General features: G+C 65.8%; 105 protein-coding genes, 1 pseudogene and 1 riboswitch (1 of these 107 only partly in view). Of the genes and pseudogenes, 39 read left to right on the top strand and 67 right to left on the bottom strand.

Annotated features, from left to right (window positions below):
• Positions 1-788: the 5' portion of a Bug family tripartite tricarboxylate transporter substrate binding protein gene (locus AC1EJR_RS12000; RefSeq protein ID WP_092295727.1), read on the bottom strand. Its footprint begins 193 nt before the window's first position; 788 of the gene's 981 nt are visible here — the first part of the coding sequence; its start codon is at positions 786-788; the stop codon falls past the left edge of the window.
• A gap of 91 nt (positions 789-879) precedes the next feature.
• Here AC1EJR_RS12000 and AC1EJR_RS11995 point away from each other — a divergent pair, with 91 nt between their 5' ends.
• Positions 880-1,806 carry a LysR family transcriptional regulator gene (locus tag AC1EJR_RS11995; RefSeq protein WP_092295730.1) on the top strand — a complete coding sequence of 309 codons (927 nt, stop codon included), beginning with the start codon at positions 880-882 and terminating at the stop codon, positions 1,804-1,806.
• 112 nt (positions 1,807-1,918) lie between these two features.
• A complete protein-coding gene (locus tag AC1EJR_RS11990; RefSeq protein WP_441592618.1) occupies positions 1,919-2,677 on the top strand; it encodes a sulfite exporter TauE/SafE family protein in 759 nt (252 codons plus the stop codon).
• Positions 2,678-2,680: 3 nt separating this feature from the next.
• Here the strand turns inward: AC1EJR_RS11990 and AC1EJR_RS11985 are convergent, their stop codons facing one another.
• Genes AC1EJR_RS11985 through AC1EJR_RS11975 form a run of 3 tightly spaced genes read right to left on the bottom strand, consistent with a single transcriptional unit; the run spans position 2,681 to position 5,719 of the window.
• Positions 2,681-4,012 carry an aminotransferase-like domain-containing protein gene (locus AC1EJR_RS11985; protein ID WP_477147113.1) on the bottom strand — a complete coding sequence of 444 codons (1,332 nt, stop codon included), beginning with the start codon at positions 4,010-4,012 and terminating at the stop codon, positions 2,681-2,683.
• Positions 4,013-4,066: 54 nt separating this feature from the next.
• Positions 4,067-4,828, bottom strand: coding sequence for an SDR family oxidoreductase (locus AC1EJR_RS11980; protein WP_477147140.1), 762 nt, complete (start codon positions 4,826-4,828; stop codon positions 4,067-4,069).
• Between the two features lie 48 nt (positions 4,829-4,876).
• Positions 4,877-5,719 carry an EamA family transporter gene (locus AC1EJR_RS11975; RefSeq protein WP_441592620.1) on the bottom strand — a complete coding sequence of 281 codons (843 nt, stop codon included), beginning with the start codon at positions 5,717-5,719 and terminating at the stop codon, positions 4,877-4,879.
• A gap of 98 nt (positions 5,720-5,817) precedes the next feature.
• On the opposite strand from AC1EJR_RS11975, the gene gcvA reads away from it, so the two are divergent.
• The 6 genes from gcvA to AC1EJR_RS11945 all read left to right on the top strand — a co-directional run bounded on the left by gcvA (position 5,818) and on the right by AC1EJR_RS11945 (position 11,901).
• On the top strand, positions 5,818-6,702 hold the full coding sequence (gene gcvA, locus AC1EJR_RS11970) for a transcriptional regulator GcvA (protein WP_441592621.1): 885 nt from the start codon (positions 5,818-5,820) through the stop codon (positions 6,700-6,702).
• A 79-nt stretch (positions 6,703-6,781) separates the two neighbouring features.
• A complete protein-coding gene (locus AC1EJR_RS11965) occupies positions 6,782-7,705 on the top strand; it encodes a LysR substrate-binding domain-containing protein (RefSeq protein WP_477147112.1) in 924 nt (307 codons plus the stop codon).
• Between the two features lie 176 nt (positions 7,706-7,881).
• Positions 7,882-9,024, top strand: coding sequence for an NAD(P)/FAD-dependent oxidoreductase (locus tag AC1EJR_RS11960; RefSeq protein WP_477113189.1), 1,143 nt, complete (start codon positions 7,882-7,884; stop codon positions 9,022-9,024).
• The gene (locus AC1EJR_RS11955; RefSeq protein ID WP_218158036.1) at positions 9,008-9,316 is read left to right on the top strand and encodes a (2Fe-2S)-binding protein; all 309 of its coding nucleotides are present in this window, start codon (positions 9,008-9,010) and stop codon (positions 9,314-9,316) included. The genes AC1EJR_RS11960 and AC1EJR_RS11955 overlap by 17 nt, the downstream gene beginning before the upstream one ends.
• Complete coding sequence (locus AC1EJR_RS11950) at positions 9,313-10,803, top strand: FAD-dependent oxidoreductase (protein ID WP_477147111.1); 1,491 nt, start codon at positions 9,313-9,315, stop codon at positions 10,801-10,803. The genes AC1EJR_RS11955 and AC1EJR_RS11950 overlap by 4 nt, the downstream gene beginning before the upstream one ends.
• Before the next feature lie 132 nt (positions 10,804-10,935).
• Positions 10,936-11,901, top strand: a complete 966-nt coding sequence (locus tag AC1EJR_RS11945; RefSeq protein ID WP_441592623.1) for a Bug family tripartite tricarboxylate transporter substrate binding protein — start codon at positions 10,936-10,938, stop codon at positions 11,899-11,901.
• A 41-nt stretch (positions 11,902-11,942) separates the two neighbouring features.
• On the opposite strand, the gene AC1EJR_RS11940 is transcribed toward AC1EJR_RS11945, so the two are convergent.
• From AC1EJR_RS11940 to AC1EJR_RS11915, 6 genes are all read right to left on the bottom strand, one after another.
• A complete protein-coding gene (locus AC1EJR_RS11940) occupies positions 11,943-13,427 on the bottom strand; it encodes a DUF1254 domain-containing protein (RefSeq protein ID WP_255370851.1) in 1,485 nt (494 codons plus the stop codon).
• A 49-nt stretch (positions 13,428-13,476) separates the two neighbouring features.
• Positions 13,477-14,967, bottom strand: a complete 1,491-nt coding sequence (locus tag AC1EJR_RS11935; RefSeq protein WP_477113188.1) for a DUF1254 domain-containing protein — start codon at positions 14,965-14,967, stop codon at positions 13,477-13,479.
• A 135-nt stretch (positions 14,968-15,102) separates the two neighbouring features.
• Positions 15,103-16,131 carry a hypothetical protein gene (locus AC1EJR_RS11930; RefSeq protein ID WP_477147110.1) on the bottom strand — a complete coding sequence of 343 codons (1,029 nt, stop codon included), beginning with the start codon at positions 16,129-16,131 and terminating at the stop codon, positions 15,103-15,105.
• Positions 16,132-16,195: 64 nt separating this feature from the next.
• On the bottom strand, positions 16,196-17,440 hold the full coding sequence (locus AC1EJR_RS11925) for a complex I 51 kDa subunit family protein (protein WP_092295757.1): 1,245 nt from the start codon (positions 17,438-17,440) through the stop codon (positions 16,196-16,198).
• 19 nt (positions 17,441-17,459) lie between these two features.
• Positions 17,460-19,109, bottom strand: coding sequence for an FAD-binding protein (locus AC1EJR_RS11920; RefSeq protein WP_477147109.1), 1,650 nt, complete (start codon positions 19,107-19,109; stop codon positions 17,460-17,462).
• Between the two features lie 14 nt (positions 19,110-19,123).
• Positions 19,124-19,762, bottom strand: a complete 639-nt coding sequence (locus tag AC1EJR_RS11915; protein ID WP_477113283.1) for a 2Fe-2S iron-sulfur cluster-binding protein — start codon at positions 19,760-19,762, stop codon at positions 19,124-19,126.
• 190 nt (positions 19,763-19,952) lie between these two features.
• Here AC1EJR_RS11915 and AC1EJR_RS11910 point away from each other — a divergent pair, with 190 nt between their 5' ends.
• Complete coding sequence (locus AC1EJR_RS11910; protein ID WP_441592626.1) at positions 19,953-20,897, top strand: lactate/malate family dehydrogenase; 945 nt, start codon at positions 19,953-19,955, stop codon at positions 20,895-20,897.
• A gap of 143 nt (positions 20,898-21,040) precedes the next feature.
• Positions 21,041-22,546 (top strand): DASS family sodium-coupled anion symporter, encoded by a 1,506-nt coding sequence (locus AC1EJR_RS11905; protein WP_441592627.1) that lies wholly within the window; start codon positions 21,041-21,043, stop codon positions 22,544-22,546.
• On the opposite strand, the gene AC1EJR_RS11900 is transcribed toward AC1EJR_RS11905, so the two are convergent.
• A complete protein-coding gene (locus AC1EJR_RS11900) occupies positions 22,537-23,112 on the bottom strand; it encodes a histidine phosphatase family protein (protein WP_477105334.1) in 576 nt (191 codons plus the stop codon). The two genes, AC1EJR_RS11905 and AC1EJR_RS11900, sit on opposite strands and share 10 nt — an antisense overlap.
• Before the next feature lie 187 nt (positions 23,113-23,299).
• Between AC1EJR_RS11900 and AC1EJR_RS11895 the strand changes: the two genes are divergently transcribed.
• The 3 genes from AC1EJR_RS11895 to AC1EJR_RS11885 all read left to right on the top strand — a co-directional run bounded on the left by AC1EJR_RS11895 (position 23,300) and on the right by AC1EJR_RS11885 (position 25,415).
• Positions 23,300-23,512 (top strand): CbtB domain-containing protein, encoded by a 213-nt coding sequence (locus AC1EJR_RS11895; protein WP_441592629.1) that lies wholly within the window; start codon positions 23,300-23,302, stop codon positions 23,510-23,512.
• 12 nt (positions 23,513-23,524) lie between these two features.
• Complete coding sequence (locus AC1EJR_RS11890; protein WP_477107706.1) at positions 23,525-24,262, top strand: CbtA family protein; 738 nt, start codon at positions 23,525-23,527, stop codon at positions 24,260-24,262.
• A 253-nt stretch (positions 24,263-24,515) separates the two neighbouring features.
• Positions 24,516-25,415, top strand: a complete 900-nt coding sequence (locus tag AC1EJR_RS11885) for a LysR family transcriptional regulator (RefSeq protein ID WP_092295775.1) — start codon at positions 24,516-24,518, stop codon at positions 25,413-25,415.
• Between the two features lie 102 nt (positions 25,416-25,517).
• Here AC1EJR_RS11885 and cobW read toward each other — a convergent pair whose 3' ends face one another.
• The 3 genes from cobW to AC1EJR_RS11870 are packed head-to-tail and all read right to left on the bottom strand — an operon-like array spanning position 25,518 to position 30,214.
• The gene (gene cobW / locus AC1EJR_RS11880) at positions 25,518-26,582 is read right to left on the bottom strand and encodes a cobalamin biosynthesis protein CobW (RefSeq protein ID WP_477147108.1); all 1,065 of its coding nucleotides are present in this window, start codon (positions 26,580-26,582) and stop codon (positions 25,518-25,520) included.
• A gap of 48 nt (positions 26,583-26,630) precedes the next feature.
• A complete protein-coding gene (locus tag AC1EJR_RS11875) occupies positions 26,631-28,079 on the bottom strand; it encodes a PepSY domain-containing protein (RefSeq protein WP_477147107.1) in 1,449 nt (482 codons plus the stop codon).
• Between the two features lie 11 nt (positions 28,080-28,090).
• The gene (locus tag AC1EJR_RS11870) at positions 28,091-30,214 is read right to left on the bottom strand and encodes a TonB-dependent receptor (protein WP_477147106.1); all 2,124 of its coding nucleotides are present in this window, start codon (positions 30,212-30,214) and stop codon (positions 28,091-28,093) included.
• A gap of 120 nt (positions 30,215-30,334) precedes the next feature.
• A riboswitch (cobalamin riboswitch) is annotated at positions 30,335-30,585 on the bottom strand.
• 223 nt (positions 30,586-30,808) lie between these two features.
• Between AC1EJR_RS11870 and msuE the strand changes: the two genes are divergently transcribed.
• From msuE to AC1EJR_RS11840, 6 genes are all read left to right on the top strand, one after another.
• A complete protein-coding gene (msuE, locus tag AC1EJR_RS11865) occupies positions 30,809-31,390 on the top strand; it encodes an FMN reductase (RefSeq protein WP_092295787.1) in 582 nt (193 codons plus the stop codon).
• 43 nt (positions 31,391-31,433) lie between these two features.
• Positions 31,434-32,417, top strand: a complete 984-nt coding sequence (locus AC1EJR_RS11860; RefSeq protein ID WP_477147105.1) for a DUF1852 domain-containing protein — start codon at positions 31,434-31,436, stop codon at positions 32,415-32,417.
• Between the two features lie 89 nt (positions 32,418-32,506).
• A complete protein-coding gene (locus AC1EJR_RS11855; protein WP_477147104.1) occupies positions 32,507-33,532 on the top strand; it encodes a methionine synthase in 1,026 nt (341 codons plus the stop codon).
• A gap of 128 nt (positions 33,533-33,660) precedes the next feature.
• Complete coding sequence (locus AC1EJR_RS11850) at positions 33,661-33,870, top strand: ParD-like family protein (protein ID WP_092295796.1); 210 nt, start codon at positions 33,661-33,663, stop codon at positions 33,868-33,870.
• Positions 33,867-34,634 (top strand): type I methionyl aminopeptidase, encoded by a 768-nt coding sequence (map, locus tag AC1EJR_RS11845; protein WP_454757551.1) that lies wholly within the window; start codon positions 33,867-33,869, stop codon positions 34,632-34,634. The genes AC1EJR_RS11850 and map overlap by 4 nt, the downstream gene beginning before the upstream one ends.
• A gap of 65 nt (positions 34,635-34,699) precedes the next feature.
• Complete coding sequence (locus AC1EJR_RS11840) at positions 34,700-34,891, top strand: Rossmann-fold NAD(P)-binding domain-containing protein (RefSeq protein ID WP_092295802.1); 192 nt, start codon at positions 34,700-34,702, stop codon at positions 34,889-34,891.
• Between the two features lie 69 nt (positions 34,892-34,960).
• On the opposite strand, the gene flgL is transcribed toward AC1EJR_RS11840, so the two are convergent.
• The 11 genes from flgL to flgB form a co-directional block, all read right to left on the bottom strand.
• Positions 34,961-36,196, bottom strand: a complete 1,236-nt coding sequence (flgL, locus tag AC1EJR_RS11835) for a flagellar hook-associated protein FlgL (RefSeq protein WP_092295805.1) — start codon at positions 36,194-36,196, stop codon at positions 34,961-34,963.
• A gap of 43 nt (positions 36,197-36,239) precedes the next feature.
• Entirely contained in the window at positions 36,240-38,159 is a 1,920-nt protein-coding gene (gene flgK / locus AC1EJR_RS11830) for a flagellar hook-associated protein FlgK (RefSeq protein ID WP_092295809.1), read from the bottom strand.
• Positions 38,160-38,412: 253 nt separating this feature from the next.
• Positions 38,413-39,426 carry a flagellar assembly peptidoglycan hydrolase FlgJ gene (gene flgJ / locus AC1EJR_RS11825; RefSeq protein WP_441592637.1) on the bottom strand — a complete coding sequence of 338 codons (1,014 nt, stop codon included), beginning with the start codon at positions 39,424-39,426 and terminating at the stop codon, positions 38,413-38,415.
• Positions 39,426-40,619 carry a flagellar basal body P-ring protein FlgI gene (locus AC1EJR_RS11820; protein WP_092295818.1) on the bottom strand — a complete coding sequence of 398 codons (1,194 nt, stop codon included), beginning with the start codon at positions 40,617-40,619 and terminating at the stop codon, positions 39,426-39,428. Before AC1EJR_RS11820 ends, flgJ begins: the two co-directional genes overlap by 1 nt.
• A gap of 7 nt (positions 40,620-40,626) precedes the next feature.
• On the bottom strand, positions 40,627-41,325 hold the full coding sequence (flgH, locus tag AC1EJR_RS11815) for a flagellar basal body L-ring protein FlgH (RefSeq protein ID WP_244844726.1): 699 nt from the start codon (positions 41,323-41,325) through the stop codon (positions 40,627-40,629).
• 11 nt (positions 41,326-41,336) lie between these two features.
• A complete protein-coding gene (flgG, locus tag AC1EJR_RS11810) occupies positions 41,337-42,122 on the bottom strand; it encodes a flagellar basal-body rod protein FlgG (RefSeq protein WP_092295824.1) in 786 nt (261 codons plus the stop codon).
• 36 nt (positions 42,123-42,158) lie between these two features.
• Complete coding sequence (gene flgF / locus AC1EJR_RS11805; protein WP_092295826.1) at positions 42,159-42,902, bottom strand: flagellar basal-body rod protein FlgF; 744 nt, start codon at positions 42,900-42,902, stop codon at positions 42,159-42,161.
• A 31-nt stretch (positions 42,903-42,933) separates the two neighbouring features.
• Entirely contained in the window at positions 42,934-44,157 is a 1,224-nt protein-coding gene (gene flgE, locus AC1EJR_RS11800; protein WP_477147103.1) for a flagellar hook protein FlgE, read from the bottom strand.
• A gap of 74 nt (positions 44,158-44,231) precedes the next feature.
• A complete protein-coding gene (flgD, locus tag AC1EJR_RS11795) occupies positions 44,232-44,894 on the bottom strand; it encodes a flagellar hook assembly protein FlgD (protein ID WP_092295833.1) in 663 nt (220 codons plus the stop codon).
• A gap of 45 nt (positions 44,895-44,939) precedes the next feature.
• The gene (flgC, locus tag AC1EJR_RS11790) at positions 44,940-45,347 is read right to left on the bottom strand and encodes a flagellar basal body rod protein FlgC (protein ID WP_477147102.1); all 408 of its coding nucleotides are present in this window, start codon (positions 45,345-45,347) and stop codon (positions 44,940-44,942) included.
• A gap of 12 nt (positions 45,348-45,359) precedes the next feature.
• The gene (gene flgB, locus AC1EJR_RS11785) at positions 45,360-45,767 is read right to left on the bottom strand and encodes a flagellar basal body rod protein FlgB (RefSeq protein WP_092295839.1); all 408 of its coding nucleotides are present in this window, start codon (positions 45,765-45,767) and stop codon (positions 45,360-45,362) included.
• Between the two features lie 288 nt (positions 45,768-46,055).
• On the opposite strand from flgB, the gene flgA reads away from it, so the two are divergent.
• From flgA to AC1EJR_RS11765, 4 genes are all read left to right on the top strand, one after another.
• Positions 46,056-46,793: a flagellar basal body P-ring formation chaperone FlgA gene (gene flgA / locus AC1EJR_RS11780; protein WP_477109990.1), complete on the top strand. Its 738-nt coding sequence runs from the start codon at positions 46,056-46,058 to the stop codon at positions 46,791-46,793.
• Positions 46,794-46,977: 184 nt separating this feature from the next.
• Positions 46,978-47,295 (top strand): flagellar biosynthesis anti-sigma factor FlgM, encoded by a 318-nt coding sequence (gene flgM / locus AC1EJR_RS11775; protein ID WP_149138701.1) that lies wholly within the window; start codon positions 46,978-46,980, stop codon positions 47,293-47,295.
• A 9-nt stretch (positions 47,296-47,304) separates the two neighbouring features.
• The gene (locus tag AC1EJR_RS11770; protein WP_477147101.1) at positions 47,305-47,766 is read left to right on the top strand and encodes a flagella synthesis protein FlgN; all 462 of its coding nucleotides are present in this window, start codon (positions 47,305-47,307) and stop codon (positions 47,764-47,766) included.
• 172 nt (positions 47,767-47,938) lie between these two features.
• Entirely contained in the window at positions 47,939-48,109 is a 171-nt protein-coding gene (locus tag AC1EJR_RS11765; RefSeq protein WP_177219943.1) for a hypothetical protein, read from the top strand.
• A 156-nt stretch (positions 48,110-48,265) separates the two neighbouring features.
• On the opposite strand, the gene AC1EJR_RS11760 is transcribed toward AC1EJR_RS11765, so the two are convergent.
• The 6 genes from AC1EJR_RS11760 to AC1EJR_RS11735 form a co-directional block, all read right to left on the bottom strand.
• Complete coding sequence (locus AC1EJR_RS11760; RefSeq protein WP_477113182.1) at positions 48,266-48,646, bottom strand: hypothetical protein; 381 nt, start codon at positions 48,644-48,646, stop codon at positions 48,266-48,268.
• 46 nt (positions 48,647-48,692) lie between these two features.
• Complete coding sequence (locus tag AC1EJR_RS11755; protein WP_477113181.1) at positions 48,693-49,094, bottom strand: hypothetical protein; 402 nt, start codon at positions 49,092-49,094, stop codon at positions 48,693-48,695.
• A 410-nt stretch (positions 49,095-49,504) separates the two neighbouring features.
• Complete coding sequence (locus AC1EJR_RS11750; protein WP_313817510.1) at positions 49,505-49,891, bottom strand: hypothetical protein; 387 nt, start codon at positions 49,889-49,891, stop codon at positions 49,505-49,507.
• 241 nt (positions 49,892-50,132) lie between these two features.
• Entirely contained in the window at positions 50,133-50,540 is a 408-nt protein-coding gene (locus AC1EJR_RS11745; RefSeq protein ID WP_313817508.1) for a hypothetical protein, read from the bottom strand.
• 3 nt (positions 50,541-50,543) lie between these two features.
• Positions 50,544-55,226 carry an RHS repeat-associated core domain-containing protein gene (locus AC1EJR_RS11740; RefSeq protein ID WP_477147100.1) on the bottom strand — a complete coding sequence of 1,561 codons (4,683 nt, stop codon included), beginning with the start codon at positions 55,224-55,226 and terminating at the stop codon, positions 50,544-50,546.
• Between the two features lie 86 nt (positions 55,227-55,312).
• On the bottom strand, positions 55,313-58,270 hold the full coding sequence (locus tag AC1EJR_RS11735) for a type VI secretion system Vgr family protein (protein ID WP_477147099.1): 2,958 nt from the start codon (positions 58,268-58,270) through the stop codon (positions 55,313-55,315).
• 266 nt (positions 58,271-58,536) lie between these two features.
• On the opposite strand from AC1EJR_RS11735, the gene AC1EJR_RS11730 reads away from it, so the two are divergent.
• Positions 58,537-59,565 (top strand): FUSC family protein, encoded by a 1,029-nt coding sequence (locus tag AC1EJR_RS11730; RefSeq protein ID WP_092295854.1) that lies wholly within the window; start codon positions 58,537-58,539, stop codon positions 59,563-59,565.
• Positions 59,566-59,571: 6 nt separating this feature from the next.
• On the opposite strand, the gene AC1EJR_RS11725 is transcribed toward AC1EJR_RS11730, so the two are convergent.
• Entirely contained in the window at positions 59,572-60,204 is a 633-nt protein-coding gene (locus tag AC1EJR_RS11725) for a LysE family translocator (RefSeq protein WP_477147098.1), read from the bottom strand.
• Between the two features lie 204 nt (positions 60,205-60,408).
• Here AC1EJR_RS11725 and AC1EJR_RS11720 point away from each other — a divergent pair, with 204 nt between their 5' ends.
• From AC1EJR_RS11720 to AC1EJR_RS11705, 4 genes are all read left to right on the top strand, one after another.
• Positions 60,409-61,293, top strand: a complete 885-nt coding sequence (locus AC1EJR_RS11720) for a YihY/virulence factor BrkB family protein (RefSeq protein ID WP_092295860.1) — start codon at positions 60,409-60,411, stop codon at positions 61,291-61,293.
• 225 nt (positions 61,294-61,518) lie between these two features.
• A complete protein-coding gene (locus tag AC1EJR_RS11715; RefSeq protein ID WP_477147097.1) occupies positions 61,519-63,762 on the top strand; it encodes an NADP-dependent isocitrate dehydrogenase in 2,244 nt (747 codons plus the stop codon).
• 108 nt (positions 63,763-63,870) lie between these two features.
• Complete coding sequence (locus AC1EJR_RS11710; RefSeq protein WP_477147096.1) at positions 63,871-65,808, top strand: hybrid sensor histidine kinase/response regulator; 1,938 nt, start codon at positions 63,871-63,873, stop codon at positions 65,806-65,808.
• A gap of 68 nt (positions 65,809-65,876) precedes the next feature.
• Entirely contained in the window at positions 65,877-66,230 is a 354-nt protein-coding gene (locus AC1EJR_RS11705) for a DUF1428 domain-containing protein (RefSeq protein ID WP_092295869.1), read from the top strand.
• Here AC1EJR_RS11705 and AC1EJR_RS11700 read toward each other — a convergent pair.
• Positions 66,227-67,105, bottom strand: a complete 879-nt coding sequence (locus tag AC1EJR_RS11700; RefSeq protein WP_092295872.1) for a LysR family transcriptional regulator — start codon at positions 67,103-67,105, stop codon at positions 66,227-66,229. The two genes, AC1EJR_RS11705 and AC1EJR_RS11700, sit on opposite strands and share 4 nt — an antisense overlap.
• A 143-nt stretch (positions 67,106-67,248) precedes the next feature.
• Between AC1EJR_RS11700 and AC1EJR_RS11695 the strand changes: the two genes are divergently transcribed.
• Both AC1EJR_RS11695 and AC1EJR_RS11690 read left to right on the top strand, forming a co-directional pair.
• The gene (locus tag AC1EJR_RS11695; RefSeq protein ID WP_477147095.1) at positions 67,249-68,358 is read left to right on the top strand and encodes a TauD/TfdA family dioxygenase; all 1,110 of its coding nucleotides are present in this window, start codon (positions 67,249-67,251) and stop codon (positions 68,356-68,358) included.
• Positions 68,359-68,407: 49 nt separating this feature from the next.
• Positions 68,408-69,364 (top strand): tripartite tricarboxylate transporter substrate-binding protein, encoded by a 957-nt coding sequence (locus AC1EJR_RS11690; RefSeq protein ID WP_092295877.1) that lies wholly within the window; start codon positions 68,408-68,410, stop codon positions 69,362-69,364.
• Positions 69,365-69,390: 26 nt separating this feature from the next.
• On the opposite strand, the gene AC1EJR_RS11685 is transcribed toward AC1EJR_RS11690, so the two are convergent.
• The 6 genes from AC1EJR_RS11685 to flhB all read right to left on the bottom strand — a co-directional run bounded on the left by AC1EJR_RS11685 (position 69,391) and on the right by flhB (position 77,279).
• On the bottom strand, positions 69,391-69,843 hold the full coding sequence (locus AC1EJR_RS11685) for a flagellar protein FlhE (protein WP_477147094.1): 453 nt from the start codon (positions 69,841-69,843) through the stop codon (positions 69,391-69,393).
• Positions 69,843-70,559 (bottom strand): RNA polymerase sigma factor FliA, encoded by a 717-nt coding sequence (locus AC1EJR_RS11680; RefSeq protein WP_477147093.1) that lies wholly within the window; start codon positions 70,557-70,559, stop codon positions 69,843-69,845. Before AC1EJR_RS11680 ends, AC1EJR_RS11685 begins: the two co-directional genes overlap by 1 nt.
• A 109-nt stretch (positions 70,560-70,668) precedes the next feature.
• The gene (locus AC1EJR_RS11675) at positions 70,669-71,472 is read right to left on the bottom strand and encodes a MinD/ParA family ATP-binding protein (RefSeq protein ID WP_477147139.1); all 804 of its coding nucleotides are present in this window, start codon (positions 71,470-71,472) and stop codon (positions 70,669-70,671) included.
• A 12-nt stretch (positions 71,473-71,484) separates the two neighbouring features.
• A complete protein-coding gene (gene flhF / locus AC1EJR_RS11670) occupies positions 71,485-74,043 on the bottom strand; it encodes a flagellar biosynthesis protein FlhF (protein WP_477113176.1) in 2,559 nt (852 codons plus the stop codon).
• Positions 74,044-74,052: 9 nt separating this feature from the next.
• A complete protein-coding gene (gene flhA / locus AC1EJR_RS11665; RefSeq protein ID WP_477147092.1) occupies positions 74,053-76,140 on the bottom strand; it encodes a flagellar biosynthesis protein FlhA in 2,088 nt (695 codons plus the stop codon).
• Positions 76,137-77,279: a flagellar biosynthesis protein FlhB gene (gene flhB, locus AC1EJR_RS11660; RefSeq protein WP_092295889.1), complete on the bottom strand. Its 1,143-nt coding sequence runs from the start codon at positions 77,277-77,279 to the stop codon at positions 76,137-76,139. Before flhB ends, flhA begins: the two co-directional genes overlap by 4 nt.
• Before the next feature lie 428 nt (positions 77,280-77,707).
• Here flhB and AC1EJR_RS11655 point away from each other — a divergent pair, with 428 nt between their 5' ends.
• Together AC1EJR_RS11655 and AC1EJR_RS11650 are read left to right on the top strand one after the other, a co-directional pair.
• Positions 77,708-78,175: an antitoxin PaaA2 family protein gene (locus AC1EJR_RS11655; RefSeq protein WP_477113175.1), complete on the top strand. Its 468-nt coding sequence runs from the start codon at positions 77,708-77,710 to the stop codon at positions 78,173-78,175.
• Between the two features lie 9 nt (positions 78,176-78,184).
• Positions 78,185-78,490 (top strand): type II toxin-antitoxin system RelE/ParE family toxin, encoded by a 306-nt coding sequence (locus AC1EJR_RS11650; RefSeq protein WP_477113282.1) that lies wholly within the window; start codon positions 78,185-78,187, stop codon positions 78,488-78,490.
• A 17-nt stretch (positions 78,491-78,507) separates the two neighbouring features.
• Here the strand turns inward: AC1EJR_RS11650 and AC1EJR_RS11645 are convergent, their stop codons facing one another.
• From AC1EJR_RS11645 to AC1EJR_RS11625, 5 genes are all read right to left on the bottom strand, one after another.
• A complete protein-coding gene (locus AC1EJR_RS11645) occupies positions 78,508-79,371 on the bottom strand; it encodes an oxidoreductase (protein WP_477147091.1) in 864 nt (287 codons plus the stop codon).
• A 155-nt stretch (positions 79,372-79,526) separates the two neighbouring features.
• Positions 79,527-81,314 carry a sensor histidine kinase gene (locus tag AC1EJR_RS11640; protein WP_441592647.1) on the bottom strand — a complete coding sequence of 596 codons (1,788 nt, stop codon included), beginning with the start codon at positions 81,312-81,314 and terminating at the stop codon, positions 79,527-79,529.
• A gap of 205 nt (positions 81,315-81,519) precedes the next feature.
• Positions 81,520-82,227, bottom strand: a complete 708-nt coding sequence (locus tag AC1EJR_RS11635; RefSeq protein WP_092295898.1) for a YceH family protein — start codon at positions 82,225-82,227, stop codon at positions 81,520-81,522.
• Positions 82,228-82,325: 98 nt separating this feature from the next.
• The gene (locus AC1EJR_RS11630) at positions 82,326-83,654 is read right to left on the bottom strand and encodes a sensor histidine kinase (protein ID WP_477147090.1); all 1,329 of its coding nucleotides are present in this window, start codon (positions 83,652-83,654) and stop codon (positions 82,326-82,328) included.
• On the bottom strand, positions 83,651-84,394 hold the full coding sequence (locus AC1EJR_RS11625; RefSeq protein WP_092295903.1) for a response regulator: 744 nt from the start codon (positions 84,392-84,394) through the stop codon (positions 83,651-83,653). The genes AC1EJR_RS11630 and AC1EJR_RS11625 overlap by 4 nt, the downstream gene beginning before the upstream one ends.
• Before the next feature lie 238 nt (positions 84,395-84,632).
• Here AC1EJR_RS11625 and AC1EJR_RS11620 point away from each other — a divergent pair.
• From AC1EJR_RS11620 to AC1EJR_RS11610, 3 genes and pseudogenes are all read left to right on the top strand, one after another.
• Positions 84,633-85,160, top strand: a pseudogene (locus AC1EJR_RS11620) (thioredoxin family protein); the annotation flags it as partial.
• 85 nt (positions 85,161-85,245) lie between these two features.
• A complete protein-coding gene (gene maiA / locus AC1EJR_RS11615; protein WP_092295909.1) occupies positions 85,246-85,881 on the top strand; it encodes a maleylacetoacetate isomerase in 636 nt (211 codons plus the stop codon).
• 143 nt (positions 85,882-86,024) lie between these two features.
• The gene (locus AC1EJR_RS11610; RefSeq protein WP_092296241.1) at positions 86,025-86,975 is read left to right on the top strand and encodes an ABC transporter substrate-binding protein; all 951 of its coding nucleotides are present in this window, start codon (positions 86,025-86,027) and stop codon (positions 86,973-86,975) included.
• A gap of 20 nt (positions 86,976-86,995) precedes the next feature.
• Here the strand turns inward: AC1EJR_RS11610 and AC1EJR_RS11605 are convergent, their stop codons facing one another.
• The 19 genes from AC1EJR_RS11605 to AC1EJR_RS11515 all read right to left on the bottom strand — a co-directional run bounded on the left by AC1EJR_RS11605 (position 86,996) and on the right by AC1EJR_RS11515 (position 108,066).
• On the bottom strand, positions 86,996-88,345 hold the full coding sequence (locus tag AC1EJR_RS11605) for a M20/M25/M40 family metallo-hydrolase (RefSeq protein WP_477147089.1): 1,350 nt from the start codon (positions 88,343-88,345) through the stop codon (positions 86,996-86,998).
• A gap of 192 nt (positions 88,346-88,537) precedes the next feature.
• Positions 88,538-89,173 (bottom strand): protein phosphatase CheZ, encoded by a 636-nt coding sequence (cheZ, locus tag AC1EJR_RS11600; protein WP_092295916.1) that lies wholly within the window; start codon positions 89,171-89,173, stop codon positions 88,538-88,540.
• A gap of 12 nt (positions 89,174-89,185) precedes the next feature.
• Entirely contained in the window at positions 89,186-89,572 is a 387-nt protein-coding gene (gene cheY / locus AC1EJR_RS11595; RefSeq protein ID WP_144199859.1) for a chemotaxis response regulator CheY, read from the bottom strand.
• Between the two features lie 71 nt (positions 89,573-89,643).
• A complete protein-coding gene (locus tag AC1EJR_RS11590) occupies positions 89,644-90,720 on the bottom strand; it encodes a protein-glutamate methylesterase/protein-glutamine glutaminase (RefSeq protein WP_092295922.1) in 1,077 nt (358 codons plus the stop codon).
• Positions 90,721-90,742: 22 nt separating this feature from the next.
• Positions 90,743-91,399 carry a chemoreceptor glutamine deamidase CheD gene (gene cheD, locus AC1EJR_RS11585; RefSeq protein WP_477147138.1) on the bottom strand — a complete coding sequence of 219 codons (657 nt, stop codon included), beginning with the start codon at positions 91,397-91,399 and terminating at the stop codon, positions 90,743-90,745.
• Positions 91,399-92,316: a CheR family methyltransferase gene (locus tag AC1EJR_RS11580; protein ID WP_092295928.1), complete on the bottom strand. Its 918-nt coding sequence runs from the start codon at positions 92,314-92,316 to the stop codon at positions 91,399-91,401. The genes cheD and AC1EJR_RS11580 overlap by 1 nt, the downstream gene beginning before the upstream one ends.
• Before the next feature lie 79 nt (positions 92,317-92,395).
• The gene (locus tag AC1EJR_RS11575) at positions 92,396-92,890 is read right to left on the bottom strand and encodes a chemotaxis protein CheW (RefSeq protein WP_092295931.1); all 495 of its coding nucleotides are present in this window, start codon (positions 92,888-92,890) and stop codon (positions 92,396-92,398) included.
• 33 nt (positions 92,891-92,923) lie between these two features.
• Positions 92,924-94,942: a chemotaxis protein CheA gene (gene cheA / locus AC1EJR_RS11570; protein WP_092295934.1), complete on the bottom strand. Its 2,019-nt coding sequence runs from the start codon at positions 94,940-94,942 to the stop codon at positions 92,924-92,926.
• Positions 94,943-95,003: 61 nt separating this feature from the next.
• The gene (gene motB, locus AC1EJR_RS11565) at positions 95,004-95,999 is read right to left on the bottom strand and encodes a flagellar motor protein MotB (protein WP_477113173.1); all 996 of its coding nucleotides are present in this window, start codon (positions 95,997-95,999) and stop codon (positions 95,004-95,006) included.
• Between the two features lie 13 nt (positions 96,000-96,012).
• Complete coding sequence (gene motA, locus AC1EJR_RS11560) at positions 96,013-96,876, bottom strand: flagellar motor stator protein MotA (RefSeq protein ID WP_477147088.1); 864 nt, start codon at positions 96,874-96,876, stop codon at positions 96,013-96,015.
• A gap of 122 nt (positions 96,877-96,998) precedes the next feature.
• Positions 96,999-97,604: a flagellar transcriptional regulator FlhC gene (gene flhC / locus AC1EJR_RS11555; RefSeq protein WP_092295943.1), complete on the bottom strand. Its 606-nt coding sequence runs from the start codon at positions 97,602-97,604 to the stop codon at positions 96,999-97,001.
• Entirely contained in the window at positions 97,601-97,918 is a 318-nt protein-coding gene (gene flhD, locus AC1EJR_RS11550) for a flagellar transcriptional regulator FlhD (RefSeq protein WP_010812713.1), read from the bottom strand. The genes flhC and flhD overlap by 4 nt, the downstream gene beginning before the upstream one ends.
• A 413-nt stretch (positions 97,919-98,331) precedes the next feature.
• Positions 98,332-99,084, bottom strand: a complete 753-nt coding sequence (locus tag AC1EJR_RS11545) for a DUF4088 domain-containing protein (protein ID WP_092295946.1) — start codon at positions 99,082-99,084, stop codon at positions 98,332-98,334.
• Between the two features lie 101 nt (positions 99,085-99,185).
• Positions 99,186-101,039: a methyl-accepting chemotaxis protein gene (locus AC1EJR_RS11540; protein WP_477147087.1), complete on the bottom strand. Its 1,854-nt coding sequence runs from the start codon at positions 101,037-101,039 to the stop codon at positions 99,186-99,188.
• 129 nt (positions 101,040-101,168) lie between these two features.
• Positions 101,169-102,827 carry a methyl-accepting chemotaxis protein gene (locus AC1EJR_RS11535; protein ID WP_477147086.1) on the bottom strand — a complete coding sequence of 553 codons (1,659 nt, stop codon included), beginning with the start codon at positions 102,825-102,827 and terminating at the stop codon, positions 101,169-101,171.
• A 79-nt stretch (positions 102,828-102,906) separates the two neighbouring features.
• Positions 102,907-103,395, bottom strand: coding sequence for a chemotaxis protein CheW (locus AC1EJR_RS11530; protein ID WP_092295955.1), 489 nt, complete (start codon positions 103,393-103,395; stop codon positions 102,907-102,909).
• A 183-nt stretch (positions 103,396-103,578) separates the two neighbouring features.
• The gene (locus AC1EJR_RS11525; RefSeq protein WP_477147085.1) at positions 103,579-103,971 is read right to left on the bottom strand and encodes a response regulator; all 393 of its coding nucleotides are present in this window, start codon (positions 103,969-103,971) and stop codon (positions 103,579-103,581) included.
• Between the two features lie 207 nt (positions 103,972-104,178).
• Positions 104,179-106,158 (bottom strand): putative bifunctional diguanylate cyclase/phosphodiesterase, encoded by a 1,980-nt coding sequence (locus AC1EJR_RS11520; protein ID WP_477147084.1) that lies wholly within the window; start codon positions 106,156-106,158, stop codon positions 104,179-104,181.
• A gap of 132 nt (positions 106,159-106,290) precedes the next feature.
• Positions 106,291-108,066, bottom strand: a complete 1,776-nt coding sequence (locus AC1EJR_RS11515; RefSeq protein ID WP_477147083.1) for a methyl-accepting chemotaxis protein — start codon at positions 108,064-108,066, stop codon at positions 106,291-106,293.
• A gap of 567 nt (positions 108,067-108,633) precedes the next feature.
• Between AC1EJR_RS11515 and AC1EJR_RS11510 the strand changes: the two genes are divergently transcribed.
• Positions 108,634-108,942: an H-NS histone family protein gene (locus AC1EJR_RS11510; RefSeq protein WP_092295967.1), complete on the top strand. Its 309-nt coding sequence runs from the start codon at positions 108,634-108,636 to the stop codon at positions 108,940-108,942.
• A 103-nt stretch (positions 108,943-109,045) separates the two neighbouring features.
• On the opposite strand, the gene galE is transcribed toward AC1EJR_RS11510, so the two are convergent.
• Positions 109,046-110,065, bottom strand: coding sequence for a UDP-glucose 4-epimerase GalE (galE, locus tag AC1EJR_RS11505; RefSeq protein ID WP_441592657.1), 1,020 nt, complete (start codon positions 110,063-110,065; stop codon positions 109,046-109,048).
• 133 nt (positions 110,066-110,198) lie between these two features.
• A complete protein-coding gene (locus tag AC1EJR_RS11500; RefSeq protein ID WP_477113171.1) occupies positions 110,199-111,293 on the bottom strand; it encodes a tyrosine-type recombinase/integrase in 1,095 nt (364 codons plus the stop codon).
• Between the two features lie 135 nt (positions 111,294-111,428).
• Here AC1EJR_RS11500 and AC1EJR_RS11495 point away from each other — a divergent pair, with 135 nt between their 5' ends.
• Together AC1EJR_RS11495 and AC1EJR_RS11490 are read left to right on the top strand one after the other, a co-directional pair.
• Complete coding sequence (locus AC1EJR_RS11495; RefSeq protein WP_441592659.1) at positions 111,429-111,860, top strand: nuclear transport factor 2 family protein; 432 nt, start codon at positions 111,429-111,431, stop codon at positions 111,858-111,860.
• 50 nt (positions 111,861-111,910) lie between these two features.
• Positions 111,911-112,906: an NAD(P)H-dependent flavin oxidoreductase gene (locus AC1EJR_RS11490; protein WP_092295979.1), complete on the top strand. Its 996-nt coding sequence runs from the start codon at positions 111,911-111,913 to the stop codon at positions 112,904-112,906.
• 9 nt (positions 112,907-112,915) lie between these two features.
• Here the strand turns inward: AC1EJR_RS11490 and AC1EJR_RS11485 are convergent, their stop codons facing one another.
• Entirely contained in the window at positions 112,916-113,518 is a 603-nt protein-coding gene (locus AC1EJR_RS11485; RefSeq protein WP_477109981.1) for a PadR family transcriptional regulator, read from the bottom strand.
• 337 nt (positions 113,519-113,855) lie between these two features.
• Between AC1EJR_RS11485 and AC1EJR_RS11480 the strand changes: the two genes are divergently transcribed.
• Positions 113,856-114,071: a hypothetical protein gene (locus AC1EJR_RS11480; RefSeq protein WP_477109980.1), complete on the top strand. Its 216-nt coding sequence runs from the start codon at positions 113,856-113,858 to the stop codon at positions 114,069-114,071.
• A gap of 167 nt (positions 114,072-114,238) precedes the next feature.
• On the opposite strand, the gene AC1EJR_RS11475 is transcribed toward AC1EJR_RS11480, so the two are convergent.
• A complete protein-coding gene (locus tag AC1EJR_RS11475; protein WP_092295988.1) occupies positions 114,239-115,243 on the bottom strand; it encodes a Bug family tripartite tricarboxylate transporter substrate binding protein in 1,005 nt (334 codons plus the stop codon).
• Positions 115,244-115,343: the final 100 nt, after the last annotated feature.

Below are 115,343 nucleotides of genomic sequence, written 5' to 3'. Positions count from 1 at the left end.
GTGCCGGCCGGCGCCACGAGGCCGGTCCAGGTGATGGCGTCGAAGCCGGGGTAGCCGGACTCCGCCACGGTCGGCACGCCGGCCAGTTGCGGCACGTTGCGCAGGCGCTGGGCGGAACTCACGGCCAGCGCGCGGACCTTCTGGTTCGTCAGTTGGGGCATCGCGGCGGCGGTATTGGCGAAGTTGAACTCCACCTGATTGCCGAGCAGATCCATCATGGCCGGGCTGGCGCCCTTGTACGGCACGTTGAGCATGCGGAAGCCCGCCTGCCGCTCCAGCAGTTCGCCGGCAAGGTGGGACACGGTGCCATTGCCGGGCGTGCCCATCCGCAGCGCCTCGGGCTTGGCCTTGGCGGCGGCCACGACGTCCTTCAGGGTCTTGAAGGGCGAGCTGGCGTTGACGAGCAGCACCACTGGCTGCGACGCCACCGTGGAGATCGGCGCGAAGTCTTTCAGGGGATCGAACGGCATCTTCGGGTACAGCGCCGGGTTGATCGCCAGATTCGCGGTCTGGCCGAGGCCGATCGTGTAGCCGTCCGCCGGCGCCTTGGCCACCGCGTCCATGCCGACATTGCCGCCCGCGCCGGGCCGGTTCTCGATCACCACGGTCCAGTGGGCCTGGGTGGCCATCTTCTCGGCGATCAGCCGCGCGACCGCATCCGTGCCGCCGCCGGGCGGAAACGGCACCACGAGCCGGATCGGCTTGGCGGGCCAGGTGTCGGCGGCGCTCGCGGCACCGCTGCAGATAGCCAGCACGGCGGCGGCGGCCAGAAGGCGAAGGTTCAGCATCGTGTCTCCTTTCGTTATGGGCGCATTCTTGCCGTGCAGAAACATTCCGTCTATTTGATAATGTTCATGTTTTCATTCCCCGGAGTTATCGATGGACATCCAGCTCAGGGACCTGCGGTACTTCGAGGTCGTGGCCGAACTCGGTCACATCGGACAGGCAGCCGAAAAGCTGGGCCGCACCCAGCCGGCCCTGACCAAGGCGGTGCAGCGCCTGGAGGCGGCGTTCGGCAGTGAACTGTTCGAGCGCAAGGGGCGCGGCATCCGGCTGACGCCCGTGGGCGAGGTCCTGCTGGCGCGGGCCCGCATGCTGCGGGGCGCKACGGACGAGGCGCTGCGGGAAGTGGGCGATTTTGCGAAGGGCAACGCCGGCCACGTGCGGATCGGCAGCGGCCCGATCGCCGCCGAGCATGTCTTGCCCGAGATTTGCAGCCTGCTGCTGGAGGAGGCGCCGGCAACCACCATCGACATCACGGTGGCGCCCAGCCTGGTACTACGCGAGCGCCTGAAGGAAGGCACGCTCGACCTGCTGATCGGATTGATGCCGGAGCATGACGACGCGCTCGTCAGTCATGCGATCGTCGAAGACGTGGTGGTGGTGGCCGCCAGCCGGACGCATCCGGTGTTCCAGCTACCGCGCGTGACGCTCAAATCCCTGCTGGCCTGGCGCTGGGTCTTGCCTGCCGCCTCGATTCCCAGCCGGCAATGGCTGGACGCGGCCTTCCAGTCGCACGACCTGCCCCGGCCCGCCACCCAGATCGACGCGAATTCCATCCCGCTGCTGCCCCGGCTGATCGCCAAGACCGAACTCCTGAGCTTCCTCTCCCGGCATACGCTGCACGAGCACAGGCACACCCTGCGCGAAGTGCCGCTGAAGGAAGCCACGCTGCGTCGCAGCCTGGGCGTGACGTACCGGCGGCAAGGCTACCTGTCGCCCGCTGCACTACGGCTGATGGCGCTACTGCAGGAACGCGGCGAGGCGCTGTTCCGCGCGGCGCCGGGGGATGCGGCCAAGCCGTAAGCAAATTGTATCCATGACAATTATTTGATTGTCCTGATGCAGCGGACTACGATGCCTCATCCTCCCAGCCCGGCTCCGGGCGTCGGGTGGCATCGCAAGGACGCGCATCACCATGGAACTGAACACCACCACCATTCTCGTCACCTTCGCCGGGGTTTTCCTGATCTGCTTCATGAAGGGGGCCTTCGGGGGCGGCTTTGCCATCGTCGGCATTCCGCTGCTGTCGCTGGTGATGGACCCGGTGACGGCGGGCGGACTGCTCGCCCCGCTGTTTATCGCGATGGACCTGTTCGGCCTGCGCTACTGGAAGCCCTCCACGTGGTCGAAACCTGACCTCCGGCTGCTGGTACCGGGGCTGGTGGTCGGCATTGGGGTCGGCTACGGGCTGTTCCGGGTGCTGGATCACCGTGCGATCGCCATCGTGATGGCCGCCGTCACGCTGGCCTTCGTGGGCATGTGGTTCCTGCGTGGCGGCGATGTCGTGGTGCAGCCGCGCTCCTCGCGCAAGGCCGTGGCCGCTGGCGTGACCTCGGGCATCACCACCATGGTGGCGCACTCCGGCGGGCCGCCGCTGGCGATGTACCTGTTGCCGCTCGGCCTGAGCAAGCAGGTCTATGCCGGCACGACCAGCATGTTCTTCACGGTCGGCAACATCATGAAGGCGGCGCCGTGGCTGTTCCTGGCCAGGCCGGTGGGCGCCGTCTGGACCTTGATGGCGATCTGCCTGCTGGCGATACCTTCCGGCGTCTGGCTCGGCTGGCGCCTGCATGCCCGGCTGGACCAGCGCCAGATGTACCGGGCCTGCTATGGGTTGCTGGTGGTGACCGCGATGAAGCTGCTGTGGGATGGCGCGTCCGGCTACCTKCTCTGACGCTCACCAGGACTGGTCGGCCACCACGCGCGCCACGGTTTCCAGCGCCTGCCTGAGCGTTGGCAGGCTGACGGAGCCGAGCGCGAGCCGGATGGCGTGGGGCACCTGCGCTGACGTGGCGAACGGATGGGCCGTCGATACGGCGATGCCCGCCTGCATCAGCGCCATCGCGATGGCATCCGCGCGCACTTCGGGGGGCAGCGGCAGCCAGACGAAGTACGACGCGGGATGGCTGACCCGCTCCAGTCCGCCGAGCACTTCCGTGGCCAGGCGCTGGCGMAGCGCGGCATMCCGGCGTTTGTCGGCTTCGAGCCGGGCCACGGTGCCGTCTTCGATCCAGCCGCAGGCGATGGCCGTCAGCGTGGCCGGCGTATTCCAGGTGGTGGCGCGGATGGCGCGTTCGAGCTGGGGCACCCATTCGCGCGGCGCACTGACGAAGCCGATGCGCAGCCCGGTGGCGACACTCTTCGACAAACTCGACACATAGACGGTAGCTTCCGGCGCCAGCGCGGCCAGCGGCGCGGGGGCCCCTTCGACGAGGAACGCGTAGGCCGCATCCTCGATCAGCATCAGCCCATGCCGCCGGGCGATGGCGACCAGTTCGCGGCGTCGCGTGGCACTCATCACCCAGCCGAGCGGATTGTGCAGCGTCGGCATGGCGTACACGGCACGCACGCGCCGGCGGCGGCAGAGCGCCTCCAGGGCGTCGAGGTCGGGCCCGTGAGCGGTGACGGGAATCGGGACGAGTTCCAGCCGGCCAGTTTCGGCGGCGAGCTTGAAGCCCGGGTAGGTCAGGGCATCCACGGCCACCACGTCGCCGGGCTCCAGCAAGGCCATGGCGGTGAGCGTCAGCGCGTGTTGCGCGCCGCTCGTGAGCAAGACGGTTTCCGGGGTGGCCGGCACGCCGCGCCGGCCCAGATGGAGCGCCACGGTCGCGCGCTCGTGCTCGCGGCCGCCGTGGGGCTGGTAGCGCAGCAGCGCCTCAAGGTCTCCGGCGGCGGCCAGCTGGCGCAGCGCTGCCCGCAGCAGATCTGCCTGGCCCGGCAACGCCGGATTGTTGAAGCTCAGGTCGACCGTATCGGCGATCCAGGCAAGCAGATCCACGCCCTGCCCGCGCGGCAACGCCTCCTTGACGAAGGTGCCGCGACCGGCCTCCCCGCTTACCAGCCCCATCGATTGCAGTTCGGCGTAGACGCGCGTGGCCGTGACCAGCGCCAGCCCTTCACGCGCCGCGAGGTCGCGGTGCGTGGGCAGCCGCGTGCCGGGACGCAGCCGGCCCGCGCGGATATCGTCGGCAAGCCGGTCGACCAGTTGCTTGTAGCGGGGCTGGGGCATGACAGCGCGTGTCCATGACAATCATCGGAATGTCCCGATTATCCCCCCTGTGACTCACCGCCCGCCGGTGACATCGAGGAAGGTGCCGGTGCTGTAGGACGCGTCGGCGCTGGCCAGCCACAGGATCGCGCGGGCGACCTCTTCCGGCTGGCCGCCCCGGCCCATCGGGATCGAGTCCTTGACGCGATCCACCCGTCCCGGCTCGCCGCCGCTGGCGTGCATGTCGGTGTAGATGTGCCCGGGGCGGATGCAGTTGACGCGAATGCCCTCCCGCGCGACTTCCTTGGCGAAGCCGGTGGTGAAGGTCTCCAGGGCGCCCTTCGACGCCGCGTAGTCGACATATTCGTTCGGACTGCCGAGCCGGGCCGCGCCCGACGAGATATTGATGATCACGCCGCCCCGCCCGTTGTGACGATGGGACATGCGCCGGGCCGCCTGCTGGGCGCAGAGCATGGGGCCGATGGCGTTGACGGCGAAGATGCGCTGCATCCGCGCGAAATCGAGATCCTCCAGCCGGGCCTGCCGCGCGAGGATGGCGGCGTTGTTCACCAGCACGTCGATCCGGCCGAACGTCCGGTCGATGGTGGCGAATAGCTGGGCGACCTGCTCGGGGTCCGCGCTATCCGCGCGCACGGCCAGCKCCCGGCGGCCCAKCGCTTCCACATCGGCCACCACGGCCAGCGCGGCGGATTCGTTGGCGACGTAGCTGATCGCCACGTCGTAGCCCTGTGCGGCGGCCAGGCGCGCGGTGGCCGCGCCCACGCCACGGCTGCCCCCCGTAATCAGAATCAGCGGTGCCTGCGGAACGGTGTTCATCATCTGCGCATCTCGATGTGATAGTGGATTAACAATTATGAGGGGCTGTCAAAGCCCCAGGCAAACCGCGCCGGCTGCGACGACGATGCAGGCGAGCCAGCGCGTGCCGCTGACCGACTCCCGCAGGAAGACCCGCCCAATCAGGACCGCGAACACCACGCTGGTCTCGCGCAACGCCGAGACCGCGCCCATCGCGCCTGATTGCAGCGCCCAGATCACGATGCCATAGGCGGCAATCGACACCAGCCCGCCGACCAGCGACGAACCGACCGCCAGCGGCTCGGACCGTACCGGCGCCCACAGCGGCGCCAGCCCCCGCACCGCGACGAACAGGATCGGCATCAGCCAGTAGAACAGGAACATCCACGCGGTGTAGCTGAGCGCCTGCCCGCCGGACAACCTGACGCCGATGCCGTCGATCACGGTGTAGAGCGCAATCATCGCCCCGGTGGTCAGCGCGGCCAAGGCACCCGCGCGGGACGCGCGGTGCCCCTGCAGCGCGATCACGATGATGCCGCCCGAGACCATGGCGATGCCGAGCGCGCGCAAGGGGCCGATCGCCTCGTCGGCGAAGAGCGCCGCGCCAAGCGTGACCAGCAGCGGCGAGGAGCCCCGCGCGATGGGGTAGGCCAGCGCCAGGTCGTTGCGGCGATAGGACCGCACCAGACTCACGTTGTAGACGATATGCACGAGCCCCGACGCGACGATGTACGGCCAGGCGGCGCTGGCCGGCAAGGGGTTGCGCAGGACGACGAGCGTGGCGACGGCCGCGATGGCGATGCTCATCCACGTCATCGACAGGAACCGGTCGCGGTTGCCGTGCAGCATGGCGTTCCAGCTCGCGTGGAGCACGGCGGCGAGGAGCACGATACCGCCGGTATAGCTGAGCATTGGGGTGGGAGGGGAGCAGGAAATGCCCAAGAATATCTATCTTGAAGCGGCACGACAAACCAGATAAATTGCCACATCGCGTTAGAAAATCTATTGCCATGAAACGGGTATTGCCGCCGCTCAATGCCTTGCGGGCCTTCGAGGCCGCGGGCCGGCTGGGCAGCTTCAAGGAAGCCGCCGCCGCGCTGCACGTCACGCATGGGGCGGTGAGCCAGCAGGTGCGCCTGCTCGAGGAGTGGCTCGGCGCCGCGCTGTTCGAGCGGCATAACCGCCGCGTGACGCTGACGCCGGCGGCGAAAGCCTATCTGGCGGAAATCGGCCCCTTGTTCGAACAGCTTGCGCAGGCTACCGCGCGCTACGGGGTGCCCGGGCCGGTCTCCCGGACCCTGTCCGTCAACGCGCCCGCGACCTTCACCCTGCGCTGGCTGGTGCCGAGACTGGCCAAATTCCGCGCCGAGCATCCCGATGTGGAGATCAAGGTGGAGACCTCGAACGGGCCACTGGAAAGCCTGAAGGACGACCACGACCTGATCATCCGAGGGGGTCCGGACACGTTCTACGGCTACGCGATGCGGCCATTCCTGACCGAGGAGCGGCTGCCGGTTTGTAGCCCGGCGCTGTTGCAGCGCCAGCCGCTCGGGGTGCCGGGCGACTTGCGCCACCACACCCTGCTGCATACCTCGAGCCTGCCGCGCCTTTGGCCGGACTGGCTGGCGAGCGCGCAGATCCCCGGGCTGAGCCCGGCCGCCACGTTGACCTTCGATCACTTCTTCCTGACCCTGCAGGCAGCCATCGACGGCATCGGCATCGCCATGGGGCCGACATCGCTGGTTTCCGACGACCTCGCCGCCGGGCGGCTGGTCGCCCCATTCGCCGGCCCGCGCCTGCCGTCGCGCAGCTATTGCGCCTACGTGCCGGACGAGAAACGGGGCGATGAACTGGTCGGGCTGTTCCAGTCATGGCTGGAGCGGGAGGGGATGTGATTCTGCGGCGATGTGCTACGGACCCATACGGATCTGGTATACCATCGCCCGCTAGTCCCCGCCTTCCCAAGAGCCCGGCATGAAGTTCAAGGAAATCAGTGCGTTCCAGGCCGTGATGCGCTCTGGTTCGATGACCGCGGCGGCCACCGAGCTGTACACGTCGCAACCGAACGTGAGCCGGCTGATCGCGCAACTCGAATCGTCCACCGGACTGACGCTGTTCACGCGCAACGCCGGCCGCCTGATTCCCACTGAGGAGGGCCTGGCGTTCCTGCGCGAGGTGGAACGCGCCTTCGTGGGCCTCGACACGCTGAAGGACGCCGCCCGCAACATCCGCCAGTTCGGCAAGGGCCGGCTGCGCATCGCCGCAGTGCCCTCGCTCGCCATGACCGTGCTCCCGCTGGTGCTCCAGCGGTTCCATGCCGACTATCCCGGCGTCAACGTCGCCATGGAAACGGGCAGCACGCAGTTGGTGGCCGACAGCGTCGGCAGCCGCTACTGCGACCTCGGGCTGGTGTCGTTCCTGCCCCCCGCCGCCGTCACCGATGCCCAGCCCGTGGCCGAACTCGCGGGCTGTTGCGTGCTGCCGCCCGGCCATCGTCTGGCCAGTCTGGACGTCATCACGCCTGCCGACCTGGCCGGCGAGTMCTTTATCTCGATGAGTCACGGCGATGGCCTGCGCGCCRCCGTGGACGCCGCGTTCGCCGACGACGACCGGCGTGTGATGCACTTCGAAACCCCCTACGGCGCCACCATCTGCAAGATGGTCGGACTCGGGCTGGGCGTGGGCATCGTGAACCCGCTGGTAGCCCGCATGCACGCCGCCGAGGTGGTGGTCCGGCCATTCCGGCCGCGTATACCGTTCGTCAGCTACCTCCTGCTGGCCCGGAACCGGCCTGCCAACGTGCTGGCGGACCGCTTTATCGAGCGGCTGATGGAACTCATCGCTGCCGAAATGGCATCCCTGCCCCTGGGGCTATCAGGTTTTCGTATAGACGCCTGACAGACTCGTATTTGCGCGCGCGGCGCGCGCTCCGCATACTCGCTCGGACTGACACACCGCTGCCCATTGGGCTTTTTTGGGCTTCTTCGGCTGGTGGTTTCATGAAGCTTGCGAGTACCTGACATGATTTCTAGCAGGGCCCAAGGCCCGCAATCCCCCCACGGAAGGTGCTGCAGATGACCGCAGCCTCCACCTCCCGACTCCCCGTGTTCGACGTCGCCGTGATTGGCGGCGGCCTGGTCGGCTCGGCCGTGGCCTACGGCCTGCGCAGCAGCGTGGGCACAATCGCCGTGCTCGACGAAGGCGATATCGCCCTGCGCGCCTCGCGCGGCAATTTCGGCCTGGTCTGGCTGCAGAGCAAGGGCTACGGCATGGGCGCCTACAGCCGCTGGACGCTGAACTCCACGCGGCTGTGGCCGAAACTGGCCGCCGGCCTGCTGCAGGAAACTGGCATCGACGTGGCCCTGGAGCAGAAAGGCGGCCTGACGCCGCTGATGGGCGACTACGAGGTCGAGGCGCGGCTGGCGTGGGTCAACACGCTGATGGCGCAGCCCGGTGTGGAGCCCTATGAATGGAAGCTGCTGGATCACCATCAGGCCGCTTCGCTCGTGCCCGGACTGGGCCCCGATGTCACCGGGGCGATCTGGACGCCGCACGATGGCATCGTCAATCCGCTCAAGCTGCTGTGCGCGTTCCATACCGCGTTCAGCACCAGCGGAGTCCATTACCTGCCGCACCACGGCGTCACGGACATCGTGCAGCAGCCCGGTGGCGACTTCGTGCTGACCACGCCGAACGGCACCGTGCGGGCGCGCAAGATCGTGCTGGCCGGCGGCCTGCGCAACGGCGACCTGGGCCGCATGGTGGGCATCGACCTGCCGATGGCCCCGCAGCGCGGCCAGATCCTGGTGCTCGAACGCACGCGCCGCCTGCTGGACACGCCCATGGTCACGCTGCGCCAGAACGACGAGGGTAGCTGGTTGGTCGGCGACTCCCAGGAAGAGGCGGGCTACGCCGAACAGGTCACCACGCTGCCGGTGCTGGCCACGCTGGCCGACCGTGCCGTGCGCACCCTGCCCGCCCTGCGCGACGTGCGCGCGGTGCGCGCCTGGTCCGCCCTGCGCGTGCGCGCCAAGGACGGCTTCCCGGTCTACGAACAATCGGCGACGCATCCGGGCGCGTTCATCGTCACCTGCCATAGCGGCGTGACGCTGGCCGCCACGCACGCCATGAACCTCGCCCCCATGATCGCCGCAGGCGAGCTGCCACCCGAGCTGGCCACTTTTTCGACCCGGAGATTCCATGTTCAGACGCATTGACGCGGCCGTCCTGCAAGCGACGGATCGCAAAGTACGGGTCACCGTGGATGGCACCGCGCTGGAATGCCGGGAAGGCGACAGCGTGGCGGCGGCCCTGTTCGCCGCCGGCGTGCTGGCCTGCCGCGACACGGCCGTGTCCGGCGCCGCACGCGGCCCCTATTGCATGATGGGCATCTGCTACGACTGCCTGGTCCGCATCGACGGCCGGCCCAACCAGCAGGCCTGCATGGCGCGCGTGCACGATGGCATGACCGTGGAACGCCAGCACGGCGCACGCGAGGTGGCGGCATGAGCCTCGACATCGACATCGCAACCTGCGACCTGCTCGTGGTCGGCGCCGGCCCTGCCGGGCTGGCCGCGGCCACCGAGGCTGCCGCGCTGGGCCTGTCGACGGTGCTGATCGACGAACAGCCGGCACCCGGCGGACAGATCTATCGCGCCATCAGCAGCACGCCGGTACAGAATCGCGCGATCCTGGGCGAAGACTACTGGCACGGCCAGAGCCTGCTGGAGCCGTTTGCCAACAGCGGTGCGCGCCATCTGTCGGCGGCAACTGTCTGGTCGATCAATGCGCGCGAGCCGCAGCCGGGTACGGAGGGCGATGGCCAACCCGCCGGCTTCGAGGTCGCCTATTCGGTGGCCCGGCCCGGTCAGGATCCGCAGGCCGCGCTGCTGCACTGCCGCCATCTCATCCTGGCCACCGGCGCGCAGGAGCGGCCCTTCCCGATTCCGGGCTGGACCTTGCCGGGCGTGATCACGGCCGGTGCCGCGCAGATCCTGCTGAAGACCTCGGGCGTGGTGCCCGAAGGGCGCACGGTGCTGGCGGGCGGCGGCCCCCTGCTCTACCTGCTCGCCTATCAATACCTGAATGCCGGCGTGAAGCTCGAGGCGATTCTCGAGACGACCGATAGCGGCCAATGGCGCAAGGCGCTGCCGCACGCCTGGGGTTTCCTTCGCTCGCCCTATCTGGCCAAGGGGCTGAAGCTGCTGCGCGCGGTCCGCAAGGCCGTGCCGATCGTGAGCGGCGTCACGGCGCTCGAGGCCATCGCCGGCGCCGGCGGTCAGGTCGCCGAACTGCGCTATCAGGCGGCGGGCCAGCGCCACAGCATGGCGATCGACCAGCTGCTGCTGCATCAGGGGGTGGTGCCGAATACCAACCTGTCGCGCGCCATTGGCGCCGAGCATGTCTGGAACGAGCGCCAGGACTGCTGGGAGCCGCAGGTGGATGCATGGGGCGCAACGTCGATGCCGCACGTGAGCATTGCCGGGGATGGCGCGGGCATCGCGGGCGCCGTGGCCGCCGAGCATCGGGGCCGCATCGCCGCCGTGCATGCCGCTGCCGCGCTGGGTCGCATCGACATCGCCACGCGCGACGGCAAGGCGGCACCGCATCACGCCGCGCTGGCACGCGCCACGCGAGGCCGCGAATTCTTCGAGGTGCTCTATCGCCCGCTGCCGCAGTTCCKCCGCCCCGTGGGCGACACCATCGTCTGCCGCTGCGAGGAAGCCACCGCCGAACAGGTGCGCCACGCGGCACGCATCGGCTGTCAGGGTCCGAACCAGTTGAAGGCGTTCCTGCGCTGCGGCATGGGGCCGTGCCAGGGACGACTCTGCGGGCTGACCGTGACCGAACTGATCGCCGACGAACAACAGCGCCATCCGCGTGATGTGGGCTATTACCGGCTGCGGTTTCCCACCAAGCCGGTGACGCTCGGCGAGATCGCCTCGCTGCCGCAGACCCGGGCGTCGCGGGACGCCGTGGTCCGCTTCAAGAAGTAAAGCGCAGTAGGCAGCAACATGAAAACAGAAGCGCGGACCGGGTCATGCATGGCATCCCGCGTCCCGCCAGTCGAACCAGCACAGCGACGACATCCTGAGAGCAATCCTCAACCCCCTTATCGAGAATCAATCATGGCGTTTTCCAAGATCGTCCCCGCTCTCGCCCTCGCGCTGGCCGCAGCCCAAGGCATGGCCCAGGACTTGCCACCGGGCCCGATGCGGATGTTGGTCGGCTTCGCGCCCGGCGGTGGCAACGATGTCATCGCCCGCACGGTCGCCACGCAGTTTCAGCTGAACACCAAGGTCACCATCGTGGTGGAGAACAAGCCGGGCGGCGGCAGCACCATCGCCACCGCCGAGATGGCGCGTGCCAAGCCGGATGGCTCGGTGCTGCTGCTGGGCTCCGTCGGCGGCCAGGCCATCGCACCGTCCATCTACAGCAAGCTGCCGTACGATCCCATCAAGGGCGTGCAGCCGGTGTCGCTGGTGGCCAAGTCCGCCAACGCGCTGGTCGTGAACAATGACCTGCCGGTCAAGAACGTGCAGGAGCTGCTCGCCTACGCCAAGGCCAATCCGGGCAAGCTCAATGTGACGTCGCCGGGCAATGGCACGATTTCGCACCTGTCGGCCGAACTGTTCAAGAGCATGGCTGGCGTCTCCATCACGCACATTCCCTATCGCGGCGATGCGCCGGCGATGCAGGACGTGATGGCGGGCCAGGCCCAGATGACGTTTGCGAGCCTGCCGTCGGCCAAGGCCGGCGCCGATTCCGGCAAGGTCCGCATCCTCGCCGTGACGAGCACCAAGCGCGTGGAAACCATGCCGAACGTGCCGACCATCGCCGAGTCCGGCGTACCCGGGTACGAAGTCGTGTCGTGGTACGGCGTTTTCACGACGGGCGGCACGCCGATGCCGACGGTGAACCGCCTCGCGCAGGAGATTGCCGCCGTGGTGGCGCAACCGTCGATCCGCGATTCGATCGCCAAACAGGGCATGGAGCCGAGCGCGCTGGGCCCAGTCGAGTTCACGCAACTGGTGAACCGCGACGCCCAGAAGTGGGACAAGGTCGTGAAGACCGTCGGCATCAAGCTGGACTGACCCCACGCGATACTTCAAGCAGGGCGAGCGTCGCGTCAGCGCTAGTTCGCCCTTACCGCAGGCGGCGGCGTCCACTTGCCGTTCAGCGCAACCGCTTCGGGCCAATAGGCGCGCACGTACAGCGAGAAGTCCTCGTCCTTCGGCGCAGGCAGCCAGTTGCTCTCCTTGTCAGCGCCGGGCGAGTCGGCCTGGATGTAGAGCGTGAGCGATCCGTCGGCACCGTACTTGAGGGCCTTGTTCTTCGTGCCGATGGAATAGCGCTTGAGCTTGTTCTCGGCAAAGAAGTGGTGCTGGTTGTAGAGCGTCAGCGACCAGAATCCCTGCACCGGGGGCTGCGCCCCCTTGGCAAAGGTCACCGTGTACTCGCCTCGGCCGTTCAGGCGGGCGCCGCTCGCATCCAGATCCTGATAGAAGTACTTGGTCTCTTTCTGCCGATTGACGAAGATGTTGGATTTCGCCGCCGCCGTGCGGGCAAAGTAATCCGTGCCAAAAGCTGCGCCGTTGCTGATGGTGCTCCAGTGGTCGGGCAGTTGCAGGCCGTAGTTGCGGAACTGGAAGAGCGGATCGACGATCTCGCTGTCTGCCTGCGCGGCGGCCTTGACCAGCATGTCCTTGACGCGCGGATCCTTTGCCGCAGCGTCTGCCAGCATCAGTGCCTGGGCGTACTTCGTCTCCTCGCCCGGCAGCGGCCTGGCGTCTTTGAGCACCAGCGGCAGCGTCGCCCAGAATGTCTCCGGCACCACCCATTTGGTCTCGGCGTCCCCCGCATTCTGATTGGGGAAATGCGGCAGCTTGGCCCAGTCCCGCGTCTGCATCTTGCCCGTGTATTCGGCCAACGGGTACAGGTTCACGCCTGCCAGCGATGCCTGCACGGCCTGCTTGTCAGCGGCGGTGTCATCCTGGAACACGCGCGGGATCACCACGCCGGTGTTGCTCCTGGCGCGAAACACCTTGGTGATGCCCTTCGGCACGCTGCCCTTCCAGTCGGGCCCCACCAGCAGGTAGAAGCCCGGTTTGGTGCCGTACATCTTGCCAAGCTCGGCAAAGCTGTCGGTACCCAGATCCACCACCTGATAAACCCAGAAGCGCTTGCCGAAGTCGGGCACCTGCACCACCACCGGGCTCTGGTCCAGCGCCAGCACGCTGAAGCCATAGACCACATCCTGGTTGGGGCACGCCACCATGCGCTCGTCCGGCGCGATGTAGTCGGTCAGCATCGACAGCCGGTTGGACGGTGCGATCGGCACCGTCCCGCCCATCAGCCCGGGTTGAGGCAGGTCCTTGAACGCCAGCCGGCGGTTGTAGACATTGGTCATCGGCCACGCCCAGAAGTAGATGTCGCGCGCCGCCATCTGCAGGTAGGCATCGGTCATCTTCATCCCCGCCACGGGCCCGGCCACCGCTCCGGGCACGTCTTGCGCGGCAAGGGCCATGGTGGGCGTCGCAGCGGCAGACGCCAGCGCCACGGCAACGAGCAAGGGGGACAGCGCAGCGGATGGCATGCGGATCATCGATGGGTTACTCATGTCGGTGAAAGGTCGTGCGTTGTGCCACCACGGTGGGCGGCTGCGCCGTCTACCTCAGCTTTTCCAGGTCGCCCGGTCGCCAGGTCTTGTCAAAGAATGGCTGGGTAGGGCCGTAGAGACGCAGGATCACGAAGTAGCCCTGCTTCGGCAGGGTCTTCAGCCAGTTCTTTCCTGTGCCTGGCGACGTCGGGCCGAAGTAGATATCGGTGGATCCGTCCGCATTTCGTACCGGCTGGTCCATGGTGTTGATCGACGGAAACGGTTGGCCGTTGTCCACGCCCGACGCGGTGATCGAGTCATAGATGGTCGCGGACCAGAACAGCGCCGCCGGCACGTCCTTGGGCAGCGTGAGCTTGTAGCGGTTGCTGCCGGATAGGAAGTTGCCCTTCGCATCGACAAAGGTGGCCGGATATTTCGCACCCACGTTGACCATGTTCACAGCCATGCCCGGACTGGCGGAATACGCATTGGTGAAGAAACCCGTGCGCGGATCGATGTAGTTGAAGGTCTCGGCGGTAAAGGTGGCGTTGCCGGGAAACACGTTCAGCCAGCGGCGGTCTTCGTACCAGACGCCGTTGGGCACGCCACGCTGCGGCGCGTACGAGATCGAGTGCCCCATCTTGGCGGCAGTGCGGGCTGCCTTGTCCAGCAGGTCGCGCGTGTGCGTGTCCGGTGCGAACGGCTTGCCCTTGATGATCCCGAGCGCTGCCAGCATCCCGCGCATCTCCATGTCGGCCGGATCGACATACTCGTTGTCGATAAAGCGCGACAGCATGTTGAATGCCTTGTCATCCGTTGGATACAGCATGTTGACCGGCACGCCCGACGCATTGGGGAACTGCATGGGCCGGGCGGAAGCCTCCTTGCCCAGCGGATAGATCCGGGTCTGCTCCATCACCTTTACCGGCGCATCCAGCTGGCGAGGATCCTTGAAAAATCCGCGCCAGAACACGAACACCCCATACGTGCGCGACCGCATCACGATATAGGCAGCCGGAATCTCGCCGCGATAGTCAGGCGGGAGCACAAGGTATTTGCCACCCCTGCCCTTGTCCGGCCCGGGCAGCCCCACATCGCCGCACCACTGACGGCCGTCGATTTCCCCCTCGGTGCAGATCGGGCGCTGGAAGAAGTCGTCGAGGATGCCTTGCAGTCCGGGCGGCACGTCGATCACCATCGGGCCGTCTTCCTTCAGGTCGAGGTAGCCCATGGCGTAGATCACATCCGAATTCGGCGTGGTGACCAGCGTCTTGGCATTCAGGCGGTCCTTCCAGATCGGCAGGACGTTATATCCCTTGCCGAAGGTCTTCTCGGAGCCTTCCTTCATGCCGAGCATATTGAGGGCAGGCAGCGCCCAGATATACGACTGCACGGCGCGCTGGAACGTCAATTCGTCCTGGAGCGTGGCAACGCCCTGCGGCGTCGGATAACCGTTGTGGAATGGCAGGTTCGCCAGGGCATCGTAGCGCGTTGCCTGCGCTATGGCGTGTCCGGCAACGAAGGCCGTCAAGGCGACTGCAACCCCGATAACTTGCCGCATCGCTTCTCCTAGGATCTGTGGGCGATTGACTACCGCAAGATCCTATCGGCCATCGGCGTGCCGCGTACTGCATGTTTTCGTTCGCTGATGTGAATCTTTTCGCCTGAAACGGCCACTTGACAGCCGTCCGCTGATCTACAGCAGACGCTCCGCCTCTTCCAGCAGCGTCATGCGGGACAACATCGTGGCGCGCGCAAAGCGCACGAGCAGAAAGGTTCTCACCAGGCGGGGGTCGCCTGGAATGCTTGCGGTCAGGAATTCCAGGTCGTCGCCGGGCGCGGTGCTGTCATCGGGTTGAAGCACATTCATCCGGCTCAGCCGCATGCGCCGGCGCTCGATGAGKAGATAGGCGCCGGCGTTGGTGAGCGCTGCCTGCAGCCCTTCCATCTGGCGCTCCAGCGCATCGACTTGTCCCGCCGGCAGGGCAGTGTCGCCGTTGGCCGCATCGATCTGTGCGATCTGCGCGCGCAGGCGCTCCCGTTCCTCGGGGTCCGGCGAGACATCGCCGCCAAGCAGCGAACGCATGCCCACCCCCTGGCGTTCCAGCAGCCGCAAGCGCTCGCTGAGCAACRCCATCTCCTGCAGGCGCTCATCTCGCCCAATGCCCCCCGCCGCCGCACTGGCAAGGCCCTGCAGCGCAAGCTGGTCCAGCATGCGCGCCTCGATCTCCCTGTACAGCCCGGCGTGGCTGTCACCGCATATCCGAATCTGATGATCGTTGAAGCTGACCGTGGTTTGCAGCACGTCCGAGCGCATGACGTCGCCCTCCAGGGCCACGCCCAAGGTGCGCCGCTCGACCATTTCCATGCCAAGCACCGCAAACGCCTCGTCTGTGCCAGGTGACGCATCGAAATAGTCGCGCAGATCGGCGGCGCGGCTGAAAGCCAGTGCGACGTCCTGACCAGTGCCAAAACACGCGTGGATGTACGGGTCCGTCCCCCACGTCTCCGGACTCGCTTCCCGTGGTGCGGGAATGCCGGCCACGACCGCGCGTACGTGGTCGAGCGCGATGCGGATCGAGGGGGCCAGCCGCCGGGCATAGCGGGGCAATAGCCGTAGGCGGGGACTTAGCCGGGTAATGCGCTCGGCCAGTTCCGCCACCTCCCGCCGGTTGTCCGCCTGCCCATCGGGGCCGCGGCGGCGGCGCCAGTTCAGAATGCCCATCACCATGCTCCGTTCAGGCGCGCAATATGACCTTCAGCCGCTACCCGTTGCGAGTCCGACACCGTCATGCAATCAGAAGCGCCTCGTATTCCGCCCGAAACTGTTGCAGCGAGCTTTCCACCACCGTCACGGCGCCATCGATCAGACCGCAACGGCCGCTGCCGGGCAGGATGCGACACAGGTTCTCCAGCGCTTCCAGATCGGCACGTACGCCATGGCCCGTGTCGATCCGGCCGAGCAATCGCATCATCTGGAAGGTGCCACCCTTGCAGGGCGGACACTGTCCGCACGAGCCCTGGGCGAAGAAGCTCACGTACTCGGAGACCTTGCGGACGATGCTGGTGCCTTCGGACACGACGATCATGGCACCGGTGCCCAGACGCGAACGCCGTTGACGCACGGAGTCAAAATCGAGTGCCACATCGAGATCACGCTTCGTCAGCAAGGTATTGGACGGGCCGCCGGTAAAGACCGCCTTGAACTCCTTGCCCTGGAGCATGCCACCGCCATGCTCGAACACCAGGGCCTCCAGGCGCGTGCCCATCGGCAATTCATACAAGCCAGGACGCAGGACGTCGCCCGAAAGCGAATAGAGCTTGGTTCCGGCAGCATTCCCGATGCCAAGACCGCGATACCACTGCGCACCGTTGCGCAGAATGCCCGGTACGTGCGCCAGGGTCTCGGTGTTGTTCACGATGGTCGGTGAGCCATGCACACCGTGCTCGGCGGGATAGGGCGGCTTGCGTCTGGGGAACGGGAATCCGCCCTCGACACTCGCGATCACCGCCGTCTCCTCCCCGCCGATATACAAGCCAGAGCTGGGGATCACGTCAAGCGACAGCGGGCCGCCAATCAGACGAACGAGTTCCGCAAACAGGGCGTGCCCCCGCCACTGCTCCACCGCCTGCCGCACCATATTGAGGGCCAACGGTTGATGCGGATTAACGTACAGCACGACATGATTGGCATGGGTCGCCGCTGCGGCGATGAGCGCCCCCTCGATGACCTGGTGCGGCGTGTGCTCCAGCAGATAGCGGTCCTTGAACGTACCGGGCTCGTCTTCGTTGCCGTTGCAGATGATGTATTTGTCGCCTGCAGCGGTGGCAGCGACCGGTGCCCATTTGCGATGCGTCGCGAATCCGGCACCGCCCATCCCACGCAGGTCCGCTTGTTCGATTTCGGCGAGGATGGCGAGCGGATCGCGCAGGGCCTTGGCCAGCCCCTCTCCGCCGCCGCATGCGAGCCAGGCGTCCAGGTCTGCGCCGACCCGGATATCGTCCCTCAGGAGAACCTGATTCAGCTTGTGCATCGCGCGCTCCGTGGGTMGCTCATCRGACGCCGCCGCCCGCGCCGCCCCACTTGCCCCGGCGCAACGCTGCATCGACCCGCAAGTCGAAATGGGCATAGCCGGGGAAGAGTTGCGGTGCCTTGACATGCAAGGGTAGCCCCGCCAGCGTCAATTGCCGCTGCCAGGCGTGCACATGGCCGATGCCTGCGCGGCCGGCCATGGCACCCGCGCCAGACTCCGCTGCCTTGGCGCCGGCACGCCGCCCCATGCTCAGGATGTCGAGCAGCGCGTTTCCCATCAGGCGGTTACGCCCGTGAATGCCCCCCGTGACCTCGCCGACGCAAAACAGGCCGGGCACGCTCGTGGCACCGTCCTTGTCGATCGCCACGCCTCCGTTCTGGTAGTGGAGGGTCGGATAAACGAGGAAGGGCTCCACTGCCGCATCGTGACCGCACTTCCGCGCGAGATGGCGCAGCGTCACGAGGCGCTTGGCCAGAATGCCGGGGTTCTCCATTTCCAGCGTCGGCGTGTCGAGGAAGACGCCGGTCTGGCCGTCCCGGTCAATGCCACGCCCCTGCGCGCATTCGCGCAGAATCGCCGAGGCCACGACGTCCCGAGGCTTGAGTTCGTCCACGAAGCGCTCGCCCTCGCCATTGATCAGCTTGGCACCGGCCGAACGCGCCGCTTCCGAAATGAGTCCACCTGCCAGGTGCGCCGGATAGGCGATGCCGGTGGGGTGATACTGGAACGAGTCGAGTTCGCGCAGGTGTGCCCCGATCCGATAGGCCAGCACCAGGCCGTCCGCGGTGGCGCCGTAGTGGTTGGATGTCGGAAAAGCATTCAGGTGCAGCCGCCCCGCCCCGCCGGTGGCGAGAATCACGGCACGCGCGCGCACCAGCACATAGGTACGCGACTCCAGGTTATAGATCACGGCCCCGGCGCAGCGGCCCCGCTCGTCGGACAGCAGTTCGACCGCCGGGCAGCGGTTCCACACCTCGACTGCGGGATCGAGGTCCACCGCCTCGCGCAGCACGCGCATCATCTCCAGGCCGGTGTAGTCCCGATAGGACAGGATGCGCGCCGCCGAAGCGCCACCGGGCTTCTTGCGCAGAAGGTTGCCGCCCATGGGCCGGCCTTCCTCCAGGTCGAACATCACGCCAAGCTGGATCAGCCAGCGAATGACGTCGGGGCCATCCATCACCATCTGCGCCACGAGTTCTGGCTCGCCGCAGAAGTGTCCGGCGCGCAGGGTGTCCTCGAAGTGCAACTGGGGACTGTCGTCCTCGCCGACGGCCGCCTGAATCCCGCCTTCCGCCATGACGGTGTTGCTGTCACCCAGGCGCAGCTTGGTGGCGAGGATCACCTGCGCGCCTTGCTTTGCTGCAATGAGCGCCGCCGCACAGCCGCCACCGCCGCCGCCGACGATCAGGACGTCGGTGCTGATCACTTGCGCGCCGGCGATGTCGATATCGTCGATCAGCGCATTGGCCTGGAGATAGCGTGCGAGATCCGGCTGACAGGGGTCCCCCTGGTTCACGCCGATGCTCAGCGCCACACGCGCATTGAGCCCATGGTCGGGGTGATAGCCCTTGAGAAGCTCGTCGACAGAAGTGTCGTCGCTGCGGACCGTCGGTACCGCACCGGGCCGGTAGCGCTTGCGCGCGTCTTCGAAGGGAATGCCAGCGGGCATCGTTGTGGTTCCGATCAGCGTGGCGGCTGCGCGCCAGGCGCGTCGAAATCGATCTTCATTTCGCCGCGCTCGATCTGCTGCAGCCGGCGCATCAGGTTCGCCGGACGCAGCGACTGTGACGCGATCATCCGCCGCACGAACAGGCCGAGATGGTTGGGCCGGATATGCTCGGGGCAGGCCAGCGTGCAGAGGTTGCACATGACACACTCGTCGAAGACATCGCTCGACTCAGCCAGTTCGCCCGCCACGGCGAGATTGACGCCGCGCTGGACGTCGAGCCCCTTCGGGCAGGCGCGATCGCAGCCGCTGCAGTGACGACAATGGGAGGCTTCCGGGAATATTTCAGAGAGGGTGCGCAGCGCCTGCCAGCTGTCGCCGATTTCGTCCAGGCGATACCTGTGGCGAGACGAGACGGTGAAGTAATCCAGGAAGGCCACCTGCATGCCCTCTTCGACGAGCGTCTCGCATCCGAGGGCCGTCTTCACCTCCTGCTCGCCGCTGTGCCGCACCATGACGCGGCACGAACCGCAGACCCCCTGCCCCATGCAGCCAACGCCCTCGACCAGCGTCTCGCCTGCGTAGAGGAAGGCCTGCAGGATGGAGCAGTTGGCCGGCGCCTGGACCTGATGGCCGTCGATGCTCAAGCGTACCAGTCCCATCGGGTTGCACTCCGTCGTTCGCGGCGCCAACGCCACACTGGCGCTTCTATCGAAAAGGTCATATAAACCATAGCATATGAAAGGCTCACGAACTGCCACGCGGCCTTCACTTCACTTTCCGCTGATGTAGCGCGAAACCGGCCCAGGTTCAGGCTCGATTCTCCAGGCACGACGGAGGTACGCCATGCGGCAACCCAAGATCGTCATCGTCGGAGCAGGACTGGTTGGCGGATCGGCGGCCCTGTTTGCGTCGGGGGCCATCCCGAGCGCGGAAATCGTCATCATCGATGTCGCACGCGTCCGGGCCGAAGGGCAGGCGATGGACCTCGCCCACGCTGCGGCATTCTGGGGACACAACCGCTTCTATGCCGGCGATTACGAGAACGCGCGCGACGCGGACCTCGTCGTGATCACCGCCGGCGTCGGCGTGAAGCCAGGGCAAACTCGCCTGGACCTGGCCAAAACCAATGCAGGCATCGCGACGGAGATCGTCGATCGCATCGCCCCGCTGGCCCCGGATGCGATCTACCTCATCGCGAGCAATCCCTGCGATGTGTTGGCCGCCGTCGTGTTTGACCGCCTCCGCTGCGCGCCGGAGCGCGTCATCAGCACGGGCACCTCGCTCGACACCGGCCGGTTGCGGTCGCTGCTCTCCGAGCGACTGGGCATCGTGGCGCCTGCGATTCACGCCCACGTTCTCGGCGAACACGGGGAATCCGCGCTGATCGGCTGGTCCGGCGCAACGGTCTCCGGCATGCCCCTGGAAACGTTCCTGGCGAAGAGCGGCAAGGAGCTTGGGCCTGCCAGCCGGGATCTGATCCTGCGCTCCGTGCACGAGGCTGCCAAGCTCATCAAGGAAGGCAAGGGCGCCACGCATTACGGCATCGCCAGTGCGATCGGGCGAATTTGCCAGGCCATCGTCCACGACACGGACCTCATTCTCACGGTCGGCATTGTGCATGCGGAAGTCGAAGGCGTACCGGAGGTATGTCTGTCGCTGCCGATGGTGGTCAATGGCAGTGGCGCGCAGTTACTGGCTTATCCGGAACTGGACCCCACCGAGCGCGAAGCCCTGCAGCGCAGTGCGCGCATCGTCAAGGAGGCCACCGACAGCGTGCGCCACCGGTAGGGGCATTGCACGCTTCGGACAAATCCGTTCGATGTCAGATCCTGACGGCTTCCACTCAGCTTKGCGGCGTCGGCGTCACGCTGGCACTTCTGCCGAAAAAGTCATATAAACCATAAGCAAAGACGACTGGGAAGGATCGCACCATGCTTGCAAAACTGAAAGCGGCGTTCCAATACTTCAACAGCGTAGTCCCCTTTAGACTCGGCCCCGCCCTGATCACGACGGTGGTGCTGGTCACCCTGCTGCTGTGGCCTGTGCCAGAGGGGCTCACGCCCAAGGCCTGGGGTCTGGTTGCCATCTTCCTGACAACCATCGTGGCGATCATCCTGAAGGTCATGCCGATCGGCGTGATGGCGATGATGGCCATCGTGGTCCTCTCGCTGTCGCAGGTGACCTCGACCTCGTCCAAGGGGGCCATCGCCGATGCGCTGACCGCCTTCGACAGTCCGCTGATCTGGTTGATCGTGGTCGCCATCCTGATCTCCCGCGGCGTGAAGAAGACCGGCCTGGGCACCCGTATCGGCCTGATGTTCATCGCCCTGATGGGGAAACGCACGATCGGCATCGGCTATGGGCTGGCCACCTGCGAACTGGTGCTGGCGCCGTTCACGCCAAGCAATACGGCGCGCGGTGGCGGCATCGTGCATCCGATCATGAAGTCGATCGCCACGGCATTCGACTCGGACCCGGCCAAGGGCACCGAGGGCAAGGTCGGCACCTACCTGGCGTTGGTCAACTATCACGCCAACCCGATCTCCTCGGCCATGTTCGTGACCGCCACCGCACCGAACCCGCTAGTGGTGGACTACATCGCCAAGGCAACCAATCAGGCACTGCATCTGAGCTGGATGAGCTGGGCGCTCTGCATGCTGCTGCCCGGCCTGCTATGCATGCTGGTGATGCCGATGGTGATCTATGTCTTGTCGCCGCCGCAGCTCAAGGCCACACCCAATGCGGTGGAGTATGCGCACGCCGAAATGGCGAAGATGGGCCCGGTGTCGCCGAAGGAACGGGTCATGATCTTCACCTTCGCGCTCCTGCTGCTGTTGTGGGCCAACATTCCGGCGATGGTGTTCGGCCCGGCGCTCACGCTGGACCCCACGGTGGTCGCCTTCGTCGGCCTGTTCGTGCTGATCATTACGGGCACCATCGACTGGGACGATGTACTGTCCGAAAAGAGCGCCTGGGACACGCTGATATGGTTCGGCGCGCTGATCATGCTGGCCGAGCAACTGAACAAGCAGGGTGTGATCGGCTGGTTCTCAACCGGCATGAGCAACGCGATCGTGGCCAGCGGCATCGGTTGGGGCGGCACGGCCGCGATCCTGGTAGCGGTCTTCGTGTTCTCGCACTACCTGTTCGCCAGCACGACGGCACACATCAGTGCGATGATGCTCGCCTTCCTGACGGTCGGCGTGAATCTGATACCGCCCGCGTATGTGGTGCCGTTCATGCTGCTGATGGCGGCCGGCTCGGCGATCATGATGACGCTGACCCACTATGCGACGGGCACCTCGCCAATCATCTTCGGCAGTGGCTACGTCACGATGGGGAACTGGTGGCGCGTTGGCTTTGTGATGTGCGTGGTCGAACTGCTGATCTTCGCGGTGGTCGGCACCGTCTGGTGGAAGGTGCTTGGCTACTGGTGAAACCGCAGCGATTCACCCAAAGACAATCGCCATCGATCTTGCTGTCTTGACAGCGTCAGTGTGGACAAAGGCGCAACGTCGATTTGCCAGTAGGTCCTCACCGGCGCCTCCAATGCATGGAGGACGATGGCCTTGATGACGCTCGCATGCGTGACGACCAGCGTGTGCGAGGCGGGGCTGGCATAGGGCCCCATCCACCGCCGCACACGTTCGCAAAACGCGGACAGGGATTCCCCGCCGTGCGCGACCATGTCCGGATCGGACAACCAGGCAGACAGTGCGGCAGGTTCCGCAATGCCGATTTCCTTGAGCGAGCGCCCCAACCATCTGCCGTAGTCGACCTCCCCCAGCGCGGGTTCGATGATCGGCGAATGGCCCAGCGCCATGGCGGCCTCCCGTGCGCAGCGTGCCGGGCTGCTGAGCACCTGGTCTGGCGCCCCGAGCGCGGTGGCGAGCCGGGCCACGTCGTCGGCCTGTCCGGGATCCAGGGATTCGTCGGCCGGAAACCGCCCGGCGCGCAGGGCTGCCGTGGCCGGTACGCAGAGCAATGTCAGGCGGGTTGTCACGTGTCAGGTCGTCCAGTCGATTAGAATGCACGCATATGCGCTGGGGAGAAGCCGGTTGGAATCCGGCACGGTCGCGCCACTGTATCGCAATCTGAAGCGTCGTTTCGACGAAGCAGGCTGCCAAGTCAGACCTCCTCAACGCCTCATCCATCCGTTACGGGACGCGTCATCCTCAAGGAGATCTGCCATGCACGCAAGCGCCACCCTTTCGCCGGCCATCGAGCCGGTATCCATCCCGGTTCCCGAACTGCTGCCCTGGGCCATCTTTGGCAGCATGCTCCTGCTGCTGGCGATCTACTTCGTCGGCGTGGAGGAAGGTGCCGCCGCCATCTTCAATACGATGTATGTGCATGAGTTTGTGCACGACGGACGTCACCTGCTCGGCTTTCCCTGTCACTGAGGACGCGCCGCCATGGTGAGAAGTCTTCTGGTMCGCGGCATGATCGCGGGGTTCCTGGCGAGCCTGCTGGCATTCGGTGTTGCCAAGGTCGTTGGAGAACCGGAGGTGGAGGGCGCCATCGCGTACGAAGCGCGGATGGAGCAGGCAATGGGCGGTAGCCACCAGCATGAGATGCCCGAACTGGTCAGCCGTGACGTACAGGCCGGGCTCGGGCTGTTTGTCGGGCTGGCGGTGTTCGGCAGCGCGGTAGGTGGCCTGTTTGCGCTGACGTTCGCCTTTGTCTACGGCCGGATTGGCAAGCTGGGCGCGCGCCCGACGTCCGTGCTGATGGCGCTGCTTGGCTACATCGCGACCGTGCTGGTGCCGTTTATCAAATACCCACCGAATCCGCCGGCCATCGGCGATCCTTCGACGATCGGCCTTCGCACCGCCTTGTTCTTCACCATGATCGCCCTGTCGTTGGCGGCGATGGTGATTGCGGTCATCGTTGCCCGCAAGCTTGCGGCGAGCCACGGCACCTGGCACGCCACGCTGGGCGCGGCGGCCGTCTATGTGGTCATCGTGCTGCTGGCGCAAGGGTTGCTGCCGGAGGTCAACGAGATCCCCGACGAATTCTCAGCCGTCCTGCTGTGGCGCTTCAGGATGGCCGCCTTCGGTATCCAGGCCACGCTCTGGGCAGGTCTTGGTCTGCTGTTTGCCACGCTGGCACAGCGGCGGCTGGAGGAGCGACGCGGCGTCAGGCATGCCTGACGTCTGATAGCCGAGCCCAAAACAAACATCCCCGCCACGGCGGGGATGTTTGTTTTGGGCCGCGACAGCCTTGCCGACTACTGCGCGCGCAGCGTCTTCGCAGCCCGATCTCGTTCGGATACTTGAAGTCGTCGAACGCGTCGAGCAGCTCATCGTCGATCTGGATCACGGAGGAGATCGTCGATGTCCGATTGTAGGAAGGCCAATCAATGAAGTAAAATGATCGTTATTCAAAAATACATGAATCTCAATCATGCTTGAACGCATTCACCTGGCAATCATCCGGGAAGTGGACCGTGAGGGCTCCCTGACAGCGGCCGCTTCGGTGCTGTGCCTGACGCAGTCGGCACTGAGCCATGCAATGAAAAAGCTCGAGTTGCAGTTGGGTACCGACATCTGGCTGCGGGAAGGCCGCAGTCTGCGGCTGACCCAGGCGGGCTCCTACCTGCTGGCGGTGGCCAACCGCGTGCTGCCTCAGCTCGATCTGGCCGAAGAACGGGTCCACCAGTTTGCGCAGGGCGAGCGCGGCACGCTGCGGATAGGCATGGAGTGCCATCCCTGCTATCAGTGGCTGCTCAAGATCGTCTCGCCCTACCTATCGACATGGCCGGACGTGGATGTCGACGTCAAGCAGAAGTTCCAGTTCGGCGGTATCGGCGCGCTGTACGGGTATGAGATCGACATGCTGGTAACGCCGGATCCACTCTACAAGCCCGGCCTGCATTTCGAGCCGGTGTTCGACTACGAGCAGGTGCTGGTCGTCAATCGCGGCCACCGGCTCGCCGGCTTGCCCCACGTAGACGCCGACGCGCTGACGAACGAAGTGCTGATCACCTATCCCGTGGCCACCGATCGCCTGGACATCTACAACCTGTTCCTGCAGCCGGCGGGCGTCACGCCCAAGCGCCACAAGACCATCGAGACCACGGACATCATGATGCAGATGGTGGCCAGCGGGCGTGGCATCGCGGCCCTGCCGCGCTGGCTGGTGGCCGAATATGCGGAAAAGATGGATGTCACGGCGGTACGGCTGGGCCCACATGGCGTCGCCAAGCAGATCTTCCTTGGCGCGCGGGAAAGCGACATCGAGATCGATTACGTACAAGCCTTCATCGAACTGGCCCGCCGTTCAGCGGAGCTCGCCCCCAACTGAACGACGTACCACCATCAGCCGCGCGTATCGCAGCGCGTCACCGACCCGGCATGCGTGAAAGCACCCAACTTCCGCCCACATCGGAATACAGCGTTTTCTGGTTCAGCCGGCCAGCGCCTGATCCAGCGCGGCTTGCAACGCGGCGCCATCCAGTTCCTGGCCGATCAGCACCACGCGCGTGCCCCGCGCTTCGTCAGCACGCCAGGCACGGTCGAAGTAGCTGTCGAATCGTTGTCCCACGCCGTGCAGCACCAGTCGCATTGCCTTGCCCGGGAGTTCGGCGAAACCCTTGACGCGATAGATCGTGTGGTCGGCCACCAGCTTCTGGAGCGCGCCAACCAATGCCTCGCGGTCAACGGTGCCAGCCTCCACCACCACCGAATCGAATTCATCGTGATGATGATCGGCGTGGTCGGCGTCGTCCGCGCTGCCATGATGATCCACGCGCAGGTGGATCGTCTCTTCCGACGCGCGGTTCAGTCCCAGCAGGCTGTTCACATCGAGCGACCCCGCCTGCGCCGGCACGATCTTCACTTCGGCCGGAATCTCGGGCCGTACCAGCGCCTCCACTGCGGCAATCTGGGCGGCATCCATCAGATCGGTCTTGTTCAGGATGACCAGATCCGCGCTGGCGAGCTGGTCTTCGAACAGCTCGTGCAGCGGCGACTCGTGATCGAGGTTCGGATCGGCGCGGCGCTGCGCGTCTACCGCCACCGGATTCGCGGCGAACTGGCCGGCGGCGGCGGCGGGGCCATCCACCACCGTGACCACCGAATCCACCGTGAACGCGTTGCGGATGCTMGGCCAGTGGAATGCCTGCACCAGCGGCTTCGGCAGCGCCAGACCCGAAGTCTCGATCAGCACGTGATCGATCTGGTCGCGGCGCTCGAGCAGTTGTTCCATGACCGGGAAGAACTCTTCCTGCACGGTGCAGCACAGGCAGCCGTTGGCCAGTTCATAGAGTTGGCCGGTGGGCTCGCCMTGCTCGTCGCAGCCAATGCCGCAGCCCTTCAGGATTTCCCCGTCGATGCCCAGCTCGCCAAATTCGTTGACGATGACAGCGATACGGCGCCCGTTGGCATTCTCGAGGATATGGCGCAGCAAGGTGGTCTTGCCGCTGCCCAGGAAGCCCGTGACGATCGTGGCGGGAATTTTTGCGGTTTGCATGGAATCACCTGATGCTTGAAAGTTGAAAATGGAAAGGGGTGGCGAGAGTCAGCGGCGCAACCGCCGCCAGCCCACGACCACCCCGCTGACGGACATCACCAGACCCACCAGCGACAGCACCCACACCACCACATCCCATGACGGGCGATGCTGCGTGAGCGAAACGAAGTCATAGCTGTGTACGGCGTTGAACAGCCAGCGATAGAGACGGCGGCTGTCGTCACTACGGCCGATGACCTGACCCGTCGAGGGATCGACATAGGCCCAGGTGTTGTCGGCGTCGTCGAAGGTCACGCGCAACACGGGCAGCCTGCGCGCGTTGTGGTGACTGTACCAGTAGGTGTCGGCCTCGGCCTGCATGACGCTGGCCACGACTTTAGCGTCCGGCATCAGGGTGCCGGMGATACGCGAKAGCATGCCCGGGTCCCAGCGCACTGGCGCACCACTGCCCGGATCGAGCACCGTGACAACGCCCTTGCCGGCGGCCACCTGCAACATGGGCGTGCTGCCGACCCACACCATACGGACCTCGCGCGCACTGCGGTCTGCCAGCGTGGCACGCCAGTCCGGCGCGGGGAACGAGGCCCCGGCATGCCCCGCGTAGCGCTGCAGGGCCGCGCCGTCGAAGCCGCGTCCGTTGAACCACTGGTTAGGATTGACGGAGATCCATCCCGAGATCAGCCAGAACAGCAGGAACAGCGCGCCGACGAGCCCGGCCATGTGATGCCACGCCATCCAGCCGTGGTACGGCGAGACGCCCGCCATGCTGCCGTGCGCAAAGCGCCGCCGCACGCGTAGCCGCAGCCAGCCAATCCAGATTCCCGTGATGGCCACCACCACGCAGGGCCCGGACGTCCACAGCACCACCTGCCGCCACAGCGGCGGGTCCTTGCGGATCGGCGTGAAATACAGCCAGTGCGGCACCGAGCCGAGCCAGTTCCAGAACCGCTCCGCGCGATCGGTATCGCGCATGATCTCGCCGGTCTTCGCCGAGACGTATAGCTCGGTGCCGTGTCCGTCATCGATGGCGATGCGATGCAGCGGACGCCACGCGTTGAGGCCATTCGGCACGGTCCACTGGTCTCGTTCGGCGGTCTCGATCCAGCGCGCAGGCTTGCCGGTGAACTGCTGGGCAGTGGCCTGCGCCGTGGCTGCATCGACGCGCTCGATGACGCGGCCATCGGTGGCCGCCACGGTATGGGGCTGACCCTTGCCATCAACCATGCGATAGACGGGCAGGCTGCCCGCCATCTCAAGCCGCAGGCTGCGTGGAAAGCTGGACAGTCCCGCCGCCGCCATCGCCGCATCGGGCGTCGTGGCCACGGCACGCACATCGAGCGGCGGCAGGCTGGCCAGCCGCTCGGCATCGGTCAGCGCGGGAAAGCCGACGTACATCATCACCAGCCCCGAGCCGAACCACATCGCGATCAACAGGCAGCCGGCGATGCCCATCCAGCGATGGATCAGGTACAGCCAGCGCCGGATCTTGCGCCACATCGCCCCGGGCCTCAGAAGTAGAAGTTGGCCGACAACTCCGCCGAACGCGGACGCCCCAGCAGCCATTGCTGGCCCCCGTTCGAGACCGATTCGGCGTAGTCCTTGTTGAACAGGTTGTAGACGCGCAGCGTCAGCGCCGCCTGCTTCGAGACACGCCACGACAGCGCCGTATCCACCGTCGTATAGCTCGGCACGCGCACGCGGTTGGCCGTGTCCGCGTAACGTCCGCCGACATAGCGCAGGCCCGCGCCGAACGTCCATTGCGGGATGAAGTTCCACGTCAGCCACGCGTTGGCGGCCTGTTGCGGCACGCTCGTCGGCACGTTGCCGGMGCGGGAGACCAGCACCCCGCCGACCGACTCGTTGAAGTCGTCATAGCGCGCGCGCAGCACGGTGCCGTTGACGTCGAGGCGCAGACCGCGCAGCACTTCCACGCTCGCCGAGGCTTCCAGCCCGCGCGACGACTGCTCGCCCACCTGCTGGGTGATGGTCGGATTGACCGGATCGCGCGAAAGCAGGTCGTTCTTGCGGATCTCGTACGCCGCGAAGGTCCATTCGCCGCGATTGCCCCAGAACGCCTGCTTCATGCCCACTTCCACCTGCTTGCCGGTGGCGAGGTTGAAGTTGCGCTGCGCGTCGGACGTGGTGATCAGCGCGCCGAGCGGATCGGTCGCGGTGGCGTACTGGGCGTAGACGGCCAGGCTCGGGGTGAACTGGTAGACGGTGCCCACGCGCCACGTGATGTTGGCGAAGGTCTTGTCCCAGGCCGAGCCGGCCACGAGGTCGGTGCGCGTCAGGTCGGCATGGTCGAAGCGCACCCCGCCGATGACCGACCACTGCGGCGTGAGGGCGATACGGTGCTMACCGAACAGCGCGTACTGCGTGGTGTTGCTGCGGAAGCGCGGCGAGGTAACGACGCCCGGCGGGCTGAAGAACAGGCCCGGATCGAAATCACGCGCCGGTACGGTGGAGGTGCCGCCATAGGGCGAGTTGTTCGAGTGGGTGAAGTTGACCTTGTTGACGTCGAAGCCCACCGTCGTGGTGTTATCGAGCCCGAACAGCTTGCTGCGCACCGTCATGTCGGCGCGGTTGCCCACCTGCTCCTGGTCGTGCAGGATTTCCAGGTAGTCCCCGCGGCGCACCTGCGAGGTGGCCGGCAGATAGGTATAGGTCTCGCTGTCGCGCCAGTGACGGTGGCTKGTCAGGTAGTAGAACTGGTTGCGCACGGTGACGCGGTCGTTCGGCGTCCATTCGGCGTTCAGGCGCGTCCAGCGGTCGCGATAGCTGATCTCGGCATCGCCAACGTTGTAGTTCTTCTTGCGCAGCGAGCGGTCCAGGCTGCCGTTGACCAGCGGCGTGCCGAGGTATTGCTGCGGATGCTGGGTGCCGTCGTCATAGGACAGCGTCAGGTTGAATTCCGGATTCACGTCCAGCCGCACGGACGCCGACACCATCAGGTTGTTGGCATCGCCCCGATCCACCCAGCCAGCCGTCCGGTTGTAGGCCGTGGCGAAACGGTACGACAGGTTGTCGTTGACCTTGCCACCACTGTCGAAGGCCACGCGCGCGGTCTTCTCGGTGCCGCCCGTGATCTGGAGTTCGTTCTCGATCGGGCCTCGGATCGGCTTCTTCTGCACCACATTGACCACGCCGCCGATCGCCCCTTCGCCATACATGACCGATGCGGGGCCGCGCAGGACCTCGATGCGGTCTACCGACCACGTATCGAACGGAAAGGTCACCGTACCGGAGGCCACGTACATGCGCGTGCCGTCCAGCAGCTGCATGACCGAGCCCTGCCCGGCGAAGCCGCGCGCGGTCAGCGAGGTGCCGCCGTTGCCCGGCGACGGATTGCCGGTGATGCCGGTTGCCCGGGTCACGGCCTCGCGCACGCTCTGGTCGCCCCGCGCGCGGATGGTCTCGCCGCTGATGACTTCGACGCTGGCCGGCGTCTCGAGCGGCGTCAGGCCCATGCGGCTGCCCGTGTATTCGGGTTTCGAGAGCGCCAGGCCGGGATAGACGGCCTCACTGACGACCACGGGCGGCAGTGACGTGTCCTTCTGTTCGGAGGTTTCCTGTGCGAAAGCACAGGGAAGATTGAGGCCGGCCACGGCACCAAGTGATGCGGCCAGCACGCGCGGTCGACGCCCACGCGCAGGGCGTGACGAAATCTGGGCCGAGCGCGGGCGGCCAGCGGAATGCGCGAACAAGTTGTATGTCATCGTGAAGCCGGACGACCCCGTCCGTGCGAAAGATTTCGATGATGACAACAGGCCGGTATCCGGGCTGACAGGCGGGGAGCGTGCGCTCCCGGGAATCCGTCGCCTTCCCACGCGATGACAACGATGACAATCGCGCAGTGGCCGCCGATCCGATGGATCGACATGACAGTTCCCGAACCTGCTTACCGTTGCGGGGGCAGCACAGGCTTGGTCGCGGCTCGGCGACGTACCTGTTTCCCGTTTAACCCACGCGCATCGCGGGCACCTGCAATCACGGGCGGMACAGGGGACGTGCCGCGGTGCGCATTCTACCCGTAACGGACGGTTACAAAGCGCACATGCTGATCTGGGGAGCACGAAGGCGTGAGAGCGGGATGACCGGCGGGTGCGCCCGATAACTCACATGACTACTGCTCATGAATTGTTGAAATAAAGCCATTTTACTTCATCGATGCACATCCATACGATTGGCATGTCGCGTGAGCCTCGCAACAGATGAAAGCAAAAATGACACGTCCACTCCGTCTAGTAGCGGTTTCCGGCGGGCTACAACGCCCCTCCAAGTCTGCAGCCCTGGCAGAGCACCTGCTAGACCTGATCGCAGACGAACTTCCGTGCGAACAGCGCTTGGTTGAACTGGGTCAGCTCGCACCGCGGCTTGCCGGCGCGGTCTGGCGCACCCACTTGCCCGACACGGTGGAGCGGGAACTTGCGGCGGTTGAGCAAGCTGACGTCCTGGTGGTGGCAACACCGGTGTTCCGCGGCTCCTACACCGGACTGTTCAAGCACTTCTTCGACTTCATTCATCAGGACGCCTTGATCGACAAGCCTGTGTTGTTGGCTGCCACCGGTGGCAGCGAGCGCCATGCCCTGGTGATCGACCACCAGTTGCGGCCGCTGTTCAGCTTCTTCCAGGCGCGCACATTGCCGCTGGGTGTCTACGCGACCGACAAGGATTTCGTCGACTACCGCCTGCAGAACCAGGCCCTCATCGAGCGGGCCAGGCTGGCGATCCAACGGGCACTGCCGTTGGTCGAACTGACGCACCACGCAAGGCCCGCTCTGGCCGAGGAAGTGGTTGTGGCCTGAAACAAGAATCGACTTCTCTCAAAAATTAGGTCACTGGATCGCAATGAACAAAGAACTTGCCTTTAGCCTCAAGAGCATTCTTTTCGATGAAAACTATCAGCCATCGGACAGTACGCGCGTAACCACCAATTTTGCCAACCTGGCCCGGGGAAAGAGTAGGCAACAGAATCTGCGCAACACGTTGAGGATGATTGACAATCGCTTCAATGACCTGGCGCATTGGGACAATCCGACCGKAGATCGCTACGCTGTCGAGCTCGAGATCATCTCCGTGGAGATGAGTGTCGACGCCAAGCGCGGCAACGATGCATTTCCGTTGATCGAGATACTGAAAACCTGCATTCTCGACAAGAAAACGCACAAACGCATCGACGGCATCGTGGGGAATAACTTCTCCTCCTACGTACGCGATTACGACTTCAGCGTCTTGCTTCCAAGGTACAACGTTGATCGAGCGGAATTCCGCACGCCAGACGATTTTGGTGACTTGCATGGAAAGCTGTTCAAGCAGTTTGTTGCCTCGCGCACTTACAAGGAGCGCTTCCACAAGCCGCCTGTCATCTCCATAAGCGCCTCGACCAGCAAGACCTATCAGCGGACCGGAAACCAGCACCCCGTACTTGGGGTCGAGTATCAACAGAATGAACTGTCCTCGACCGACCGATACTTCGCAAAGATGGGGATGCAGGTTCGTTTCTTCATGCCTCCGAATGGCGTTGCACCCTTGGCTTTCTACTTTTTCGGCGATCTTCTGGGCGACTACACAGATCTCGAGTTGATCGGCACCATCAGCACAATGGAAACCTTTCAGAAGATTTATCGCCCCGAGATTTACAACGCCAATTCTGCAGCAGGGAAACGCTATCAACCGAGCCTGAAGAACCAGGATTACTCGTTGACGCAGATTGTCTATGACCGGGAAGAACGCAGCCAGCTGGCTGTCCAGCAGGGGAAATTTGCGGAGGAGAACTTCATMAAGCCGTACAAGAACGTCCTTGATCAATGGTCTGCCAATTTCGCGCTCTGACCCCATAACACGCCGTCCCGTGGCTGATCGGGAAAAACGGTCCCGAAGTATGCTTGCCACACCCATCGTTGCTTGAAAGGAATCCTCAGATGTTTGAAACCTCCATCGCCGGCAGCCTGCCGAAGCCAGGCTGGCTGGCTGAAACAAACAAACTCTGGCCTCAGTGGAAGGCTGAAGGCGACGCGCTTCGCCAGGCCAAGGCCGACGCGACGTTGCTGTGGATCAAGGCCCAGGAAGACGCAGGCCTGGACATCGTGTGCGACGGCGAGCAATCGCGACAGCACTTCGTGCACGGCTTTCTCGAGCAGGTCGAGGGCATCGACTTCGAGCACAAGGTGAAGATGGGCATCCGCGACAACCGCTACGACGCGATGGTGCCGCAGGTGGTTTCGGCCCTGCGCCTGAAGGGCCGCGTGCATGCTTTCGAAGCACAGCTGGCGCGCGCGCACACGAAGAAGAAACTGAAGTTCACCCTGCCCGGCCCGATGACCATCGTCGACACCGTGGCGGACCGCTTCTACGGCKACAAGGTCAAGATGGCCTTCGCCTTCGCCGAGTTGCTCAACCAGGAGKCCCTGGCGCTTCAGGCCGACGGCGTAGACATCATCCAGTTCGACGAGCCCGCCTTCAATGTCTACATGAAGGATGCCGCCGATTGGGGCGTGCAGGCGCTCGAGCGCGCGGCGCAGGGCTTGACCTGTACGACGGCGGTGCATATCTGCTACGGCTACGGCATCAAGGCCAATACGGACTGGAAGAGCACCCTGGGCGACCAATGGCGCCAGTATGAGACGGTGTTCCCCGCGCTGGCCCGCAGCTGCATCGACCAGGTGAGCCTGGAATGCATCCACTCCCATGTGCCGCCCGACCTGATGGGGCTGCTGGCCGGTAAGGACGTGCTGGTCGGCGTGATCGATGTGGCCAGCGACGTGGTCGAGACACCCGAGGAAGTGGCTGACACCATCGGCCGGGCGCTGGAGTTCGTGCCGAAGGAGCGGCTGTTCCCGTGCACGAATTGCGGCCTGGCGCCGATGGGTCGGGATGTGGCGTGGCGCAAGCTGGAGGCGCTGGCAGCAGGCACGAGGCTGGCAAAGGAGCGGCTCACCACGGTGTGACGCCCACATGGTCGTCCGCTCTTGGCCGCGGATTCTGTTGGGCTGACCAGGAGTGGAGCGACACAGGGCTTGCATCGCCGGCGCGATTGCCTATATGATTCGTATATGTTTCATATATGGATGGCACTATGGGCATCGTGAACATCGATGGCGAGCTGCATGATCAGTTGCGCAAGGCAAGCGGCGTGTCATGTCGGTCTATCAACGCTCAGGCAGCGTTCTGGATGAAGATTGGCATGCTGTGCGAAATGAATCCCACGCAAAGCTTCAATGAGATCGTCACTCGCGAACTGCGGGCTGCGGGTGTTGTTGCGCAAAGCTTGAAGGTGGCTTCGTGACCAAGGAACCTGGGGAAATTGCCCTGATGGCCGAATCGGGCAGGCTATTGGCAGAGGTTTTTTCTCGCCTGGATCGCCTGAATCTGATCGGCATGTCCACCATGCAGGTCAACGATCTGGTGGACCACTTCATTGTCGACGAACTCCACGCGCGCCCAGCCAGCAAAGGGCAGTACGGGTACGCCTACGCCCTCAATGCCTCCCGTAACCACGTCGTTTGCCACGGCGTTCCGTCCCCCGCGGAGGTCCTCCAGGACGGCGACATAGTGAATTTCGATATCACGCTGGAGAACAATGGCTACATTGCGGATTCCAGTAAGACGTATCTGGTCGGCGAAGTCTCTCCGCTTGCCAAACAACTCGTGCGCGTAACGTATGAAGCGATGTGGAAAGGAATCAAAGCCGTCCGCCCAGGCGCGAGACTAGGTGATGTGGGGTATGCCATTGAGCGACATGCTCGCCGCAATGGCTACTCAGTCGTGCGGGAATACTGCGGGCACGGCATCGGTCGAGAAATGCACGAGCCCCCAGAGGTCCTGCATTGGGGAAGGCCGAACACGGGTCTGGTGCTGCGAGAAGGCATGGTGTTCACCATCGAGCCAATGATCAATCAGGGGCGGCATGCGGTTCATACGGAAGCCGACGGCTGGACTGTGGTGACGGGTGACGGAAAGCTGTCCGCACAGTTCGAGCACACAGTCGCCGTAACTCGACACGGCGTCCGGGTTCTGACGCTACGCGCGGATGAAAGAATGCCGAACTGACCCGTGTTGAGGCAGGGGTTACCACGCATCGTGTCGATATTGGGGTCGAGTCCGAAGTCGAAGCCTTGGCTCGCGCCATCCCCAAGATCGATCACCTGGTCACGACAGCCGCCTCACTGGTATTCAAGCCGTTCATGGAGACCGCCCGATCCGACATCGACGCGATGCTAGGGTCGAAGCTGCTGGGGCCGATGCATCTGGTCCGGCATCTGGTCCGGCATCTGGTGGCCCGCATGACCAAAGACAAGGGAAAATGAAAAAGCCAGCCGATGGCTGGCTTTCAACGAAGCGCTTTCCGCCGGGCCGACTAGCGGCCCGGCTCCCACTTACAGAAACTTGAACAGGTTCATCCCCTGGATCTGCATGAACGACTGCTGCGCGCCTTGCAGCGCGGTCTGGCGCTGATAGAACTCGCTGATGGCGGCCGCGTAGTCCAGGTCCTGCAGGCCCGACAGGGTCTGCGCGTTGGACAGCGCGCGGTTCTCGCCGATGGTGTCCAGCGCGTCGACTTCATTCAGGCGCGAGCCCACCGACGAGCGCACCGTCAGCACGTTGTCCAGGGAGTTGCTGAACTGGCGGATGCCCGTGGCGATCACGTTCTGCAGGTTGGCGTTCGCCGCTTCCTGGTTCAGGCCGGTGTTGATCGGGGCCTTCAGCGCGTCGATCACGGCCTTCAGGTTTGCGAACACGTCCGCGCCGGCCTGCTGCGCCGGCTTGGCGGTCATGGTGTCGCCGTCTGCCGGGACGCCCTTCACCGAGAACGACACGCCTGCCACCTTGATGGCCACGTTTTCAGAGTAGTCCGTCGGGGTGCCCACGGCGGTGCCGGTGGTGGTGTCCATGATGCTGTACTGCATCTTGCCCGTGCCGGCGTCGGTCTGGAACGTCAGCGTCAGCGAGTGGCCGTACAGCGGGTCGGTCGGGTCCGTGACCGAGATCGCGCTGTAGGTGCCCGTGCCGGTATTGGCCGAATTGCCCTTGAGCACGTAGCCGGCGTTGCCGGTGACGCTCATGAACACTTCCGAACCGTTGTTGCCCGCTTCCATCTGGCGCGCGGCATCCACCTGCAGCAGCTGGTGGCCGGTATCGCCCTGGTACATCGCACCGCCCGCCGCGTTGAGCGAGAACGGCACGGTGCCCGACTGCAGGCCGGCGAAGATGTAGTTGCCGTTGCCGTCGTCGGCGTTGGCCAGGCCCATCAGCTGGTCGAACTGGCCTTGCARCGCAGTGGCCAGCGACGCGCGGTCGTTGTCGCTCAGCGTGCCGTTACCGGCGTTCACCAGCATGGTCTGGATGTTCTGGATCGTCGTGGTGACGGTGGCCAGCGTGTTGTCTTCCAGGCCGAGGGAGGCCGTGGCCTGCCTGCGCGACGTGGTGTACTGCGTGTTCACTGCACCGGACTGCGACACGCCCAGGGCGCGCGTGGCGGCCACGGGGTCGTCGGACGGCGTCAGGATGCGGCGGCCGGTGCCGAGCTGCTGCTGCACGTGCAGCAGGGCCGATTGCTGGCCGTTCATCGAGGCCAGGCCCTGATGGTACAGGGTAGAGGTTGCGACGCGCATGGCGAGATTCCTTCGTATCCGTTGAGATCGTTGGCCGCCGCGATTACGCGCCGATGCCGATGAGGGTGTCGAACAGCGTGCTGGCCGTCTGGATCACGCGTGCGTTCGCCTGGTACAGCTGCTGGAACTTGAGCATGTTCACGGTTTCCTCGTCCATGTTCACGCCCGAGACCGACTGCTGGGCCACATAGATCTGGTTGGTGATGCTGTCCTGCGAGGTCGAGGCGATGGTCGCCGACTTCGTCGCGCTGCCCACGTCGTTGACCAGCTGCGCGTAGGCGTCGTTGAAGCTCGACGTGCCGTTGATCGTCTTGGCCGTCTGCAGCTTGGCCAGCGCCAGCGCGTTGCCGTTGTCGGCCACGGCGCCGGTGTTGTTGGCCAGCGTGAAGGTGTCGCCGTTATTCGGCGCGCCGTTGAACGTGAACGTCATGCCGTTGAAGGTCACGTCGGTGCCCGTGCCGTTGGGCGCGGTGCTGGTCGGCACGACTGCCGCGCCCAGCGCGTTGGTGAACGTGTAGGTGCCCGTGCCGCTGTTGTAGGTGGCCGTGATCGGCGCATTCGCCAGCAGTGCAAAGCCCTGCGCCACATTGGTGAGCTTGGCGGTGCCCGTGCCGGTGTTGTTCTTGTTGACGTCCGCGCGCGCCGGGGAAGCCGCGGCTACCTTGGCAGGGTCGGTGATCAGCGTCCCGAAGCTGGCGGCGGCGTTGCGCGTCGGCTGGATCTGGAACGAGTCGTTGGCGTTCATCGGCGCGCTGAGGCTGATCGAGACACCATCGACGACCATCGGCGTGGCGGCGGTCGGGGCGCCCGCCTGCGAGGCCACCACTTTGTTGTCCGAGAGGCGCGTCAGCGTGTAGTTGGTGCCATCGAACTTCAGCGCGTAGTCGCTGGTCGTCAGGTTGCCGGCGTTCGTGATGGTGGCCGAGGCGATCGCCGCCGAGGTGTTGTTCTTGTTGGCGTAGACCACCGGCGAGCCCAGCGAGAACATGTCCGTGCCGATGGCGCCGTTCAGGTCGATGCCCAGCTTGTGCTGGTCGTTGAACGTCTGGCCGATGGCCAGCGAGAGACGGCCGATGGCGTTCTGCGCCGGCTCCAGGGAGTCCGAGCGGAACTTCAGGATGCCGCCGAGCGAGCCGCCCGTCACCGAGCCCTCGGGGGCTTCGATGATGTTGCCGCTCAGCAGCGTGTAGCCCACCGTTGTGCGGCCGGGGTCGGTGGCCGAGGGCTGCGCCACCATGTCGTACGAATCGCTGCCCATGACCAGCGGCTGGCCGTTGCCGACGAACACGTTGTACGTGCCACCGTCCTGCACCACCACCTTGGCGCCGACCAGTTCGGTCAGCATCGCCACGGCCTGGTCGCGCTGGTCGAGCAGATCGTTCGGCGGCTGGCCACCGCCGGCGGCKGTCATGCGCGTGATTTCCTTGTTCAGGTTCGCGATCTGCTTGGTGTAGTCGTTGACCTGCGTCACCGTCGACTTGATCTGCGTGTTCAGGCCGTCCTGGAGCTGCTTGAAGTAGTCGCTGGAGGACTTGATCTGGCCGGCCAGCGCCTGGGAGGCCGAGAGCAGGCTCTGGCGCGCGGCGGTGTCTGCCGGCGTGTCCGACACGGCCTGCACGGCGGCGAAGAACTTCTGCATCAGCGGCGAGAGGCCACCCTTCTGGTCGGCCAGCAGGTTGTCGATCTGCGAGAGCTGGTCCGCGTACGTCGCCAGCTGGGCGCTGGCCGACGTGGCACCACGCAGCTGCCCGGTCAGGAAGCTGTCGTACACGCGCTGCACGGTAATGGTGTTGGAGCCCTGGCCGTAGAAGCCCGAGCTGGTGTACTGGCCGCCCGCCGACGCGATGATCGTGTTCTGGCGCGTATAGCCCGCGGTAGCTGCGTTGCTGAAGTTGTGGCCGGTCGTCGTCAGCGCGTTCTGCGCCACGTTCAGGCCCGAAAGACCGATATTAAAGAGAGACATGTGTCTGACCCCGGATCTGTTGGTAGCCTTCGGCGTGCGGCCGGCGGCGGTGGATGAGCAAGTTAACGGCGCGAACCACGCGGGACTTTAGCGTCTCATCGGCCATTTCCACGTGTTGGCCGGCGCGCATGTTGTGAGCGATCACTTGCGTGAAGACGTAGTCTGGAAGCGCCAATAGCGCGACCGAAAGCGGGCCGCGCGAAGCGTGGGACGGGAGATTGGGCGGCGTATGCGTTGCCATGCCGCCCATCCGTCAGGTCGAAACCTTCTTCATGATCCGGACCAGCTTCTCGCCGTAGGCCGGATCGGTGGCATAGCCGGCGCGCTGCAGGCCATGCGCGGCTTCTTCCGCGCTGTTGGCGGCCACCACGCCCGCGTAGCGCGAGTTGGTGGTCAGCAGCCGCGCGTAGTCAGCGCACGCTTCGTCGTAGGAGCCGTAGGCACGGAAGCGGGCCCGCACCTTCTGCGGCTGGCCATCGACATATTCGGTGGTCAGCACCTCGGCGGTCGGCCCCTTCCAGTTCGCGCCGGCCTTGATGCCGAACACGTTGAAGGTGGTGGAGCCATCCGGGTTGGTGATCTCGCGGCGGCCCCAGCCCGATTCGAGCGCGGCCTGACCGACGATCAGCTTGGCCGGMACGCCCGAGGCGCGCGAGGCGGCCATGGCCGGCGCGGCCAGCCGGTTGACGAAGTTGCTGATGTGTTCGGGGGAGTCGTCCGGGAGTTGGCCCAGTTGCGACTGGCCGTTCTGCTGCCAGTCCGCCTGGCCCTGATACTGGCGCACGCCGGCGGTGGGGTTCCACGCATTGCCGGGCAGCACCGTGCCGATCGGCGGCGGGCCGTCGGCGTCGGTGGCGCCCCGGCTGTCCAGCAGGGCCGCCATCTGGCCATCCTGCGGGCGCCCGCCCACCCCGGGCGCGGCCATGGTGTCCGGCAGCTGCGTGCCCGTGGCACGCGCCAGCTGGCGGATCATCACATCGGCCAGGCCAATGCCGCGCGAGGACAGCTGCTGCGAGAGCTGCTGGTCCATCATCGACATGTAGAGCTTGGTCTGCTCGTTGTCGAACATGCCGTCCTGCGGCGTGGCGTCGCGCATGCTCTTGAGCACCATCTGCGTGAAGACGGCCTCGAACTGCTTGGCGGCCGCCTGCAGGGTGTTCTGGTTGTTGCCGGCGCGAGCCTGGTTCTTGAGCGCCTCGAAGCCCTGCGTATCGAGCGCGAAGCGCTGCGAGACGTCGGTCTGCGAGGAAAGCGTGGCGCCCGACATCAGATGATCTCCAGTTCCGCGCGCAGCGCCCCGGCGGCACGCATGGCCTCGAGGATGGTCTGCAGGTCGGCCGGCGTGGCGCCGAGCGCGTTCAGGCCCTTGACCACCGCGGCCAGCGAGGCGCCCGCCTTGACGATCTGGAGCGAGCCGCCACCCTGCTTGAGGTCGATCTGCGACACCGGCGCCACCACGGTCTGGCCGTTGCTGAACGGCGCCGGCTGGCTGATCACCGGTTGGGTGTTGATCACCACCGACAGGTTGCCGTGCGCCACGGCGCAGTCTTCCACCGTCACCGCCTGGTTCATCACGATGGAACCCGTGCGGGCGTTCAGGATGACCTTGGCGGCGGCCTTGGCCGGGGTGACGTCGAGGTTCTCGATCCGTGCGAGGAAGCCCACGCGTGCGGTCGGCGCCTGCGGGGCGCGCACCTGCACCACGCGGCCATCCATGGCGGCGGCGGTGCCGGGGCCGAGGTTGCGGTTGATGGCGTCGACCACGCGCTCGGCGGTGCCGAAATCCGTATCCTTGAGTTCCAGGTTCATGTAGCCGCCTTCGGGCTGGAAGGCCGCGACGGCACGTTCCACCACGGCGCCGTTGGCAATACGCCCCACGGCCAGCTGGTTGATCTGGACCTTGCTGCCGTTGGCCGACGCGCCCGCGCCGCCCACCAGCATGTTGCCCTGCGCGATGGCGTACACCTGGCCGTCGGCGCCCTTGAGCGGCGTCATCAGCAGCGTGCCGCCGCGCAGGCTCTTGGCGTTACCCATCGACGAGACCACCACGTCGAGCTGGCTGCCGGGCTGCGCGTACGGCGCCAGCGTGGCGGTCACCATCACGGCGGCCACGTTCTTCAGCTGCATGTTCTTGCCGGCGGGCAATGTCACGCCGAGCTGCGAGAGCATGTTCGTAATGCTCTGCGTGGTGAACGGCGTCTGCATGGTCTGGTCGCCGGTGTTATCCAGCCCCACGACCAGGCCGTAGCCAATCAGCGGATTGTCCCGCACGCCCTGGAACGTGACGAGGTTCTTCAGGCGTTCCGCATGCGCCGTGCCGGCGCCCACCAGTCCGAAGACCAGCGCGAGCGCGAGCAACAGGCGCGGAAGAGAGACCGCGCGACCCCAGCGGGTAGGAAGGCCGGGCGGGGTGCCCAATAGCGAGCCTGGCTTGTGGAAAGGCATCGGAGGCAGAAACATGGCGGGATCAGAACGGTAAGACATTGAGGAAGAAGCGCTGCAGCCAGCCCATGTTCTGCACTTCGTCGATGTATCCCTTGGCGGTGTACTCGATCCGTGCATCCGCCACCTGGGTGGACGGCACTGCGTTGTCGCCGGTGATCGTGCGCGGATTGACCACGCCGGAGAAGCGGATGAACTCCGCCCCCTGGTTGATGGCCATCTGCTTTTCTCCGGACACCACCAGGTTGCCGTTGGCCAGCACTTCCAGCACCGTGACGGTGATGGTGCCGTTGAAGGTGTTGGCGGCGGTGGCGCCGCCGCTGGCCTTCAGGGCATTGCTGCCGTTGACATCGGCATTCGACCTGGCGCTGAACAGCCCTGCCAGCGCACGCGGCACGGCGTCGAACGACAACGTCGTGCTGCCCGTGCGGCTGGCATTGGTCCCGGAGTTCTTGCTGGCGTTGACGTTCTCGCTGATCACGATGGTCAGGATGTCGCCAACGTTACGTGGCCGCCGGTCCTCGAACAGCGGATTGCCCGCGTAGGACGAGGCGAAGATGGAACCCGTGGGCGCGCCCACGGCGCGCGGCTCGGCGCGTGCCGTGGTGGGCGTCTGTACGAGGGGCTCCTTCGGCATCAGTGCGCAGCCGCCGCTCGCCAGCACGGCCAGGCCGGCAAAGGCGTACAGGGCAAACACACCGAGGCGATGCAGCTTGGCGGCCATGGTCACTCCCATCATCCCATCTGGGTCAGGCGTTGCAACATCTGGTCGGACGTCTGCACTGCCTTGCTGTTGATTTCGTACGCGCGCTGGGTCTGGATCATGCTGACCAGTTCCTCGACCACGTTCACGTTCGACGCTTCAACGTAGTTGTTCTGCAGCGTGCCCGCGCCGTTCAGGCCCGGCACGGTGGTATTCGGTGCGCCCGAGGCATCGGTCTGCGCGTAGAGGTTCTCGCCCAGGCTTTCCAGGCCGGCCGGGTTCGGGAACGTGGCGAGCTGGATCTGGCCGACGGTGGCGGCGTTGGTCTGGCCCGGCTGCATCACCGTGACGGTACCGTCGCGGGCCACGTTCACCGAGGTGTAGTTGGCCGGCAGCGTGATGGCCGGGTTCAGCACGAAGCCGCTCGAGGTCACCAGCTGGCCGTTCGGATCGACCTGGAACGAGCCGTCACGCGTGTAGGTGGTGGTGCCGTCCGGCATCGTCACCTGGAAAAAGCCCTGGCCGATGATGGCCACGTCGCGCGCGTTGCCGGTCTGCGTCGGGTTGCCCTGCGTGTGGATACGTTCCGTGGCCACGGGGCGCACGCCGGTACCCAGCTGCATGCCCGAGGGCAGCACGGTCTGGTCCGACGACAGCGCGCCCGGCTGGCGGATGGTCTGGTACATCAGTTCCTCGAACACGGCGCGGCTGCGCTTGAAGCCCGTGGTGGACACGTTGGCCAGGTTGTTCGAGATCACGTCCATCTGCGTCTGCTGCGCATCGAGGCCGGTCTTTGCAATCCAGAGTGAGCGGATCATGGTTTTCCTTCGAGTTCTGTGTCAGCGCAACGCGCTTCAGTTGTTGGACAGCAGCGCGTTGGCCCGCTGGTCGTTGCTATCGGCGCCGGTAATCATCTTCATCTGCATTTCGAAGCGGCGCGCGTTGGCGATCATGTCGACCATCGCCTCCACCGGATTCACGTTGCTGCCCTCCAGCGCGCCGGAGATCACGCGCACGGTGGGGTCCTGCTCCAGCGCGTTCACGCCGGGACGCAGGCGGAAGTAGCCGTCGTCACCGCGTGCCAGCCCTTCAGGCGGCGGCGATACCACGCGCAGCTTGCCGACCTGGGCCAGGCCATTGGCGGCCTCGCCCGGGCCACGCGCCACCACGGTGCCATCGGTACCGATGGATACCGTGGCGCCCGGCGGCACCGCCATCGGGCCGCCATCGCCCAGCACCGGCCGGCCGACCGAGGTCTGGAGCTGGCCGTCGGCCGAAATTTGCAGCGCACCGGCGCGGGTGTACGCCTCGGAGCCGTCGGGCATCTGCACCGCCAGCCAGCCGTTGCCTTGCAGGGCGACGTCGAGGTCGCGGCCCGTGTACGTCAGCGGGCCGGCCTTCATGTCGGCGCCCGGCGTGGAGGCCAGCGTGAAGGCGCGGGTCTGCGTCTCCTGCCCCACCACCGGTACAGCGCGATACAGGTTGATCTGCGCGCGGAACGCCGGCGTGGAGGCATTGGCCAGGTTGTTCGATACCGCGGCCTGTTGGTCGAGTATCTGCTTGGCGCCCGAGAGGGCGGTGTAAATCATGCGGTCCATGTCGGCGTTCCGGCGGAGAGATCAGCGTGGATCAGATGTTCACCAGGGTCTGCAGGACGGTGTCCTGCGCCTTGATGGTCTGCGCGTTGGCCTGATAGTTACGCTGCGCGACGATCAGGTTGACCAGCTGGCCGGACAGGTCCACGTTGGACTCTTCCACGGCGTTCGACTTCAGCGTGCCCATGGCGCCACCGGCCGTGCCGAGCAGTTCCTGGCCCGATGCGCCGGTGGCGGACCACACGTTGTCGCCTTCCGGCTTCAGGCCTTCCACGTTGCCGAACGTCGCCATGGCGATCTGGCCCAGCGACAGCGTCTTCTCGTTCGAGTAGGAACCGAGGATCGTGCCGTCTTCCTGCACCGAGAAGCCCAGCAGCGCGCCCGAGGCGTAGCCGTCCTGCACGATCTTCTTCGGATCGTTGTCCGAGCCGAACTGCGTGGAACCGGTCAGGTTCAGGTTGGCGGTCAGCGCGGCGGCGCCGTTGGCGGCCGGCAGTGCGAGCGTCGGGTTCGCCGGCGTCGTCGATTGCATCACGCCGTTGCTGTCGAAGGCCATCGAGACCGGCATGCCGGCCAGCGTGTTACCCGCGGAATCGGTCAGGTACATGTTCCAGTTGGTGCCGCCCGGCACGGTCGGCGCGGCAGCCGACTTGGAGAAATACGCGGTGACCTGCTGCTTGTTGCCCAGCGAGTCATAAACGCTGATCGCCGTGCTGTAGTTGAACATGTCCGAGGTCGGCAGCGCGCCCGGGGCGCTGGCGAAGGCCGTGGTCGGCACGGTGCTGCGCGAGTCGAGCTGGAACTGCGCCGTCACGGTCTGCGTGGCGCGCGGGGGCATCTGGGCGTTGCTGATGGTGATCGGCTGCGGGGCCACGCCACCGGCGGTGGTGCCAGCCGGGTAGCCCGTGACCTGCAGGCCCGTGGCGTTGACCAGGCGGCCATCGTCCAGGCGGTTCATCTGGCCGTTGCGCGAATAGAACACCGAGCCATCGGTATTGGTCAGGMGGAAGAAGCCGTTGCCGTTGCTGATGGCCACGTCCAGGTTACGGCCCGACGAGGCGATGTTGCCGTTCGTKAACGACTGCACCACGGCGTTCACGCGCGTGCCCAGGCCGATCTTCGAACCCGCGTACACGTCCGCGAACTGCGCGGTGGATTGCTTGAAGCCAACCGTGTTGGCGTTTGCGATGTTGTTGCCAATCACGTCCAGGTTGGACGCGGCGGCGTTCAGGCCGCTTACCCCTTGACCAAAACCCATGATTTTCCCCTAATAAGGCTGTCGTTCGTGAATTGCCCGCGCGTATGCCGGACCGGGTGATACGTAAAAGTGGATCAGGAAATGCGGCGCACGTCGTCGACGTTGGCGGTCTTGCCGTCGCCAAGTTCGACCAGCACGCCGGTGCTGTCACCGCTGATGGACTGGACCTTGCCGTAGACCAGCGCAATGGCGCTGACATCCTTGCCCTCGGCCGTGCCGGACACCTTGAAGGTGTACTCGCCATTGGCCACGGCGTTGCCCTGGTCGTTCTTGCCGTCCCAGGCGATGTCGTGCACGCCGGCGGTCTGGCCCTTCATGTCGATGTTGCGGACCACGTTGCCGTTCTTGTCGAGCACCTGCACGGTCACCGAGTCAGCCGTGGACGGCACGTCCACACCGATCTTGGTGGCCACGCCGTCTGCCACGGTGATCGCGTTGCCCGGCACCATCACGGTCTTGCCGATCAGGTTGGCGGAGTCCATCGCGCGGCTGGCCGCGGTCTGCGAGAGCAGCGCGGTCAGGGTCTCGTTCATCGTCTGCAGGCCGCTCACCGTGCTGATCTGCGCCAGCTGCGAGGTGAGCTGGGCGTTGTCCATCGGGTTGAGCGGGTCCTGGTTGTTCATTTGCGTCACCAGCATCTTCAGGAAGTTGTTCTGAAGATCTGCCGCGCTGGAGCTGCCGCCCTTGAGCGCGTCGTTGACGGCGGAGTTGCTGTTGACGGAAGAAGTGGTCGTCATGGTGTCGGTTCCGGCGGTTCCTGGAAGGATTCGAAAAGTTGTGGATTACTGACCGATCGTCAGCGTCTTCAGCATCATGGTCTTGGCGGTGTTGAGCACCTCCACGTTGGCCTGGTACGAACGCGACGCCGAGATCATGTTGACCATCTCTTCCACCGGGTTCACATTGGGCATCGTCACGTAGCCGTTGGCGTMCGCCAGCGGGTGCGACGGGTTGTGCACCATCCGTGCCGGGGCGGCGTCTTCCATGACGCCGGCCACTTGCACGCCGCCCACGTCGGACTGGCCGGGCGTAGGCGCCATCTCGAAAATCACCTGCTTGGCGCGATACGGCTGGCCGTTCGGCGCCACGGCGCTGTCCGCGTTGGCCAGGTTGGAGGCCGTCACGTTCATCCGCTGCGACTGCGCGGCCATGGCGGAGCCGGCCACGTCGAAAATGTTCATGCTGGGCATGGTCGGTCCTGGTTAGCTCTGGATCGCCGACAGCATCGTCTTGATCTTGCTGCTCATGACCGTCAGGCCGGCTTCGAAATGCACCGTGTTGTCGGCGAACGCCACGCGCTCGGTGTCCATTTCCACGGTGTTGCCGTCCATGCTCGACTGCAGCGGAATGCGGTAGTCGAGGTCGGCGCTGCCCGAAGTCGGCGCCTGGCCCGGCAGATGGCGCACCTGCGTGGTGGAAAGCGTCATGCCTTCGCTCTGGCGGCCGCGCTCCACCGACGTCGCCAGGGTGCTGGCGAAATCGAAATCGCGTGCCTTGTAGCCCGGCGTGTCCGCGTGGGCGATGTTCGAGGCAATCACCGATTGCCGCTGGGTCCGGAGGCTCAGGGCTTCCTGCTGGAAGCGCAACGCCGCATCGAGTCTGTCGATCATGTCTGCCTTTCCTGCTCTGGCTTCAACTTCGGGGAGAAAACTGCCGTAGACCTGGGAATACGTATACGCATCCCGGTCGGGGGCTTCTTCAGGGTTGCCATCTTAGGGGCCGGCCTGTCACGCCAATCGTGCGAATAGGACCGAGAAATCCGCGCAATTCGCGCCGACCCTTCGCGCGAGGCTGCCTACAATTGCCCCACAGATTCGTTGTTGTATTTCCGATGTTGTGTGGCGACATCGCGCGGACCCGCCCGTGCCGCCGCCCCCATCCTTGCTGGGATKACCCCTATGAACCTCACTCGCCAGGCCGCCGCCGGGCTGATGGCGCTGGCCGGCTTCGCGCTGGCCCAGCCGTCCGCCGCCGCGCCCGCCCAGGTCACGCCGGTGGCGTCGCCGTCGGCTCCCGCCCCGTTTGCCGACGACCCCGTACGCGTGGTCGTCGAACAGTTCCTGCTGCGCCAGGCCTCCGGCCTGCCGGGCAAGGTCAGCGTGCAGGTGGTGCCGCCTTCGGGCGGCCGCGCGCCCGATTGCATCCTTCCCGACCCGTTCCTGCCGTCCGGCGCCGCCCCATGGGGCCGCGTGGCCGTGGGCGTGCGCTGCGGTGGCGACCGGCCCTGGACGCGCTACGTCCAGGCCCGGGTGTCGGTATTGACTGATTACTATGTGGCGGCCCGCGCGATGGCCCCCGGCGAGACCATCAGCGCCGCAGACCTCGAAATGCGCCAGGGCGACCTGGCCGCGCTGCCGCGCGCCGTTGTGACGGATCCGACACAGGTAGCCGGCGCCGTGGCAGCCAACCGCATCGCGGCCGGCTCGCCCATGCGCACCGATCTACTCAAGAAGTCGATTGCCGTGAAGTCGGGCCAGACCGTCAACGTGACCGTCGAAGGTGACTCGTTCCAGCTCACCAGTGAAGGCAAGGTGCTGGCCGATGCCGCCACCGGCAATTCGGTGCAGGTGCGTCTGCGCAACGGTCAGGTCGTCAGCGGCGTCGTCCGGAGCGGCGACACGATTGTCCTGCAGTAGCAAGCGTCACTTTTTTAACGGAAGAAGCCTGAAGTAGTCGCCTGGATTCCCGAGGAAGCAGGAAGTAAGAGCAGGCGTAGGCGGCGCGTGCGAGAATGCCGCCCAACCCTGATCAGGATGCAAAAACCCTAAAGTTCCGGGTGGAACATCCGATAAGCCAAGGGAACCCAGCAAGGATTTCACCGTGAAGATCAACCAATCCACTCCGTCCCTGCCCGCCGATGCCGCGGCAACCGACAGCGCAGCCCGTCCGGCCGCCAACGGTGCCGCCTCGTCCGCGACTTCCGGCGCCCTGACCGGCGTGCGCGTCAGCCCGCTGACCGCGCAAGTACGTGAGATCGGTTCGCGCCTGGTCAATGAGACCGACGACGACATCGATACCGCGAAGGTCGAGGAAATCCGCCAGGCAATCGCGGAAGGCAGGATCAAGATCGATCCCAGCAAGATCGCCGATGGCTTGCTCGCTTCGCTGCGCGAGTTGAGCCAAGGCGAAAGCCAATAACTCCCTGACATGAGCCAAGCCCTGATCCAGACCCTGAAGCTCGAAGCTGACGCCATCGCCGCATTTGGCCGCACCCTCGCCGAGGAGCGCGACGCCATCAAACGCCAGGATTTCCAGGCGTTGAGCKAGCTGCTCAACCAGAAGATGGAATTGGCTCAGGGCCTCACGCGCGCTACCGCGGCGCGCGAGGCGCAGATGATTGCGCTGGGCCTGCGCGTGGGCCCGGCGGGCCTGCTCGTGGGCGGGCTGGTGGACGCGGACGTGACCGAAGCGTGGCGCAAGGTGGTGTTCTTCGCCAGCAAGGCCAAGGACGCCAACGCGCTGAACGGCGCCATCGTCAACGCCCACCTCGAATTCACGCAGGAAGCCATCCAGGTGCTGCGCCAGGGCGGCTCGGGCCCCAACGAGATGTATGGCCGCGACGGCCGCGCGCAGAACGCCGCAAGCGGCGTGAGCCTGGCGGCCGGCTGAGTTACATACGCATCACACCGCCGGTCCCAACCCGGCGGTAGTCAGAACCGGCCTACGCAAGGCTAGGTCATCGACCGATCCCGGCCGGCAGGCACCTTGCCTACATTGACAGACAGGCGCATCCGCACGACACGCGCGGATGCCACCACTTTCTGTCTGGGAGGTGTCACTCATGTCCTTCGCGCTCTATCTCATCGGGCTCATGCTGCTTGTCGGCGGCATCGCCTGGGGCCTCAGCATCGCTGGGTTGGCTCCGGTTTATATCGGTATTGCCTGCTTGGTGGTACTGGGAATTGGAGTGATGTCGGCGGTTTCGCGGACGCGAACTAAGGATCCGTCGTAGGGGTGTGTCCGTCCAGGCTGGCGCGTCCGTGAGGCGCGCTCGGCCCTATGTCGCGTCAGTTGCGATTGGAGACGTTGGCTCCCCAGAACCCGTGGCGTCAACGCACAGATTTTGTTTTAGCCGTTCTCATTGCAACCCAGGCCCGATTCGATAATTTCACTCCTCATCACTGAAGATAAAGTCGTCCGCTTCCAGGTTGTGATCAAGCCTGTACTGCTCCTCCCACTTCCAAAAATCTCCCGGGGGGTCCGAATCGACACCCCTGTGCCAATACTGCTCACCATGAGCCAGTAGCATAGCAAAGTGATAGTCCAGTTCGTGTGCACGCACGACAATGGCCATATATCTATCTAGAGCGTGCTCTACTAAGGGTGAGTCCAGGACAAGGGACTTGGCTTCCTCCTCCGACTTACCCGCATACTTCACCATGATGGCCTGGATTATCGCCACCCAGCTACGGAAGTTAAAAACAACACTTTCTCTAGGATCGCGGTCGTTGACGATGACGATACCATCGACAATTTTGCTTTCATCCATTGCTAGCTCATCATCCCCATGATTCACAGATCCTGTGCCGATCACGCTACCTCGGCAATTTTTCACCGTCCGGGTTACGAAAAAACACGAAGCTCCGATCTTCCAGCTTGTGCTCTTTCTTGTATTGCTTTTCCCACGCCCAAAAATCTTCAGGCGGGGCTGAATCAATACCTCTCCGCCAATACTGCTCGCCATGGGACAGCAGCATCGCCCAATGGTAGTCGAGTTCGTGGGCGCGTAGGGTCACATCCATATATCCGTCCAGCGCATCTTCCACTAAAGAGGAAGCAAAGAGGATAGATTTCGCCTCATCTTCATTCAGGCCACCGTACTTCACCATTATGGCCTGGATTATAGCCACCCAGGTACGAAAATTAAAAACGACACTTCTTCTGGCGTCGCGATCATTAACGATGACGATACCGTCGGCGATTCTGCTTTCTTCCATTGCGACCTTATTAACTGCGGATTCATAAATCGGGTGCGCCTCCCCCAGTAATTCGTCACGACGATACGCCTTCGCCTAGCAGGCGATGCTGCGTTACGGGACGATTGTTTGGTGGATGCTGAAAATGAAGCTCTCCTGTTTCAGGTTGGTGATCCATTTTATATTCCGCCTCCCACTCACAGAAATCATCTGGTTCGATCTCACTTATCCCCCTGTGCCAATAGCCCCCCATGAACGAGTATCATAGCCCAAGGATAATCGAGTTCATGTGCCCGCATGACAATGGCCAAATAATTCTGAAAGTTGAAAATAACGACCTCCCTCGKGTTCATGTTATTAATGATTCGAATACCATCGACAATCTTTCCTTTGTCCATTGCCATTATCACCCCCGTTATTCACATTGCACGCTACTCCGGTAATTCGTCACTGTAAACAAAGCTCCGGTCCTTCAAGTTATGCTCTTTTCTGTATTGCTTTTCCCAACCCCAAAAACCTTCGGGCTCATTCGAGTCGATACCCCTTATCCAGTATTGCGGACCATGCGCCAGCAGCATCGCCCAATGATATTCAAGGTCGTGCGAACGCATAACAATGGCCATATATCCATTCAAAGCATTCTCTACCAATGACGAGCAGCGAACGAGAGCTTTCGCCTCAGCCTCTGTTTTTCCCGCATATCTCACTATGATTGCCTCGATGATCGAGACCCAGGTATGAAAATTGAAAATGACGTTCGCCCCAGGATCCTCATCATCAACAACCAAAATGCCGTCCACGATCCTGTCTTCATCCATCGCACTAACACTCCCCGATTTTGTGTCGGTCAAATATCTCACTGGCTTCGCCGAGAAAATTGCAAACTGACACCCTTTAGCCACAGGATGTGCATCATTTTTCACCCGCCCGGATTTTCTATCATCGGGCCACTTACTGCATCTTATCCATGTGCCCACCTTTACGCCCGCCCGCGACAACCTTTGGCCAGTGTGGGCCCAGCGTGTCTTGCGACGCTCTTGGACGATACGCCTTCGCCTCTCAGATGTGTTGTGTTACGGGAGGGGCTTTTGGTGGATGTCTGAAAATGAAGCTCTCCTGTTTCAGGTTGTGATCTCTTTTATATTCCTCCTCCCATTCCCAGAAATCATCTGGTTCGATCTCACTTATCCCTCTGCGCCAATAGCGCTCCCCATGAACGAGTATCATAGCCCAATGATAATCGAGTTCATGTGCCCGTACGACAATGGCCATATAATCCTCTAGAGCCCTCTTTACGAGCCAAGAATCCATAATTATTTTTTCGGCCTCGTACTCGTTCTTTTCAGAATACCTAACGATGATCGCTTTTATGATTGACACCCAGGTATGAAAGTTAAAAATAACACTTTCCTCTGGGTTTCTATCATTAACAATCACGATACCATCTACGATATTACTTGCGTCCATTGACTAACAGTCCCCCGCATTATATTTATCGAACATCGCAGCCGCCTTGGCACTAAAAATGGCAAACTGACATCCACTTCCCTTCGGTGGAGCATTCCTCTCTCTTACCGCCMGAGGGTTATCAACCATCGGCCCACTTACCGCATCGTACTCATGCAGAAGTGTGCCTTTTCGCCCACGAACAACAAAATTAGCCCATTCGGCATCAACGGAGTCGAATACTTTAACGTCCAGCCTTGCCAATTCAGAATTCGGGATCACAAATTTAGTGATCCTGGGATGGCTGCGCCGATCCATCCAGTCAACAGCTTGCCCTCTATTTGTCGTGACATAAAACCCGCCTTTACCCGCKGGGTTGAAATCCAATCTTCTACGCCCCTCCGATACATCAATAGGCCCCCTAATATCCCCCGCATGATAAAAAGTCGTAGTCTTTTCACGCGCCGACAACCCCAGCGGGTCAATATATTCCAGCGCATTGGGTGCATACGCGTAGGCATTAATCCCGCCTTCCAGCCCAATCGGGTCCTTGCTGACATACCGCCCGCTTACCGGATCATAGTACCGGTGCCGGTTGTAATGGAGCCCGGTTTCCTGGTCGTAATACTGGCCCTGGAAGCGCAGTGGGTTGGCAATGCCTGCCTTGCGCGCCGCTTCGGTGATGACCTCGCGCGCGGCGCCCCATGCCTTGTACTGGGCAGACCATGCAATCTCGCCGGTCTCGTCGGTCAACTCCTGCGGTGTGCCGAGGTGATCGCATTGGTACCAGGCGATGGCGTCGAACGGCTGCGGGGCGATGTCCTCGGTCCAGAGCGGATCGTCATCGATATCRTAGTCGCCCCCGTAATCGGGCTCGCGATGCAGGGCGATGGCGTCATGGCGCACCGCCTGGGCCAGCGGTACGAAGGTGCCGGGCTCGTAGAGATAGTGCGTGCTGCGGTCTGGCCGGCTTTCCCACGCCAGTTGGTCGCCGTCCCAGCCATAGAGCGTGACGCCGTGGGCGGATGACGACTTGACCAGCCTGCGCCCGAGCGCGTCGTAGATGTATTGCACCGACTGGTCCGCAGTGCGGTAACCGACCAGCCGGTTGAAGGCATCCCACGTAAAGGACCCAGTCACGCCATGGATCCGGCGCTCCGTGAGGTTGCCGCACTCGTCCCATTGATAGTGGGTGCCCGCGTACTGCCGGAGCAGGTTGTCCACCAGCCTGGGGTGACCGGTCAGGCGGCTGTCGGTGGCCCGTCGTCCATGTTCGGGCGTGGACGCATACCAGCGCGTATCGGGATCGTCGAGCAGGTTGCCGGCCGGGTCGAAGGCGAAAGTTTCGCTGCCCAGTGCGCTGTGCGCAGCGAGCAGCCGGCCCACGGGGTCATAGCGATATCGCAGCGCGCCGCGCCGCATGTCATGGATGCCCGATAGCTGTCCCACCGCATCGTACTGATACTGGCGGTGCAGCAAACGATGGCCCGCCCGCGCGCCATCGACGTGAGACAGCGTCTGTTCCATCAGCCGCCCCGCCGGATCGTACGCCTGCGCGTGGGAGAGCCKATTGCCCTGTGTGCGAAGCACCTCCCGGTGCAAGTCGTCGCGCTCAAGATGGACCAGTTCGCGGTCATCAAGCATCACGCCGTGCACGTGGCCCGCGCCGTAGGTCAGTACGGCCACGCGGTGCCCGTCCGGGCGGATCGTGGCGATGCGCTGGTGCAGCGCGTCGAACTCGTGCCGCCAGACCGCCACCAGCTGCTGCTCCAGGCACCGGTAGTGCTGATGTTCGCGCACCACATTGCCCGCGGCGTCGTGGAACCATTGCAGGCGGCTGTCCGCGTTCTCGGCCAGAATCATGCGGCCGTTGCCATCGTAKGCGAAGGTCTCGGCCTCGCTGCGCCCGACCTGGCCTTGTCGATCCAGCCGGCCAGCCTCGCGGCGAATCAGGCGACCGGCGGCATCGAACGCGTACGTGGTTTGCAGTTGCCCGGCATCGACGCTCCGCGCCAGCCTGCCCGTCGCCGGGTCATGGTAGTGGCGCGTGGTCCGGCCGTCGAAGCCGATTTCCTCAAGCAGGCGCCCCACCGGGTCGTAGTGGAACTCGGTCCTGGCGTCGTTCTCGTTGACGAGTGTAATGAGCCGTCCGAGCTTGTCCCACTGGTAGCCGAGCATGCGGCCCGCCGCGTCCGTGCGCCCCGCTATCAGGCCGGCCTCGCCGTAGTGCCAAGTCGTGCGCCGGCGCAGCGCATCGGTATGCGCCAGCAAACGACCTTCCGCGTCGCGCTCGAAGGTTTCCGCGCGCCCATCGGGATGGCTGACGCTGGCCAGTTGGCCACCCTCGTACTGGTATTGGGTGGCCTCGCCTGCCGCATTGGCGAATTTCACCAGTTCGCCGCGTGCGCCGTACTGCCAGGTGCTGGTCTTGGCCGAGCAATCGGTGTAGCTGGCGAGCTGCCCCGAGGCGGTGTAGGCCAATTGCTTCCTCCCGCCCCGGGCGTCGAGGATCTCCACCAGCAGGCCTGCCTGGTTGTAGGCGTATTCGGTCTTGTGTCCGAGCGGATCCGTCTCCTCGATCAGGTTGCCCCGGTCGTCATGACGGCGCTGCCACAGCCCACCCTCGGCGTCCCGGATCCCAATGAGCTGATCGGCGTCGTCCCAGGCGTAGTGCACCGCGCTGCCGTCCGGGCGCAGGTGCTCGAGCAGGTTGCCGCGTCCGTCGTAGGCGAACCGGTCCACGGCGCCGTCCCCATGCACATGCCTGACGACATGCTTGGCCTCGTCGCGGAAGAACCATTCGGATAGTCCGTCGGGATACCGGATCCGATAGGTGTAGCCGAGGATGTCGTAGTAGTGGCGGGTTTCATGGCCGAGCGCGTCGGTTACGCAGGTCACGCGGATGTCGGGGTCCCACGCCAGGCGGRTGTCGAAGCTGCCGTCGTCGGCCCATTCGCGTACGGCCCGTGCATCCGGGCCATCGCCGTGCCACTGCAGGTTCGTGCCGCGTCCGGTGCGGTCCGTGTAGCGCGTGAGCAGGTGATGCCGGTAGGTGTAGTCCCAATGGGCGGCGTTCTCGTCCTGCGCCATCACGAGATCGCCCGCGTCGTCGTAGGTATAGCGCGAGAGCTGCCGCACGAGCTGGCCGTCGACGATCTGCCACAGTTCGGCAATGCGCCCGGCCGCGTCGGGGCGGATGCCGATATGCGCCAGCGTCGCCGCTCCCTGATAGGCGATCACATCCGACAACACAGTGTCGCCATGAACGCGATGGTCATAGTGCAGCGCCACGCCCGCGCCGCTGCGCAGCTCGATGCCGGTCAGACGGAAGCGCTGCCCGTGAAGGCGATAGGTCTCCTGACCCTCGAAGCCCCGAGCGAGCGTCAGCGTGTTCTCCGACACCCGCACAAGCGTGATGTTCTCGATCGGATCGTGGTGGAACTTGCCGATCTCGGGGAGCGGATAGGCATGGCTGCGGCCATCGGCCGCGTGATACACCACGCCTTTGGACGCCCGATCGAAGCGGGTGGTGTACGGGGTGATCCAACGCGCGCCGCATTGGTTCGATACACCGGTGTCGTAGGCKGCGAGGCTTGAGCGGTAGGTACGCGTCCAGGCAAGCGGCAGCTGCCCCGGCAGGATGAAATCGGTGTGCGACAGCGTCTCGTCGCCGGTGGCGAAGCTGATGCTGCGCCGGCTGCCGGACGGCGCCGGGCAGTTCCGGCAGCCCGGGCTGCCCCGTGCTGGCGCCTGACGGCCGATGGCGCCCAGCTCGCCATCCTGCGCGCGTTGCCGCGCCTCGCTGGTGTGTTTCGGGTGAACATTGGCGCTCTGGCCGGCGCGCCGCTTCTGGCGCCAGCGCGCCACCGCCTGGGCAAGTATCGCCAGCAGCCAGCCGAGGCTGTGCGCGGCCCGCGGATCAGCCAACTTCGCCAGTTGCGCCCGCAGCGTCGGGCCCATCTCGCGCAAGGCGCCCGCGCTGGCCGCCACCTGCTGCCGCATCTTCTCGGGCATCGCGAGCCGCACCGCCTTGTTGGCCCCCGCCTTGCCCGCCGCCTTGTGGGCATCCCACACCGCGCCAAAGACATTACTGATGGCCGCCCGGGGGTCGTTAAGCCACTGCCCGGCTGCAACACCGGCTCGCGTGCGGGCCGACCGCGCACTGCCGGCGGCATCCAGCTGGCCCAGCGCGACGGCTTCCATTCCGCCGGCCATCTCGCCCAGCAGCCTCTCGCCCAACGCGCCGGCATCGTCGAGGATGGCGCCCAGCTTCGTCTGCGCCTGCTGCACAAAGTCGTCGAGCTCGCCGATGATGGTGGCGTTCAAATGTCCGACCAGCACCTCGATCAGCCCATCGCCAAGTGTGGCTGTGGCAGCCTGGCGCAGTTCCTGACGAACCAGTGCGAGCGTGGGCCGCAGGCTCATGCGTGCCGCTGCCATGCCCGGTGGCAACGGCAGCACGCCGATCAGGTTGATCCCGAGGCTGGCCCAGTCGAGCACATCGCGCGAGCGGCTGCGCATCAGCACGAAGATGTCGTTGAGTGCATCGACCAGTGCCATGATGTTGCCCAGCACGGGCAAGCCACCGGCCACGGTCTGGATGCGCGCCAGCGTCACCAGCCCGCCACTGGCCTGCCGCAGCCACGCATCGACCTGCGCGGCACCCCGGCCCACATCTTCCACGTCGATGGTATTGAGCGGGGCCACTGCTGTCTCGGGCGGGCGCGGAGCGGGTGAAGGTCTCGGTTCTGGCATGGCTCGGGGTATTGGCGATGGATGGGCTTCGGCGGGAATCAGGAAACAAACCCCGGCGTGGCGATCGAAGGCCGCGTGGGATGCGATACGGCCTTGGCCAGTGTCGGTACCGGCATCGACGTCGGCACTGCCTGGCCCAGCAGTGACTGGGCGCCGGACAGGCCGAATTCCGCCAAACCATCGGGAATAGTCTTGACCGCCGCGGCGAGCTGTCGCGCGCTCTGCAGCGTCTGGCCAAGCTCGCTGGCCCGGCTCGCGGCAGCGCGCACCTGTTCCGCGACAAGCCCGGCGGCGCTCTGGGCCACCGCACTGTCTTCCTCCGTTCGCGCCACGCGCGGTGGCCATTCCGGCTGGCCGACATGACTGGCCTCGACCCAGGTATCGGCGGGGTCCTTGCCGAAGCTCACCGTGGCAGGGCCCGGTGCGAGCCCACTGACCGCCGCGAAGCCCTGAGCGTTCAGCCGGCCGGCCACGGCCTTGCCCAAGGCATCCTCCACGCGGAACTCCCCGCCGATGCCGGTGTGGTTGGCGTAGCGGTTGAACAGTTCGAGATTGCCTTGCCCGGGCTTGCGCGCCGGCGGGAACGCCACGGCGCCGCGCTGCGCGGTGATCAGGGCATAGCTGGCGGTGCGAATGACATACGCGGCGCCCGTGCGATGCGTGATGCCGCCCGCGCCATAGGTGGTGCTGCTGCCGCCACCGCTGATGACGAGCTCCTGCCGGGCCGACAGCGTGATCCGGTCGGCGGTGGCTGTGATCCCGAGCCGGGCCAGCAGGTTGATGCTGTCGCGCAGCGCACGCAGGTCGATGTCGCCGCCGGCCGCCACCAGCCGCCACCCCATGCTCTGGATGAAGATCCGCATTCCCCGGCTCGCGCTGGCCAGCAGCCGCTTGCCCACGGCAAGGCTGGTATGCCCACCGCTGGTAAGCGCCAGATGCTCGCCCGAAGCGAGGTGCGTCGAGCGCGCCGTGGTGGCCTCGATGCCGACCGGGCTGGCCAGCACAAGGTGCGGCGCGGACAGTTCCGGAAAGCTGCCGGCATCCGCATTGGCAGTTCCTGTGCCGTGGATGTCCTCGTTTTGCTGCTGGATGGCGCGGGCCACTTCGGCGTGGTCGGCCTGGTCGGCCGCGTCCTGCGCCGCGTGCTGCTGCGCCAGTTCGGCCAGCGTTTCCTGCTGCGCGCGCGCCACTGCCAGCCGCTCCACGGTCTCGCCCATGTCCTTGTGATGCGCCCGGGCGTTGGCACGTCGCTCGGTGGTCAGCAGCATGCCGTGGGCGCGCACGACGCCCTGCCCGTCCGTGCGCAGCTCGAAACCCTCGCCCCGTTTGTCCTTGCGCCCGGCGCCGTGCAGCACGCGTGTCAGAAAGCCGAGGCCCAGCCAGGAGGTCTGATGGCCGCTCTGCAGCTGGGTCTGGATTTCTCCCTGGGTATCGTCCTGGACAAAGGCGTTGGCCCGCTCGCCATGCAATTCCTTGCTGACAAAGCCGGACAGCGCGTGCTGCGCCGGCAGCGGCCACTGCGGCATATTGAGACGGTTCGGTACACGGCCGGTGACGATAGGACAATCGGGATCGCCATTCAGGTGCTCGACCACCACCTCCTGGCCGATGCGCGGCACGTGCACCGCCCCGAAGCGATTGCCCTGCCACGCCGAAGACACCCGCACCCAGCATGAGCTGTTGGCGTTGCGCTGGCCGATCCGGTCCCAATGCATCTGGATACGGATGCGCCCGTACGCGTCGGTCCACGTCTCCTCGCCCTCCGGCCCTACCACCGTGGCGGTCTGCGGGCCGCTGGTGCGCGGCTTGGGCTGGGTCCGCTCGGGCCGGAACAGCACGTTCGTCGGCTGCGCCGTGAAGGCGACCTCGCAACGCCACTGCTGGCCCATGCCCGACACTTCGGGGACATCCTCGATCTCCAGATCGGTGCCGAGGATCAGGTACTCGCGATTGGCCTTGTCCTGGACAAAATGGCTCAGCTTGAACGTGCATCCGGGCACCATCGCGCGCACGTGGCCGCGTCCGCTCGCCCGACTGCCGTGCTGGCGGAGTGCCTCCATCCGCAACTGGGCGAGATGGCCGCCTTCGCGCCACGGGTCGTTGTCGGTGGCGGGCTGGCCATGGTCGCCCGGATATTCATAGATCTCTGCCTCGGCATGCGCGGTATCGAGCGGCGCCGCCGAGCGCACCGCCAGATCCGCGCCTGGCTTGACGAAATCGTAGTCGGAGCTGGTCCATTGGCCGGACACGAGGCGGTCGTGCAGCACGAACGCGTGCAGGCACTCCTCGTCGATGCGGTCCGCGCTGCGCTGCCAGCGAATGGTGTGGTAGGCGGGGCTGGTGTATGGCGCGAAGGCACTGTTGGCATCGGTCAGCACCAGCCGGTGCTTGCCATCGCTGTGCGCGATGTGCCAGGAAATGCCCCACTCCTGGGTCAGGCGCTGGAAGAAATCGAAGTCGCTCTCGCCGTACTGGACCTGGTATTCACGGCTGGGGTAGCGGCCCACGTCGAGGCGCCATTCGATGGAGAAGGTGTAGGCGGAGAGCAGCGCTTCGAGGATCCCGACCACGGTCTGTTGCTGAAAGACGCGGAAGTTCGTGGTCAGCGTGGCCAGCCAGAGCCACGGGCGCAGCGTCAGGCAGTAGGCGATCTGCCGGCCTTGCGGGATCGGGCCACGCACGTCGGTAATCAGCCCCGTGATCTCCCGCGTGCCCACGCCGGTGCGGCCAACTGGCCCGGTGCCGCTGCCATCGAGTTCGATGGCCACCGTCAGTTCCTGGCCGCGCAGGGCCTGCGTGTCGAGGTTCGCCGCCGGACCGGACGGCGCATACCGGGCGTCGGGCGTCTTCAGCTGCACTTCGTATTCGAACAACTCGCACAGCCGCTCCGTCCCGGACAGCCGCGAGAACACCAGCGCCGGTGCACCCATCAACGTGGGCAGACCGGCGCAACGGACAGAGACGGTACGGGACGGCGACGGCGAGGGGTTGCGCATATCGGAGCATGTCGACACAGGATGAAGGCAAGGCGACGGCTGCATCGGCTGCTGCGCGGCGCAGCCAGCACAATGCGGCGAAGGCTCGCATCATCGAATATGACAAGTTCGAAAGTGCGCTTAGATAAACTTCAATGAGATCTGCATGACTTCAGATGGCGGCCAGGAACCCCCAGCGCCAGGGAAGCGGCGGCCCATGTTGCGGATCGTGCGCCGGGCTCTATACACTACAAGCGTCCCGGCCCCCCCTGAAGGTGATCGCCCCCATGCTTGAGGCCCTGCGAAATACAACAAGCGCGCTGTTCGACCCCGATCGCCGATTCCGCCAGGCCCGCATCTTCCACGCCACGCGCGTGGCGCTGGCCCTGCTGGTGTCCATCGCGCTGACCACCGGCATCAACGTGCCGCATGGCGAATGGGCGTCGATCACGGTGCTCGTGGTCATTGGCGGGCTCCAGCATCACGGCAATATCCGCCGCCGCGCCGCCGAGCGCGGGGTGGGCACGCTGATCGGCGCCTTCGTCGGCCTGTTCCTGATCCTCCAGGAAAGCTACTTCCGCATTCCGCTGCTGACCTACCTGCTGATCGCCGTGGCGTGCGGGTATGCGGCCTACCATGCGGTCGGCAAGGGGGGATATATCGCGCTGCTGGCTGGCATTACGGTGGTCATCACGGCCGGCCACGGCGACCAGAACGTCTATGACGCGCTCTGGCGCACGGTCGATGTGATGATCGGCACGGCCATCGCGCTGGTGTTCTCGTTCGCGCTGCCGGCCTATGCGTCATATTCGTGGCGTTTCAAGCTGGCCGGGCTGCTGCGCGCCTGTGCGGCCGTGCACGCCAAGATCGAACGGGGTTTTGCGGATGAGAGCGAGCGGCAGCAGGCCATGATGAAGCTGGGCCCGCCGCTGGTGCAGCTGCGCAGCCTGATCCCCTCGGTAGCGAAGGAAACCGGCACGCTGCCGGCGGATCTGGAGGAGGTCCAGCACTGCGCGCGGGTGTGCATCAGCGCGCTGGAGATGTTGGCGACGATTCCGCCCGAGAGCATCGATGCCTGCGGGGACGAGCACTGCATCCGCGACCTGCTGCTGGAAATTTCCAGCGCGCTGGAAGCCGGCGACGAGTCCATGGTTCGCCAGAACATCACCCTGCCGGCGCCGCACCCGGACGATCCGTCCATCGGCCATAGCTCGTTCGCGTTCCTGACGCTGCAGCTGTCGGCCGAACTGGGCCATCTGCGCGACCATCTGTCCCAGATGGCGGCGCAGCATCACTTTCCCTACGCCACGCGCTGAATCGGGCTACTTCCGGTCTGTCAGCGCGATGCGCATGGCCAGCGCGCCAAGTACGGTTCCCATCACATAGCGCTGCGCACGCAACCACCGCTCGCTACGCGACAGGAATGCGGTAATCCCGGACGCCCCCATCACCAGCAGCAAATTCACCGCGCCGCTGACGCCGATCTGCACCGCGCCCAGTTGCAGGCTCTGCCACAGCACCGAGCCCTGCTCGGGATGCAGGAACTGCGGGAAGAACGACAGGTAGAACATCGCCACCTTGGGATTCAGCAGATTGGTGACAAAGCCCATGCTGAACAACTTGCGCGGTGGATCGTCGGGCAGCGCCCGGGMCTGGAACGGCGCGGCGCCGCCGGGGCGCACCGCCTGCCAGGCCAGCCAGAGCAGGTAGGCCGCGCCGGCCAGCCGGATGGCATCGAAGGCGAAGGGCACCGCCATCAGCAGCGCGGTCAGCCCCAGCGCGGCGGCCATCAGGTGGACCACAAACCCGAGCAGCACGCCCGCCAGCGAGACCAGCCCCGCCGCTCGGCCCTGGCACAGCGCGCGGGACACGCAATAGATCATGTTCGGCCCCGGCGTCAGCACCAGAACAAGGGCCGCCAGGGCGAAAAAGGCCAGGTCGTGCCAATCGAGCATGTCGGATTTCCTTCAAAAAGGGCGACTTCGGGGGATTGGGCCATTATAGGGACGGGGGCCAGCGTCGATTGGATACAGATCGGCATGACTTTCGGGCCGATCTGTACAGCACCGTGTACAGCCCCGGGCACCGTGTCGGACAAACTCGCCTTGCCGGGGCACCGCCGATGGGCCACATTGGTCTGTGACGCCTCCTTGCCTCCCATGCCCATCCTCGACACCCGCATCCGGCACGTCCTCCAGCACCCCGGGCGTTTCATCCTGACCACGCTCCGGGAATTCCGCGCCAACCAGGGCCTGCTGCTGGCCGGGGCGGTGGCGTACTACGCGCTGCTGTCGATCGTGCCCTTGCTGATCCTGATGCTGATTGGCCTGTCGCACGTGATCGAGCCGGCCCGGCTGCTCGATACGCTGGCGCGCTATCTGGAATGGCTACTGCCCGGGCAGTCGCGCGCACTGGTGGCCGAACTGGCGCGCTTCATGGACCACCGCGCCCTCGGCTGGGTGCTGCTGGTGACGATGATCTTCTTCAGTTCGCTGGCCTTCACCGTGCTGGAGAACGCCATGTCGGTCATCTTCATCCATCGCGTGGCCATCCGGCGGCGGCATTTCCTCGTCTCGGCCATCCTGCCCTATTGCTACATCCTCGTGCTGAGCGTGGGACTGCTGGTGGTGACGCTGGTGGCGGGCGGGCTCCAGACCATCGGCGAACGGCACCTGGAGGTGCTCGGCCATGAATGGTCGCTGGACCGCCTGTCCGGCACCCTGCTCTACCTGCTCGGGCTGGCCGGCGAGATCCTGCTGCTGACCTCGATCTACCTCGTTATGCCGGTGGGCCGGCTGTCCGTGCGCCATGCGCTGGTGGGGGCGGTCTTCGCCTGCGTGCTCTGGGAGGTGTCCCGCCACGTGCTGGTCTGGTATTTCGCCACGCTGTCGCAGGTGGGGCGGGTGTACGGCTCCCTGACCACGGCCATCGTGGTGCTGCTGAGCCTGGAGATTGCCGCCACGCTGCTGCTGTTCGGCGCCCAGGTCATTGCCGCCGTGGAGCGCTCCGGCGTGGACCCTGCGCCGCAAGGGTTCCACACCTAGCCGTCAGTCGGCAATTTGAAGGAAGATGGCCGACAATTGACGGACTTGCAGGCTTGATGCGCGACAGAGACGACTTCGACATCTGAATGCCTTTGCATACATCCGCGCAAAAACCGCAATGGTTCGCCCCTCCCGACACCAAAAATAAGGCAAAATTCGGGTMTTGCCCCCGGCTGTGACCCACCCGGGGCATTTTCCAACCTGATTCTTGATGCGAGATAAGCAATGAGTACCCAGCAGCCAACCATCATCTACACCCTGACCGACGAAGCTCCGCTGCTGGCGACCAGTGCCTTCCTGCCCATCATCCGCACGTTCGCAGCCCCGGCTGGCGTGAACGTCGAGACCAGCGACATCTCGGTGGCTGGCCGCATCCTGGGCGAATTCCCCGAATTCCTGACCGAAGAGCAGCGCGTGCCGGACAACCTGGCCGAACTGGGCCGCCTGACGCTGCTGCCGGACACCAACATCATCAAGCTGCCGAACATCAGCGCCTCGCTGTTCCAGCTCGTCAGCGCGATCAAGGAACTCCAGTCGAAGGGCTACAAGATCCCCGACTACCCGGAAGATCCGAAGAACGACGAAGAAAAGGCCATCCAGAAGCGCTACTCCAAGTGCCTGGGCAGCGCCGTGAACCCCGTGCTGCGCGAAGGCAACTCCGACCGCCGCGCACCGGCCGCCGTGAAGAACTTCGCCCGCAAGCACCCGCACAGCATGGGTGACTGGAGCATGGCTTCGCGCACCCACGTGGCGCACATGAAGCATGGCGACTTCTACCACGGCGAAAAGTCGATCACGCTGGACCGCGCACGTGACGTGCGCATGGAACTGGTCACCAAGAGCGGCAAGACCATCGTCCTGAAGTCGAAGGTGGCCCTGCTGGACGGCGAAGTCATCGACAGCATGTTCATGAGCAAGAAGGCCCTGCTGGCCTTCTACGAAGAACAGATGGAAGACGCGCGCAAGACCGGCGTCATGCTGAGCCTGCACGTGAAGGCGACCATGATGAAGGTGTCGCACCCGATCGTGTTCGGCCACGCCGTGAAGGTCTTCTACAAGGACGCCTTCGCCAAGCACCAGAAGCTGTTCGACGAACTGGGCGTGAACGTGAACAACGGCCTGGTGGACCTGTACACCAAKATCGAGGCCCTGCCGGAGTCGAAGCGCGAGGAAGTCATCCGCGACATGCACGCCTGCCACGAACATCGCCCGGAACTGGCGATGGTGGATTCGGCCAAGGGCATCTCGAACCTGCACGCACCGAACGACGTGATCGTCGATGCCTCGATGCCGGCCATGATCCGTATCGGCGGCAAGATGTGGGGCGCCGACGGGCGCACCAAGGACACCAAGTGCCTGATCCCGGAATCGACCTTCGCCCGGATCTACCAGGAAATCATCAACTTCTGCAAGACCAACGGTGCCTTTGACCCGGTGACGATGGGCACGGTGCCGAACGTCGGCCTGATGGCGCAGAAGGCCGAAGAGTACGGCTCGCACGACAAGACGTTCGAGATTGCCGAAGACGGCGAGGCCCGCATCGTCGACAACGCCACCAATGAAGTGCTGACGGCGCTGACGCAGAAGGTCGAGCAGGGCGACATCTGGCGCATGTGCCAGGTCAAGGACGCCCCGATCCGCGACTGGGTGAAGCTGGCCGTGACCCGCGCCCGCAACTCGGGCACGCCGGCCGTGTTCTGGCTGGACCCGTACCGTCCGCACGAGGCCGAGCTGATCAAGAAGGTGGAAACCTACCTGAAGGACTACGACACCAACGGCCTGGACATCCAGATCATGTCGCAGGTGCGCGCCATGCGCTACACGCTGGAACGCGTGATCCGCGGCCTGGACACCATCTCGGTGACCGGCAACATCCTGCGCGACTACCTGACCGACCTGTTCCCGATCATGGAACTGGGCACCAGCGCCAAGATGCTGTCGATCGTGCCGCTGATGGCCGGTGGCGGCCTGTACGAGACCGGCGCCGGCGGTTCGGCTCCGAAGCACGTGGCCCAGCTGGTGGAAGAGAACCACCTGCGCTGGGATTCGCTGGGCGAGTTCCTGGCCCTGGCCGTGTCGCTGGAAGAGCTGGGCATCAAGTCCGGCAACGCCCGCGCCAAGGTGCTGGCCAAGACGCTGGACGCCGCCACGGGCAAGCTGCTCGACAACAACAAGAGCCCGTCGCCGAAGACCGGCCAGCTCGACAACCGCGGCAGCCAGTTCTACCTGGCCATGTACTGGGCCCAGGAACTGGCCGCGCAGAAGGACGACGCCGAACTGGCCAAGACCTTCGCACCGCTGGCCAAGACGCTGACCGACAACGAGAAGACCATTGTCGGCGAGCTGTCGGACGTGCAGGGCAAGGCAGCCGACATCGGCGGCTACTACAAGCCTGACTTCGACAAGCTGGACGCGGTGATGCGCCCGAGCAAGACGCTCAACGCGGCCCTGGAGGCCGTGAAGGGCTGATGACTGCTCCCTCCGCCCCGGCACCCGGGGCGGAATCGCCGGAACGGCCGGACCCGCGCAATGCGTGGTGCCGGCCGTTTTTGCATTGACCACCAGGCAAGCCACATCGTGCAGGAATCCCCGCATGCCCTCGCCGCCGCCGGCCTAGACAGCGCCGCCTTCCACGCGCTGGCGGACGCGATCGACCAGGCGTTCTGCGTCATCGAGGTGATCTTCGACGGCGACCGGGCGATCGACTACCGCTTCGTCACCGTCAACCACGTGTTCGAGGCCCAGACCGGGCTGCATCAGGCGCAGGGCCGCAATATGCGCGACCTCGCACCCGGGCACGAGGCCCACTGGTTCGAGATCTATGGCGAGGTGGCGCTGCGCGGCCATCCGCGTCGCTTCGTCGAGCAGGCGCGCGCGCTGGACCGCTGGTTCGAGGTCTACGCCTTCCGCGTGGKCGATGGGGTGCGCCCGCTGGTCGGCGTCCTGTTCCGCGACATCACCGCCCGGCGCGAGGCCGAGGCGGCGCTGCGCAAGACCGAAACCCAGGCACAACTGGCCGTGGCCATCGCCCGGCTCGGCACCTTCCGGCAGGACACGGAAACCGGGCTGGTCTATATGGATGCGCGCATGCGCGAGCTGCGCGGCGGCGGCGAGGCCGAAGTCATGCCGCTGGCCGAGACCCTMCAGCGCGTGCACCCCGATGACCGGCCCCGGCTGCTGCAGGCCGTGGAAACCGCCATCGCCACGGCCGACGAGAGTGGTGGCGGCGGCTTCGAGGTGGACTACCGTATCCTCTGGCCCGATGGCAGCGAGCACTGGCACGCGGCCAATGGACAGGTCGAGTTCGAGGGCGAGGGTCGCCGGCGGCATCAAGCCAATGTGCTGGGTACGGCGCTCGACATCACGGTGCGCAAGCAGGCCGAAGCCATCCTGCGCGAGGCCGACGCCCGCAAGGACGAATTCCTCGCCACGCTGGCCCACGAGCTACGCAACCCGCTGGCCACCATCCACAATGCRCTCCAGCTCCAGGCCGCCGCTGCCACCCGGATGGACGCGCCGCGCCTCCAGGCCATGCTCGACCGGCAGGTGGAGCACATGATGCGGCTGATCGACGAGCTGATGGAGGTCTCGCGCATCACGCGCGGCGTGATCGAGCTGAAGGTTGAGCCGCTCGACCTCGCCGACGTGCTGCGCAATGCCGTGGAGGCCGCCCGCCCCGCCGCCATCCAGGCGGGCCACGTGCTGACGCTCCAGCCGGCCGACACCCCGCTGCCGGTGCTCGGCGACGCGGTGCGGCTGGCGCAGATCCTCGGCAACCTGCTGGCGAACGCGGTGCGCTACACCGATCCGGGTGGACGCATCGACGTGCACGCGTGGCGCGACGCCGCCGGCATCCACGCCGCCGTGGCCGACACCGGCATCGGCATCCCGCCCGGGCATCTGGGGCGGCTGTTCGCGCTGTTCGGCCAGTTCGACAAGAACGCGCCGCGCTCGCAGGGCGGGCTCGGCATCGGGCTCGCCACGACGCGCAAGCTGGCGCAGATGCATGGCGGCGACGTCCAGGCCGCCAGCCCCGGGCTGGGGCTCGGCAGCACCTTCACCGTCTCGCTGCCGGCCAGCGACGGCCCCGCCGCGGCTGACGACGCGAAAAGCCGGCCCGGCTCGCTGCCCAACCCGGTGCGCGTGCTGGTGGTGGACGACAACCGCGATGCCGCCGACAGCGTGGCGATGCTGCTGGACATGTACGGTGCGACCGCCACGGTGGCCTACGATGGCGCGAGCGCGCTGGAGGCCCTCGCCCAATGGTGGCCGGACGTGGTGCTGCTGGACCTCGGCATGCCGTCGATGGATGGCTACGAGGTGGCCACGCGCATCCGCCAGACCTGGCGCGACCGCCCGGTGATGCTGGTCGCGCTGACCGGCTGGGGCCAGGCCGCCGACCGCGACCGCACCCGCGCGCATGGTTTCGACGCCCACCTCGTGAAGCCGGTGGGGCTGGAGGCCTTGCTGGCGCTCCTCGCCAATTGCGGCGGCGCTGCATCGCCCCCTAAATAGGCACTATTCGTCATACGTCACGGCCATGGTCTATGGTGATAAGCCCAAGACCCAGCGGAGCGAGTGCCATGGCATACATCGACGGATTCGTGCTGGCCGTGAAGACGGCCAATCGGGAAACCTACCGGCAGGTGGCGCAGAAGGCGTCCACCGTGTTCAAGGAGCACGGCGCGCTGAAAGTGGTGGAGTGCTGGGGCGACGACGTGCCGGAAGGCAAGGTCACCTCGTTCACCATGGCCGTTCAGCGCAAGGACGACGAGGCGGTGGTGTTCTCGTGGATCCTGTGGCCGTCGCGCGAGGCGCGCGACAAGGGCATGGCCGCCGCGATGGCCGACGAGCGGCTCAAGGAAGGCATGGACCCGATGCCGTTCGACGGCCAGCGCATGATCTTCGGCGGCTTCGAGGTCATCGTGGACGCCTAGCGGACGCCCGGCAGCAAGGTGCGCTCCACGGCCTCCGTGAGCGCCTGCAGCACCCGGCTGTCCTCGTCCGCCTTGCGCGACACGAGCGAGATCTGCAGCGTCGGCGCGTCGGCCCCCAGCCGCACGCGCCGCACCGGGTAGCGGTCGCAGACCGTCGGGTCCATCAACTGCACCACGGAAACGCCCAGCCCCGCGCTGACCATGGCGACGATGGCGATGACGCTGTCGAACTCCATCGCACTGCGTTTCTCCGGCATCACCCCGTGCACGTACCGCGCCGCCATGGCGCCGGTGACGGTGGCGCGGTCGTAGCGGATCCAGTCGTAGCGGGCAAGCAGCTCGGCCGCGCTGGCCTCCCCGGCGTCCGGCGGGGCGATCAGCACCATCTCCCGCGTGCCGACCGGATGCCAGCGCAGGCTCGCCAGGCGGCCGGTTTCGGGCCGGGCCACCACCGCCGCATCGAGTTGCCCCGCCTTGACCAGATCCAGCAGCCCGGCGCTGCGGCCGCGCACCGGCCGCACGCGCAGCTTCGGGTAGTGGTCGCGCAGGTAGCGCAGCGTGCCCGGCAGCAGCACCGGCTGGATCGATTCGATCACCCCGAGCCGCACCGAACCCTCCACGGCCACGGACACCCGGCGCCGCAGCGCATGGAGGTAGCGCAGCCCGCCCTCCATGGCGGCGGCCACCTCGCGGGCCACGGCGGTGGGCCGTACCTGCAGGCCGGATCGATCGAACAGCGGCTGGCCGACATACTGCTCCAGTTGCTTCATCTGCATGCTGACCGCGCTCGGCGTGAGGTGCATCGTGGCGGCAGCCGCCGCGAACGAGCCCTCCTCGATCACGGCAGCGAGGGTGGCGAAGGTCTCCAGCTTCATCAGTTTTCCTTATCAGCGACGTCAAGGAACGTCACTTTTTCTTAGCTGTTCTGAAGCTTAGACTGGCTGCACGACGTCATGCAAGGCGCCCCCCAGCGCCCGCACCCAGACGTCCCTTCCATAAGACTCCGAGACACCGCCCCATGACCGCCTATCGTCCCACCGCGTGGCTGGCCGCCGATGCCKACCGCGACACCTCCTGGATCCAGCGCCTCTCCGCCGCCGAAGTGGCCAGCTTCGACACCGCCCTCACCCACGCCATCGCGCTGGACAAGCCGCTGCTGGAGATGACCGCCGATGACTTCCCGCTCGACGCCGCCGCCCGCGACGCGCTGGCCCGCGCCATCGACACCACGCAGGGCCGCTGGGGCATGTGCCTGCTGAAGGGCTTTCCCGTGCACCGCTGGACCGAGGACGAGACCCGCCTCGCCTACTGGGGCATGGGCCTGCACATGGGCGTGGCGCGCACGCAGAACCGCGCCAGCGACTTCATGAACGATGTGCGCGACGTGGGCGCCGCGTACAAGGGCAAGAACGGCCGCGGCTACAACACCAACGCCGGCCTCGACTTCCACACCGATTCCTGCGACGTGGTCGGCCTGCTGTGCCGCCGCGCGGCCCGCAGCGGCGGCGCAAGCAAGGTAGTCAGCTCGATCGCCCTGCGCGACGCCATGCTGCGCCGCCGCCCGGACCTCGAAGCCGTGCTCCACGCCCCGTTCCACTACAGCTACCAGGGCGCGCAGGACCCCGCCCAGCCGCCGCACTATGCCTGCACCATCCTCGGCAACCATCCTTGGGCCTTCGCCATGCGCACCAACCGCAAGAACGTGGTGGCCGCCCAGCGCGACTTCGACGATGTGCCGCGCCTGACGGCGGCCCAGGAAGCGGCCCTCGACGAACTGGACGCGCTACTGACCGACCCGAGCCTGTGCTTCTCGATGCAGCTTGAACAGGGCGACCTGCAACTGCTGAACAACTATGTCACCGTGCATTCGCGCACGAATTTCGAGGACTACGAGGAGTTCGACCGCAAGCGCCACCTGCTGCGGCTCTGGCTGGCCGTACCGGGCGCCCAGCCGCTACCGGACGAGTGGGCCGACTACTTCACCGACGTCCGCGCGGGTGCGGTGCGGGGTGGCCTGCGCGGCAGCGCGCGCAGTGCCGAGTTCGACGCCTACGAGCGCCGCCAGGCCGCCGCACTGGGCATGCCGCTGATGCCGTGGGCGCCAGCCGCCCAGCCCGCCACGGCCTAGGCGCCAGCATCGCCCCACAAAAAATACAAAGATAAATACGGAGACAACCATGGAACGACGCGATTTCCTCGCGCTGCTGTCGGCGGCGCTGATCCTGCCCCCGGGTCTGGCGCGGGCGGCGCCGGCCGTCACGAAAGTCCTCGTCGGCGCCACGCCGGGCGGCGGCACCGACATCGTCGCGCGCTCCCTGTCGGCCGAGCTGGAGCAGCGGCTCAAGCATCCCTTCATCGTCGAAAACCGGGGCGGCGCGGCCGGCAATATCGCCGCCATCGCCGTGGCCAAGGCGGACCCCGATGGCGGCACGCTGCTGCTGAGCTACACCAGCCACGCGATCAATCCGGCGCTGTTCGAGAAAAAGCCATTCGACGCCATCAAGGACTTCACGCCGATCTCGCTGATCGCCAGTTCGCCGCTGATCCTGGTGTCGCGCCCGGACCTTGGCGTCAGCAACCTGCGCGAACTGGTGGCGCTGGCGAAGTCGAAGCCGGGCAAGCTGAGCATCGCCGTGGCCGGCGTGGGCAGCGCCAACCATCTGGCGGGGGAGATGCTCAAGCACGAGGCCGGCATCGACATCGTCAGCGTGCCGTACAAGGGCGCCGGCCCGGCTGTGGCCGATGTGGTGGGCAGCCAGGCCGACCTGCTGCTCGGCAACGTGGCCACGGTGCAGCCGCTGCTTGTGGCCGGCAAGCTCAAGGGGCTCGGCGTGAGCAGCCCGCAGCGGCTGGCGGCGTTCCCGAACCTCGCCCCGATTGCCGATCTCGTGCCGGGCTTCGACTACAGCTCGTGGTACGGCCTGCTCGGCCCGGCCGGCATGCCGCCGGACATGGTGCGGGAACTGGAGACGGCAGCCCGCGCGGCCGTGGCGGCGCCGGCCATGCGCAAGCGCTTGCAGGGGGAAGGTCTGGTACCAGTGGGGAATAGCGCCGCCCAGTTCGCGCAGTTCCTGCAGGCGGAAATCGCGCGATGGGCGAAGGTGGTGGCCGTCACGCACACACGCGTGGCGTGAGGCGGCAGATGTAAAGCCCGGGACGGTTAGCGGAAGCTGACCGTCACCTCGTTGCTGCGCCCTTGCAGCGACGGCGCCAGGCCGCCGTTGCCCGGCACGCGGAAGGCGAATACGAAGCCCTTGCTGGCATCGTCGCCAACGAAGGCGTTGGTCTTGCCCTCGGCACCCGGCAGCATCACGCAGCGGTCGGCATTGCAGAGGTAGGCCTGCAGGTCCGGCGGCGGCACGCGCGTGAAGCTGTAACGCCAGCGCACCGCGGTGATGACGCCAGCCGACTGCGGCAGCACCCCGCMCGGCACGATCGGCGCGGACAGCGCGCGCTGGCCCCGGTTCGCAATCATCGGGCCCACCGCCGAGCCAGTCCAGGCATGGCGCGACGGGCCGATTTCGAGCGTTGCCTTCGTCAAGCCCTGCGCCGACAGGATCGCCGGCAGGAAGCCGCAGAGCGCGGCCACCGTCATCGACAGCCAGGCACGCATTACAGCAAACCCCGCAGCTGGTTGCGCAGGCGGGTAATCGCCTGGCTGCGGATCTGGCACACGCGTGACTCGGTCACTTCCAGCACCGCGCCAATCTCGCGCAGGTTCAGTTCCTGGTCGTAGCACAGCGACAGCACCAGCTTTTCCCGCTCGGGCAGCTTGTCGATGGCGCGGATCAGCGCCTCGCGCATGCCGGACTCCATCAGCACCGTCAGCGGGTTGCCGTCGTCGGTCACGCCGAGATGGCGGTCCAGGAAGTCTTCCTCGCCGGAGCGCTCGAAGTCCTCGTAGTGCAGCAGCTGGCAGCCGTAGACCTCGTTGAGCAGCTCCTGGTATTCGTCGAGCGCCATATCGAGTTCCYTGGCCACCTCGGAGTCGATCGGCGTGCGGCCGAGCTTCTGTTCGAGGCTGCGCTGGGTGCGCTCGATCTTGCGCGTGAACTGGCGCAGGCTGCGCGACTGCMAGTCGTTGGCGCGCACCTCGTCGAGCATCGCGCCTCGGATGCGCTGGCTCGCGTAGGTCTCGAAGCGGGCGCCGTGGTTGTCTTCATAGCGCTTGGCAGCGTCGAGCAGGCCGATCATGCCGGCCTGGATCAGGTCGTCGATCTGGACACTGGCAGGCAGCTTGGCCGCCAGTTGCAACGCGATCCGTCGCACCAGCGGCGCATGTGACTTGACCACGTCTGCCTGTTCGAGCTTTCCCTGAATCGTATACATGGTGGAATTCTCGGTAATAACTTGGTTCGGTGCCAGCGCCCCACATTCCTTGCGGGGCGGACTGGCTGGCTGAGTGTCGGTCCGGTTGTTGCGACTTCTTGTTCTGGTATCAGGCGGGAACGGCCGCGGCCATCCCCGGAGAGACTGCTTCCTGGCGCAGCGGCCATGCCCCGATGCCGCTGGCCACGTGGCGCAGCGCGCCGGTGGCCGCGGCGGCCGGATAGGCCTCCACGACGCAGCGGCCCAGCTGCAGCGCACGGGCCACCAGCGGATCCAGCGGCAGGTAGCCCGCCAGGCTTGCCTCCACGCCCAGGTACTGGCTCGCCGTGCGGGCCAGGTTGCGCGAGAGGGCCATCACCGTCGCTTCCTTGTCCGCCATATTGACGATCAGCTGGAAGTGACGGCATGCAAATTCATGGTGCAGCCGCTTGATGCAGGCGTAGGCGGCGGTGATCGACGTGGCCTCGGGCCGCATCACGATCACGAAGTTGTGCGCCGCGCCGGCCATGGGCGACAGCGCGCCGGACTCGCTCGACTGCGCATCGACCAGCACCGTGCGGATGCCCGGCAAGGCGCGGTMGTCGATCTGCGCGCCGGCGGGCACGTTGCCGGCCGGCAGCACGGCCACGCCGCTGGCGGCACGGGTGCCCGCCGCCGCGTCGAACGGCATCCGGCCGCCCAGCACATCGGCCAGCGTGGCCTTCGGCGCCGCGCCGGCAAGCCGGGTGGCGCGCGCGGCGGCGCGGTCTTCATCGGCCAGCAGCACACGTTCGCCCTGCATGGCGAGCGCGTTGGCCAGCCCGAGCGCCACGGTGGTGGCACCGGCGCCGGCCTCGCAGCCCACCACGGCGATACGCCGGGTGACGCGCGGTGCCAGCATGCGGCGCAGGCTTTCCGCCTGGTCGGAGCCCATCAGGTTCAAGGCTTACTCTCCTGCGGGGGCCAGTTGACGGGCGGCACTGGCACCAAGGGCGTCCATCGCCTGGCGCGCCGAGTCGGGCGTGTCGTCGAATGCCGGGGCCGGGGCCGAAGCCACGTTGCGGCCCGGGTAGTTCTCGAGCACGTCCAGCAGCGCCAGCAGGCGGCCCATGCCTTCGTTGAGCACGGCGCCGGACACCGGCGCATTGACGCGGGCGGTGGCGCGGCCAGCCAGGCGCGACAGGAACGCGGGCGCCGTCGGCGTCGGGTTGTGTTGCAGGCGCAGCGCGGTCAGGCCGAGCTGCACCGAGACCAGCGTGCCGAGCGTGTCGTCGTCGCCCGCACCGTTGCCCTCGCTGCCCTGCGCGAAGTGCTCCATCGCATGGCGCAGCGTGCGGAACTGCTCTTCCGCGTGGTGCGTCCACTGAGCCCAGCGGGCCACCTGGGCGGCCACGTCGGCCAGCGCCGGGTCGCACAGCACGTAGTCCACGGACAGCATGTCGCCGGTTTCTCGATCGACCAGCCGGGACACCGCGAGGCAAGCCTCGGTGCCGGCCTCGGCGCCGGCCCCCTGGCCACGGCCACGGGCGGCGGCGCGCACCTGGCCTTCGGGCACGCGCACCATGCAGTGGCCGAGCCAGTGCACGGCGTCGCGGTCGCGGCAGGTGGTGTCGCCGATGGCGAGGAAGGTCAGCGTATCGGCAATGGTGTCGAGCTTGTTGGCGGCGCCGTCGGCAATCACGCGCGTGGTCTTGCGCGTGCCGGCCACCCAGCGTTCGCCCAGTTGCTGCCAGCGCGCCAGCGTGGCGGCGGACGGCAGCGAGGCATTGAGGTTGACCACGGTGCGGGCGGCGGCCAGCGTGGCGCGCACGGTGGCGGCTTCGGCTTCCGCCTCGGCTTCGGCCATCGACTGGCGCGTGCGGCCGGCGGGCACCACCGTGGTGGCCAGCGGCGTGCCGTCACGGTCGGCCAGCCACAGCGTCTGTTGCAGCAGTTGCGGGGCGCGGCGACCCGGCACGGTCTGCGAGGCGGTGCCGGTCACAGCGAGCACGTAGCGGTCGCACGTGCGGCTGGCGTCGCGGCACATCGACAGGCGCACCTGCTGGGCCATCTGGCGCAGCGCCGGCGCACCGGCGCCGCGTTGCTGCCACAGCGAGCGGGCCACGTCGAAGCCGTACTGCGCGCCGTTGAGTTCCTCCACGCACACGCCCACGGCGTTGGCGCTGTCGGTCAGCGAGCGCAGCACATCGTCGGCGCCGGCACGCTCGGTCTGGGCTGGCTCGGCGGCGCTGGCCTGGCGCCGCGCCACATCGGCATCGGCGAACAGCGAGCCACGGCGCGGCGTCAGGAAGGCACGTTCGACCAGGGCATCGGCTTGAGCCAGTTCGAGGTGCTCCGGCACGCGCTGGCCGGTGGAGGCGTAGAACACGGGCAGGCGGTGGCGGATCACCACGTCGAGCACCGAGCCCAGGTGGGTGGCTTCGTCCAGCTTGCTGATGATGCAGCCGTCGATACCGGCGGCGTCGCCAGCGGTGTCGTTGCGGTAGGCGTGCACGACTTCATTGAGCGTGTCGCCGTGCGCGGCGCCGTTGAGCAGCAGCACACGCTGCATCGGGGCCTGCACGCCGGCCAGCATCGAGATCTGGTCGGACAGGCTGCGGTCGCGCTGGCTCATGCCCACCGTGTCGATGATGACGAGGTGCTTGTCCTTCATGGCCGACAGCGCGAACCGCAGGTCGGCGGCGTCCTTCACGGCATGCACGGGCACGCCGAGGATGTCGCCATAGATACGCAGTTGTTCGTGCGCGCCGATCCGGAAGCGGTCGGTGGTCAGCAGCGCGAGCTTGCCCGGGCCGTGGCGGAGCACGAAGCGCGCGGCCAGCTTGGCGGTGGTGGTGGTCTTGCCGACGCCGGTCGGGCCGATCAGCGCGAGCACGCCGCCCTGCGCGAACAGCGTGTCCTCATCGGCCAGCACCGGCACCTTGCGGGCCAGTTCCTGGCGGATCCAGGCCATCGCGGCCGGACGGTCCGTGCCGACTGGCAGGTGGGCGAGCAACGTGCGCGAAAGCTGGCCCGAGAAGCCGGCGTTGACGAGCCATTCGAACAGCGACTCGCGTAGCGGGTCGCCAGCGGCCACGCCGGCGGGCGTGTTGGCCAGGCCGGCGAACTGGCGCTCCAGCATGCTGCGCATCGAGGCCAGCTCGCCGCGCAGGTCCCCCAGCGCGGCCGGGTCGGACGCGTCGGCGGTCATCATCGACGGCATCTGTGCGATCGGGGCCGGTGCGAACTGAGACATCGAGGACGACGGGGGCATCGAAGACAGCGGCGCCATCGGGCTCATCGACAGCATCGATGCCGATGACGCCGATGACGCGGATGGCGCGGATGGCGCGTACGGCTGCGCCGTGGCGCTGACGGCGCCCAGGTCCGCATCGCGCATCGCCACAATTTCCACGCCGCCCTCGATGGCCCGGTTGGACAGCACCACGGCGTCGGGGCCCATGGCCTCGCGCACCTTGCGCATCGCTTCGCGGCCATTGGCCGCCACAAACTTCGCCACGCTCATGTTCGTTCCTTACGCCGCGCCGCCGATCATTGCGGTAATGCGGATGTTGCGGTTGTCCGGGACTTCGGCATGCGACAGCACCTTCAGTTGGGGCAGCGTACGGCGCAGGAAGCGCGCCATCAGCGGCCGCAGCGGGGACGGCACCAGCAGCACGGGGTCGAGACCCATCTGCTCCTGGCGGCCGACCGCGCCCTGCGCCTGCTGGAGCAGCGCATCGGCCAGGCCCGGCTCGATGCCGCCGCCGTTGGCCAGCGCCTGCGTCAGCACGCGTTCCAGGCCGGCGTCGAGGCTGATGACCTGCAGGTCAGCATTGTTCGGGAACAGCTGCTGCGTGATGGCCCGGCCCAGCGCCACGCGCACCAGCGCCGTGAGTTCGGTAGGCTCGCTGACCTTGGTGGCGTGCTCGGCCACCACGTCGAGGATCGTGCGCATGTCGCGGATCGGCACACCTTCGTCCAGCAGGTTCTGCAGCACCTTCTGCAGGCCGGTCAGCGAGATCGTCTTCGGCACGAGGTCTTCGGTCAGCTTCGGCGATTCCTTGGCGATGCGGTCCAGCAGCGACTGCACTTCCTGGCGCCCCAGCAGCTCGGAGGCGTGCATCTGGATCAGGTGGTTCAGGTGGGTGGCCACCACGGTGCTGGCATCGACCACGGTGTAGCCGTAGGCCTGCGCCTGCTCCTTGAGGCTGGCGTCGATCCACACCGCCGGCAGGCCGAAAGCGGGGTCGCGCGTGACCGGGCCCGGCAGCGTGCCGCTGACCTGGCCGGGGTTGATGGCCATCCACTGGCCCGGCGTGGCCTCGCCGCTGCCAATCTCCACGCCCTTGAGCGTGATGCGGTAGGCGTTGGGCTTGAGTTCGAGGTTGTCGCGGATATGCACCACCGGCACCAGGAAGCCGATGTCCTGCGCAATCTTCTTGCGGATGCTCTTGATACGGCCCAGCAGTTCGCCGTTCTGGCCGCGGTCCACCAGCGTGATCAGGCGGTAGCCCACTTCCATGCCCAGCGGGTCGACCATCGTCACGTCTTCCCACGTGGCTTCGGCGGCTTCTGCGGCCACGGCCGGCTTGCGCTCTTCGCGGACCTTGGTCTMGGCCTGCACGGCGTCGCGGCGCAGCATGTAGCGGCCGAACCAGGCCATCGCGCCGGCCAGCAGCAGGAAGGCGAAGTGCGGCATGCCGGGGATGATGCCCATCGCGCCGATGATGCCGGCGGTCAGGAACATGACGCGCGGGTTCGAGAAGAGCTGGCCGGTAAGCTGCTGGCCGACGTCCTGCTCGTTCGACACGCGCGAGACGATCACACCGGCGGCGGTGGAGATCACCAGTGCCGGAATCTGCGCAACCAGGCCATCGCCGATGGTCAGCAGCGTGTAGTTATGCACCGCGGTGCCGAAGTCCAGGTCATGCTGCACCATGCCCACGACCATGCCGGCCGCGACGTTGATGAACATGATGATCAGCCCGGCGATGGCGTCGCCGCGCACGAACTTCGAGGCACCGTCCATGGCGCCGTAGAAGTCGGACTCCTGCGCCACTTCGGTACGGCGCTTGCGGGCGCCTTCCTCGTTGATCAGGCCGGCGTTCAGGTCCGCGTCGATGGCCATCTGCTTGCCGGGCATGGCATCGAGCATGAAGCGCGCGCCCACTTCAGCGATACGGCCCGCACCCTTGGTGATCACCATGAAGTTGATCACCACCAGGATGGCGAACACCACGATACCCACCGCGAAGTTGCCGCCCACCAGGAAGTGGCCGAAGGCCTCGATCACCTTGCCGGCGGCGTCCGGGCCGGTATGGCCCTCCAGCAGCACCACGCGCGTGGAGGCCACGTTCAGCGACAGGCGCAGCAGCGTGGAGAACAGCAGCACGGCCGGGAACGCCGCGAAGTCCAGCGCCGTGCGGGTGTACATGCCCACCAGCAGCACCATGATGGACAGCGCGATGTTGAACGTGAACAGCAGGTCCAGCACAAACGCGGGCAGCGGMAGGATCATCATGCCGAGGATCATGACGATCAGCAGCGGTCCTGCCAGCGCCTTCAGCTGGGCGCCCGAGCGCAGGCCCGGGATGTTGAAGAAATTCGTCAGTGCGTTCATGCGCGGGCTTCCGGTACGGCAAGTTCGTCCGGCACCACCAGCTCCGTCGGTCCCGAAGGCTGCGGACCGTTGGAGTAGTGCCAGTGTTTCAGTTGATAGACCCAGGCCAGGATCTCGGCCACGGCGGTATACAGGCCCGCCGGGATTTCATGCCCCAGCTCCACGTGCCGGTGCAGCGCCCGCGCCAGCGGCGGCGCGGACAGGATCGGCACGCGATGTTCGGCGGCCAGTTCGCGGATGCGAGCGGCCACTTCCTCGGTTCCCTTGGCGACGACGCGCGGCGCGCCCATGCCGCCTTCCTCATAGCGCAGCGCCACGGCGAAGTGCGTGGGGTTGGTCACCACCACATCGGCCTTGGGCACCTCGGTCATCATGCGGCGACGCGCCATGGCCCGCTGCTGCTGCCGGATGCGGGCCTTGATGTGCGGATCGCCATCGGTTTCCTTCATCTCCTGCTTGACCTCTTCCTTGGTCATGCGGAGCTTCTTGTAGAACGTCCAGAGCTGCCAGGGCACGTCCAGCGCCACCACCAGCAGCAGCGAGCCGGACACCACGCCGCACACGTAGAGCACTAGCTCCATCAGGTGCAGCAGCGCCTCCTGCACGGGCGCGTTCATCAGCGCCACGGCCTCCGGCAGCTTGCGCCAGACCATCCAGGCGCCCACGCCGCCCACCAGCAGCGACTTGGCGATGGCCTTGCCGAGTTCCACCAGCGAATGCGAGGAGAACATCCGGCCCAGCCCCTGCAGCGGGGAGAGGCGCGAGAAATCCGGCATGAACGACTTGCTCGCGAACAGCCAGCCGCCCAGCGCCAGCGGGGCCATCAGCGCGGCCACCCCGAACATCAGCAGCAGCGGCAGGAAGGCAAGCAGGCTGTCCCAGATAGCGATGCCGAACTGCGACAGCATGCGGTTGGTGTCGAACGCGGTGGCCGGCTCGAAAGCCAGGCTCTTGTGCATCACGGCGTCCAGCCGGCGGCCCAGCGTGCCGCCCATGACCCACAGGCCGATCACGCCCGTCATCAGCATCACGAACGTGCCGAGCTCGCGCGAACGCACCACCTGCCCCTCCTCGCGCGCCTTTTCCAGGCGCCGGGGTGAGGCGGGTTCGGTTTTCTCGAGATCGCTTTCCTCGGACATGGACGCTCCAACGCGAAGCGCGCAGGCGGCACTTCGTCAGCGAGGATTATCAAATCCCGGGGGCGCTGGCATTCAGGGGAAAAGGGAGGGAAACAGGTGCCTGTTTCAGGAATGAGGGGGGCAGCGGAGTTAACGGCCCGGGGGGTACCGACCTTTAGGGTAAAGGTGCGGTGGCGGCCACTCCGGCGTCGTTTTGGCACCGATCGGGCGGCCATCTTGCCATGTCTTGCCGATACCACGCAATGATGTGTTTTCGTTAAGGATTGCACCAAACATGTGATCTCAACAGCAATTCGACAGTCTTTGCCTGCAGTCCGGGTAGTCTGGGCCGGTTTTCGCGAATCTCACGTTTTGTAGTGGATCGGCTGCCAGCCAATAGATGTTTGGTAGCATATTCCCCGTATCGATCACAATTCAGGGGATATGCCATGACGGCACAGACGGCCACCATCGACCAGGCGATGCTCGAAAAACTGGCCGCCTCCGGCAGCCTGCAGCGCGTACGCGCCGTGGCGCAGACGGGCGGCTGGCGGATCGTGGTCCGATACGGGACGAGCGAGAGCACCCTGGTGGTCCGGCGCGGCAACGTCCGCGTCTGGCCGAAGCTCGACACGTTGGTCAACTTTCTCGTCCGTATGCAGATAGCAGAATTCGAAGTCGACGCGACGGCGTTCCAGCCTGGCACCCACGTCGCCCGTCCCCGCCTGGACGCCGCCGAGCGCATGCGCGCGGCCCATGAGGCGGCAGCTTATGACCGGTGGTTTAAGGGGCAGGTGCAGGCGGGGTTAGATGATTCCCGGCCGCGCGTGCCGCACGAAGTCGTATTGCGGGAAATGGCGGAAGAGAATGAGGCGCTGCTGGCCAGCATCGCCCGCGATTCGAACCGGGGGAGTTGACCGTTGAGGGTGGAGTGGTCAACGACCGCACGGGAGGAACGCAAGGCCCTGTTCCACCGCATCGCCGCTGACAACCGGTTGGCCGCCGTGAACCTGAACCTGCTCATTGCCGATCGCCTCGAAGCGCTTGTCAGGTTTCCAGCAATGTATCCCGCCGGAAAAGTGCCCGGTACACGACACATTATCTTGAATCGCGAACACGTGCTGGTCTACGCATGGCATCCGCAGGAGGAGGTCATTCACATCCCTGCGTATCGTTGGTACGCGTCAGCAGCGTCGGCGTCTCACTTAGCGCGGGTTGGCGGCCATGCCTGACCGCTAACCCGGCTGCCTTACCGCACCACGTCCGCGTGATCCGTCGACTCAGCCAGGGTGCGCCATGCGGCCAGTTCGGCTTCCACGAACTTGTGCTTCTGTTCGATGCGGGCGATGGCGTCGGTGCCCAGCGGCAGCCGCAGCGGGGGATGGTCGCTGTCCACGAGTTGCAGCATCGCCTCGGCGAGCTTCTCCGGGTTGCCCGGCTGGTTGTGGTTGGCACCGGCAGCAAAGACGCGCATCGCGCCCACCGTCTCGGCGTAGTCGGCAATCTCGGTCTTGGTGGCAACCAGCGAGTTGTCGTTCAGGAAGTCCGTGCGGAAGAAGCCCGGCTCAACCACCGTGGCGTGGATGCCCAGCGGGGCCAGCTCCTGGGACATGGCTTCGGTCAGCCCCTCCACCGCAAACTTCGAGGCGCCATAGACGCCCCAGCCGTGATAGGCCGAGTAGCCGCCCAGCGACGAGATATTGATGACATGGCCGCTGCGCTGCTGGCGCATCTGCGGCAGCACGGCCCGGGTGACGGCGAGCATGCCGAAGACGTTGGTGTCGAAGTTAGCCTTCGCTTCGGCGATGCTGGTCTCCTCCACCGCGCCGAGCACGCCGTAGCCGGCGTTGTTCACCAGCACGTCGATCCGGCCGAAGCGGGCCACGCCCTGGCGCACGGCCTCGACGGCGTCCGATTCGTTGGTCACATCGACCTTGACCGCGAGAAGGCCGGGCTGGTCGCCAATGGCATCGACGATGGCCTGGGGATTGCGCGCCGTGGCKATGACGCGGTCACCGCGTGCCAGCGCGTTGCGGACAAACAGCGTGCCGAAACCGCGCGACGCACCGGTGATGAACCAGACCTTGCTTTGGGATTKCTTCGAATCGGACATGACTGACTCCTGGGATTGGGTTGGCTCGGTTCCGGCCTTCGCTGCGATCGTCGCGGCGTGTCGGTTACCGTTGAGACCCATGGTAGGTAGTCAGACTTCCACAAACAATGGTGATGTGGATTGCAGGAAAAGCAACTACTGGTTGTGAATCGACCTTAGCCGGAATGGAGGCTCTCGGCCATCGCGTCGCCACGTACCGTCTCGACGATCGCCTGCCGCAGCAACGGGGCGGCAATCGGCTTATGCAGCACCCGGAAGCCGCTGGCGTGGAGCGCCTTGAGGCGGTCCGGCGCCGTGTCGCCGGTGACGATCAGGCCCGGCACCTCGGTGTCGAGGTACTCGCGCAGCCACGCGATGGCCTGCCGGCCGGTCACCTGCGCGGCCAGCCGGTAGTCGGCCAGGATCAGGTCTACCGGGGCCGGGCCGGCGATGCGCGCGCGCTGGTGGGCGGCGCAGACGGCTTCGACCGTGGCGCCCGCATAGACCGTGTGGCCCCAGAACGCGAGCAGGTCGCCCAGCGCCGCGAGGATTTGGGGATCGTCGTCGACCAGCATCACGCCATAGCGCGCCTGGAGGTCCGCCGGGGCGCGACCTTCGGCGCTGGTCAGGGCCGGCGCTTCCGGCTCGACATCGCGCGCCAGTGGCACGGTCACCGAGAAGTTGCTCCCCCGGCCGGGCGTGGAGCGCAGCTTCACGGGATGGCCGAGCAGGTCCGCCAGCCGACGCACGATGGCGAGACCGAGGCCCAGCCCGTGTTCGCTCTGCACATTGGGCAACTGGGCGAACTCCTCGAAGACCAGCGCCTGCTGCGAGGGGTCAATGCCGGGCCCACTGTCCAAGACCTGGATCTCGATCGCGCCGGGCCGACGCCGGGCGCCCACCACGATGCGCGACTGCGGCGCGTAGCGCAGCGCGTTGCTCAACAGGTTGTCCAGGATGCGCCGCAGCAGCTCGGGGTCACTGTCGATCCACGCCTGGGCGACCCGCACGCGCAGCGTGCTGCCGCGCTGGCTGGCCTGCTCGGCATACTCGTCGCGCAGTTCGGCGAGCAGCTTGCCGAGGGACAACGGCCGGCGCCGTGCCGGCATCAGGCCGGCGTCGAGCCGCGACACGTGCAGCAGCCCGTCGAGCAGTCCGCCCATGCGGTCGAGCGTGCCGTTCAGGCGCCGGCTGATCTGCGTGGCCGCATCGGCGCGGACATCGCCACGCTCCGCCACCGCCGACAGCGAGGCGGAAAGCAGCCCGAGCGCATGCACCGGCTGGCGCAGGTCGTGGCTGGCGGCGGCCAGGAAGCGCGTCTTGGCCATGTCGGCCGCGGTTGCCCGGTCGCGCTCATGCTCGAGCTGGCCGATCAGGGCGAGATTCTCGAAGCGCAGCTTCACCCCGGTCAGCAGGGTGTGATACGTGACGCGGCTGAAATAGCTGTTCACGACGACCAGGGCGACCCCGAATGCTGCGTAAACGTTGTAGATAGGCTCCGGCCGCATCGCGCAATGGACGATGAACGGGCCGCTCATCAGCAAGACCATGCCGACGTAGATGCGTGGCTGCGCGGACAGCGCCGGCACGGCGCCGCACGTCATGCCGGCCAGGACGATGCAGGCGAAAGCCGTCCACTCGGCGCCCGGCGGGAACAGCGCGGTCGAGCCGACCCATCCCCACAACGCCGCCGATACCCATGACATCGCTGCGAAGCGGTTAGCCCAGGCGCGCGGCGTGGCGCTGGACTCATGCCGATAGAACACCGTCGAGAGCAGAATGCGCGCAAGCGTGACGGCATAGACCATCGCCATCCACCACAGCAGCGGCCCGATGTATGCGCTGTGGCGCAGCGCGTACACGATGGCCACCGGAATCACGAAGTTGGCGAACAGGACCCCATGCGACTGTCGATACAGCAGTCGCACCATGGCGGACTGGATGTCGCCACTGGGCTGGCTCATGAGGATTCCGGAAGGGCGCAGGCAAACAAGGCCGTGTGACGGCCGACGCCCCTTTATAGCATCGAACCTTTTACGCCGTGCCGATAACGGCGCCCGCGCGCGCGGACTGATTCCTCTCCGCAACACCCCCACGTTGGCGGGGCGGCGGGTTTAACGCAACTGCCATCTAGCGGGGAGCTGAGGCTGAGTGGGCGGAGGTGGCAGGCTAGCCGAGCCGCCCGGGTTCCACCTCGATGCCGAGCTGCCCGGCCATCTCTTCGACCAGGGCCTGCAGCCGCGCCACCTTGTCGGCCAGCTCGCGCTGGCTGATGCGCAGCGCTTCGAGTTCCGAAGACGAGCCGCCTTCCGGCGCCGACGCCCCGCGCGGCGCCGCCAGGTCTGCCACGCTGACCTCGCCGCAGAGCAGATGCATCCAGCGGCTCTCCCGCTCGCCCGGGGCGCGCGGCAGGCGGATAACGAGGGCCGGATTGCGCTCGGCGAGTTCATCGAGAAAGCCCTCCACGGACGAGATATCCGCGAAGGCGTGCAGGCGCGCCGTGTTGAGGCGCAGCTCCGCCGCCGTCTGCGGGCCGCGCAGCAGGAGCGTGGACAGCAGCGCCGCCGACTGGCTCGGCACGCCAAGCACCTTGGCCATGTTCTGCTCGAAGCGCGGCACCCGGCTGCTGCTGCCCTCGAACACCAGACTCAGCGACTTCAGGCCGTCGATGGCCGTCAGGATCTCGTCCTCCGACACGCTCATCACCGGCGACCGCGCGGTCTTCTGGTTGCAGCCCGACGCCAGCGCATTGAGCGAGAGCGGATAGGTGTCCGGCACGGTGTACTGCTTCTCCAGCAGCACAGCGACCACGCGGCCTTCCAGCGCCGTCAGCGCGCGCAGCGGCGGCCGCGCCGGGATTTCTGTATTGGCATTCATCGATGACATCAAGGTGAGGGGCGTGATCACGCGAAGGCGCCCATTGGATCGCAAGCGCGGGGACGATGCAACTGCCGCCCGCGCGGCGCATCAGGCCATCAAGGCAGGATCACCTCCGCGGAGAGTCCGCCGCCTTCGCGATTGCGCAGCGCCAGCTTGCCGCCGAGCGCCTGCGCCAGTTGCTGCGCGATGGCCAGCCCCAGCCCGCTACCGCCGGTATCGCGGTTCCGCGAGGCCTCCACGCGATAGAACGGCTGGAGCACCGCATCGAGCTGTTCCTCCGGGATGCCGGCGCCGCGATCCATCACCATCAGCCGCAGGGCGCCATCGGCGTCGCGCCGGGCGACGATCTCGGCCGCGCCGCCGAACTTCAGGGCGTTGTCGATCAGGTTGGTCAGGATGCGCCGCAGGGCATGCGGGCGCGTGACGATCGCCCCGCCCACGCATTCCTCCATGGTCACGGCCTTGCCAGTGTCCTGATAGTCGTAGACCAGGCTTTCCAGGAACGAGCCGATGTCGATACGCGTATMGGCCTCGCCATCGACGTGCGTGCTGCGCGCATAGGCCAGCCCCTCGCGCACGAGCCGCTCGATCTCGGACAGGTCGCTGATGAGCTTGTCCTTCTCGACAGACTCCTCGGCCATCTCGGCACGCAGCTTCATGCGCGTGATGGGGGTCTGCAGATCGTGGGAGATGGCCGCGAGAATGCGCACGCGCTCCTCCACGAAATGGGCGATGCGGTCGCGCATGGCGTTGAACGCCACCGCCGCGTGGGCCACCTCGCTCGGGCCGGTCTCGCTCATGCGCGGCGTGGTCTGGTTCGGGTCGAGCGTGTTCGCCGCATCGGCCAGCGTCGCCAGCGGCCGGATGGCCTGCCGCACCGCAAACCAGCTGCACAGCACCAGCAGCGCGAGTTGCGCCACCATCACATAGGGCAGCCAATGCGCCAGCGGTGCCATGGCAGGATGGACGTCGATAGTCAGCGGGCTGCCGTCGCTCAGTGTCAGGTGCGCCTGCAGGCGCTTGCCGTCGCCCGGAATCATCTCGACCCGGACCGGGAAGCGCTGGCCGGCCGCCTCCTCGATCTTGTTGGCGATGTCCTTGGCGCGCATGGTCATGTCGGGCACGCCCGGCAGGCCAGGGCCGAGGACGTAGCGGTACGTCGGCCGGTCCAGCCGGTGGATCCAGTCCGGGCGCTCGGCGGCGGGCAGGCGGTCGAGAATGGCGATGGAAGTGGCCACTTCGTTTTCCAGCGTGCCCAGCATGACCGTGCGCGCGGTGACGTAGCGTTCCATGAACAGCACCGTGAACGACATCGCATAGGCGATGACCAGCCCCGCCAGCAGGATCAGGAACAGCCGTGCGCTCAGGGTGCCGGGCCACCAGCGCACCCGCGACTGCGGCGCTACCAGGGCGGCCGTGGTCATTCGCGTGCCTCGGTGATCTCGACGGGCATCGCCAGCACGTAGCCCTCGCTGCGCACCGTCTTGATGTAGATCGGCTCGCGGGCGTGATCGCCCAGCCGCTGGCGCAGGCGGCTGACCAGCAGGTCGATCGAGCGGTCGAACAGCTCAGCGTCACGGCCCTGCGTCAGGTTCAGCAGCTGGTCACGGTTCAGCACGCGCTGCGGATGGTCGACGAACACGCGCAACAGCCGGTACTCGGCGCCGCTCAGGGCCACGACAGTGCCGTCCTTGTCCAGCAGATGGCGGGCGGTGGTGTCGAGACGCCAGTCGCCGAAAGTGAGCAGCCGGCCCGCCTCGGACACCTGGAGATTGGGCGGAAGCATCCGGGTGCGCCGCAGCACCGCCTTGATCCGCGCCATCAGCTCGCGCGCGGCGAACGGCTTGGCGAGGTAGTCGTCGGCGCCCATTTCGAGGCCGATGATCCGGTCTGTCTCATCGCTGCGGGCGGTCAGCATCAGGATCGGGGTGCTCTTGTGCTTCCCGGCGCGCAGTTCGCGGCACAGCGTCAGGCCGTCGTCGCCGGGCATCATGATGTCCAGCACGATCAGGTCGACGACGTTCGACTCCAGGAAGGTCCGCATGTGGCGGCCGTCCGGCGCAATGGTCACCCGCAGCCCGTTACGGGTCAGGTAGGTGGACACCAGCTCGCGGATTTCGCGGTCGTCGTCAACAACAAGGATATGGTCGATATGGGCGTCCATCTGGCGGCGCTCTTGGTAGATTTCAGTGGCGATGAGCGGAGTTTGCCCGCTCTGGCGATTGGTTGCACTTCCCTTTGTATGCCAGTGTATCTGGCCAAGCCGGGCAGACAATACCTTACCTGGCGGCCGGCGGGCGATACATCCGGTACACGCGCACGGTGTCTGATAGCGACCATACACCACCCGAACGGAGCGCACTGCCATGACCACCCCCTCTTCCTTCACGCGCCGCACCTTTGGCGCCATGGCGCTGGCGGCGCTTGCCGCCGTCGGCGTCAGCCTGGCCAACGGCCAGTTTCCCGGCCTGAGCGACGCCCGCGCCGCCCGCACGGACGCCCCGGCGCCCCCCCTGGACGGCGCGACGACCTGGCTCAACTCGCCTCCGCTGAACATGGCGCAACTGCGCGGCCGGGTCGTGCTGATCGATTTCTGGACCTATTCGTGCATCAACTGCATCAATACGCTGCCGTACGTGCGTAGCTGGGCCGAGAAGTACAAGGACCAGGGGCTGACCGTGATCGGCGTGCATACGCCCGAGTTTCCGTTCGAAAAGGACGTGGGTAACGTCCGCGACGCGCTGAAGCGGTTCAAGCTCACCTACCCCATCGCCATCGACAACGACTACAAGATCTGGCGCGCCTTCCAGAACAACTACTGGCCGGCGCTGTACTTCATCGACGCGAACGGGCGCATCCGGCACTACCACGTGGGCGAAGGGGACTACGAGAAGTCCGAGCAGATCATCCAGACGCTGCTGAAGGAAGCCAAGGCTGGCGCGGCAGCGGCGCCAGTACCGGCAGCGGCAGCGGCACCGGCGCAGTAACCCGACGGCCAATCCAAGGAGATTCAGCATGAAGCTTTACGCGAACGAGATTTCGTCGGCCACATCGCGCGTGCGTATCGCGCTGGCCATGAAGGGGGTGCAGGTCGAGATGGTCACCGTCGGCATCCTGGGCGACGGTGCCGAGAACCGGCAGGCGGACTACCTCGGCATCAATCCACAAGGACTGGTGCCGGCGCTGCAGACCGACGAAGGCGAGTTGCTGACCCAGTCGCTGGCCATCGTGGAGTACCTCGACGAGCGCTTCCCGCTGCCACCGCTGCTGCCCAAGGACGGCGCGGGCCGCGCCTTCTCCCGCTCGATCGCCCTGGCCATCGCCAGCGAAATCCACGCGCTGGTGCCACCGCGCGTGGCGGCCTACCTCGGCAAGATGCCCGGGATGGGCGCGACGGGCGTGGTGACGTGGAACCGCCACTGGATCCTGGAAGGCCTGACCGCCGTGGAAGCCCGCCTCGCCGCCCGCCGCACCGGCCCCTACGTGGCCGGCAACACGCCGACAATCGCCGACATCTTCCTCTTCCCCCAAGCGATCAACGCGGAGCGCGCGGGCATCGAACTGGAGCAATGGCCACACATCGCCGAAATCGTGGATCGGCTGCGGGACGTGAAGGCGTTTGCGGAGAACGCACCGGCGGCTAGGCGGTAGCGGGAGATGGCTAGGGGACCGGGGCGTTCCGGGAAGCTCCCACCCCCGCATAACAAAGCGCGAAAACATTCGTTCGCATCGTCGGGGGCACGGCGTAGGGTCTTGGACTGTTGGCCAGTCCGGCCTTGTTMGAACGGATTCCGATGACCGCTTCCCGTCGCCAGTTCCTGCGCTATGGCGCCATGCTTGCCGCCGCTCCTGTGCTGATTTCCACCGCGCGTGGGCAGTCGCGCCCTGTCCTCAAGGCGGGGGACCAGAAGGGTGGCCTGCGGGCGCTGCTCGAATCCGCCGATGCACTCAAGGGCATTGGCTACGATATCCAGTGGACGGAGTTCCCGGCCGCCGCGCCGCTGGCGGAGGCGCTCAATGCGGGGGCGGTCGATTGCGGGCCGATTGGCGATGCGCCGGCGATCTTCGCACTCGCGGCGGGGACGCGGATCAAGCTGATTGGCGCCAACCGGTCGGACCCTTATGGCACCGCCATCCTCGTGCGGCCCGATTCACCGCTGAAGACCGCGGCTGACCTCAAAGGCAAGAGCATCGGCACGAACCGGGGTTCGATTGGCCATTTCGTGACGCTGAAGGCATTGGCGTCAGCCGGATTGAAACCCGAGGACGCCAACATCCGCTTCCTCCCTCCAGCCGATACCAAGCTCGCGCTGACCAATGGCTCCGTCGATGCGTGGGCGACCTGGGAACCGTACACGGCCATGGCGGAGACCAGCGGCCATGCCCGGGTACTCGTCAGCGGGCGTGGCCTGTGGTCGGGGCTCAGCTATCTCGCCGCCACCGACGCGGCGCTCGCTGCCAAGCGCGCGGTCCTGGCCGATTTCCTCCAGCGCGTGGTGCGCGCCCAGGTCTGGTCCTATGAACACGCGGCGGAGTTCTCCGCCACGCTGGCGCGCATCATCGGCATCTCGCCGGAGGCGGCGCGGCTGCAGTTCGAGCGACGCCATACGACATGGCAGCCGATCGATGCCAGCCTCGTCGCCATCCAGCAGCAGACCGCCGACTTCTACCTCAAATCCGGATTGCTGAAGCAGCGGCTCGAAGTGGCATCGACGTTCGACACCCGCTTCGGACTGCCCGCCTGACAGCGATCCGGGGCAGCGCCCTACTTCGTCGGCCGCTTGGCGAGCAAGGGCTCGCTCACGCCTTCCACGCCGACCAGCCCGAGCACCGTGGTGAGTGCCCACTGCGCACCCTCATGGGCATTGGTCGGATCGAACCATTCGTCGCGCGAGTGGGAACCGCCCGACTTGCCGCCGCTGCCGAGGATAACCGCCGGAATGCCGAGCGACATCGGCACATTGGCATCGGTGCTGCCGCCGCGCAGGCTGGGCGCTTCCTTGCTGTTAGCCTTGATCACGCGCACGGCCGACTGCACGATGACCGAGTCCGTGGCGGTCTGGCCTGCCGGCCGGTCGCCGATCTGCTTTGCCTGGAAGGTGATCTCATTGCCCTTGGTGGGCGACCAGCGGCCGTTCTCGTCAGCCACACCCGATGCGATGGCGGACATGATGTGCTTCTCGGTTTCGAGCAGGGCCGGCGTGCCGTTGGAGCGGATGTCGATGGCCATCTTGGCATCTCCGGCAATGGCGTTGACCGATGTGCCACCCCCCACCGTGCCGACCGTGAACGTGGTCTTGGGGTCCGTCGGCGTGCGGACATCGCTGACCTTGCCGATCGCGCGGCCCATCGCGTGGATGGCACTCGGCAGGCCGAACGCGCCGAAGCTATGGCCGCCCGGGCCACGGAACGTAATTTCGTAGCGATGGCTGCCGGTGCCTTGCGTCAGCACGCGCTCGCCGGTGCCCGGTTCGAGGCCGATCATGCCGTCGATATCGGGATGATCGCGGAACACTGCCTTCATGCCGCGCAGGTTGCCGAGTTCCTCCTCGCCGACGTTGCCCACGAACACGATGTCCCCCACCGTGCGGACGTTGTTCTCGTTGAGCACCTTGAGCCAGGACAGCAGCACGGCCAGGCCGCGCGTGTCATCGCCGATACCGGGCGCATAGAGCTTGCCGTCGCGCGATTTCACGGTGACGTCGGTGCCCTGCGGGAACACGGTGTCGAGGTGGGCGGAGATCAGCAGCTTGGGCCCGTTGCCAGTGCCCTTGCGGATACMGATGGCATTGCCCTCGGCGTCGATGCGCGCATCGGTCAGCCCCAGCGCCTTCAGGCGCGATACGAAATACTGCGCGCGCGCGGACTCCTTGAACGGCGGCGCGGGAATCTCCGTCATCGTCTTCAGTTCGGTCAGCGCGCGGGCGTCGTCTGCCTTCACGTCGTCGAGCAGCTTCTTCACCACCGGCGAGGCCTCGAGGCGCGTATAGGTGCTGTCAACCTGGGGCGAGACCTGCGGCACCGTCAGCGTTTGTGCGGAGGCGACCCCGGCGAAGGCCAGCGTGGCGAACGGGACGACGTGACGGGCGAAGACGGTACGGCAACGGGCTGGCATGGCGACAGTATCCTCTGGCAGTGATACGACACAAAAACCCGGCCCGGGACCTGCTCGGTACCGCGAAGCCGGGGAGCGATCACATTCTGCCAGCGAATGCGGCGATGTGCTCGCGGGACCGTCTCCAAAAACAAACGGGACAATCGCCCGACGCGATTGTCCCGTTGCATCCTGCCATGACCTGATGTGGCTTCAGAAGCCCAGGCTTGCCAGCAGATCGTCCACCTGCGACTGGTCCGACACCACGTCGGCCTTGCCCTCGGGGTTGATCTGCGGACCGTTCATCAGCGTGGGCGGAGCTTCCACGCGACGATCGGCCGGTACGTTGTCGATCAGTACCTGCAGCAGTTCCTGCTCCAGCGAGCGGATCATGTCCATCATCTTCTTGATGACCTGACCCGTCAGATCCTGGAAGTCCTGGGCCATCATGATCTCGAGCAGGTGGCTGCCCGTGGCCTTGGCCTTCTGCGGCACCTCGGTCAGGAACTCGCGCGTGTCGAGCACCAGGGCCCGGGCATCGCCCAGTTCCACCGGCGTCTCGAACCACGCGTCCCAGCGCTTGTCCAGCGCGTTGGCGCGGGCTTCGAGGTCTTCCTGCAGCGGCTGCGCCAGTTCCACGGCCGTGAGCGTACGCTCGGCGGCCTGCTCGGTCATGGCGGCGATGTAGCTCAGGCGGTCGCGCGCGTCAGGAATGGCCTGTGCGGCCCGCTCGATTTCCTTGTCGAGCCCCAGCTCCCGCATGTTATCGCGCAGCATCCGCGTGAGGTTGCCGATGCGATGGATGATCTGATCGGCTGATTCATTGCTGAAAGTCTGAGTCGTCGACATGTCGTGCCCCTCTTACTGACCCAGCTTCTCGAAGATCTTGGTGATCTTCTCGTCCAGCGTCGCCGCGGTGAACGGCTTCACCACATAGCCATTGGCGCCAGCCTGCGCTGCAGCAATGATGTTTTCCTTCTTGGCCTCGGCGGTCACCATCAGCACCGGCGTCTTGGCGATCTCGGGAATCGCGCGGATCGACTGCAGCATGGTCAGGCCGTCCATGTTCGGCATGTTCCAGTCGGACACGACGAAATTGAAGCTGCCGTCCTTCACCTTCTCCAGGCCGGCGGCGCCGTCCTCGGCTTCTTCCACGTTGGTGAAACCGAGTTCCTTGAGCAGGTTACGGATGATCCGACGCATGGTCGGGAAGTCGTCGACCACGAGGATCTTGATGTTCTTGTCCACTATACGGCTCCAATACGGTTGTGGATAACAAATACGAAAACTGCGCCCGGCGCGTGCCCAGGGTCGGTGCCCTACACGCGCTGCGCCCGCGCACCGAAGGTGGCCAGGTGCGCCATGACGCGCTGGCTCATCGAATGCAAGGGCACTACTTCATGCACGCCGCCGGTGGCGATGGCCTCCTTCGGCATGCCAAACACGATGCAGGACTGCTCGTCCTGCGCAAGGTTGTAGGACCCGGCCTCGCGCATGCGCAGCATGCCGCGCGCGCCGTCCTTGCCCATCCCGGTCAGGATCACGCCCGTGACGTTCTTGCCGCCATGCACGGCGGCGGAGTCGAACAGCACGTCGACTGACGGGCGGTGCCGGTTCACCGGCGCTTCCTGCGACAGGTGCGCCACGTAGTTGGCGCCGCTGCGCGCCAGCAACAGGTGCGAGTCACCCGGCGCGATGTACGCATAGCCCGGCAGCACGCGCTCGCCGTGCTCGGCCTCCTTGACCGTGATGCGGCACAGGCCGTTCAGCCGTTGCGCGAACGACTTCGTGAAGCCGGCCGGCATATGCTGGACGATCATCACGGCCGGGCAGTCCGGCGGCAGCGGCATCAGGAATTCCTTGATGGCCTCGGTGCCGCCCGTGGACGCGCCCACGATGATCAGCTTTTCCGTCGACAGCAACGGCGTGCGCAGCAGCGGCGCCGGCGAGGCGCCTTCGGCCGCGCCCTCGGCGCGGGGGGCCCGCACCCGGGCGCGCGACGCCGCGCGGATCTTGTCGGCGATGGTGTCCGTGTACTCCATCAGCCCGTCGCGGATGCCCAGCTTGGGCTTGGTGACGAAATCCACCGCGCCCAGCTCCAGCGCGCGCATGGTGATTTCGGACCCGCGCTCGGTCAGCGACGACACCATCAGCACCGGCATGGGCCGCAGGCGCATCAGGCGCTCGAGGAAGTCGAGGCCGTCCATGCGCGGCATTTCCACGTCCAGCGTCAGCACGTCCGGGTTCAGGCGCTTGATGAGGTCGCGCGCCACCAGCGGGTCGGGGGCGGTGCCCACCACTTCCATGTCTGGCTGGCTGTTGATGATCTCGGTCATCAGGCTGCGGATAAGCGCGGAATCATCCACGCACAGCACCTTGATCTTCGCGGCGGTCATATCTGGTCTCTACGTCTCATTTTCAGGTCGGCACCCTTGCCGTAGCCTGCCGCGTGAACAATTCCACTGCGCCTCGTACGGGCGCCTTCGTGGAGGTGGAAATCGCGCGTGCCAGCGCACGCTCCTCGCGTTCCACGCCTACCGTATCGTCTTGTCGTGTCAGCCGGCGCACCAGCGCCAGGCCACTGCGCGGGAAATAACTCACCCGTCGCGCGTGCGGGCCACGCAGATCCTGCGCCGCCAGTCGAATCTCTTCGGTCTTCAGGTACTTCAATACAAAATCGGCATTCCGATCCCCAATATTGAGGGTCGTCATGTTCGCCAGCACCGCGCCGCCGCCAAAAACCTTGGCTTCCAGGCGCTCGCGTCGGGCGCCCATCTTCAKGAGTTCATTGATCAGCACTTCCAGCGCGTAGCAGCCGTAGCGCATCGAGGCGGACAGCATGCGGTCCGGCCCGGCGTTCTCGTCGTCCGGCAGCATGAAATGGTTCATGCCGCCCACGCCCGCCACTTCGTCACGGATACAGGCGGCCACGCAAGAGCCGAGCACCGTGGTCAGCACCACGTCCTCGCCGCTCACGTAGTACTCGTTCGGCAGCAGCTTGATGGCCTGCTTGCCGAACTCGCGGTCGAAATACTTGCGCGTGGCAATGGCTTCCGGCATCTGGGGCGTACGCATCATGCACCTCCGCTGCCGCCCTTGCCGGCCAGTTCGTATACCGTCTGCCCACGCAGCTGGAACGCGCGCGTGACATACGAGAAATTCTCGGAATGGCCGGCGAACAGCAGGCCATTCGGCTTGAGCAACGGAGCAAACCGTTCCAGGATGCGGCCCTGTGTCGGCTTGTCGAAGTAGATCATCACGTTGCGGCAGAAGATGGCGTCGAACTTCTCGCGCAATCCCCATTCCGGCGCCAGCAGGTTCAGCGGCTCGAACGCGATCGTCGACGCCAGGTCCGGCTTGACCTTGACCGAGCCCGAACGTGCGCCGGTGCCCTTCAGGAAGAAGCGCTTCAGCCGTTCCTGCGAGAGCCGACCCACCTGCTCGGCCGTGTACACGCCGGCGCGGGCCTTGGCCAGCACCTGTGTGTCGATGTCGGTGGCCAGCACCGAACCGGCGCGGTCGCCGAGTGCCTCGGCCAGGGTGATGGCGATCGAGTACGGCTCCTCGCCCGTCGAGGCCGCCGCGCACCACACGCTGTAGGGCCGGCCAACCTTCTTGGCATGCTCGGCCAGCAGCGGGAAGTGGTGCGCCTCGCGGAAGAACGAGGTCAGGTTCGTGGTCAGCGCGTTGGTGAAGAACTCCCATTCCTGGGAGCGATCATCGGACTCGAGCAGGGCCAGGTAGCTGCCGAAATCGGCGAGCCCCAGCGAGCGCAGGCGCCGCGCGAGCCGGCTGTAGACCATCTCGCGCTTGTGACTGCCGAGCGAGATGCCCGCGCGCTTGTGAATCAGCGCGCGCACCTTCTCGAAATCATGCTCGGTGAGCAGGAAGTCACGCATGTCGTCGCGCAGCGGCGCCAGCACCGGCGCGGCGGGGGCGGCAACCGCGCCTGGCTTCCCGATGGCGCTGGAGGAAGAACGGAGMGGCGTCATGGTGTGTATCTTCGTGGAGTGCCGGGTCGCGGCGGGTAAATCTAATGAGACTTCGGGGGCGATCTGCCGGCTGGCCCGATCAGGCCAGTTCGGCTTCCACCAGCTCCATCTCGGAACTGGTCATCATGCGTTCGATATCGATCAGGATCAGCATGCGCCCTTCCACCGAGCCGAGGCCGGTCAGGTGCTCGTTCGACACCGACACGCCGAACTCCGGCGCCGGCTTGATATCGTCACCGGTCAGCGTGAGCACGTCCGAGACGCCATCCACCACGATGCCGACCACACGGCCCGCCACGTTGAGGATGATCACCACGGTCTGGTGGTCATAGCGCACGTTGCCGAGGTCGAACTTGAGGCGCAGGTCCACGATCGGGACGATCACGCCGCGCAGGTTGGTCACGCCCTTGATGAAGCCGGGGGCGTTCGCGATGCGGGTGACGGTCTCGTAACTGCGGATCTCCTGCACCTTCAGGATATCGATGCCGTATTCCTCGGTGCCGAGCGTGAAGACCAGGTATTCCTGGCCAGAGGCTTCGCCCGCCTGGGTATCGATGTGTCCGATGCCGGCCATGTCAGTGCTCCTTTGCTGTCGCTATGCTGTCAGTTACTGTGCAACCGCGTCCTGGCGGCGCACGCCGGTGCGCTGCAGCGCGCCCACGTCCACGATCAGCGCCACGCTGCCGTCGCCGAGGATCGTGGCGGCCGAGATGCAGGGCACCTTGCGATAGTTCGTTTCGAGGTTCTTCAGCACCACCTGGTGCTGGCCGATCAGCTGGTCCACCAGCAGCGCGAAGCGCTTGCCCTCGGCGGCCAGGATCACGGCGATGCCCTGCGTCGGCTCCTGCAGCGCGCCGGTCACGTTGAAGACCTTGTGCAGCTCCAGCAGCGGCAGGTATTCGCCACGCACGTTCATCACGCGCTCGCCGTTGGCGGCGGTGTGCACGTCCTCGGACTTCGGCTGCAGGGACTCCATMACGCAGTTCAGCGGCAGGATGAAGGTTTCCTCGCCCACGCGCACCGACATGCCGTCCAGAATCGCCAGCGTCAGCGGCAGCACGATGCGGGTGGTGGTGCCATTGCCCGGGCGCGACGCGATTTCCACGTGCCCGCCCATTTCCTGGATGTTCCGCTTGACCACGTCCATGCCCACGCCKCGGCCGGACACATCGGTGACCACCTCGGCCGTCGAGAAGCCCGGCGCGAAGATCAGCTGCCAGACTTCCTCGTCGCTGATGTTCTCGGACACCGGCAGGCCGTTCTGGATCGCCTTGGCCAGGATGCGCTCGCGGTTCAGGCCGCCACCGTCGTCGCTCACTTCGATGACGATGTTGCCGCCCGCGTGCTGCGCGGAGAGGATCAGCTGGCCCGTCGGCTCCTTGCCGGCGGCCACGCGCTTTTCGGGGGTCTCGATGCCGTGATCCAGGCTGTTACGGACCAGGTGGGTCAGCGGGTCGATGATCCGTTCGATCAGGCTCTTGTCGAGTTCCGTCGCCTTGCCGAACGTGACCAGGTCGATCTGCTTGCCGAGCTTGCTGGCCAGGTCGCGCACCAGGCGCGGGAAGCGCGAGAACACGTAGTCCATCGGCATCATGCGGATGGACATCACCGCTTCCTGCAGGTCACGCGCATTGCGCTCCAGCTGGCCCATGCCCGAGAACAGGCGGTCGAACAGCACCGGGTCCAGCGACGAAGCGGTCTGTGCCAGCATCGACTGCGTGATGACCAGTTCGCCCACGAGGTTGATGATCTGGTCGACCTTCTCGGTCGGCACGCGGATCGAGCCGGAATCCGGCGCGGCGGCGCCGGCGGCCGGCTTGGCCTTCTCTTTTTCTTTGTCCTTGGCAGGCGCGGCGGCGGCCGGCGCAGCGGCTACAGGTGCCGGCGCGGCCACCGGGGCCGGGGCGGGTGCTGCGGCGGCGGCCGGCGCAGCACCAGCAGCCACGGTTTCTACGGTGATCTGCTTGTCGTCGATCACGAAGCAGCAGACCGCGATGATGTCGTCGGCGCTGCACTGGCTGTTCAGCCAGATGACGAGGTCGCCATCGGCTTCCTGCTGGCCGGTGATCTCGCCCAGGTTGGCGATTTCCTCGCGCAGCAGCGCCTGGTCGCCGGCCGATACCTTGAGCAGGCTGATCTTCAGGTTACCAGCGCCACCACCGGCAGCGGGTGCGGCGGCCACGGGGGCCGGAGCGGCAGCGGCCACCGGCGCATGGCCCGGCTCGCCGCCGGCTTCCTCGGCCAGCTGCTGCAGGACGGCGCAGATGCGCGCCAGCGTTTCCGGATCGGGTTCGGTGCCGTTGCGGTAGGCGTTGAGCTGATCTTGCAACACGTCCTTGGTTTCCAAAAAGGTGTCGATGATGACCCGGTTGAGGGCCAGTTCCCGCCGACGCGTACGGTCAAGCAGGTTCTCGAAAATATGGGTGGTCGCGGTCAGTGCCGCGAAGCCGAAGGTGGCGGCGCCGCCCTTGATGGAGTGCGCGGCACGGAAAATGGCGTTCAGCTCTTCCGAATCGGGGGACTCGATGTCCAGCCCGAGCAGCAGCTGCTCCATTTCCACGAGCAGTTCTTCCGCCTCTTCAAAGAAGGTCTGATAAAACTGCGTGATATCGATATCGACAGACATGACCGTCCTGACTCGCTAAATTGCTCTGGAAGATGTGCCGCCMTGTGACGGGCGGCACGCCTCATTCGATCTTGCCCTTGCCTGCAGCGCCGCTGCCGGACGGCCTGGCCGCCGGCGCGGATGCTGCCTGCGCCTGCTCCACCTGTGCCTGCAACTCCTCTGCGGCACGGCCCTTCTGCGCCTGCACGGACACTTCGGCCGCGCTCGCGTTTTCGGATTCGAACTGCGCCTGGGCCCGCTTGTTCAGCACCACGATGCTGATGCGGCGGTTCACCGGGGCCAGCACGTCTTTCTTCTCCAGCGGCATGGTGTCCGCCAGGCCCAGCACGCGCAGCACCTTGCCTTCCTGCATGCCGCCGGCAATCAGCTCCTGGCGGGAGGCGTTGGCACGGTCCGCCGACAGCTCCCAGTTGCTGTACGCGCGCTCGCCCATCATGTACGTGGCCGAGTCGGTGTGGCCGGACAGGCTCACCTTGTTCGGCATCTCGTTCAGCACCGGGCCGATCTCGCGCAGGATGGTGCGCATGTACGGCTCCACCGCGGCGCTGCCGGTGCGGAACATCGGCCGGTTCTGCGTATCCAGGATCTGGATGCGCAGCCCTTCGCTCGTGATGTCCAGCAGCAGCTGCGGACGGAACTGGCGCAGCACCGGGTTGTTCTCGATGATCTGTTCGAGACGGCCCTTCAGGGCGCGCAGGCGCTCGGTGTCCATCTGGTCGCGCCGGCGCTGGGCGTCGGACGGATCGTTAGTCTGCGCGCGCATCACCTCGCCGTCCTTGGCCTGCGCGTCCTTGCCGCCGCCGGGAATGACGCTCTTCGACATGCTGCTCTTGTCGCCGCCGGCAATCGCCACCTTCAGCGGCGTGCGGAAGTACTCCGCTACGCCTTCCAGCGTCTTCGGCGAGACCGAGCTCAGCAGCCACATCACCATGAAGAAGGCCATCATCGCCGTCATGAAGTCGGCGTAGGCAATCTTCCAGCTGTGGTTGCCATGCGGCTTGGCGTGCGACTTGGCCTTGCGGATGATGATCGGACGCAGATCCTGGGCGCTGCTCATGACGTCTCTCCGGTCAGGTCAGGCTCTTGACTTCGCGGACGTGGTCATCGAGCTCGAGGAACGACGGCCGCACCGTGGAGTACAGGACCTTGCGGCCGAATTCCACCGCCACCAGCGGCGCGTAGCCATTGAGCGAGGCGAGCAGCGTGACCTTGATGCACTCGTACATCTTCACGCTCTCGGACACCTGGTGCTCCACGCGGGAGGCCAGCGGCGAGACGAAGCCGTACGCCAGCAGAATGCCGAGGAACGTGCCGACCATGGCGTGGGCCACGAGGGCGCCCAGCTCGGCCGGCGGCAGGTCTGCCGAGGCCAGTGCGTGCACCACGCCCATCACCGCGGCCACGATGCCGAAGGCCGGCAGGCCGTCGCCAACGCGCGACAGCGCATGGGCGGGAATCTCGGCCTCGTGGCGGTACGTTTCGATTTCGTGGTCCATGAGCGCCTCGATCTCGAAGGCGTTCATGTTGCCGTTGACCATCATGCGCAGATAGTCGGTGAGGAATTCCATCATCACCGCATCGGCCAGGATGCGCGGATACTGGCTGAACACGCTGCTGGCCGCCGGGTCGGCGATTTCCTTCTCGAGGAACAGGATGCCCTCGCGGCGGGCCTTGGAGAGCAGCACGTACAGCAGTGCCATGATGTCGAGGTACAACTCCTTGTTGTACTTCGAGCCACGCAGCAGCATCGGCATGGCMTTCATGGTGGCCTTGATGGCCTTGCCGCTGTTGGAGCTCACGAAGGCGCCCAAGGCGGCACCGCCGATAATGATGAGCTCCGCCGGTTGATAAAGCGCGCCCATGTGGCCGCCGGTGATGGCATAACCGCCCAGCACCGATGCCACCACGACGACATAGCCAATAACTACTAGCACGATCGGATCCCCGTCTGAAAAACACGCGTCAGGCACGCACGGGCATCCTGTAGGGGCGAGCGGGGTCACCGCTCACCCGTCCCGGGGAGCCCGATTGCCGCGCGGACGTCTGGCCCGATGGATCAGGCTTCAGTCTGCGTGGCTGCGGCGTCCTTCGAGAGCTTCTTCACTTTCCCAGCACGCGACGGCGGACGGCACAGGCTGCACACGAAGTTCGCGTGCGGCTCATAAGCGTGCGTGACGAACTGTCCGCCGCAACATGTGCACGAGGAAAGCTGCAGCATATTGCTCTCGAAAAACCGTACTAACGTCCAGGCACGGGTGAAACTTAAGACAATTTCGCCGCCCAGCAGCGAAACGTGCTCGAGGTACAGACGGTAAGCGGCCACTACTGCACGAATGCCCGACGTCTCGCCTTCCTGCACCATGAACTGGTACGCGGAGAAGAACAGGGACGAATGGATATTCGGCAGCCAGGTGGTGAACCAGTCTGTCGAGAACGGGAGCATGCCCTTGGGCGGCGAGGCGCCCCGCAGCTCCTTGTAGAGGCGGATCAACCGGTCGCGCGAGAGCGTAGTCTCGGCTTCCAGCACCTGCAGGCGCGCGCCCAGGCCAATCAGCTCGATGGCGAGCTGGGTCTGGTTCGCGTCCTGCAGGACGCTTTTCCGGTTAGGTGCCGGTGTGGCCGTAAAGCTGCGGGCCGGCTGGGCCTGTAGGAGCGCGGTCAATTGAGCGACTCCACAGGTTGCCGGGCCAGCAGGATAGCAGCGTGGATCTGCTGCATATCATGGCTCTTGGCCGTGTGGGTGAGCGTGGACAGCAGCGCATGATCGTCAAAGCGGAAACGGCACAGCACCATGTTCGATGCTGCCAGCTTGACGAGTTGCGCCGAGGTCAGTTTGGCAAGAATGTCGGCAATTTCCTTGCTGACGCCAAGCCTGAACATGGCTTCCACCTGGTTTTCGCGCACCAGTCTTTGCGCGAGCAGAAGATAGGCGAGATTGACCTCCCTGATCTCCTGGAGAACTTCACTGCTTTCCAATTTTTCCCCGCTACCAAAACCCTTCGACCGCTTGTCCGGCGCTTACCAGCTTCGTGTCCGTGAGGACCCTTGCCGGCGACCAGATCGTTTAGTGCGTGTTCGATGGGTACGACGTACTACGAAAGAACTTCGCCCGGTTACACCTTCTCTCAGAAACGTTACATCTGTTACAGAGTGTAAGTGAAACTGTTACGTTTATATCGGCAATCGGCCCGGAATGCCAATCCCTACTTGAGTTGGGGTCCAGCAAATGTCGCATGGAAAAGACATGGCCCGCCGAATTTGTAACACCAGCACACGCCTGCTTGTGGTTTACATCAAGCGTGCTCAAGCACGTAACGCATCGTGTACCAAACGGATACACGCCTTGTGCGGTGGACATGACATGGCCAAACAGCGCCCCGCAGATTCCACTATTGACGAACCATCGCGCCTTGGCTAAACACGCGCCGCAACCATGCGGCAAGCCGCGCGAAGACGTCGTCAGGCGCCTCGCGGAACAGCTGGGGTCGCGCACGCTCCACTTGCTCGAGCATGCGTGCGGCCTCATCGGCACTGACCGAGCCGTACTCCAACGCAAGGCCCAGCAGCGCGCGCATCTCGCCCACCTTGCTGCGGCCCAGCGCCTCGCTCTGCTCAGTCTGCAACGCGTACATGACGTCATACGCGCGTTGGCGAAGACTGTCGGATATCCGCCACGCCGGGGTGCGCATGCGTTCCTCCAGCGTGCGGATGTCGATGGCGGAGGCAGAAATCTGCGCGGCCAGCGCTTCGGTGAAGGCGGCGTCGGCGCCGGCCTCGGTGAGGATCTGCGTGGCCCACTCGCGCGCGTGCTCCACGCGCTGCTGCGGCGTCCAGTCGGGCTGGATGGCCAGGCCGAAGCCGAAGCGCTGCGCGTCGCGCATCAGCGCCGCCAGCGCGTTGGGGAGCTGCTTGTCGAAGACCTTCTTGGCCCAGCCGTACTCGCCGCTGGCCAGCAGCCGCATCACGGCGCGCTCGGTCAGCGGGCCGTCCTGCTGCATCAGCCGCGCCCGCAGGAAGTCATCGAACGCGGGCGGCACGAACTGCGGATCGATGCCGGTGGAAACTTTTACAAAGGCGTCGAAGTCCGCGCGCAGCCTTGCCGTGGCTTCGGCCGACAGCGACAGGTTGATATCGGTAGTCATGATGTCATCGCATGCAAACGCGCCCCGGCGCAGCTTTTACAACGCTGCAGCCGGGGCGCACKGCGCGACTGGGCACGGCAATCAGAGCGGCGTGGCGCCGGTCAGAATGCGCTCCAGTCGCCGTTGTCGGATCCATTACCGGCCGCCGTGGCGGACGGACGCAACAGCTTCGGCTCGGTCGCTGCCGTGTCGTCGGCGGCTTCCGCTGCCGCCGCACCGGCACCGGCCACGACCAGCGCCGTGCCAGCGGCCTTGTTACGCGCGCCACGGGCCTTGGCACCCTTCAGCGCCGAGGTCACCGCCTTGACGCCGGGCCGGACCGCCGAACGCGCCGCAGGGGCGGCCGACAGGCCAAGCGCGGGCGCCGACGGCGCCACATCGTCATGCGACAGCTTGTAGCCCGACACCGAATCCTGGAGCTTCGACGCCTGATCCTGCAGCGAGCCGGCCGCCGCAGCGGCCTGCTCCACGAGCGCCGCATTCTGCTGCGTCACCTCGTCCATCTGCGCCACGGCCTGGTTCACCTGTTCGATGCCCGAGCTTTGCTCGGCGGAGGCCGCGCTGATCTCGCCCATGATGTCGGTCACGCGCTTCACGGCCTGGACGATCTCGCCCATGGTCGTGCCCGCCTGGCCCACCAGCGCTGCGCCGTTGTCCACGCGCGCCACGGTGTCGCCGATCAGGCCCTTGATTTCCTTGGCCGCATTGGCGCTACGCTGCGCCAGGCTGCGCACCTCGCCAGCCACCACGGCAAAGCCGCGGCCCTGTTCGCCGGCACGCGCCGCTTCCACGGCGGCGTTCAGCGCCAGGATGTTGGTCTGGAAGGCGATGCCTTCGATCACGCCGATGATGTCGACGATCTTGCGCGAGGCCTCGTTGATCTCGTCCATCGTCTTCACCACGCGACCCACCACCTCGCCACCGCGCACGGCGGTCTCCGAGGCATTGGCGGCCAGCCCGCTGGCCTGACGCGCGTTGTCGGCGTTCTGGCKGACCGTGCTGGTCAGCTCTTCCATGCTCGATGCGGTTTCCTCGAGCGAGGCCGCCTGCTGCTCGGTACGCTGCGACAGGTCGTTGTTGCCGGCCGCGATCTCGCGCGATGCCGTGCCAATCGATTCCGCCGATTCCTTGAACTCGCGCACCATCGACGACAGCTGCTCCTGCATCTGGCTCATCGCCAGCAGCAGGCTGCCACGGTCGCCGTTGCGCAGCGCCACCTTGCCCGAGAAGTCGCCATCGGCGATCTGCGAGGCGATCGACGCTGCGTAATCGGGCTCCCCGCCCAGCTGCTTCGACAGCTGACGCGCCAGGAACCAGCCCAGCAGCACGGAAAGCGCCAGACCGCCGACCACCAGGATCAGCATCAGCACGCGCGAGCTGTTATAGACGCTGGTCGATTCGTCCATGTTGAGCTTGGCGCGCTCGTCGCGGCGCTTGACCATCTTGAACAGCACGTCTTCCAGCGCGCGGCTGTCCTTGAGCAGGTCCGCGCTCTCGGTGAACACGGTGGATTCGAACTGCGACGTGTCCAGCGGCTGCTTGCCGACCAGCGCCACGTACTTCTCCATGCGTTCACGGAAGGCCGGCACCAGCGTTTCATACTGCTTGACCATCGCCTGGCCTTCCGGCGAGGTGAACGAGTCCTTGGCGGCCTTCACGCGCGCTTCCATGGCGGCCAGCGATTTCTCGATGGTCTCGCGCTCGGTGGCGCGCTCGCCCATCGTCGAGGCGGACAGCAGCGCGATCTGCGAGCGGCTGGCGTAGACGAGGTTGATATTGCCGTCCTGCACGGCCTTCAGGGCCTGCAGATCGCTGTTGTAGATCTTGCCGGTCCATTCCGCCATGCGCCCCATATTGACAACGCCCAGCAGGCCGATGATGGCGCCGATCACGGAAACGACCAGGAAGCCGGCAATAAGCCTGGTMGTAACGCGCAGTTGATTGAACCACTGCATAGAACTACCCCCTTCTGTCAAAAAAGACCGGGATGGGCATCGGTTGCCGCCTCCCGCGTTGTTATCGCGGCCGCTAGGCCGCTCTTACCCCGTTCCTGGCGCCACGTTGTGCCCGCGGCGTCTTGACGTTCAGATACTTGCGTACCCGGCTCCGCTTCCCACTTCCGGCGCCGGCAAGCCCTTGCGCGGGCGCGCCGGCCGGACTTCGGCCTGCATGCTGACGCGGAAGGTGGATACCGACTCGCGCAACCGGTTGGCCTGTTCTTCCAGTGCGCCGGCCGCGGCAGCGGCCTGCTCCACCAGCGCAGCGTTCTGCTGCGTCACCTCGTCCATCTGCGCCACGGCCTGGTTCACCTGTTCGATGCCAGAACTCTGCTCCGCCGATGCCGAACTGATCTCGCCCATGATGTCGGTCACGCGGCGCACGGCCTGCACGATCTCGTCCATGGTCGCGCCTGCGTCGCTCACCTGCGCCGCGCCGTTCTCCACGCGCGCCACGGTGTCGCCGATCAGGCCCTTGATTTCCTTGGCCGCGTTGGCGCTGCGCTGCGCCAGGCTGCGCACCTCGCCCGCCACCACGGCAAACCCCCGACCCTGCTCCCCGGCCCGCGCCGCTTCCACGGCGGCATTCAGGGCCAGGATGTTGGTCTGGAAGGCGATGCCTTCGATCACGCCGATGATGTCGACGATCTTGCGCGAGGCTTCGTTGATCTCGTCCATCGTCTGCACCACGCGGCCCACGGCGTCACCGCCGCGCACGGCGGTGTCCGAGGCATTGGCGGCCAGTCCGGTCGCCTGGCGGGCGTTGTCCGCGTTCTGGCGGACCGTGCTGGTCAGCTGCTCCATGCTCGAGGCGGTCTCTTCGAGCGAGGCCGCCTGCTGCTCGGTACGCTGCGACAGGTCGTTGTTGCCGGCCGCCACCTCGTGCGTGGCCGTGGAAATGCTCGCCATGCCTTCGTGGATGTCGTGCACCACGGACAGCAGGCTGCGCTGCATCGTGCGCATGGCCCGCGCCAGCGCGCCGATTTCATCGTTCGATTCGTGGTCGAAGCMAGTGGTCAGGTCGCCCGCGCCCATGCGCAGGGCGAAGTCGAGCATCTCGCCGACCGGGCGCTCMACCCGCGTCACCAGCATCGAGCCCGCCGCGAACGAGGACAGCACGGCCAGCCCGAAGGCGCCCCACAGCCACGGCCACAGTTGCGCAGCGGCCTCCGGCGCGAGCCAGTGCGCGCCGCCCGCAGCCGCCAGGAACCAGACCAGTCCGGCCAGCTGGGCCCAGAGGATGCGGCGCTTGAGGTCCACGCGCGTCAGGCGGCCCAGCAGCCCGGCGAGGCCCGTGCGCACCACTGCGCCATCGCGAATCGCCAGCCCGCGCGCCCGGTTCTCCCGGAAGCGCTGGTACAGCGCGGCGGTGGCGTCGATCTGCTCCCGGCTGGCCATCGCCCGGACCGAGGTGTAGCCCACCACACGATCTGCCACGCGCGTGGGCGTGACGGTGGCCAGCACCCAGTAGTGGTCGCCGTCCTTGCGGCGGTTCTTGACCACGCCGGTCCAGGACTGGCCGGCCTCCAGGGCGCGCCAGAGATCGGCGAACGCTTCCGGCGGCATGTCGGGATGGCGCACGAGGTTATGCGCCGCGCCAAGCAGCTCCTCCGCCGTGAAGCCGCTGGTCTCGATGAACGCCCGGTTCGCGAACGTGATCCGTCCCTTGAGATCGGTTCGCGAAATCAGGTAGTCGTTCGGCGAGAGCAGGTGCTCGCGTTGGGTTACAGGCTGGTTGTTGCGCATGTCTCGTTGCTGCGTGAAAGCCGTGGGCGCCAGCGCGCTTTGTCAGGCGTACGCGCCGTGGGCCGGTGTGAAGTGGGGATCAGTGGCTGCTGGCCGCGGCGTCGATGGCGGCGAGGTCGTCGATGTTCATCAACTTCTCGATGTCCGCCAGGATCAGCATGCGGCCTTCGAGCGAGCCCAGCCCGCGGATGTATTCGGTGTCCACGCCGCCGGAGAGTGCCGGGGCGGGCTTGATCTGCGCCGGCGCCAGCGTCAGCACGTCTGACACGCCGTCAACCACGATGCCGGTGGTGCGTTGATGGAGATCAACGATGATCACCACGGTGTACTGGTCGTAGCTGACCTCGGCCTGATTGAACTTGATGCGCAGGTCGATGATGGGAACGATGATGCCGCGCAGGTTGATCACGCCCTTCAGATAGGCGGGCGCGTTGGCGATCTGCGTCACCGATTCGTAGCCGCGAATCTCCTGCACCTTCAGGATGTCGATGCCGTATTCTTCGCGACCGAGGCGGAACGCGAGGAATTCTTCACCCGCGCCGTCTGCCTTGTTGATGCTCGTATTCATGGTTGCCCCCGCTGGCTGGATGGGTCGAGGCCGGGGTTCCGTGCCCCTTGGCTTGTGGCGACCCGCGATTTGCGACCCACAATATGCGGCCAGAGGCAGCCGGCGCGCGCCGGACACCTGCTATGGCCCTCCAGTATTTACGGCAGCAAACGGGGTGAATGAAGGGCGACATGGCCCGCGACATTACCCCTCCGTGGGAKGGGTCGGCAGGTCCAGCAAGGCTTCCACCGACGCCATCAGTTCTTCCGGATCGAACGGCTTGGCCAGGAAACCGGACGCGCCAGCCTCGCGGGCCTGATCGCGGATGCGGTCGTCGTGCTCGGTGGAAAGCATCAGGATCGGCACGCCGGCATAGTCCGGCAGCGCMCGCAGCGCGCGGATCAGCGCCAGGCCGTCCATGCCGGGCATCACCTGATCGGTCACCAGCATCCCGAAGCGCCCTTCCAGCGCCACCTCGTGGGCCTCCTTGCCGTCGGCGGCCTCCGTCACCGTGTAGCCGCCAGCCCGCAGGCAGGCGCCGATCATGCGGCGAAGGGAAGGCGAATCGTCGACGACGAGAATGCTCGGGAGGGACATGGGGGGACTCCGGGGTAAAAGTTGGTCCGCCTGCGTGCGTGCAAGAGGCGCGCGCGCCCAGGCTGCTGGCGACGGACGGGCCAGCCGTGTGCACGCGGTACGCGTGCCACTGCCTGTCTTCAGCATATCGACCCGTTCGTGCCCGGATTTGAGGCAACAACGCGTCGATTAGAGGAAAGCTTCTAATCCGGGGATCCCGGCGCGAGGTCAGGCGCGCAGCGGTTCAGCGCCGTGCAGGGTGTCGGCGAACGCCGACGGCTCCAGCGGCAGCGCCATCAGGAAGCCCTGCACTTCGTCGCAGCCCATGCCGTGCAGGATGTCCAGCTGCGAGTTCGACTCCACGCCCTCCGCCACCACCTTCATGCGCAGTTCGTGCGCCAGCGCCACCATGGAGCCGACGATCGCGCGGCCCTGCGGGTCCGTATCGAGCCCGCCGATCAGCGTCCGGTCGATCTTGAGCGTGCCTACGCGCAGCCGCTTCAGGTAACCCAGGCTTGAATAGCCGCTGCCGAAGTCGTCCAGCGCCACCTGAACGCCCAGCGCCTGCAGTTCCGCCAGCGTCTCCAGCGACTTGCCGATGTCCTTCATCGCCGCCGTCTCGGTAATCTCCAGCGTGATGGCCGAAGGCGGAATGTCGTGCTGGTGGATCTGTTCCAGCAGGTACTGCGGGAAATTCCGGCTCGCGAAGCGCAACCCGGACACATTGATCGCCACCGGCACGATGGGCAGCCCGGCATCGTGCCACTGGCGCACCTGCGCGCAGACCGTGGCGATCACCCAGTCGTCGAGCTTGTCGATCTGGCCCGACTGCTCGGCCACCATGATGAATTCGGCCGGATTGACCGCGCCCAGCGTGGGATGGCGCCAGCGGCACAACGCCTCGGCGCCCACCACGCGGCGGGTCTTCACATCGAACTTGGGCTGGTACATCAGCCGCAGGCCGTCGTCCTGGATGGCCAGCCAGAGGTCGCGCCGGATCACGCGCATACGGCGCGCGCGCTCGCCGGCGGCGGAATTGAACACGCGCACCTGGTTGGAGCCGCTCTCGCGCGCCTCCGCCAGGCTCACGCGGGCGGCCTGCATCAGCGCCTCGGAGGTCTGCGCGTCGCGCGGATAGATGGCGATGCCGATATTCACGCCGATCTGCATCTGCAAGCCCCGCGCCGCCACGAACTCCGCCAGCGAGCCGAGCACGCGCGAGCCCAGTTCATGCGCCCGGCTGTGTTGCACCAGTGCCGGCACGCCCACGGCGAATTCGTCGCGCGCCAGTCGGGCCAGGAAGTCGTGCGGCTCCAGCGCGGCTTGCGCCAGCGCGCCGGCATCCTGGGCGAGGATGTCGTCGGCGCGCACCTCGAATACTTCGTCCACCTCGCGGAAATCGGCGATATGGATCAGCAGCACCGCGCAGCCGGTGTCGGAGAGCCGCGCATGGGCGATGGTCTGGTCGAGCCACCGCGCGAACGCGTTGCGGTCCGGGAGGTCGGTCGTCACGCTGTACTCGCCGACCGGTGCCTGTCCACGCGCGGCGGGCCGCACGGTCAGGCCGGGAATGCGCGACAGGCCGCGCCGCCCTGCCCGCTGCTCCTGGCGCGAGACCATGCCGGCAGGCAGTTCGTCGATGCCATCGCCCGCCAGAACCGGCTCGACGCCAGCCGGCAGCCAGCCGCGCGACTGCGCGCGGTGCACCGCGAACATCGCCGCGCAGAGCAGCGCCAACCCGCCGGCCAGCCAGGMCGGTGCGGGCAGCCCGGTCGCTTCCACGCAGGCGCGGGCGCTCAAGCCCGTGCCGCCGCACACGCCTCCCAGGCGCGCGCCAGCCACGGCCACCAGGCCGGCGCCGGACGCCATCGCCAGCGCCACGGCCACACCCCAGCCGCGTCGGCCTTGGCGGAACCAATGGAAGATGGGCGGAATCACTTGCGCGACGATGGCCGTCGCCGCCAGCGTCGCCACGAACGTGGCGGCCATCTTCACGCCGTCATTGGCGGCGGTGAGCGTGCCGGAGGCGATGGCCACCCAGACCGGCATGCCGAGCGTGGCCTGCGACATCAATGCCGCCGACCACGTCAGGCTGCGCGCGGCCTTGCGGCCCGGCGTGCKGTCGCCCGATGCCGTGCGGCGCGCGCGCGCGGCGGCAAGGCCGAGCACGGACGCAAGCATCAGGAGGCTGTAAGTCGTGGCAGTCATGGGGGCGGCGCGTTTGTGGCGGGCACGGATGCCGGCATACCCTCGATGCGGGCCATCGGGCGGCCCGTATCACGGCATCGTGTCTCCGCCATGGGAACAGTCAAGCGCTTACTTCAAACGATGATTGGGCGATCAGAACGCGGCCCAGTCGTCGTCCGCGCGCGAGGCAGGGGCCGCCCCCGACGCCGACAACTGCGGGCGCACCAGCTGCGACTCGCGTGACTTGCGCACCACCGGCGGCCGTGCGCTGGCGGGGCGGGCGGCAGCGCGTGCCGGGCCCGACGCGGGCGACGACATGGCCAGCTTCGGCGCGGCATGCACCGGGGCCGGCGCGGCGGCGCGACGACCGTCCTCGCCACCCAGCGTGAACACCGACACCACGTTCTTGAGCTTCTGCGCCTGTTCCTCGAGCGCACCGGCGGCAGCCGCCGCTTCCTCGACCAGCGCCGCGTTCTGCTGCGTCACCTGGTCCATCTGGTTCACCGCCTGATTCACCTGCTCGATGCCGGTGGTCTGCTCCTGCGACGCCGCGCCGATCTCGTTCATGATGTCCGTCACGCGACGCACGGCCTGGACGATCTCGCCCATGGTCTGGCCGGCCTCGGCCACCAGACGCGTACCGCTTTCCACGCGCTGGCCCGATTCGCCGATCAGCGTCTCGATTTCCTTGGCGGCGTTGGCGCTGCGCTGCGCCAGGCTGCGCACCTCGCCGGCCACCACGGCAAAGCCACGGCCCTGTTCACCGGCCCGCGCCGCTTCCACGGCGGCATTCAGCGCCAGGATGTTGGTCTGGAAGGCGATGCCTTCAATCACGCCGATGATCTCGACCACCTTGCGCGAGGCGCCGTTGATCTCGTTCATCGTATCCACCACGCGGCCCACCACGTCGCCACCCTTCATGGCGATCTGCGACGCCTCGCCAGCCAGCACGCCAGCCTGGCGCGCGTTGTCGGCGTTCTGGCGCACCACCGTGGTCAGTTCCTCCATGCTCGCCGCGGTCTGCTCCAGCGACGACGCCTGTTCCTCGGTGCGCTGCGACAGGTCGGTGTTGCCGGCGGCAATCTGCTGCGTGGCCGAGGCAATCGAATCGGTACCGCCGCGCACTTCGGCGACGATGCCCGACAGGCTCTCCTGCATCTTCGCCAGCGCCTGCATCATCCGGYCGATCTCGTTCTTCGACATGCTGACGATGCGCGAGGTCAGGTCACCGCGCGCCATGCGCTCGAACACGTCGAGCGCTTCCTCCACCGGGCGCACGATCGCACGTTGCAGCATCACGGCCGCCAGGATGGCAACGACGGTTCCGGCCACAATCAGGACGATCGACAACAGGCGAATGCTCTCAAAACGGGCCTGGGCGCCTTCGAAGCTGCCCTTGGCCACGTTCATCTGGAATTTCTCGAGCTTCTCGTGGGCCGTGGCCATCGTGCGCTGGAGGTCGGGCAGCACGTCGCGGGCCAGGCGCAGGGACTCTTCGCGGTTACCGGCGACCAGCGCCTGCTGGAGCGGCGTCACGCCCTTCTCGAAGAAAGCCTGGCGCGCGACGCCCAGCGGGGTGGCGAGCGCCTTTTCCTCATCGCCCTGGGGCAGCGCCGAATAGCGCTTCCAGCCGGCGTTGGACGACTCGACGAAGATMATGGAGCGGTCCACGTTCTTCTTCATGTCGTCGCTTTCGCTKCCGGGCATGACGCCACGGTCCAGCGCCAGGCGCACGCGGGTGGTGCCCAGCATCGCCTCGCTCAGCGCAAGCGCCGAGGCAAGCTGGTTCGAATAGGTTTCCTTCAGCGCATCATTGGTTTGCGAGATGCCATGCAACCCGGCCCCGCCCACCAGCAGCAGGATGGCGGTGAGCACGACCATGGCGCCCCGCAAAAGGGTCTTGATCTGAATATCGTTGTGAAAGGACATGATTCGCTGAATGAATAGGAGGAAACCCGGCGCCCTCCCGGCACCGGTCCGGCAGGCGGACACCCCTGGCAGCCTGCTCAAGACACGATAACGGCGCGGTCTCAACCATCCTTGAGGCAACCGGCAAATCGAATTCACTGTGCGGATAAGGCACCCGAGGCAAATGCGCAAAATGCGGTGGCATACACCGCACATATGCCCCGGATGCACTGCACAAAACGGCCGACTCAAACAGGCGAATCGTCTCAAATGCGGCAGAATCCGAAACGCGTCGGCAGGCCAGTTCAGCGTCCGCCGAATATCGCGCCGTTTTGCATCTACGGGCCGCGCGCTGCCGTGCCGAATCGATGGTTATCCTGACCACCCGGGTATTCGCGCTGGCGTTACTCGATTKCCCCGGCAAATGCCGGCGGCGACAGCCCTCCCTGATAAAAGTTCAGGAGATTAAGTGATTTGAGACTTTTCGCAAATTGGCCCCTGGCGCGGAAAAGGGATTTGCAGGGCGGGGTGCAGCGGTTATAATGCCCTCGACAATTCGCGGACCCATCTATAAATAGAGGCTTGGAAATGGCGACCTATCAGGAAATCGTTCAGAAAATCAGCGAACTGCAGAAGCAGGCGGAAGAGATCAAGTCGCGCGAGCAGGCGACTGTGATTGCCGATATTCGCGAAAAAATCGAACAATATGGCCTGACCGCCGACGATCTCGGATTTGGCAGCGGCAAGGCCGTGGCCAGCAAGAAGGCCGCGCGCAAGGTGCCGGTGCGCTATCGCGACAGCGCCGGCAATACCTGGACCGGCCGCGGCAAGCGCCCGGGCTGGCTGACCCAGGCCCTGGCCAACGGCAAAACGGTGGAAGATTTCCTGATCCGCTGATCGCCGCGTCACCGCACCAATAAAAAACCGGGCCTTGGCCCGGTTTTTTATTGCGCGTCGGTTATCCCGCTGCCGCAGAAACGGGTACGCACCCCGTCATCGCTCAGCCGGCAAACCCGTTCGGATTCATTGACTGCCAGCGCCACGAGTCCTCACACATGCGGTCGATGTCATGCTGGGCGCGCCAGCCAAGCAGCTCCTGGGCAAGCGCCGGATCGGCATAGCAGGAAGCGATATCGCCGGGCCGCCGCGCCACGATTTCATAAGGAACAGGCCGGCCGCTCGCACGTTCGTAAGCCTTCACCACCTCCAGGACGCTGTAGCCACGGCCGGTGCCAAGGTTCACGGTCATGCCGCGCGGCTGCTCGCGCAAGTATTTCAGCGCAGCCACATGGCCGTCGGCCAGGTCGCAGACGTGGATATAGTCGCGCACGCCGGTGCCATCCACGGTGGGGTAGTCGCCGCCATAGACGCTCAGTTTCTGCCGGCGCCCGCCCGCCACCTGGGCCACATACGGCATCAGGTTGTTGGGAATGCCGCCCGGGTCCTCGCCAATCAGCCCGCTGTCATGGGCACCAACCGGATTGAAATACCGGAGATATCCGATTCGCCAACTCGCATCCGAAATCTCGATATCGCGCAGAATCTGCTCGCCCATCAGCTTGGTCTGGCCGTACGGATTGGTCGCGGACAGCGGAAAATCCTCGAGGATCGGCACGGCATGCGGATTCCCGTAAACCGTGGCCGACGAACTGAATACCAGTTGTTTCACGTTGGCCGACTGCATCGCGGCGCAAAGCGTCAACAATCCGTTGAGATTGTTGCTGTAATACTCGATCGGCTGGCTCACCGACTCGCCCACCGCCTTCAACGCGGCAAAATGGATCGCACCGGAAATCTTGTGTTCGGCGAACAGCTTGTCCAGCAGCGCGCGGTCACGCACGTCGCCTTCGACGAAATTGGGCGTCGCGCCGGTAATCTGCGCCAGGCGTTCGACAACTGCACGGTTGCTGTTACAGAGATTATCGATACCGACAACGTTGTAGCCTGCTTCGTGCAGTGCCACCCAAGTGTGGGAAGCAATATAGCCGGTGGCACCGGTCAGCAGTAAGGTCTCAGCCATGGAAAGGATCAGGGTCAGAAATAGGAATTCGGGGGCGATGCCACGCGCCGGATCGGGCGCATTTGCGCGGGGCGCTCATCATAGCCGGCGCGGGTTACGCCCAACATATCACGGCTGCGTCACAGCGCCATCGTCAAGACGGCTGAGGCGCGGCGGACCGGGTCGGCGGCAGGCCGGCACGTGCCTGCCACGCCTCATAGGCGGCGTGCAGCCGCCAGCCGGACTCCAGATCGCGCATGCCGAGCACCTGGGCCACCTTGGCCGGTGCAGTACCGGCATCGAAGTGCATCGCACCGCACGTATTGCGCAGCGTCTGCGGCGACGCCCGCTCGCGCCGCCCGGCCAGCACGCCGGCCTCTTCTAATAGAAGCTCCACGCGACGGTAGATCGAAGCCGCATGCATCGGCCGGCCATTGGCCATCGCCGGGAAGACCAGTTCGCCGAGCGTGCCGGCGGCCGCGCGCAGCGCCAGCCAGTGGCGCAGCGGCACCTCGGCGAACGGGAACAGCGACACGGTATAGGCGCGGCCGTTGTCCGGGCGCACCATGCGCAGGGCCAGCGCGGCGCCCTCTCCACCATCGCCAGCCCCTTCCTCCAAGCCGTCGATGGTTTCCACGCGCAGCGCGCGCACCTCTGCCACCTTCAGGCCGCCACCCAGCAGCACGGCGATCAGCGCCACGTCGCGCGCGCGCTTCCACTGCGTAGGCGAAATGCCGCGCGACAGGTCCGGCCGCTCGAGCCCATCGGGCGACAGCACGCGCGCCACCAGCAGATCGCGCTCGCCCGGCAGCAGGAAGGCCGTGGGGTCGTTATCCCCCTCCGTCAGATGATTCTTCACCGCCTGACTCGCGGGATTGTGCAAGTTCTGTTGCAGCAGCGAGAGATGGTGGAACACGCGCTCGATCAGCCGCGCATAACGATAACGATGGCGCTTGTGCAGGTCCTGGGCATCGAGAAACGCGCCGATCTGCCCCGCCGACCACGTCAGCGGCGGCAAGCCCTGCTCGCCGGACCAGCGCAGCAGCTTGCCCCACATCGCCCGATAGACGACGGCGGTGCCGTGCCGGAAACCATGGCTGGCCAGCCAGCCATCGAACGCGCGCTCGGGTTGACGGCGCCAGGCGTCGAGGTCGGCATCGAACAGGGCATCGGGCTGCGGGTCGGCCCCGGAAAGCGTGGTCAAGAGTGCTCCTGGATGACGCGCCGCGAAAAACGGCGATGCGTGCATTGTAGACAACCCGGCACACGAAGCTGCCTGCCGCTTGCAAAACGCCTCCGCGTCGTGATACCTTGCCACTCACTATGCAACCAGTTGCATAGAGCAGATTCCACTACGACTTTCGACGTGATCGGAGGAGACCCGATGCGAAACCTCTCACTCGCGCCCGCCGCGGCGCAATCGCTGGACACGTGGCACACGATGATCGCCACCCACAATATGGACGCGCTCGATAGCATCGTCGCCGACGAAGTGGTGTTTCGTTCACCCGTGGCGCACACGCCCTACCCGGGCCGCGCCGCCATCCAGCTGGTGCTGACCACGGTGAACGAGGTCTTCGAGGACTTCCGCTACCACCGCAGCTTCGTCGGCGACGACCAGGCGAGCGTGGTGCTCGAATTCAGTGCCAATGTGGCCGACAAGGCGCTGAAGGGCATCGACATGATCCGTTTCGATGCCACCGGCAAGATCGTCGAATTCGAAGTCATGGTGCGCCCGCTGAGCGCATTGCAGGCGCTGGGCGAGGCCATGGGCGCCCGCCTCGGCGCCCAGAAACACATCTTGCGGGGCGCCTGAGCGACTCGTATTTCCACGCCCCATCTATTAGAGATCAGAGGAATCCCATCATGGCCCTTCCCGCCCTGCTCCAGAACCTGTCGCTGCCGGCCGTCTGCTCGCCGCTGTTCATCATTTCCAATCCCGACCTCGTGATCGCCCAGTGCAAGGCCGGCGTGGTCGGCTCGTTCCCGGCGCTGAACGCACGCCCGGCCGAGAAGCTCGAGGTATGGCTGGACCGCATCACCACGGAACTGGCCGAGCACGACGCCAGGCACCCAGACCGTCCTTCCGCCCCGTTCGCGGTGAACCAGATCGTGCACAAGTCCAACGACCGCCTGGAGCACGACCTGGAACTGTGCGTGCGCTACAAGGTGCCCATCGTCATCACCTCGCTCGGCGCGCGCAAGGAAGTCAATGACGCCGTGCATTCCTACGGCGGCATCGTGCTGCATGACGTCATCAACAACACCTTCGCGCGCAAGGCGATCGAGAAGGGCGCGGACGGGCTGGTCGCCGTGGCGGCCGGCGCGGGCGGCCATGCCGGCACACTGTCACCGTTCGCGCTGCTGCATGAAATCCGGGAATGGTTCGATGGCCCGCTGCTGCTGTCCGGCGCCATCGCCAGTGGCAACGCCGTGCTGGCCGCGCAGGCCGCCGGGGCGGACCTTGCCTATATCGGCTCGGCCTTCATCGCCACCCAGGAAGCGAACGCGCAGGACGCCTACAAGCAGATGATCGTCGACAGCTCGGCGGACGATATCGTCTATTCCAACTTGTTCACGGGCGTACACGGCAATTACCTGCGCAACAGCATCGTGCGCGCGGGGTTGGACCCGGAAGCCCTGCCGACCTCCGATGCCTCGAAGATGAATTTCGGCTCGGCGAGCGTCAAGGCGTGGAAGGACATCTGGGGCGCCGGCCAGGGCGTGGGCGCGATCAAGCGCGTGGTGCCGGCCGGTGAACTGGTGCGTCGATTTGTGGAGGAGTATGCACTCGCTCGCCGTCGCCTCGGTCTGGCCGAAGCCGCCCCGGCCAGCGCGGCCTCCGCGCTCGACGTGGCCTGACGGTAGCAGTTACGTGTTGTCGCTGGCGGCGGGAGCCGCCAGCAGCGGCAGCAGGTCCTTGGCCCACTTCACCCAGTCTTCCTCATAGCGGATGCCGCGCCTGAGCAGCGCATGATGAATCTGCCGCGTGCGGTCGGCCTGCCCGGCCGCGAAGTCCTTCTGCTCGATCTTGAGAAACGTCTCAAGCCGCGCCTCATGCAGCGCGATCAGCCGTGCCATCTCGTCGGCCAGTCCCAGTGGCCCGATTGCAGCATCTGCACGTAGCTTCACCAGAATTTCCTCACGCTGATCGATCCCCAGCCCGGGGGCGAGCACCCAGCGCGCCAGTTCGTCGCGACCAGCCGGCAACACGCGATACACCTTCTTGCGACTCTTCTTCTCCACGCCATCGGCCTCGGCGGGCTCGCCGCCGTTGGTGCCATTGCTCGCGCCATTGCCCTGCTCATCGGCCGCAATCCAGCCGTGATCGGCCATGCGGCCCAGTTCCCGATAGATCTGCTGGTGCGTGGCGTGCCAGAAATAGCCGATGGACTTGTCGAACCGGCGCGCGAGGTCGTAGCCGGAGGACGGCTTTTCGATCAGCGAAATCAACAGGGCGTGCTGGGTAGACATGAGGCGGGATCTGGGTGCGGGAGCCTGGCATGAAGGTTGCGACCCTGCCCCGCGATGAGCGGGTGAGGTCGCGGCGAAGCTGCCCGGTATGGTAACGCGCAAGTCACGCGGCGTCATGCCGTTAACCCATGGGATACGCGCTTGTTGCGCCCCAGGCATCGGCAATGCGCGCCGGCGTCTATTTATGACAATTTAGTCAATTGTCTCGAAACAGATCTAAAAAAAACGAAATGGCATTTCCCGACCGCTTGCAATACATTCCAGACATTGCCACCCGCATGCGCGCGCCCCTTTGCCGGCCCAACGTTCCGCGTCATGCGTCTCCCGGGAGTTGTCTATGAACGCAAGACCGGAATTCACCGAAGGCTCCGCCGCTGGCGAGGCCGCCGCGCCTGTCCTCGCGGCCCGCGCCCGCGCCGGTTCGGCCCCGATCTACTACCGGCTGCCCGACACGCCGGAAGGGCATCACATCAAGGAATACGCGAGCGGGCTGCGCCAGCTCGTGCGCTTTGTCGGTGTCGAGGAACAAGTGGTCAAGTACAGCCTGACCTGATTTCCCGCACACCGGCCCGTGCCGGTTGTCTCCTCCTGTCCCTCCGGGACCTGGGATTTCTGCCCGCGACTGGTTCGCGGGCTTTTTCTTGGGCATAAAAAAACCGGCCCATCGGGCCGGTTCCCAGTACTGCTTACTGCGTACTGCGTGCTTCAGTGCTGCAACGATCAGTCCACCGTCGCGCCGGAGGCCTTCACGACCTTGGCCCACTTGGCGGACTCGGACTTCATGAAGGCGGCGAGCTGGGCCGGCTTTTCCGGGTTCGGCTCGGCGCCTTGTTCGGCCATCTGCTTCTTCACTTCCGGCATGGCGAGGATCTTCACCACTTCGGCGTTCAGGCGGTCGACGATCGGCTGCGGCGTGCCGCCCGTGGCGTACAGCGCGAACCACGACGTGGCTTCATAGCCGGGCACGCCGGCTTCGGCCACCGTCGGCACGTCCGGCAGGGCCGGCGAGCGCTTGCCCGAGGTCACGGCGATGGCGCGCAGCTTGCCGGCCTTCACGTGCGGGTACGACGACGGCATGTTGTCGAACATCAGGCCGATCTGGTTGCCCAGCAGGTCGTTCACGGCCGGGGCGCTGCCCTTGTACGGAATGTGCTGGATGTGCAGGTTGGTCATCGAGTTGAACAGCTCACCCGAGAGGTGCATCGACGAGCCGCTGCCCGACGAGCCGTACGACAGCTTGTCCGGGTTGGCCTTCACGTAGGCGATCAGTTCCTTCACGTTGTGCACCGGCACCTTCGGGTTCACCACGACGATGTTCGGCACCATGGCCACGCGCGTGATCGGCGCGAAATCCTTCACCGGATCGTACGGCAGCTTGGAGTACAGCGACTGGTTGATGGCGTGCGTGCCGATGGTGCCCATGAACAGCGTGTAGCCGTCGCCCGGGGCCTTGGCGGCCAGCGAAGCGCCGATGTTGCCGCCCGCGCCCGGACGGTTGTCCACCACCACGGGCTGGCCCAGGGCCTTGCCCAGCTGCAGGCTGACGATACGCGCCAGGATGTCGGTGGTGCCACCGGCCGAGAACGGCACGATCATCGTGATCGGCTTGGTCGGATAGGTGCCCTGTGCCTGCGCGCCGCCCACGGCGGCAATGCCGGCGGCCAGTGCCACACCAGCGGCCAGCAGGCGTCTGCGCGCCTTCGAAGGTTGATTGGTCATGCTCATCTTGTGCTCCAGGAATGAAATGCTCGCCAACGGCTGGGATAGGTGCCGCCGACGCCAAGCTTTGAATCGCTATTTCCGCCCCGTGCCAGGGCGGGCATCT

This window comes from Cupriavidus sp. 05T42, from assembly GCF_056396345.1.
This window is presented reverse-complemented; position numbering and strand designations above follow the sequence as displayed.

What these genes read in the sequence shown, in the direction of transcription:
- AC1EJR_RS11955 (WP_218158036.1), top strand. Translation starts at nt 9,008, where the DNA reads ATGTTCAGACGCATTGACGCGGCCGTCCTGCAAGCGACGGATCGCAAA.
- AC1EJR_RS11500 (WP_477113171.1), bottom strand. Translation starts at nt 111,293, where the DNA reads ATGCACGCATCGCCGTTTTTCGCGGCGCGTCATCCAGGAGCACTCTTG.
- flgH (WP_244844726.1), bottom strand. Translation starts at nt 41,325, where the DNA reads ATGGCCGCCAAGCTGCATCGCCTCGGTGTGTTTGCCCTGTACGCCTTT.
- AC1EJR_RS11485 (WP_477109981.1), bottom strand. Translation starts at nt 113,518, where the DNA reads ATGTCTACCCAGCACGCCCTGTTGATTTCGCTGATCGAAAAGCCGTCC.
- motB (WP_477113173.1), bottom strand. Translation starts at nt 95,999, where the DNA reads ATGAGCAGCGCCCAGGATCTGCGTCCGATCATCATCCGCAAGGCCAAG.
- AC1EJR_RS11895 (WP_441592629.1), top strand. Translation starts at nt 23,300, where the DNA reads ATGCACGCAAGCGCCACCCTTTCGCCGGCCATCGAGCCGGTATCCATC.
- AC1EJR_RS11945 (WP_441592623.1), top strand. Translation starts at nt 10,936, where the DNA reads ATGGCGTTTTCCAAGATCGTCCCCGCTCTCGCCCTCGCGCTGGCCGCA.
- flgF (WP_092295826.1), bottom strand. Translation starts at nt 42,902, where the DNA reads ATGGACCGCATGATTTACACCGCCCTCTCGGGCGCCAAGCAGATACTC.
- AC1EJR_RS11700 (WP_092295872.1), bottom strand. Translation starts at nt 67,105, where the DNA reads ATGAAGCTGGAGACCTTCGCCACCCTCGCTGCCGTGATCGAGGAGGGC.
- AC1EJR_RS11940 (WP_255370851.1), bottom strand. Translation starts at nt 13,427, where the DNA reads ATGAGTAACCCATCGATGATCCGCATGCCATCCGCTGCGCTGTCCCCC.
- flgA (WP_477109990.1), top strand. Translation starts at nt 46,056, where the DNA reads ATGAACCTCACTCGCCAGGCCGCCGCCGGGCTGATGGCGCTGGCCGGC.
- AC1EJR_RS11910 (WP_441592626.1), top strand. Translation starts at nt 19,953, where the DNA reads ATGCGGCAACCCAAGATCGTCATCGTCGGAGCAGGACTGGTTGGCGGA.
- AC1EJR_RS11820 (WP_092295818.1), bottom strand. Translation starts at nt 40,619, where the DNA reads ATGTTTCTGCCTCCGATGCCTTTCCACAAGCCAGGCTCGCTATTGGGC.
- gcvA (WP_441592621.1), top strand. Translation starts at nt 5,818, where the DNA reads ATGAAACGGGTATTGCCGCCGCTCAATGCCTTGCGGGCCTTCGAGGCC.
- AC1EJR_RS11480 (WP_477109980.1), top strand. Translation starts at nt 113,856, where the DNA reads ATGAACGCAAGACCGGAATTCACCGAAGGCTCCGCCGCTGGCGAGGCC.
- AC1EJR_RS11745 (WP_313817508.1), bottom strand. Translation starts at nt 50,540, where the DNA reads ATGGACGCAAGTAATATCGTAGATGGTATCGTGATTGTTAATGATAGA.
- AC1EJR_RS11690 (WP_092295877.1), top strand. Translation starts at nt 68,408, where the DNA reads ATGGAACGACGCGATTTCCTCGCGCTGCTGTCGGCGGCGCTGATCCTG.
- AC1EJR_RS11755 (WP_477113181.1), bottom strand. Translation starts at nt 49,094, where the DNA reads ATGGAAGAAAGCAGAATCGCCGACGGTATCGTCATCGTTAATGATCGC.
- AC1EJR_RS11610 (WP_092296241.1), top strand. Translation starts at nt 86,025, where the DNA reads ATGACCGCTTCCCGTCGCCAGTTCCTGCGCTATGGCGCCATGCTTGCC.
- AC1EJR_RS11960 (WP_477113189.1), top strand. Translation starts at nt 7,882, where the DNA reads ATGACCGCAGCCTCCACCTCCCGACTCCCCGTGTTCGACGTCGCCGTG.
- cheZ (WP_092295916.1), bottom strand. Translation starts at nt 89,173, where the DNA reads ATGTCGACGACTCAGACTTTCAGCAATGAATCAGCCGATCAGATCATC.
- AC1EJR_RS11575 (WP_092295931.1), bottom strand. Translation starts at nt 92,890, where the DNA reads ATGGCCGGCATCGGACACATCGATACCCAGGCGGGCGAAGCCTCTGGC.
- AC1EJR_RS11760 (WP_477113182.1), bottom strand. Translation starts at nt 48,646, where the DNA reads ATGGATGAAAGCAAAATTGTCGATGGTATCGTCATCGTCAACGACCGC.
- flgB (WP_092295839.1), bottom strand. Translation starts at nt 45,767, where the DNA reads ATGATCGACAGACTCGATGCGGCGTTGCGCTTCCAGCAGGAAGCCCTG.
- AC1EJR_RS11730 (WP_092295854.1), top strand. Translation starts at nt 58,537, where the DNA reads ATGCTTGAGGCCCTGCGAAATACAACAAGCGCGCTGTTCGACCCCGAT.
- AC1EJR_RS11635 (WP_092295898.1), bottom strand. Translation starts at nt 82,227, where the DNA reads ATGAATGCCAATACAGAAATCCCGGCGCGGCCGCCGCTGCGCGCGCTG.
- galE (WP_441592657.1), bottom strand. Translation starts at nt 110,065, where the DNA reads ATGGCTGAGACCTTACTGCTGACCGGTGCCACCGGCTATATTGCTTCC.
- AC1EJR_RS11510 (WP_092295967.1), top strand. Translation starts at nt 108,634, where the DNA reads ATGGCGACCTATCAGGAAATCGTTCAGAAAATCAGCGAACTGCAGAAG.
- AC1EJR_RS11490 (WP_092295979.1), top strand. Translation starts at nt 111,911, where the DNA reads ATGGCCCTTCCCGCCCTGCTCCAGAACCTGTCGCTGCCGGCCGTCTGC.
- maiA (WP_092295909.1), top strand. Translation starts at nt 85,246, where the DNA reads ATGAAGCTTTACGCGAACGAGATTTCGTCGGCCACATCGCGCGTGCGT.
- AC1EJR_RS11475 (WP_092295988.1), bottom strand. Translation starts at nt 115,243, where the DNA reads ATGAGCATGACCAATCAACCTTCGAAGGCGCGCAGACGCCTGCTGGCC.
- AC1EJR_RS11975 (WP_441592620.1), bottom strand. Translation starts at nt 5,719, where the DNA reads ATGCTCAGCTATACCGGCGGTATCGTGCTCCTCGCCGCCGTGCTCCAC.
- AC1EJR_RS11735 (WP_477147099.1), bottom strand. Translation starts at nt 58,270, where the DNA reads ATGCGCAACCCCTCGCCGTCGCCGTCCCGTACCGTCTCTGTCCGTTGC.
- AC1EJR_RS11625 (WP_092295903.1), bottom strand. Translation starts at nt 84,394, where the DNA reads ATGGACGCCCATATCGACCATATCCTTGTTGTTGACGACGACCGCGAA.
- AC1EJR_RS11765 (WP_177219943.1), top strand. Translation starts at nt 47,939, where the DNA reads ATGTCCTTCGCGCTCTATCTCATCGGGCTCATGCTGCTTGTCGGCGGC.
- flhB (WP_092295889.1), bottom strand. Translation starts at nt 77,279, where the DNA reads ATGTCCGAGGAAAGCGATCTCGAGAAAACCGAACCCGCCTCACCCCGG.
- flgG (WP_092295824.1), bottom strand. Translation starts at nt 42,122, where the DNA reads ATGATCCGCTCACTCTGGATTGCAAAGACCGGCCTCGATGCGCAGCAG.
- AC1EJR_RS11850 (WP_092295796.1), top strand. Translation starts at nt 33,661, where the DNA reads ATGGGCATCGTGAACATCGATGGCGAGCTGCATGATCAGTTGCGCAAG.
- AC1EJR_RS11705 (WP_092295869.1), top strand. Translation starts at nt 65,877, where the DNA reads ATGGCATACATCGACGGATTCGTGCTGGCCGTGAAGACGGCCAATCGG.
- AC1EJR_RS11720 (WP_092295860.1), top strand. Translation starts at nt 60,409, where the DNA reads ATGCCCATCCTCGACACCCGCATCCGGCACGTCCTCCAGCACCCCGGG.
- AC1EJR_RS11750 (WP_313817510.1), bottom strand. Translation starts at nt 49,891, where the DNA reads ATGGATGAAGACAGGATCGTGGACGGCATTTTGGTTGTTGATGATGAG.
- AC1EJR_RS11925 (WP_092295757.1), bottom strand. Translation starts at nt 17,440, where the DNA reads ATGCACAAGCTGAATCAGGTTCTCCTGAGGGACGATATCCGGGTCGGC.
- flgD (WP_092295833.1), bottom strand. Translation starts at nt 44,894, where the DNA reads ATGACGACCACTTCTTCCGTCAACAGCAACTCCGCCGTCAACGACGCG.
- flhF (WP_477113176.1), bottom strand. Translation starts at nt 74,043, where the DNA reads ATGAGCGTGGCGAAGTTTGTGGCGGCCAATGGCCGCGAAGCGATGCGC.
- msuE (WP_092295787.1), top strand. Translation starts at nt 30,809, where the DNA reads ATGACACGTCCACTCCGTCTAGTAGCGGTTTCCGGCGGGCTACAACGC.
- AC1EJR_RS11495 (WP_441592659.1), top strand. Translation starts at nt 111,429, where the DNA reads ATGCGAAACCTCTCACTCGCGCCCGCCGCGGCGCAATCGCTGGACACG.
- AC1EJR_RS11530 (WP_092295955.1), bottom strand. Translation starts at nt 103,395, where the DNA reads ATGAATACGAGCATCAACAAGGCAGACGGCGCGGGTGAAGAATTCCTC.
- AC1EJR_RS11590 (WP_092295922.1), bottom strand. Translation starts at nt 90,720, where the DNA reads ATGACCGCCGCGAAGATCAAGGTGCTGTGCGTGGATGATTCCGCGCTT.
- AC1EJR_RS11545 (WP_092295946.1), bottom strand. Translation starts at nt 99,084, where the DNA reads ATGACTACCGATATCAACCTGTCGCTGTCGGCCGAAGCCACGGCAAGG.
- AC1EJR_RS11655 (WP_477113175.1), top strand. Translation starts at nt 77,708, where the DNA reads ATGACGGCACAGACGGCCACCATCGACCAGGCGATGCTCGAAAAACTG.
- AC1EJR_RS11935 (WP_477113188.1), bottom strand. Translation starts at nt 14,967, where the DNA reads ATGCGGCAAGTTATCGGGGTTGCAGTCGCCTTGACGGCCTTCGTTGCC.
- AC1EJR_RS11885 (WP_092295775.1), top strand. Translation starts at nt 24,516, where the DNA reads ATGCTTGAACGCATTCACCTGGCAATCATCCGGGAAGTGGACCGTGAG.
- AC1EJR_RS11640 (WP_441592647.1), bottom strand. Translation starts at nt 81,314, where the DNA reads ATGAGCCAGCCCAGTGGCGACATCCAGTCCGCCATGGTGCGACTGCTG.
- AC1EJR_RS11905 (WP_441592627.1), top strand. Translation starts at nt 21,041, where the DNA reads ATGCTTGCAAAACTGAAAGCGGCGTTCCAATACTTCAACAGCGTAGTC.